Raw genomic sequence first — 114,541 nt, forward strand, 5'->3', positions numbered from 1 at the left:
CGGAACCGGCCCTTTCGTCCGACGACCGATCGGATAGGCTGACAACTCGAAGGGGGCAACCGTGGAAGACAATCGCCGACCCGAAGAGGGCGACATCCGCCGTGCAGGCGCCGAAGGCGGCGAATTCGACCGTGGCACCGACACGACGCAGACGTTCGGGCACGATTCGGATCTGTCCTTCGTGCCGTTCGGCAGCGAGCTCGCCGAGGCCGAGCTCGAGGCCATCGAGGCGCTGCCCACCGGAGCGGCGCTGCTGCTGGTGCGCTCCGGCCCGACCGCGGGCGCCCGCTACCTGCTCGACACCGACGTGACCACGGTCGGACGACACCCCGAGGCCGACATCTTCTTCGACGACGTGACCGTGTCGCGTCGTCACGCCGAGATCACCCGCTCCGGCTCCTCGTTCGAACTCGTCGACCAGCGCTCGCTGAACGGCACCTACGTCAACGGCGAACGCGTCGACCGCGCCGTTCTCACCAACGGCGCCGAGGTGCGCGTCGGAAAGTTCCGGCTGAACTTCTTCGTCTCGCCCGCAGACCTCGCTCAGGCCGCGGAAGGGTGATGCCGGCCGCCTCCGCCCGTGAACGATCGTCGTCCGCGGGCCTACTGAGCATCGGACAGGTGCTCGCCCGGCTCTCCCCGGAGTTCCCGGCGCTCACCTCCAGCAAGCTGCGGTTCCTCGAAGTCCAGGGCATCGTCACGCCGGTGCGCACCGAGTCCGGGTACCGCAAGTTCTCGCAGGGCGACCTCGAGCGGCTGCGCCTGGCGCTCACGCTCCAGCGCGACCACTACCTGCCGCTCGTCGTCATCCGCGAATACCTCGAGGACGTCGATGCCGGCCGTCAGCCGGCGACGCCGACCGCAGTCCCGCCGCCCTCGATCGTGCCGGCGCCCCGCCGCTACCGGCGGGACGAGCTGCTGGCCGCCGCGGGCGCCGCGCCGCAGCTGCTCAACGACGCCATCAGCACGGGCGTGCTGACCGGATCCGACGCCTACACCGAGCAGTCGGTGGCCCTCCTGCGGGCGCTCGTGGCACTCGATCGCCACGGCATCGAGCCGCGGCACGTCCGCGCGCTGCGCCAGAACGCCGAACGCGATGTCGCGCTGGTCGAGCAGGCACTCGCACCGCTGCTCCGGCGCACCGATTCCTCCTCACGCGGCCGAGCCAGCGAGGTCGCGCCCGAGCTCGCGAAGCGCCTCGACGAGGTGCGGGCCATCTTCGTGCGGTCCGCCCTGGAGCGGCTGCTTTCCTGAGGCCCGAAAGCCCGTCGGCGCGACACGCCGGGGCGCAACAGCGGATGTCGTTGCCCGAGCGGGGTGGCTCATCTAGCGTGGAAGTATCCGACAGCGGAGGGGGACGAGCATGACTGCTCGAGACGCGGCCGACAACGAGCCGTTCGTCAGCGAACTCCTCTTCACCGACGGCATGCCGGCGATGGACGACGAGGTCGGCTACCGCGGCGCAGTCGCCGCCCGAGCGGCCGGGATCACGTACCGCCAGCTCGACTACTGGGCCCGCACCGAGCTGGTCCAGCCCACGGTCCGCGGGGCCAGCGGCTCCGGATCGCAGCGGCTCTACGGATTCCGCGACATCCTCGTGCTCAAGCTCGTCAAGCGCCTGCTCGACACCGGCATCTCACTGCAGCAGATCCGCACCGCCGTAGACCAGCTGCGCGCCGCCGGCATCCGCGATCTCGCCGGAACGACCCTCATGAGCGACGGCGCCTCGGTCTACCTCTGCACGTCCAACGACGAGGTCATCGACCTCGTCAGCCGCGGCCAGGGCGTCTTCGGCATCGCCGTGGGCAAGGTCCTCCGCGAGGTCGAGACCGAGCTCGTGGCTTTCGAGGCGCAGGCGCCCGAGACCATGGACGAGCTCTCGGCTCGTCGCGCCGCCCGCACCGCCTGACGGCACGGGCGCCGCGACACGGCCTCAGGCGAAAGAGGCTTCCCGATCCACGCGGGCCTCTGACGCGGCGAACGCGCGCTCGAGGTCGGCGATCAGGTCGTCCGGGCTCTCCAGGCCGATCGACAGGCGCACCAGCGCGTCTGACGGCTTGGCCTCGGACTGCACGGGCCGGTGGGTCAGGGCGGCAGGGTGCTGGATGAGCGAGTCCACGCTGCCCAGCGAGACCGCGTGAGTGAAGAGCTCGACTGCCGCAGTCAGTGAAGAGGCCGCCTCGAATCCGCCGGACAGCTCGATCGCGATCATCGCGCCGGGCCCGGACTGCTGCGTGCCGATGAGACCGTGCGGATCGGAGCCTGCGAAGCCGGGGAAGTGCACGCGCGCGACCTCGGGTCGCGTCGTGAGCCACTGCGCCACCACGCAGGCACCCTCCTGCTGCGCGCGAACACGCACGGGCAGGGTGGCGAGGCCGCGGTGCAGCAGGTACGCGGCGAGGGGATGCATGATGGCGCCGGTGATCGCACGGGTGCGGCGCAGCGCCGCGGCGATGCGCGCGTCGCAGGCGACGACGCCACCGACCACGTCGCCGTGGCCGCCGAGGTACTTGGTCGCACTGTGGAGCGACATCGCGGCGCCCAGATCGAGCGGATGCTGCAGCACGGGCGTCGCGAAGGTGTTGTCGACGAGCACCGGCACATCGCCGGCCGCCCGCACGACGGCGCGGATGTCGACGAGCTCGAGCGTGGGGTTGGCGGGGGACTCCAGGATGACGAGCGCGGTGTCGGACCGGAGTGCTTCGCCGACGCCGTCGGGCGTGCAGTAGGTCGCCTCGACCCCGAGCAGCCCGGAGGCCAGCAGGTGGTCGGTTCCGCCGTACAGCGGGCGCACGGCGACGACGTGGTGCTTCCCCTGCTCGTGCGAGAGGGCGAGCAGCACAGCGGTCACCGCCGCCATGCCCGAGGAGAAGGCTACGGATTCCTCCGCGTGCTCCAAGCGCGCGAGCGCCTCCTCGAAGCGCGCGACGGTCGGGTTCCACAGGCGCGCGTACACGTGCGAACCGCCTTCGAACGGATGCCCGCCGGTGGCGAGCACCTCGTAGGAGAGCCCGCCGACGTCGATACCCGGGAGCGGGTTCGTCGACGAGAGGTCGAGGGGGAGGGCGTGGACGCCCAGGCTCGCGAGATCGTCGCGGCCGGCGTGCACGGCAAGGCTGTCAGGGTGCAGCGACTTCGGTGTCATGCAGTGATCGTCGGTGATTTCGCAGTGATTGGCAAGTCTGCTTGCGCAGGATTCTTCGCTGGAGGAGTATCGTTTGCAGATTCCACAAGCGAAGGGCCGATCCATGGCATTGCCGTCGAAGATTCCGCAGTCGCCGTCGCTCGACCCCACGGACCGGGCGATCCTCGAGCTCCTGGTCGAGGACGGGCGGATGACGAACGCGGCCCTCGCCGCGCGGGTCGGTCTCCCCGAGTCCACGTGCGCCTACCGGGTGCGGGCGCTGCGCGAGAGCGGAGTCATCGCGGGGATCCACGCGCGCATCGACCTCGCCGCGATCGGCCGGCCGATCCAGGCGGTCATCAAGGTGCACCTGTCCAGCCACAATCGGGTGCACATCGACGAGCTCTTCGATCTGCTCGTCGCGATCCCCGGCGCGCTGTCGGTGGTGCACGTGGCGGGCGACAACGACTTCCACCTCCACGTGGCGGTGGCCAGTCCGGAGCGCCTGCGCGACGTCATCCTGGAGCACATCACCAGCCATCCGGCGGTCACGAAGACCGAGACGCAGCTCGTGTTCGAAGTGCGCGAGGGTGCCGGCGTCCTGGCGCCGCTCTAGACCTGCGCCTCGCCGGGCACGGGCACGCGCCCGGTGCGCATGATGCGGTCCAGCAGCGAGTCGAAGTCGGCCGCGAGCTCCTGAGCGGAGTCGCCCGGCCAGATGTGCAGCGGCTTGGCCGCACCCTGAGCCTGCTGCAGCGACGTGCGCTCGGGCAGCTGCGGTGAGAGCACGAGCGGCCCGAACATGTCGCGCAGCTCCTTGATGCGGAACTGGTGCTCGATCGACTGCGGGCGCACGCGGTTGACCACGATGCCCAGCGGCTGAAGACGAGGGGAGAGACCGCGGCGGATCTCTTCGATCGCGCGCAGCGCACGGTCGGCGGCTGCGACCGAGAAGAGTCCGGGCTCGGTGATGACGATCACCCGGTCGCTCGCGGCCCATGCGGTACGGGTCAGGGCGTTGAGGGAAGGGGCGCAGTCGATGAGCACGAGGTCATAATCGGACTCAATCGTCGCGAGTGCCTCTTCCATCTTCCAGACGTCCCGGACGCTCGGGTGCGGGCCGTCGAAGTTGATCGCCGAAGGGCTGCCGATCATGACGTCGATGGTGCCCGGATGCACCTTGGCCCAGCCGCTGGAGGTGATGGCCTGACGGACCGTCTTCTCCTTCGGATTGGCCAGGACATCGGCGACATTCAGGCGACCGGCGACCTGAATGTCCATGCCCGTCGACACGTCGGACTGCGGGTCGAGGTCGACGACGAGCGTGCGGACACCGCGGGCGAAAGCCGCCGACGCGAGTCCGAGAGTCACGGTTGTCTTGCCGACTCCACCCTTGAGCGAGCTGACGGATAGGACGTGCACAAGGCACCACGTTACCGTCCCCTAGGCTGTGAGCACACTCAGGCCCGCCCGCGCCGCCGCCTCCGGAGGTCGAATGTTCCGCAAGATCCTCGTCGCAAACCGTGGAGAGATCGCCATTCGCGCGTTCCGCGCTGCGTATGAACTCGGTGCCCGCACCGTCGCCGTCTACCCCTACGAGGACCGCAACTCGCTGCACCGCCTGAAGGCGGACGAGGCATATCTCATCGGCGAGAAGGGGCACCCCGTCCGGGCGTACCTCGATGTCGACGAGATCATCCGCGTCGCGAAGGAAGCGGGAGCCGACGCCGTATACCCCGGCTACGGATTCCTCTCGGAGAACCCCGAGCTGGCCGAGAAGGCCGCGGCCAACGGGATCGCGTTCATCGGCCCGCCCGCGCGCGTGCTCGAGATGGCGGGCAACAAGGTCACCGCCAAGCATCACGCGGTCGCGGCCGGGGTTCCCGTGCTGCGCTCGACCGAGGCATCCGACGACGTCGACGCCCTGATCGCGCAGGCCGAGGGGATCGGGTTCCCCATCTTCGTGAAGGCCGTCGCCGGCGGCGGCGGACGCGGCATGCGTCGCGTCGAGACGGCCCCCGAGCTCGCACCGGCGCTGGCCGAGGCGATGCGCGAAGCCGGAAGCGCGTTCGGCGACGCCCGCGTGTTCCTCGAGCAGGCCGTCCAGCGCCCGCGTCACGTCGAGGTGCAGATCCTCGCCGACCAGACGGGCGAGACCGTCCACCTGTTCGAGCGCGACTGCTCGGTGCAGCGTCGCCATCAGAAGGTCATCGAGATCGCGCCGGCGCCGAACCTCGATCCGGCCGTGCGCGACGCGCTGCACGCCTACGCCGTCGCCTTCGCCCGCTCGATCGACTACCAGAACGCCGGCACCGTGGAGTTCCTCCTCGAGACCGCCGGACCCCGCACGGGCGAGGTCGTCTTCATCGAGATGAACCCCCGCATCCAGGTCGAGCACACCGTGACCGAGGAGGTCACCGACGTCGACCTCGTCCAGTCGCAGATGCGCATCGCGGCGGGCCAGACCCTGGACGAGCTCGGCCTCACCCAGGATCGCATCCACCTGCGCGGTGCGGCGCTGCAGTGCCGCATCACCACGGAGGACCCGACGCAGGGCTTCCGTCCCGACACCGGCAAGATCACGACCTACCGCTCGCCCGGCGGCGCCGGCATCCGCCTCGACGGCGGCACCACTGCCGCGGGCTCGCAGGTGAGCCCGCACTTCGACTCGATGCTGACGAAGCTCACGTGCCGCGGCCGCGACTTCGGCGCCGCCGTCCTGCGCGCCCGCCGCGCCCTGGCGGAGTTCCGCATCCGCGGGGTCTCCACGAACATCCCGTTCCTCCAGGCGGTGCTCGACGACCCGTCGTTCGTCGCCGGCGACGTGAGCACGTCATTCATCGACGAGCGCCCCGCGCTGCTGCGGGGACGCGAGTCCAAGGATCGCGGCACGAAGATCCTCAACTGGCTCACCGACACGACGGTCAACAAGCCGAACGGCGAGAACCCCGTCACGATCGATCCGCGCCTGAAGCTCCCGGCCCTCGACCTGCTCAGCGACCCGGCTCCCGGGTCGCGGCAGCGCCTGATCGAGCTCGGCCCGGCCGGCTTCGCCAAGGCGCTGCGCGAGCAGACCGCCCTCGCCGTCACCGAGACGACGTTCCGCGATGCCCACCAGTCGCTGCTGGCGACCCGCGTGCGCACCAAGGACCTCGTCACCGTCGCTCCCTACGTCGCGCGGCTCACCCCGCAGCTGCTGTCCGTCGAGGCGTGGGGCGGTGCGACCTACGACGTCGCGCTGCGCTTCCTCGGCGAGGACCCGTGGGAGCGCCTGGACCGCCTGCGCACCGCGCTGCCGAACGTCGCGATCCAGATGCTGCTGCGCGGACGCAACACGGTGGGCTACACGCCGTACCCGACGGAGGTCACGGACGCCTTCGTACGTGAGGCCGCGTCGAGCGGGATCGACATCTTCCGCATCTTCGACGCCCTCAACGACGTCTCGCAGATGCGGCCCGCCATCGACGCCGTGCTCGCCACCGGCACCTCCGTGGCCGAGGTCGCCGTCTGCTACACGGGCGACCTGCTGAACCCGGCTGAAGACCTGTACACGCTCGACTACTACCTGCGCCTGGCGGAGCAGATCGTGGACGCCGGCGCCCACGTCCTCGCGATCAAGGACATGGCGGGCCTGCTGCGGCCGGCCGCGGCATCCCGTCTCGTCTCCGCCCTGCGTGAGAACTTCGACCTGCCCGTGCACGTGCATACGCACGACACCGCGGGCGGCCAGCTCGCGACGCTGCTGGCCGCGAGTGAGGCGGGAGCGGATGCCGTTGACGCCGCCGCCGCGCCCATGTCGGGCACCACGAGCCAGCCGTCGCTGTCGGCGCTGGTCGCGGCCCTCTCGCACACCGAGCGCGACACCGGCATCGACCTCGACGCCGTGAGCGACCTCGAGCCGTACTGGGAGGCCATGCGCCACCTGTACTCGCCGTTCGAGTCCGGCCTGCCGGGCCCCACCGGTCGCGTGTACCACCACGAGATCCCGGGCGGGCAGCTGTCGAACCTGCGTCAGCAGGCGATCGCGCTGGGACTGGCCGAGGACTTCGAGCTGATCGAGGACATGTACGCCGCCGCCGACCGGATCCTCGGCCGCGTGCCGAAGGTGACGCCGTCCTCGAAGGTCGTCGGCGACCTGGCCCTGCACCTCGCGGCGGTCAAGGCCGACCCCGACGACTTCGCCGAGAACCCGCAGAACTACGACATCCCCGACTCGGTGGTCGGCTTCATGGCCGGCGAGCTCGGCGACCTGCCCGGCGGCTGGCCGGAGCCCTTCCGCACCAAGGTGCTGCAGGGCCGGACGGTCGACATCGCGGTCACGCCGCTGACGGCCGCCGAGACGATGGCTCTGGAAGGGGATGCCGCGGCCCGCCGCGAGACGCTGAACAAGCTGCTGTTCCCCGGGCCCACGCAGGCGTACCGCGAGGTGCGCGACCTGTACGGCGACGTCAGCCTGCTCGACACGTCGGACTACCTGTACGGGCTCACTCCGGGCACCGAGCACGTGGTGGAGATCGAGCGCGGCGTGCAGCTGTTCGTCGGCCTGGAGGCCATCGGCGAGGCCGACGACAAGGGCATGCGCACGGTGATGACCACCCTCAACGGTCAGCTGCGTCCCGTGTTCGTGCGCGACCGCGGCATCGACGTCGAGGCCCGTCAGGCCGAGAAAGCCGACACCACCAAGGCGGGTCAGGTCGCCGCGCCGTTTTCGGGTGTCGTGACGCTGAAGACCGTCGTCGGCGACGCCGTCCTGGCCGGTCAGCCGGTCGCATCCATCGAGGCGATGAAGATGGAGGCGGCCATCACCGCACCCGTCGACGGGGTCGTCGAGCGGGTCGCGATCGGCGAAACCCAGCAGGTGGAGGCAGGCGACCTTTTGGTCGTCATCCGTCCTGCCCAGTAACCTGGTGGGCGGCACCCGCCCGAAGCACGCCCTCCTCTGCCTTGGAGAACTCCGCAGTGACGCCTGATCGACCCGACCACACGCCCGAAGAATCCGAGAACGGCGTGCTGTCCGACACCGGCAGCATCGAGACCGCCGGCTTCGGCATCCTCGGCGGCACCACCGCCCAGGTCAACGTCGAGCTGCCCACCGAGTCCGACGACGACCTCGTCGACGACGACGTGATCGGCCACGAAGTCCCGTTCGTCGTGGAGATCCCCGCCGATACCGCCGAGGCGGAGATCGTGGACAACGCCGCGGCCTACGAGGACTGGACGTTCGAGGACGACGGCGTCGCCGTCGATGAGACGGCCGACATCGTCACCGCCGTCGAGGTGGAGGAAGAGCCCGCAGTCTTCGCTGAGGACCCCGAGCCCGCGGCGACTCCCGCCGCCGCGGCTCCGGCCGCAGCGCCCGCGCCCGCCGCGGCGCGCGCGGAGCAGGCAGCGCCGGCCGAGCCGGCGCAGGCGGTCGCCCGAACGAACGCCTTCCCCGAGGTCTCGCTGACCTCGAAGCGCCTGGGCGAATTCGAGCCCGGCCGGGAGACGGCCGATCTGCTGACCGCCGACCGGCTGCTCGACCCGCACCAGGTCGTGCGATCGGAGCCGGAAGGCTACTGGCAGCACCTGGTCTATTCGGTCTCGGGCCGCCGCATCAACCTCGGCGACAGCAAGCGCGCTCGCGCCCGCAAGGCGCTCGACCGCCGGATCGCCGCTCCGCTCAACGGCGGGGCCCGCTTCGTGCCGGTGCTTTCGCGCAAGGGCGGCGTCGGCAAGACCACCGTCACGACCCTGCTCGGCATGGCGCTGGCCGATGCGCGCGACGACCGCGTCATCGCTGTGGACGCCAACCCCGACCGAGGCACGCTCGCCGAGCGCATCTCCCGCAGCAGCGGCAAGACGGTGCGCGACCTCATCCGCATGCGCCGCGAGGTGGTGGGCTTCAATGATCTGTCGGGAATCGTCGCCCGCGACGAGACGCGACTGGACGTCGTGGCGTCCGACTCCGACCCGCACGTCTCCGAGGCCTTCAGCGACGCGGACTACCGCGACGTCGCGACCCTCGCCGCGCACTACTACTCGATCGTCCTCACCGACACCGGGACCGGCATCGTGCACTCGGTGATGGGAGCGACGCTCGAGCTCGCCGACCAGCTGGTCGTCGTCTCAGGTCTGAGCGTCGATGAGGCCCGCCTGGCGTCGGAGACGCTGACCTGGCTCGAGAGCAACGGCTACGCCGACAAGGTGCGCAACGCCGTCGTGGTGCTCAACACCGCGCGTCCCGGCACGCCGCTCATCCGCCCGGAAGAGCTCGAATCGCACTTCCGCACGCGCGTCCGCGCGGTCGTCCGCATGCCCTACGACCCGCACATCGCCGCCGGCAGCGCCATCGTCTTCCGCGACCTCCAGCCCGAGACGCGGCAGGCCGCGCGCGACCTCGCCGCGACCGTCGTCGAGGGACTGCGCTCGCTCTCTGCTGCGGCCTGACCCGATCATGGCTGTCCGACCCATCCGTGTCTTCGGCGACCCCGTCCTGAAGTCCGTCAGCACACCCATCGACAAGGTCGACGAGGGCGTACGCGGGCTCGTGCGCGATCTCCTCGACACCGTCGAGCTGCCCGGCAGAGCCGGCGTCGCGGCGCCGCAGATCGGCGTCGGCCTGCGCGCGTTCAGCTACAACATCGACGGCGACATCGGCTACGTGCTCAACCCCGTGCTCGTCGAGGTGTCGGGGGAGCCGGCCGCCATCGGTGAAGGATGCCTGTCGGTCCCGGGGCTGTGGCATGACGCCGTGCGCTACCCGTGGGCGAAGGTGGTCGGCACCGACCTGGACGGAAACGAGGTCGTGCTCGAGGGGGAGGGGCTGCTGGCCCAGGCGCTCCAGCACGAGACCGACCACCTCGACGGAACCCTGTACCTCGAGCGGCTGACGCCCGACGAGCGTCGCGTCGCGATGCGCGAGATCCGCGAGTCGGACTGGTTCTGAGCCGCGCCTCTCAGCCACGTGGACGACCGAAGCCCCGGACCTCCGAAGAGGGCCGGGGCTTCGGCATCCGATCGTCCTACGAGAGCGCGACGTTCGAGGTGTTGACGGGAACGCTGTAGAGCTCGTCGACCTCGGTGGCGAAGTCGTCCATGATGACGTTGCGCTTGATGCTCATCTTGGGCGTCAGGTGACCGCTGGCCTCGGTCCACTCCGTGGAGAGGAGCGTGAACTTGCGGATCGACTCGGCCCGCGACACGTGCTTGTTCGCCTCGTCGATCGCGCGCTGCACCTCGGCGCGGACGGCCGGGTTGGCGGCGGCGTCCTTGAGACTCATGCCCTTGTCGAGGCCGTTGTTCGCCAGCCACGTGGGCAGCATCTCCGAGTCGAGCGTGATCAGCGCCGAGATGAACGGCTTCTGGTCGCCCACGACGACGACCTGGCCGACGATCGGGTTGGCACGGATCGGGTCCTCCAGCACGGCGGGCGCGACGTTCTTGCCGGCGGCCGTGACGATGATCTCCTTCTTGCGCCCGGTGATCTTGAGGAAGCCCTCGTCGTCGAACGAGCCGATGTCGCCGGTCCTGAACCAGTCGCCGTCGAAGGCCGCGGCCGTCGCCTCGGGGTTGCGCCAGTACTCCTTGAACACGTTGATTCCGCGGACCTGGATCTCGTCGTCCTCTGCGAGGCGGACGCCGACGCCCGGCAGCACCGGGCCGACCGTGCCGATCTTCGACTTCGTCGCCAGGTTGACCGTGGCGGGAGCGGTGGTCTCGGTGAGGCCGTAGCCCTCGAGGATCGTCACGCCCAGGCTGTGGAAGAAGTGGCCGAGACGCGGGCCGAGCGGCGCCGAGCCCGAGACCGCGTAGACCACATTGCCGCCCATGGCCGTGCGCAGCTTGCTGTAGACGAGCCGGTCGAAGAGCTTGAACTTGATCTTCGTCAGCAGCGGCACCTTCTTGCCGTCCTGCAGCAGCGTCGAGTGCTCGACGGCGGTGTGCGCGGCGGCGCGGAAGATCTTGCCCTTGCCGCCGGCCTCTGCCTTCTGCTCGGCCGAGTTGTAGACCTTCTCGAACACGCGCGGAACGGCCAGGAGGAACGTCGGCTTGAACGAGCCGAGCGCCGGAAGGAGCTGCTTGGTGTCGGGCTGGTGGCCGGTCTTCACGCCGGCGTGGATGTCGAGGATCGAGATGAAGCGGGCGAAGATGTGCGCCGTCGTGATGAACAGCAGGGTCGATGCCCCCGGGGTCTCGACGACCTCGGCGAGCGCCTTGGACGAGTTGCGGACGAGCTCGACGAAGTTGCTGTGCGTGAGCACGCAGCCCTTCGGGCGTCCGGTCGACCCGGAGGTGTAGATCAGCGTCGCGATGTCGGCGCCGTTGGCCAGATTGCGGCGGCGTTCGATCTCTTCATCGGTGACGTCCTTGCCCTCGGCGATGAGCTTGTCGAGGTCGCCGTTCTGCATGGCCCACGTGGAGCGGAGAAGCGGCACGTCGGCGCGCACCTCGTCGAGGCGGGCCGCGTGGTCGGCGGACTCGGTGATGCACGCCACTGCGCCCGAGTCGGTGAGGATCCAGCCGATCTGCGTGGGGGAGCTGGTCTCGTACACCGGCACCATCACGGCGCCGGCGAAGAACAGCGCGAAGTCGACCAGTGTCCAGTCGTAGGTGGTGCGGGCGATGAAGCCCACCTTGTCGCCGGGCTCGACGCCCGCGGCGACGAAGCCCTTGGCCAGGGCGATCACCTGCGTGTGGAACTCGGTGGCGGTGATGTCGCGCCAGCCATCACCGTCGGGCACGGCGAACAGCGCGAGCTGAGGGGTCGCCTTCACGCGCGCGACCAGAAGGTCGGTCACGTTCGCCTTCGGGTCGGCGGGGACGATCGCGGGGACTTCGAATTGGACCACGGCAGCTCCTTCGGTACCGGACGGGTAAATCGCGGGTCTATCTCATGTGAGTCTAATCCGCACCGGGCGCTCGGCATCAGCCACCGGCCCGCGGCGATCAGCCGATGCGCACCCACCGGCGCCGATAGACTGCACACCGCCGTCGCGAGCGCGCCGGCCGGAGGGGAGTGCGGTGCTCAGGGTCGGAATCGACATCGGCGGAACGAAGATCGCCGGAGGCGTCGTCGACGCCGGCGGCCGGATCGTCGAGAAGCTGCGCGTGGACACCCCGACCGACACCGGTGCGCTGGCCGCGGCCGTGACCGACATGGTCCAGCACTTCCGCGCGGGCTACGAGATCGGCGCGGTGGGCGTCGCCGCGGCGGGCTTCATCGACCGCGATCGCGCCGTCGTCATCCACGCGCCGAACATCGCGTGGCGCAACGAGCCGCTCAAGGCCGACCTCGAATCGCGCATGGACCTGCCGGTCACCATCGAGAACGACGCGAACGCCGCCGGCTGGGCCGAGTTCCGCTTCGGCGCCGGCAAGGACGTCGAGAACATGGTGATGCTCACGATGGGCACCGGCGTCGGCGGAGCGGTCGTGCTCGACGGCTCGCTGTTCCGCGGCGGTCACGGCATCGGCGCGGAGCTGGGCCACATCCGCTTCATGCGCGACGGCCTGCCGTGCGGCTGCGGGCAGAACGGATGCCTCGAGCAGTATGCGTCCGGTCGTGCGCTGCAGCGCGAGGCGAACGCCATCGCCGACGGCGGCGGGATCGGATCGGCCCTCGCCGCGCTGCGCGCCGAGTCGGGCACGATCAGCGGCCCTGCGGTCTCTCGGCTCGTCCTCGCCGGCGATCCGGGTGCGACCGAGGCGCTCCGGCGCGTCGCGACCGCGCTGGGGGAGTCGTGCGGCGGCTTCCAGGCGGTGCTGGACCCCGAGCTCTTCGTGATCGGCGGCGGCGTCGCTCAGCTCGGCGAGGATCTGCTCACTCCGGTGCGACTGGCGTACGAGACCTCACTGCCCGGCTACGGTGATCGCCCCATCGCGCAGTTCGCCATCGCCCAGCTCGGCAACGACGCGGGACTCATCGGCGTCGCCGACCTCGCCGCAGCGGAGGCGTAGCCCGATGTTCTACTGGCTGATGAAGTACGTGGTGGTCGGACCGCTCGTCAAGGCGATCTTCCGCCCGTGGATCGTCGGCCGTCGCAACATCCCCGCCGAGGGCGGAGCCATCCTCGCCAGCAACCACCTGTCGTTCGTGGATTCCGTCATCCTGCCGCTGATGATCGACCGTCGCATGGCGTTCCTGGCCAAGAGCGACTACTTCACCGGCAAGGGCCTGAAGGGCACGGCGACCCGGATCTTCATGAAGGGCACCGGGCAGCTGCCCATCGACCGATCAGGCGGCAAGGCGTCCGAGGCATCCCTCAACACCGGCCTTCAGGTGCTGGGCGGCGGCGAGCTGCTGGGCATCTATCCCGAGGGGACCCGCAGCCCCGACGGCAAGCTGTACCGCGGCCGCACCGGTATCGCCCGCATGGCGCTCGAGGCGCACGTGCCGGTCGTGCCAGTGGTCATGGTCGACACCGACACCATGATGCCGATCGGCCGGCGCCTGCCCAACGTCGTGCGGGTCGGCGTCGTGATCGGCGAGCCGCTGGACTTCTCGCGCTTCCAGGGCATGGAGGGCGACCGCTACATCCTCCGTTCCATCACCGACGAGATCATGGTCGCGCTGCAGCGACTGGGCGAGCAGGAGTACGACGACGTGTACGCCTCCACGGTGAAGGACCGCCTCAAGACCACCCGCTGAGCGGGGCGTCATGCGCGCCGGTGCCCCGGTGGCCCGCCGCTAGACTCGGGGGATGCTTCAGCAGCTCGACACCCTCGACCACTGGCGGAATCTGCCGATCAAGCAGCAGCCCGCCTGGCCGGATGCCGACGCGGTCGCCGCGGTCTCCGCCGAGATCGCCACCCTGCCCCCGCTCGTCTTCGCCGGCGAGGTCGACAACCTGCGCGAGCGCCTCGCGCGCGCGGCCTCCGGAAACGCGTTCCTGCTGCAGGGCGGCGACTGCGCCGAGACTTTCGCAGGCGCGACGGCCGAGCAGATCCGCAACCGCATCAAGACGGTGCTGCAGATGGCAGTGGTGCTGACCTACGGCGCATCGATGCCCATCGTGAAGATGGGGCGCATGGCGGGCCAGTTCGCCAAGCCGCGCTCGAGCGACAACGAGACCCGAGGCGACGTGACGCTGCCGGCATACCGCGGCGACATCGTCAACGGCTACGACTTCACCGAGGCCTCGCGTCAGGCCGACCCTCAGCGGCTGCTCAAGGGCTACCACACGGCGGCATCGACCATCAATCTGATCCGCGCGTTCACGCAGGGCGGCTTCGCAGACCTCCGCGAGGTGCACTCGTGGAACAAGGGCTTCGCGCAGAACCCGGCGAACCAGAAGTACGAGCGCCTCGCGAATGAGATCGATCGGGCCATCCGGTTCATGGGGGCCGCGGGTGCGGACTTCGACGAGCTCAAGCGCGTCGAGTTCTACACCGGCCACGAGGGCCTGCTGATGGATTACGAGCGCCCGATGACCCGCATCGACTCCCGCACGAACACGCCGTACAACACGTCGGCCCACTTCCTGTGGATCGGCGAGCGCACGCGCGAGCTCGACGGCGCCCACGTCGACTACTTCTCGAAGATCCGCAACCCCATCGGCGTGAAGCTCGGCCCGTCGACCTCGCCCGAGACCGCGCTCGAGCTCATCGACAAACTCGACCCGAACCGCGAGCCGGGCCGCCTGACCTTCATCACGCGCATGGGCGCGGGCAAGATCCGCGATGCGCTGCCGCCGCTGCTCGAAGCGGTGAAGGACTCCGGCGCGACGCCGCTGTGGGTCACCGACCCGATGCACGGCAACGGCATGACGACGCCCACGGGCTACAAGACGCGCCGCTTCGACGACGTCGTGGACGAGGTGCGCGGCTTCTTCGAGGCCCACCGTGCCGTCGGCACGTTCCCCGGCGGAATCCACATCGAGCTCACCGGCGACGACGTCACCGAGTGCCTCGGCGGCTCGGAGGAGATCGACGAGGCGGCTCTGGCCACGCGCTACGAGTCGCTGTGCGACCCGCGCCTCAACCACATGCAGAGCCTCGAGCTGGCCTTCCTCGTGGCCGAGGAGCTCGAGAAGCGCTGACCCGGATGATGACGGATGCCGCGGCCGCGGCATCCGCTATGGTTCTTTGCCGACGATCGGGACGTTGAAGCGATCGGGCGAGGGCGCGCGGGGCTAGAGAGTCGCGCCGATGCGGATCGAGATCTCGGTGCCCTTGCGCTTCATGGCGCCCGGGTCGGGATCCTGCGACTCGACCTGGGTGAACGGGTCGGGGAAGGCGTCCCAGCGCTCGTCGTAGGCGATGGTGAATCCGACGGCGGCCGCGGCGTCGCGTGCCTCCGCGAGCGTCATCCCGAAGAGGTCGGGGACGGCGAACAGCGGGGGACCGGAGGAGACGATGAGGGTGACGGTGTCGCCGGGAACCCAGGCGGCTCCGCCCTCCTTGTCGGCGATGCGGATGACGAGCCCGTCCTCGACGGTGTCGCTGGGCTCTTCGGGGCGGTCGCCCGAGACGACGAGCTCCACTCCCTCGAGGGCTGCCGTGGCGTCGCCGACCGACTGCCCGGCGACATCGGGCACCGCGCCGGCCGAGACGAGCAGGGTCGCGCTGTCGCCCTGGTGAACGGTGCAGCCGCCTGTGCAGTCCACGGGTTCGGCCGCACCCCGGGGAGTGACGGATGCCGCGATCACCGCGTCCTTCGGCACGTCGGCGGAGAACTGGCGGGCGCTGTCGCCGACCGCGACGACGTTCGCGTCCAGCAGCTCGCGCGCCTGCGCTTCGGTCATGCCCGCGAGCGGGGCGATCGTCACCTCGGCGGGGCCGAGGGAGATGTAGACGTCGATCGACGAGTCCTGCTCGACCCGCGTTCCCGACCCGGGCTCGGTGCGGATGACCTGCCCGAGCGGGATGTCGAGGCTGTTCTCGCCCTGCTCGACGGCGACGAGCGAATCCTGCGCGAGACGTTCCTGCGCTTGCACGAAGGTGAGACCGGAGACGTCGGCGACGGGCACGAGCGAACCGGGACCTGATCCGAACCACCATCCCGCGCCGGCCGCGAGAGCGGCCAACAGCACCACGATCGTGACGATCCAGCCGCCCTTCGCGCGGCGGCGCCGGGCTGCGCCCCGGAGTCGTGCGGCATTGTCGACGACGTCGGTGGGCCCAGGGGTCGCCTCTCCGGGCAGCGGCATGACAGCGGTCAGGTCGCCCGAGGCGGCTCCGTCGTCGTGCAGCGCGCGCTGCGGAGCCGTGCGCGTGACGGTCGGGGTGATGGCGAGCTCGCGCTCGATCTCGCGGAGGCGCTCGAGCATCTCGCGGGCGTCCGAGGGGCGGTCATCCGGGGTCTTCTCGGTCGCCCACAGCACCAGCTCATCGAGAGGTTCGGGCACGCCGGGGTTCTTGACGCTCGGCCGCGGCACCGAGTCGGTGGCGTGCTGGAACGCGATCTGCATGGGCTGCTCGCCCTTGTACGGCTGCTCGCCCGTGAGCATCTCGTAGAGCATGATCCCGAGGGCGTAAATGTCGCTGCGGGCATCGGCGGTGCCGCGCGTGACGAGCTCGGGGGCGAGGTAGGCGATGGTTCCGAGCAGCTGCGCGCCGGTCGCGGTGTTCGCGGTCGTCGCCCGGGCGAGGCCGAAGTCACCGATCTTGATGCGGCCGTCCTCGGCCAGCAGCACGTTCTCGGGCTTCACGTCGCGGTGCACGATGCCGGCCCGGTGCGCAGCGGCCAGGCCCGAGAGGATCGCGTCGAGGATCGACACCGCCTGCGGCACGGTGAGGCGGCGCTGCTCGCGCAGCAGATCGCGCAGCGTGATGCCGGGCAGGTACTCCATGACGAGATAGGCCATGTCGCCGTCCTGGCCCTGATCGAACACGTTCACCACGTGCGGGTCGGCCAGTCGCGCGGCCGCCCGGGCCTCCTGGATGAACCGGCTCTGGAACACGGTGTCGTCGCTCAGATGGCCGTGCATCACCTTGAGGGCGACCCGGCGTTCGAGCCGCAGATCGGTCGCGACGTAGACGGTCGCCATTCCGCCTCGTGCGATGCGGGCACGCACGCGGTACCGGCCGTCGACCAGACGGCCGATCAGCGGGTCCGTCTGCTGGCTCGTGCTCACGTACAGAGTCTACGGACGCAGACCTGCGAGCCAGCGGAACGGCGCACCACTGCGCGCTGTGGATCCGGGCTCAGCCGAGGGCCGCGAGCCACGCGTACGCGGGCTGCTCCCACGCCGTGTAGCGGTCGGGATACGCGGAGATCTGCACGGCCTGCGCCGCATCGGCGAAGGACAGGTCCTGCCAGCCGGCGACATCGAGCAGCCCGCGCGTCCGATCGCCGTTGGGATCCGAGGCGCCGCCGTAGAACACCTTGATGGAGCGGACCCGGTCGCGGATCTCCTCGGGCGTGCCCCAGCCGGCGCTCGGGCGCTGCTGGAAGAGTCCGAGCGAGTCGCGGTCGCCCCAGTCGAGATTGCGGATCCACGATTCCTGCATCGCCGTGCCGAGTGCGATGGCGATGCCGCGGTCGGGCACGCCGAGCTCTCGACCGACCTGGATGATGAGTCGCGCGTTCTCGATCTGCTCGGCGTCGAGTCCGGGGACGCTGACGCCCGCCGGAGCAGCCGAGGCGGCGGGGATCGACAGCGTCTGCCCGGGGTAGATGATCGACGCCGCCACCAGGCCGTTGGCGGCGAGGACGGCCTGGGTGCTCACGCCGTGGCGCGATGCGATGCCGCTGATGGTGTCGCCTGCCTGCACGACATATCCGGCTGCGGGGGCGGGTGCCGGCGCGGGAGCCGGTGCAGGAGGGGCGGGGGATGCCGCGGCCGCCGCACCGGGGATCACCAGGGTCTGCCCGGGGTAGATGATCGACGACATCGCCAGGCCGTTGGCGGCGAGGACCGCGTGAGTCGTGACGCCATGGCGCGACGCGATGCCGCTGATGGTGTCGCCCGCGACCACGGTGTAGCCACCCGCGGGCGCTGCCGGAGCGGGTGCGGGCGCCGCCGCGGCGGAGAGAAGCAGCACCTGGCCGGGATAGATCACCGAGGACCACGAGAGCCCGTTGAGGGCCAGGACATCCACGGTGCGCAGACCGTGCCGGGAGGCGATGGCGCTGATCGTGTCGCCGCTCACGACGGTGTAGCTCGTGGGCGCGCTGGTCATGGCGACCTCGAAGGCGCGGATGCCGGCGGGCTGTGCCGGAGCTTTCGACAGCGTCGCCGGAGACTGGTTCGCCCGTTCGGGCGGCGCGGCGTGTGCCGGGGCGGCCGTCAGTGCCAGCGCGATGGTGCCGAAGACGGCTACAGGCGCGGTCAGGACAGCGTTGGTCGCGCGACGCGCGCGCGGTGTGCGGTGATCGGTTCGCAAGAGCTTCCCCCCTCATCGGACTGCCAGAACCGTGGCACGGAAGTGAACTCGTGTCAACGGGTGTGGTAGGAGAGACCCCTGTTACTGGTGTGACTGAGGTGCATCCTGACGGAGAGGTGCGGGGCGCCGCGCAGGGGTGGGATAGTTGCTGGGTGACACCTGACGACGCCCCGCGCATCGAGACCGAATGGCTCAGCCTGCCCGAACTCGTGGAGGTGCTCGGTGAGCCGCTCGGCCGCGTGAGGCGCTTCCTGGACGAGTCCTATCTCGTCGGATCCCGGCGCGACGGACCGCTCAAGGTCCCGGCGCTGTTCATCCTCGACGGCCATCCGATCGCGTCGCTCCGCGGGACCGTCATCGTGCTGCACGACGTCGGACTCTCCGACGACGAGACCATCGACTGGCTGCTCACGCACGAGGAGTCCATCGGCATGCCGCCGATCGAGGCGCTCCGCGCCGGCCGCAAGGCCGAGGTCCGACGGGTGGCGCAGACCGTCGCCTAGGTGATGCGGACGGTCGCTGCCCGTGCGAGCTCTCGCAGCTCGCCCACGGCCGCGTTGCCCAGCCGAGCGCCCGAGAGTGAACGCTCGGCCTCGCGCGCATAGTCGGCGATGAGGCGCTCGACGCGCTCCAGCGCGCCTGTGTCGACGATGGTCTGCTGCAGTGAGGCGATCTGGTCCGCCTCCAGCTCCGGGTCGCCCAGCAGCTCGTCGACGGTCCGCCGCGCCGGGGGCGGAAGAGCCTCGCGCGCATAGGCGATGAGCACTGTGCGCTTGCCCTCCCGAAGGTCGTCGCCGGCGGGCTTGCCCGTCTCCTTCTCGTCGCCGAACACGCCCAGGACGTCGTCGCGCAGCTGGAAGGCCATGCCGACCGGGTGCCCGAACGCAGCGAGCGCGGCCGCCTGCGCGGCATCCGCCCCTGCCAGCGCCGCACCGATGCCGAGCGGCTGCTGGATGCTGTAGCGCGCGGACTTCAGCGATGCCACGCGCAGTGCCCGCTCGGCGTGCCGGGCGTCCGGCTCCGTTGCGAACGCGGACTCCTCAGCGATGTCGAGGAACTGCCCGATGGTGACTTCGCGCCGCATCGTTGAGTACTCGCTGCGCGCCGTCGCTGCGACTGCGGGCGTCGCCGTGGCGAGCCCTTCTTCGAACAGGTCGGCGCTCCACGCGACGAGCAGGTCGCCGAGGAGGATCGCTCCCGACCTGCCGAAGGCCGCGGCATCCCCTGCCCATCGTGCATCTCGGTGCGATCCCTCGAGCGCCCGATGGGCGGCGGGGCGGCCGCGGCGGGTGTCGGAGTTGTCGATCACGTCGTCGTGCACGAGCGCGGCGGCGTGGAAGACCTCCAGCGCGGCGGCTGAGGTGACGACGGATTGCGGGGGAGCGGATGCCGAGCGGGAGGCCTCCTCCACAGCCCTCCACCCCGCGATGCAGAAGCGTCCTCGCAAGCGCTTGCCGCCCGAGACGGCCGAGGCGGCCGCTTCGACGAGGAGGGCCGCTTCGGGTCCGAGGGGGACCGCATGAGCGCGCTGAGCCGAGACGAAAGTGTCCAGACGCTGGGAAATGCCTTCGACAGGGTCCGGAGAGGCTGACACGGGCCTAGCCTAGTGATCTACGGCACGCGTAGAATCGAAGGACTCGAGCTACAGAGGGGGATGCATGCCACTCTCCGAACAGGAGCAGCGCCTGCTCGATGAGATGGAACGCCATCTCATGCGCAACGACGCGGATGTCGTCAGCGCGCCCCGCGGCGGGCGCAGCCTCAGCTACCGCAACATCGTCTACGGCACGATCCTCGTGCTGCTGGGCCTCGGCGGCCTGATCGTGGGTGTCTCGCTGCAGATGATCGCCGTCGGCGTGATCGGCTTCGTCGTCATGCTGGGCGGTGTGATCCTCGCGGTCACCCCGTCCCGATCGACCGGTCCCGTCCGCGTCGAGACGGCAGCGCCTACCGCCGCCCGCCAGGGCGCCTCCTTCATGGATCGCATGAACGACCGATGGGACAAGCGCCAAGAAGGGCGCTGAGCCCACCGGCCGAGCCGGCACGACAAGCACCGACCTTCGGGTCGGTGCTTTTTTTGTGCCCGATCCCGGCTCTCGCGCGGCCCAGTGGGGCGCGGGGGAGCAATTCGTCGCGCTTTGAGTGACAAAGTGGAGAGAAGTGGAGTAAAGTGGCGTGCAACCCGGGGGGCCGGCTGAAGGGGGTGGGGTGGACCGATGCTTTTGGGCACGCACACTCCCAAGCTGGACGACAAAGGCCGCGTCATCCTCCCGGCGAAGTTCCGGGATGATCTGGGCGGGGGCGTCGTGGTAACACGCGGACAGGACCGCTGCCTCTATGTCTTCAGCACGCAGGAGTTCGAGCGGGTGCACGAGCGGATCCGTGAGGCGCCGCTCGCCAACAAGCAGGCCCGGGACTTCCTGCGCATGTTCCTCTCCGGCGCGAGTGCCGAGAAGCCCGACAGCCAGAACCGCATCACCATCCCGCCGCCGCTGCGCGCGTACGCCGGGCTCGAACGCGACCTCGTCGTCACCGGCGTCGGCGCGCACGCCGAGATCTGGAACGCCGACTCCTGGAACGCCTACGCCGATGCCAACGAAGAGACCTACGCCGAGCTCGAGCAGGAGGTGATCCCGGGCCTGTTCTGAGCCCTCCGGTCCCGACTCCCAGCTGCTCGTGCCCTGACACCACTTCCCCGGTGCCAGGTCGGAGCGGATGGGGATCAGGGCCTGAGGTCCCGAATACCGATCATCATGAACCTGCGCGACATCCACACCCCGGTCCTCCTCGACCGCTGCGCCGAGCTGCTGGCACCCGCCCTGCAGCGCGACGGCGCCGTCTTCGTCGACGCGACGCTCGGCATGGGCGGTCACTCCGAGGCCTTCCTCGAGCGCTTCCCCGGCATCCGCCTCGTCGGCCTGGACCGCGACACCGACGCGCTGCGCATCGCAGGCCAGCGCCTGGCCCGTTTCGGTGACCGCGTCACGTTCGTGCACACCGTATACGACGGCATCGCCGACGCCGTGGCGTCGGCCGGGTTCGGCGCCGCAGACGCGATCCTCTTCGACCTCGGGGTCTCGTCGCTCCAGCTCGACGAGGCGGACCGCGGATTCGCGTACTCCAAGGACGCCCCGCTCGACATGAGGATGGATCAGTCCGCCGGCACCACCGCCGCGGACATCCTCGCCACCTACGGCGAAGGCGACCTGCGCCGGATCTTCGAGCGCTACGGAGAAGAGAAGCTGTCCGGGCGCTATGCCCGCGCGATCATCGCGGCACGGGCCGAAGCGCCGATCGAGCGGTCGGGAAGGCTCGTCGAGATCCTCGTCGCGGCCACGCCGTACGCCGCGCAGCGCACCGGCCACCCGGCCAAGCGCGTCTTCCAGGCGCTGCGGATCGAGGTCAACCGCGAGCTGTCGGTGCTCGAGCGCGCCATCCCCGCGGCACTCGATGTGATGCCCGTCGGCGGGCGCATGGTGGTGCTCGCGTACCAGTCGCTCGAGGATCGCCTCGTGAAGCGCGCCTTCGCGCAGGCCACGGCCTCGACGGCCCCTGCGGGACTGCCCGTCGAGCTCCCCGAGCACGCCCCGAAGTTCCGGCTCCTGGTCAAGGGCGCCGAGCTGGCCTCCGAAGAGGAGCGGGCCGTCAATCCTCGCGCGACGCCGGTCCGGCTTCGTGCCGTCGAGCGGATCAGGGAGGACTCGTGAGCACGCTCTCCACGGCCGCCCTCGGCGCCCCCTCCGTCGCCCCCGATCGCGGCGATCGCCCCGCACGCCGCCTCCGCGTCGTCGACGCACCGGCGCGCCGCCGCCGGCCCCGGCTCCTCTACGGCATCGTGGCGGTCGTCGGCGCATTCGTCATCGCCTCGGCGCAGATGGTCTTGTCGATCATGACGACTCAGGCCTCGTACGAGCTGTCGGCCTTGACGCAGGAGGCCCGCGACCTGACGTTCCAGAAGCAGATCCTCTACGACGAGGTCGCAGGCCTCAGCTCGCCCCAGTACCTCGCCGCGAACGCCGCAGCCCTCGGAATGGTCATCGACCAGTCGCCGAACTACCTGCGACTCAGCGACGGAGCCCTGCTCGGAACCGGCGGAGTCTCGTTCGGCTCGTCGTCGGTGGACGCGATCGGCCGTGGCACGGTGCCCAATGCCCTCATCTCCGACACGGCGCTGGTCACCGTCCCGGAAGCCACCATCGAAGGCGTGCCGGTCGCGCCCGTCGAGGTCGTGCCGGAGGACGGGGGAGTATCCAACACTCCGCCGCCGCTGACCGACGGACTGCCCACACCGAGCACACACTGATCGCATGACGACCCGCAGCACCCGAAGCCCCCGCCGACGCACCGTCGTCGCGTTGGCCGTCGTGCTCGCCGTCCTGGCGGGTTTCACCGTCCGCCTCGTCGACATCCAGGTCGTGAACGCGGACGAGCACGTGTCGGACTCGCTCGAGCGCGCCTTCCAGGGATCGCAGGTGCTGCACGGCACGCGCGGCCAGATCATCGACTCGACGGGCCAGACCCTCGCGAGCAGCGTGCTGCTGTACGACTGCCAGATCTCGCCGCAGCTCGTGAGCCAGATCGACGGCGACATCGAAGCAGGCACCTCCAGCTCCCGCCCGTGGTCCGAGGTCTCCGAGGACGTCGCAGAGATCATCGGGCGGACTCCCGACGAGGTGCGTGCGATCGTCGCCGACGAATTGGCGGTCAACCCCGAGTCCGAGTTCGCCTATCTCGCGAAGGGCATCAGCACGCAGCAGTACCGCGATCTGGCGGAGCTCGGGGCGAACTACATCGCCTGCCTGCAGCACCCGGCCCGCGCGTATCCGGACGGAGCCGTCGCCGGCAACATCGTCGGCTTCGTGGGCACCGACGGCCAGCCTCTCGAAGGACTCGAGAAGACGTACGACGACTGCCTCTCGGCCACGAGCGGTGCGCTCGCGTACCAGCAGGGCAAGGACGGCGTGGTCATCCCCGGCACGGTGCGCGAGCAGCCCGCCGTCGACGGCGGCACGCTGGAGCTGACCATCAACCGCGACCTGCAGTGGTACCTGCAGCAGCTCATCGGCGAGCAGGTCCAGAACATGGCCGCACAGAGCGGATCGATCCTTGTGGTCGAGGTCGCCACGGGCAAGATCAGGGCCGCCGCCGAATACCCCACGGTCGACCCCAACGCCGTCGACAGCTCGGCCGAGGGCGACCGCGGCAGCCGCATCTTCCGGGGAACCTTCGAGCCGGGCTCCACGTTCAAGTCGCTCACCGCGGCCACCGTGATCGACGCCGGCGGGCAGACGCCGCTGTCGACCGTGACGGCCTCCGGCCGGGAGACGTTCGCCAACGGCGCCCGCGTCAACGACGCGTTCGGCCACCCCGCGTACGAGTACACGCTCACCGGCGTGCTGGTGGACAGCTCGAACGCGGGCATCTCGAAGTTCAGCGAGAAAGTCAGCGCCCAGACGCGCTACGACTACTTCAAGAAGTTCGGCATCGGCGAAGGCACCGACACCGGCTACCCCGGCGAGGAGAAGGGTCTCATCCACCCGGTCGAGGACTGGGGTGCCCAGACCACCTACAACACGTCGTTCGGACAGGCTCTCACCACGACGATGCCCGAGCTCGCCGGCGCCTATGCCGCCATCGCGAACGACGGCGTGCGCATGCCGCTCTCGCTCGTCGAGTCCTGCACGGCGGCCGACGGCACCGTGGTGCGTCCCGAGCTCGCCGACCCGGTGCAGGTCCTGAGCGCCGGAACTGCCCAGCAGGTGCGCAGCATGCTCGAGAACGTCTTCGTGCAGGCCGGCTACTCGAAGTCCGTGGCGACGTCGGGCTACCGGCTCGCCGGCAAGACGGGAACGGGCGAGAAGTCGGACGGGAACGGCGGCTACAAGGCGGGCGTGTACTACACGACGATGGTCGGCTTCGCGCCGGCCGACGACCCCGAGTACGTCGTCGTCGTGACCATGGACGAGCCGACGAAGGTAACATCGTCAGCGGCCAACGCGACCGCGTTCCAGAGGGCGATGACACAGGTGCTCAAGACCTATCGCGTCCTTCCCGCGACGTCGGCGCCGGAGCTGCTGCCCAAATTCGGGTGACACTCCCTTCTGCCGGAGAACTCATGATCGCCCTCACCATCACCCGACTCGCCCATGCCCTCGCGGGAGAGGTCCACCTCGCGCCGGGCGACACGCCCGACACTCTGATCTCGGGCGTGGTCGACACCGACTCGCGCCTCATCGAGCCGGGCGGCGTCTTCGTCGCCAAGCCCGGTGAGGAGACCGACGGTCACCGGTTCGTCGATGCCGCCGTGGCTCGCGGCGCCGCCGTGGCCGTCGTCGAGCACGTCGTGCAGACCGAGACGCCCGTGACGCAGCTCGTCGTCTCCGACGCCGTCGGCGCGCTGGCCGAGCTGGCCCGTCATGTCGTGGCGTCGGTTCGGGATGCCGGAGCCCTGCGGGTCGTGGGCATCACGGGGTCCAACGGCAAGACCACCACCAAGAACCTGCTCGCGCGGATCCTGGAGGGCGAGGGCGAGACGGTGTCACCCAAGGCCTCGTTCAACAACGAGGTCGGCGCTCCGCTGACCATGCTGCGCGTCACCGAGCGCACCGAGTTCCTGGTGAGCGAGTTCGGCGCGAGCGCGCCGGGCGAGATCGCGCGACTGGCCGGCCTGGTCGACCCCGACATCGGGGTGGTGCTCATGGTCGGCATGGCGCACGCCGGAGGCTTCGGGGGCATCGAGGCCACCTTCGCCGCGAAGTCGGAGCTCGTCCGCGCCATCCGTCCCGGCGGTGTCGCCATCCTCAACGCCGACGACGCCCGCGTGGCCGCCATGGCGCCGATCGCGGCGGAGCGCGATGTCGCGGTGCGCTGGTTCGGCCGCGGTGCGGACGCCGATGTGCGTGCCGACGACGTCGTCGTGACGGCATCCGGAACCACCTGCGTGGTGACCGCCGACGGCGTCTCCGCGCCGCTGCGGCTTCGCGTGCTCGGCGAGCACCACGTCATGAACGCCCTGGCGGCGATCGCCGCGGCGACCTCGCTCGGGGTCTCGCTGGCCGACTGCATCGCTCGCCTCGAGACGGTCGAGATCGCGGAGCGCTGGCGCATGCAGCCGCTCGGCTCGGACCGCGTGCGGATCATCAACGACGCCTACAACGCCAGCCCGGACTCGATGGCGGCCGCGCTGCGCACCCTCGCGCAGATCACGGGGCCGGATGAGCGCACGGTCGCCGTCCTCGGCGCGATGAGCGAACTCGGCGAGCACGCCGAGGAGGAGCACGATCGTGTCGGCCTCCTCGCCGTCCGCCTGGGTATCAAGCGGATCGTCGTGGTCGGCCAGGACGCACGGCGCATGTACCTCGAAGCCGTCGCACAGGGATCGTGGGACGCCGAGGCGATCTTCTTCGCGACCGCAGACGAGGCCTTCGACTACCTCCAGGGCGAGCTGCGCGACGGCGATCGTGTGCTCGTGAAGTCATCCAACTCGGCGGGACTGCGGTTCCTCGGCGATCGTCTGGGAGAATCGTTCTCGTGAGATCACTCCTGACGGCCGCAGCGATCTCGCTGGCATTCACGCTCTTCCTGACCCCGGTCTTCCTGCGGCTGTTCCGCAAGTGGGGCTGGGGGCAGGTGATCCGCACCCCCGAAGACATCCGCAACCCGAACCACCACGCCAAGCGCGGCACGCCCACGATGGGCGGAACGATCTTCATCGTCGGCACGATCGTCGGCTACGTCATCGGCGGCTACGTCGGAGGCAACCCCCCGACGATCTCGGGCCTGCTCGTCGTCTGGATGATGGTCGGCTTCGGCGTCGTCGGCTTCATCGACGACTACATGAAGGTGCGCAGTCAGCGCAGCCTGGGTCTGAGCGGCTGGCGCAAGATCGTGGGGCAGATCCTCGTGGTCGTGCCGTTCGGCATCGTGGCGCTGAATTTCCCCAACGTGTGGGGCGAGACCCCCGCGTCGCCGTACATCTCGATCTTCCGCGACATCCCCGTGCTGTCGTTCATGGCGCTAGGTCCCATCCTCGGCTGGCTGCTCTATCTCGCGTGGGTCGGCTTCATCGGCGTGGCGACGTCGAACTCGGTCAATCTCGCCGACGGCCTCGACGGGCTCGCGGCCGGCGCCGGGATCTTCGTCACGGGCGCGTACAGCCTCATCGCCTTCTGGCAGTTCAACCAGGCGTGCTGGGGCGGCGAGGGCCTCTCTCCGGGAGCGCTGTCGGCGTGCTATCCGACGCCCAACCCGTTCGACCTCGCGATCGTGTCGGCGTCGTTCGTCGGCGCCCTCGTCGGCTTCCTGTGGTGGAACGCGCCGAAGGCGCAGGTCTTCATGGGCGACGTCGGGTCGATGGCGATCGGCGGCGTCCTCGCCGCCATGGCGATCCTCACCCGCACCGAGATCCTGCTCGTGCTCGTCGCCGGCGTCTACGTCATCCCGACCGGCTCGGTGATCCTGCAGCGGCTGTACTTCAAGGCCACGCGGGGAAAGCGGCTGTTCCTCATGAGTCCGCTGCACCACCACCTGGAGATGCGCGGCTGGTCCGAGATCTCGATCGTCGTGCGCATGTGGATCGTCGCGGGCCTTCTCGCCGTGTCGGGCGTCGGGTTCTTCTACGTCGAATGGCTCTCCCAGACATGACCGCAGAACGCCTGCAGGCCCTCACGAGCTGGTACGCGGACTGGAAGGGCCTGCGCGTCGCCGTGCTCGGGCTCTCGGTGACCGGATTCTCGGTGGCCGACACGCTCGCGGAACTCGGCGCCGACGTGCTCGTGGTGAGCGAGCGCGCCGACGAGGAGTACGCCCGCCTCATCCCGGTGATCGGCGCGCGCCTGTGGACGGGGCCGCTCGAGACGGTGCCGCAGGAACTGGTCGACTTCGCGCCCGACGTCGTCGTCGCCTCACCGGGCTTCGCGCCGGGGCATCCGCTCATCGCCTGGGTGCGGGAATCGGATGCCGCGCTCTGGGGCGACATCGAACTGGCGTGGCGCGTGCGCGACAAGGTGACGCGGGCCGACGGTCGTCCGGCGGACTGGATCCTGATCACCGGCACCAACGGCAAGACGACCACCACACGCCTCACCGCAGCCATGCTCGTCGCCGGGGGAGTGCGCGCGGCCCCGGTCGGCAACATCGGCACCCCGATCCTCGACGCCGTGCGCGACCCGGGCGGCTTCGACGCCCTCGTCGTCGAGCTCTCCAGCCACCAGCTCTGGTACCTGGGTCTGCAGGACGGGGCGGAGCCCGTCTCGCCGCACGCGGCGGTGTGCCTGAACCTCGCCGACGACCACCTCGAGTGGCACGGTTCCTTCGAGGCCTATCGCGAGGCGAAGGCGCACGTCTACGACAACACCCGCGTCGCGTGCGTCTACAACAAGGCGGATGACGCGACCCGGGAGATGGTCGAAGAGGCCGAGGTCGTCGACGGCGCGCGCGCCATCGGATTCGACCTCGGTGTACCGGGGCCCAGCGACCTCGGCGTGGTGGACGGGATCCTCGTCGACCGCGCCTTCCTCGAGGACCGCCGCACGAGCGCCCTCGAGCTGACGACCGTCGACGAGCTCGCCGAGCTCGGCCTGTCGGCACCGCACATGGCGGCGAACGTGCTGGCCGCTGCCGCGCTCGCCCGCTCGCTCGACGTGGCTCCGGCCGACGTGCGGCAGGCGCTGCGCGGGTTCCGGCTGGATCCTCACCGCATCGAGGTCGTCGCCCGGCAGCACGGCGTCACGTGGGTCGACGACTCGAAGGCGACGAACCCCCACGCCGCGGCATCCTCCCTCACCGCCTACCCGGGCGCGGTGTGGATCGTGGGCGGACTGCTCAAGGGCGTGGACATCTCCGACCTGGTGGCCGGCCGCGGCGCGCGATCCAAGGCGGCCATCGTCATCGGCGTCGACCGGGCGGCCGTCGTCGAGGCGTTCTCGCGACACGCGCCGGGGGTGCCCGTGTTCGAGGTCGACGCCGGTGACACTGAAGAGGTCATGACGCGTGTCGTCGAGCTGGCAGCGGGGATCGCGCGTGACGGGGACGTGGTGCTTCTCGCCCCCGCCGCGGCATCGTTCGACCAGTTCGCCTCATACGCGGACCGAGGGCGGCGATTCGCGGCAGCGGTGAGGGAACGATTGGGAACGGGGGCCGGCGATGAGCACGACCGCACGGACCCCTCCGACCCCGCCTGATCCCGCCGCCCGGCGCGGCCTGGCCGCCCGGGTCTCGCTGGGACGCATGTTCGCGCCGGTTCCGAGCGAGTTCCTCCTGATCTCCTCGACGGCGCTGCTGCTGACGTTCTTCGGGCTGGCGATGATCCTCTCCGCGACGTCCGCCGTCGCCACGGCCGCCGGAGAGCCCCCGTACGACGCGGTGCTCAAGCAGGCCCTGTTCGCCATGATCGGCATCCCGCTCATGTTCGTGGCCAGCAGATTCCCGCTGTCGTTCTGGAAGCGCATCGCGTGGCCCGCCCTGATCTTCGCGATCGCCTTCCAGCTGCTGGTGTTCACGCCGCTGGGGCACGGCGCGGACGGCAACCGCAACTGGATCATCATCGGAGGCTTTCAGGCTCAGCCGTCCGAATTCCTGAAGCTGGCTCTCGCCCTGTGGGTCGCCTACGTCCTGTTCCGCAAGCAGACGCTGCTGAGCAAGTGGCAGCACGTGTTCATTCCGCTGGTTCCGGTCGCGGCACTGGCCATCGTCACGGTGCTCGCAGGCAGGGACCTGGGCACGGCGATGATCCTCGTGCTGGTCGTGCTCGGCGCGCTCTTCTTCTCGGGGGTCAAGTTCCGGATCTTCGTGATCCCCGCGATCCTCGCCGCCATCGCCGTGGCCGTCCTCGCCGTCACGAGTCCCGACCGCATGCGCAGGTTCCTGAGCTTCCTGAACCCCAACTGCCTCGACGACTACTTCAACGACTGCTACCAGCCGCTGCACGGGATCTGGGGGCTCGCCAACGGCGGGATCTTCGGACTCGGACTGGGCAATTCGCGCGAGAAGTACGACTGGCTGCCGGCCGCCGCAAACGACTACATCTTCGCCATCGTCGGCGAGGAGGTCGGACTGATCGGCTGCATCGTCGTGCTCGGCCTGTTCGCGCTGTTCGCGGTCGGCGCGTTCCACGTCATCCGCAAGACCGATGACCCGTTCGTCCGAATCGCCGCCGGCGGCATCACCGTCTGGGTCGTGGGCCAGGCCCTGATCAACATCGGCGTCGTGCTGCGGGTGTTCCCCGTCCTCGGCGTCCCCCTCCCGTTCATGTCCCAGGGCGGTACCTCGCTGCTCTCGGTGCTCATCGCCTGCGGCGTGCTGCTCTCGTTCGCCCGCACGCTGCCTGCCGCCGTCGCGCGACGTGAAGCGGCGATCCAGCAGGCCCGCGCGGCCCGCGCCAAGCGAGACGCCCGCGCGGCACGTCAGACCGTCTCCGTGCGCTGACTCCGGTCAACTCGCGAGAATCAGCGCAGCGTCCGAGAATCAGTGCGCCGCACCGCTTCTCGGGCGCTGGAGCGATTCTCACGGGAGGGGAGGGGCAGCAGGTCGCTTCCCGTGCTCGGGCTAGGCTCTCGGGGTGACGACGTATCTTCTCGCCGGCGGCGGCACGGCCGGCCACGTCAACCCGCTGCTGGCCGTGGCCGACGCGCTCAAGGCGCGTGAGCCCGACGCCGAGGTGCTCGTCCTCGGCACCCGCGAGGGCCTCGAAGCCCGCCTGGTGCCCGAGCGCGGCTACGAGCTGCTGTTCGTCGACAAGGTGCCGTTCCCGCGGCGTCCGAACCGCGCCGCGGCAGCGTTCCCGGTGCAGTTCCCTCGTGCCATCGCCCAGGTCCGCGCGCATATCGCCGAGCGGGGCGTCGACGTCGTCGTCGGCTTCGGCGGCTACGCCTCGGCGCCCGCTTACGTGGCCGCGCGCCGTGCGCGGGTGCCGTTCGTGGTGCACGAGGCCAATGCGCGGCCCGGGCTCGCCAACGTCCTGGGCGCCCGCTCGGCGGCGCGCGTCGGCGTCGCCTTCGAAGGGACGCCGCTCAAGCGCTCGCGCGTGGTCGGGATGCCCCTGCGCCGCGAGATCGTCGAGCTCGACCGTGAGGCACTCCGCGCCGAGGCCGCGGCCCACTTCGGATTGGATGCCGATCGCCCGGTGCTTCTCGTCTTCGGCGGCTCGCTCGGCGCGCTGCGCCTGAACACAGCCTTCGGCGAGGGGCACAATGCAGGGTGGCGCGACGTGCTGCGCGTCGGGTGGCAGCTGCTCCACGTCACCGGTGAACGCTCGAGCCTCGCCGATCCCGGCGAGCCCGGCTACGCGCTGCGCCGCTACGTCGACCGGATGGACCTCGCATTCGCTCTCGCCGACGTCATCGTCTCCCGCGCCGGTGCGGCCACGGTGAGCGAGATCAGCGCCCTCGGGATTCCTGCCGTGTACGTGCCCTACGCAGTCGGCAACGGCGAGCAGGCGCTCAACGCGGCGGCAGCAGTGAGGGCCGGTGCGGCGATCATCATTCCGGATGCCGAGTTCACCATCGACCGCGTGGTGTCCGAGGTCGTGCCGCTCCTGACCGACGAGGCGCGGCGCACGGCGATGACCGAGGCCGCGGCATCCGTCGGCACGCGCACCGGCACCGAGAACGTCGTCGAGCTCATCGACGAGGCGCTCGGGCGGCGCTGAGGGGTCAGGCGGAGGCGACGTCTCCGCCGCCGCGCAGGGCGGCCGCGACGAGTGCGAGGGCTTCGTCGGCGTCCATGCGCAGCGCCCGGATCTGCTCGGCGAACGCGGCCGCCGCCTGCTGTGCCTGCTGACGCGTGGGGTCGCCGGTGAACGCGACGAACGTGCCGTTGCGTCCGCGCGTCTCGATGAGCGTGGATGCCTCGAGCTCGCGGTACGCGCGTGCGACGGTGCCCGGCGCGATGCCGAGGTCCTCGGCAAGGCGCCGCACGGTCGGCAGGCGATCGCCCGGGGTGAGCTCGCCGGACGTCATGGCATCGACCAGCCCGGCGCGCAGCTGCTCGAACGGCGGAACGTGCGACGCGGGGTCGATGACGATCATCGCCCTATCGTGTCGCCACGCTGACAATGTGTCAATACAAAACGCCGCTGGCCCGGACGGCCTGCCGACAGCGCGCCGGGGCCGCGGGGACGGTCACCCAACTTAGGATTGACGGGTCATGATCAGACCCGACCTCAGCCTGCCCATCCCCGAGAACATCGAGGCCGCCCACTTCATCGGAATCGGCGGCTCCGGCATGTCGGGCCTGGCTCGCATGTACCTCGAGCGGGGCATCCGGGTGTCCGGATCCGACCGCACTGACAGCCCCGCGCTGCGGGACCTCGCGGCGCTCGGCGCCACGGTGCACGTCGGCCACGATGCCGCGAACCTCGGTGACGACGTCGACACGGTCGTGCACACCGGAGCCATCTGGCCCGAGAATCCCGAGTTCGTGCTGGCCAAGGAGCGCGGGCTTCACGTCATCCACCGGTCGCAGGCGCTGCACTGGCTGATCGGCGGACGCCGGCTGGTCTCTGTCGCCGGCGCGCACGGCAAGACGACGTCGACCGGCATGATCGTCACCGCCCTGCGCGCACTCGACGCGGACCCCACGTTCGTCAACGGCGGGGTCATCGCCCAGCTCGGCGTCTCGAGCGGAAGCGGCTCGGACGACCTGGTCGTGATCGAGGCCGACGAGTCCGACGGCACGTTCCTGCTGTACGACACGGCCGTCGCGCTCATCACCAACGTCGACCCGGACCACCTTGACCACTGGGGCTCGCGCGAGGCGTTCTACGAGGCCTTCGCCCGGTTCGGAAACCGGGCGCGCGAAGCCGTCGTGATCTCGTCCGACGACGCCGGAGCGCGCGTCGTCGCCGAGCAGCTCACGCACCCGCGCGTCGTGACCTTCGGCGAGGCCGCGGACGCGACGGTGCGCGTCACCGACATCCGCACCGACGGCCCGGTCGCGTTCTCGATCACGCACGAGGGCGCGACGGTCGCAGGTCGACTTCCGGTTCCCGGCGCCCACAACGCCGTCAACGCCGCCGGCGCCGTCGCGGTGCTGCTCACCCTCGGGTTCGAGCTGGAGCCCGTGGTCCGAGCGGTCGAGGAGTTCGCCGGTACCGTGCGCCGCTTCGAGCTGCACGGCACCGAGCGCGGCGTCAGCGTGTACGACGACTACGCGCACCACCCGACCGAGGTCGCGGCGGCCCTGTCCGCGGCGCGCACCGTCGTCGGCGGCGGCCGTATCATCGCGATCCAGCAGCCGCACACCTACTCGCGCACGCAGGAGATGTACCGCGAGTTCGCGGAGGTGCTCGAGCAGTACGCCGACCACACGGTGATGCTCGACGTCTACGGCGCGCGGGAGGATCCGGTTCCGGGCGTCACGGGCGAGCTCGTCAGCGGCGCCTTCGCCGACCCCGCCCACGTGCACTATGTCCCGGACTGGCAGGCCGCCGCCGACTACACGGCGACCATCGCGCGCGACGGCGACTACGTCGTCACACTCGGCTGCGGGAACGTCAACCTGATCATCCCGCAGGTGCTCGACGCGCTGGGCCGCACCGCCGAGTCGGGCGCCGCACGCGCCGACGCGGGGGAGTAGCCGGCATGAAGCGGCCGACTCCGCTGCCGCAGCCGCCCGCGCGCACGGCGAAGGCCGTTCCGCCGGCGGTCGGCGGATCGCCGGAGTCCCGCACATCGGAAAGCCTCTCGGATGCCGCGGCCACCGCGCCGGTCATTCCCCTGGCGACGGGCTCGCCGGCCGAGGAGTCGGCAGGCGAGCGCGTCGGTCTGCGCGATGTGTGGAACGCGTCCCGCGCGCGACGCAAGGCGCTCCGCGCGGAGGTGCGGCGCTTCACCGTGCGCCAGCGGCGTCGCCGCTCCCTGTGGATCGGCGTCGCGGCCTCGCTGCTGATCCTCACCGCGGCTACGGTCGGAGCGGCCTACAGTCCGCTGTTCGCCGTGCAGACCCTCACCATCGCGGGCGTTCAGCAGCTCGACGAGGCGCAGGTGCGCGAGGCACTGTCCGACCAGCTCGGCACGCCCATGCCGCTCGTGGACGAGAGCGCCGTCAAGGCCGCGCTCGTCGGCTTCCCGCTGGTGGAGTCGTACACGCTCGAGGCGCGGCCGCCGCACGAGCTGGTGGTGCGCATCGTCGAGCGCACCCCGGTCGGCGTCATCGAGACCCGGGCCGGCTACACGCTGGTCGATGCCGCGGGCGTGGCGCTGTCGACCTCGACGACTCCCGCTGCCGGCACGCCCGTGCTCGACATCCGCGGTGGTGTCGACTCCGATGCGTTCCTGGCGGCCGGGCAGGTGCTGCACTCGCTGCCCGAAAGCGTCCGCGCACAGGTGACCGGGGTGACGGCATCCACTCCCGACGATGTCACGCTCACGCTCGGCGACGCGAACGCCCAGGTGGTGTGGGGCAGTGCCGAGGATTCCGCGCAGAAGGCGCTGAATCTCGAGAAGATCATGGCCTCCCGGCCGCCCTCGACGGTCAGCGTCTACGACGTGTCCTCGCCGGGCGCCGTCGTCGTCCGCTGAGCACCTTCTACCGCAGGTCGAGACTTCCGAGGACTTCCGCGGCGGGTTGGCGCGACACGCCGTTTCAGTCCCGGTGCGGCGGCGGGCTCCGCTTACTTTCAAGTCAAGGAATTGCATACCCGGCAATTCTTTATACCTCTACTAGAGGTTGAAGGTTTACATCACAGGTCCAGGGCTACGGAGGCCGGCATGAGCCAGAACCAGAACTACCTCGCCGTCATCAAGGTGGTCGGGGTCGGCGGGGGTGGCGTCAACGCCGTCAACCGCATGATCGAGCTCGGCCTGCGTGGCGTCGAGTTCATCGCGATCAACACCGACGCCCAGGCGCTGCTGATGAGCGACGCCGACGTCAAGCTCGACGTGGGCCGCGAGCTCACCCGCGGACTCGGCGCCGGAGCCGACCCCGAGGTGGGCCGACGCGCCGCCGAGGATCACGCCGAAGAGATCGAAGAGGCCCTCCGAGGCGCCGACATGGTCTTCGTGACCGCAGGTGAGGGCGGTGGCACCGGCACCGGTGGCGCACCCGTCGTCGCCAAGATCGCGAAGTCGATCGGCGCGCTCACCATCGGTGTCGTCACCAAGCCGTTCTCGTTCGAGGGACGCCGCCGTCAGCAGCAGGCCGAGACCGGCGTGAGCAAGCTGAAGGAAGAGGTCGACACCCTCATCGTGGTGCCGAACGACCGCCTTCTCGAGATCAGCGATCGCGGCATCTCGATGATCGAGGCGTTCGCGACCGCCGACCAGGTGCTTCTCGCCGGCGTGCAGGGCATCACCGACCTCATCACCACCCCGGGTCTGATCAACCTCGACTTCGCCGACGTGAAGTCGGTCATGCAGGGGGCGGGCTCGGCGCTCATGGGCATCGGCTCCGCACGCGGAGCCGATCGCGCCATCAAGGCCGCAGAGCTCGCGGTCGAGTCGCCGCTGCTGGAAGCGTCGATCGAGGGTGCGCACGGCGTGCTGCTGTCGATCCAGGGCGGATCCAACCTCGGCATCTTCGAGATCAACGACGCCGCGCAGCTGGTGAAGGAGGCCGCCCACCCGGAGGCCAACATCATCTTCGGAACGGTGATCGACGACACCCTCGGCGACGAGGTGCGCGTGACCGTGATCGCCGCCGGGTTCGACGGCGGTGAGCCGCTCACCCGCATCGAGCCCATCACCGCCGCACGTGTGGCACCCGCACCGGCATTGCCTGTGCTGCCCGCCGACGAGGCCGCCAAGGACCGCGACGCCGAGCCGGTGTCGGTGGGCGCCACGCTGCCCGAGACGTCGTACGACTCGGCGTTCGGCGACGACGACCTCGACATCCCCGATTTCCTGAAGTAACGGTCGCCGGGCTCAGGGGACCACGTCGTGACATCGTTCGCTGAGCCCGTCGACGCCCTTTCCGGGCGTCTGGCCGAAGTCGATGGCCGGATCGCGGATGCCGCGCGCGCCGCCGGCCGTGATCCGTCGGCGATCACGCGCATCGTCGTCACCAAGTTCCACCCGGTGTCGCTCGTCGAGCAGCTGTACGACCTCGGTGTGCGCGACGTGGGTGAGAACCGCCAGCAGGAGTTCAGCGCCAAGGCCGACGAGGCCGCGTCGCTGTCCGGCCTGCGCTGGCACTTCATCGGCCAGGCCCAGACGAACAAGGCCCGCGCGATCCGGGCCGCGGCTGCCGCCGTGCACTCCGTGGACCGCGCGCGCCTGGCAGACGCCCTGCACGCAGCCGCAGAGCCGGACGCGGCACGACTCGACGTGCTGCTGCAGGTGAACCTCACCGACGACCACGGTCGCGGTGGAGTGGATGCCGCGGGCCTGGAGTCACTGGCCGCGCACGCTGCTGCGCTCCCGAGCCTGCGCGTGCGGGGGATCATGGCGGTCGCGCCGCTCGACGTCCCCCCGGCACAGGCGTTCGAGCGGCTGCCGTCGCTCTCTCAGACCGTCCGCAGCGTGGTCCCCGATGCCGAGTGGATCTCGGCAGGGATGACGGCGGACTTCGCCGAAGCGATCGCAGCGGGCGCGACACACCTGCGGATCGGGTCGGCAATCACGGGCCCGCGGCCACAACGCGGTTAACCTCGGAACAGATGAGCACTACGGAGGATGCGATGTCGAACCCGCTCAAGAAGACCATGGTGTACCTGGGCCTCGCCGACGAGGAAGAGGTCTACGAGGAGCCTGCGCCGCAGCCCCGTGGCCGCAAGCCCGAGGCGACGCTCGAGAAGGCCGCTCCGGTGACCCCGCTGCACCGTCCCGCCGTCGTGCGCCAGCCGACGCCGGCCGCGATCAGCGAGATCCTCACCGTGCACCCGAAGCAGTACCGCGATGCGCAGATCATCGCCGAGAACTTCCGGGACGGCATCCCCGTCATCATCAACCTCTCGCAGATGAGCGACGCCGACGCGCGCCGCCTCATCGACTTCGCGAGCGGACTGTCGCTCGGCCTGTACGGACGCATCGAGCGGGTCACCAGCAAGGTGTTCCTGCTCTCGCCCGAGAACGTCGCCGTATCGGGCGACGGAGCGGTCGCGCACGCCGACGCGGACGCCGTGCCCTTCTCACAGCCGTAGTCTGGATCCGTGGCCGTCGTCCAGCTCATCGCCTCGATCCTCAACTTCGCACTCCTGCTCTATGTCTTCGTGTTGCTCGCGCGGCTGATCCTCGAATGGATCCCGTTCTTCAACCGCGAGTGGCGCCCGAAGGGCGCTGGGCTGGTCGCAGCTGAGGTCGTCTACTCCGTCACCGACCCTCCGATCAAGCTGTTCCGGCGCTTCATCCCGCCGCTGCGGGTCGGCGCGATCGCGATCGACTTCGGCTTCGCGCTCACGATGCTGCTCTGCTTCATCCTGCTGAGCCTCACCGGCGCCATCGCGAACTGATCATCCCCTCCGAGCTCGTCGATCCCCTTCGACACCGCGCGGAACCCCCGACTATGCTTGGCTGATACGACCCGCCCCAGACGGTCGGCCCCCGACATCGGCCAGCGACCTGAGCGCTCGAAAGAGGAATCACCATGGCATTGACCCCCGATGACGTCGTCACGAAGCAGTTTCAGCACGTCCGCTTCAAGGAGGGTTTCGACCCCGACGAGGTCGATGACTTCCTCGACGAGATCGTCGTCGAGTGGCGCAAGGTCATCGCCGAGAACGACGAGCTGAAGGCGAAGCTCGCGGCCTACGAGTCCGGCGACGCGCCGGCCCGTGCCGAGGCCCCGATCGCCGCTGCCCCCGTCGCTGCCGCTCCCGCCCCCGTCGCCGAGGCTCCCACCGGTGCACCTGGTGCTGCCAGCGCCGGCATCATCGAGCTCGCTCAGCGCCTGCACGACGAGCACGTGGCCGAAGGCCGGGCTCAGCGCGACCAGCTCATCTCGGACGCCAAGTCGCAGGCCGCGGCCATCCTCTCCGAGGCTGAGACCCGCGGTCGCGAAGAGGTCGCCAAGCTCGACCGCGAGCGTTCGCAGCTCGAGAGCCGCATCAGCGAGCTCCGCAACTTCGAGCGCGACTACCGCGCCCAGCTGCGCAGCTACATCGAGGGCAAGCTCCGCGACCTCGAGACCACGGCCACGACGTCCGGCGCGACGCCGGTGTCGGCCATCGGCCTCTAAGTCCATCCTTTGACGGGTCGACCCCCCCTTCGCAAGGCGGCGGCCGGCACCATCATCGCGGTTCTCGCGGTGCTGGTGCTGGCCGCCGACCAGTTCACCAAGTACCTCGCGCTGCGCGACCTGCCTTATGAGCAGGCCGTCCACGTGATCGGGGACTTCCTCATCTTCTACCTGACCCGCAACCCCGGCGCGGCGTTCTCGCTCGGGGCCGAGGTCACCTGGATCTTCACCATCGCCCTTGCGGCGGTCGCCGTGGTGATCGCCTGGCTCGCCGCGACGCGGATCACCTCGCGCCTGTGGGCCGTGTGCCTGGGACTGCTGCTCGGCGGCGTGCTCGGCAACCTCACCGACCGCATCTTCCGTGAGCCGGGCTTCGCCGTCGGCCACGTCATCGACTTCATCAACACCCCCTGGATGATGCCGGCGATCTACAACGTCGCCGACATGTTCATCGTCACGATGATGATCGGCGTCGCCCTGCTGGTGCTCGTCGGGCTCCAATTCGACGGCACGCGCGAAACGCGCAAGCCGGTCGAGACGGAGGATGCCGAAAACCCGGATGCCGCGACCCAGGACGACGACGAGGCGGATGCCGCGGCATCCGAGTCGCCGAAGGCCTGACGTGGAATCCCGCAGTCTTCCCGTCCCCGACGGCCTCGACGGGAGCCGCGTCGACGCGGCCCTCGCCAAGATGCTGGGCTTCTCGCGGACGTTCGCGGCCGACGTCGCCGACGCCGGGGGAGTCGTGCAGGACGGGCGGGTGCTGGCCAAGGCCGACAAGCTCCGCGGCGGCGCCTGGCTCGACGTCTCCTGGACGCCGAAAGAAGCGCCCCGGGTGATCCCCGTCGACGTCCCCGATCTGGGCATCGTCTACGACGACGACGACATCGTCGTGGTGGACAAGCCGGTCGGCGTCGCTGCGCACCCCTCCGTCGGCTGGGAGGGCCCGACCGTCCTGGGCGCCCTGGCGGGAGCCGGGTACCGCATCGCCACGACCGGAGCCGCCGAGCGACAGGGCGTCGTGCATCGCCTGGACGTCGGCACCAGCGGGCTGATGGTGGTCGCGAAGACCGAGCGCGCGTACACGCTGCTGAAGCGCGCGTTCAAGGAGCGCGAAGTCGAGAAGATCTACCACGCGGTGGTGCAGGGCCATCCTGACCCGCTCGTGGGCACGATCGACGCGCCGATCGGGCGCCACCCCTCGCACTCGTGGAAGTTCGCCGTCACTCCCGACGGCAAGGACTCGATCACCCACTACGAGACGCTCGAGGCGTTCCCGCGCGCGGCACTGCTGGAGATTCACCTCGAGACGGGGCGGACGCACCAGATCCGCGTCCACATGGCCGCGCACCGTCACCCGTGCGTCGGCGATCCGCTGTACGGCAGCGATCCGACACTCTCGGCGCGGCTCGGGCTCACGCGGCAGTGGCTGCACGCGCGCGAGCTGTCCTTCGCGCATCCCGTCACCGGCGAGCAGGTGACGTTCACGTCGGAGTATCCGGCCGACCTGGCGCATGCCCTCGAGGTGCTGCGCGGCGACTGATGCGCGTGTCGGATGCCGGTGCCAGGCTCGAGCCATGGCGATCGAGGTGCGACCGGCGACGGAGTTCGCCGACATGAGGACGATGGTCGGGCCGAAGCGCGAGGACGCCAACGTGTGCTGGTGCCTCAGCTACCGGCTGCCCGCCAAGGAGAACATCGCACTGCGCGGCACGCAGCGCGGCGACAAAGTGCGCGCGCTCATGAAGGAGGGTCCGCCCGGGGTTCTGGCGTATGAAGAGGGCGAGGTCGTCGGATGGGCGGCGGTTCACCCGCGGTCGGGCACCTCGTTCGCGACCAGCCGGAAGATCCCGCACGTCGACGATGCCGACGTGTGGAGCGTGTGGTGCATCCGCGTTCGTCCCGGACACCGCGGTGCGGGCATCTCGCACGCCCTGCTCGCCGGCGCCGTGGACTTCGCCCGGCAGAACGGGGCACCGGCGATCGAGGGGTACCCGGTCGACAACAAGGGCGCGAAGGTCGAGCAGACCATGGCCTACGTCGGCACGCGACGTCTGTTCGAGAAGGCAGGCTTCCGCAAGGCTTCCGACACGGAGTCCGTCGTCAACGGGTTCCCGCGGGTCCTAATGCGGCTCGACCTGCGCTGAGCCGGCCTCAGCGGGTCGGTCGCCCGCCCTGGAACGCGGCCGGGTCGTCCTCGGCGACAGCCAGGGCGATGCGGCGCACGTGGTCCGCGTCGAGGTCGCCGAGTGCCTCGAGGCCGCGGAAGCCGACCTCGGTGAGCTCGCCGTCGGCGGGGAACGGGTCGCCCGAGACCCACGCGCAGCGGAAGACGAGGTCGAGGTAGTCGACCTGGTCGCCGTTGACGTACGTCGTGCGGGGGAGGGTGTGGACGAGCGCGAGGCGCTGGGCCCGCACCACGACTCCGGCCTCCTCGAGGCATTCGCGCACGGCGGCGTCCGCGGGCTCCTCGCCGGGCTCCACGATCCCTGCGATGAGCTGCAGGCGACCGTTGTCGGCGCGGCGTCCGACGAGGACCTTCTCGTCGCGGAACACCACGGCGGTGACTCCGACGAGCGGCAGTGGATCGGTGCCGATGCGACGGCGGAGGTCGAGGACGAAGTCGGGGGTGGCCACGTCGCAAGCCTATGTCGCGGGGCCCCAACCCTCACCCTCCGGATGAGGGTGAAGCGACCTCGTGGCGCATTCCCGCGGCCCGCACGCGAGCCCGGCAGCGGTGTCCGATCCTCTCCGTAGACTCATCGCGTGGCATCCGACTCCTTCGTTCACCTGCACGTGCACAGCGAGTACTCGATGCTCGACGGAGCAGCCCGTATCGGGCCCATGGTGCAAGAGGCGGCGCGGCTGCAGATGCCCGCGATCGCCGTCACCGACCACGGCAACACGTTCGCCGCGTACGAGTTCTACAAGACCGCGAAAGATGCCGGGATCAAGCCGATCATCGGCATCGAGGCGTACGTCACGCCCGGCACCCACCGCTCCGATAAGGCGCGCGTGCGCTGGGGCACGCCTGAGCAGAACGACGACGACGTGTCGGGTTCGGGCGCCTACACGCACATGACGCTGCTGTCGCAGTCGACCGAGGGCATGCACAACCTCTTCCGGCTGTCGTCCCTGGCGAGTCTTGAGGGCTACTACTTCAAGCCCCGCATGGACCGTGAGCTGCTGCAGAAGTACGGCAAGGGGCTCATCGCCACGACGGGGTGCCCCTCCGGCGAAGTGCAGACCCGGCTTCGGCTCGGTCAGTACGACGCCGCGCGCGCTGCGGCCGCCGAGTTCCAGGATCTGTTCGGCAAGGAGAACTACTTCGCCGAGATCATGGATCACGGGCTCTCGATCGAGCGCCGGGTGATGACCGACCTGCTGAGGATCGCGAAGGACCTCGACATCCCGCTCGTCGCCACCAACGACCTCCACTACACGCACCAGCACGATGCCGGCAGCCATGCGGCGCTCCTCTGCGTGCAGTCGGGATCGACGCTCGACGACCCCAAGCGCTTCAAGTTCGACGGCGACGGCTACTACGTCAAGTCACCCGCCGAGATGCGCCAGGTCTTCCGCGATCACCCCGAGGCGTGCGACAACACGCTGCTCATCGCCGAGCGCTGCGACGTCGAGTTCAACACGAGCGCGAACTACATGCCGCGGTTCCCGGTGCCCCAGGGCGAGACCGAAGAGTCCTGGTTCGTCAAAGAGGTCGAGAACGGGCTCCAGGTCCGCTACCCGGCCGGCATCCCCGACGATGTCCGCCGCCAGGCGGAGTACGAGACCGGCGTCATCGTGCAGATGGGCTTCCCGGGCTACTTCCTCGTCGTCGCGGACTTCATCAACTGGGCCAAGCGCAACGGCATCCGCGTCGGCCCCGGCCGTGGCTCCGGCGCCGGTTCGATGGCCGCCTACGCGATGGGCATCACCGATCTCGATCCGCTGCAGCACGGCCTGATCTTCGAGCGCTTCCTCAACCCCGACCGCGTCTCGATGCCCGACTTCGACGTCGACTTCGACGACCGCCGTCGTGGCGAGGTGATCCAGTACGTCACCGAGAAGTACGGCGACGAGCGCGTCGCCCAGATCGTCACGTACGGCACGATCAAGGCCAAGCAGGCGCTCAAGGACGCCGGACGCGTCCTGGGCTTCCCGTTCAGCATGGGGGAGAAGCTCACCAAGGCCATGCCCCCGGCGGTGATGGGCAAGGACATGCCGCTGGAGGGCATGTTCGACAAGGACCATCCGCGCTTCAAAGAGGCCTCCGAGTTCCGTGCGCTGATCGAGACGGATGCCGAGGCCAAGACGGTCTTCGACACCGCCGTCGGCCTCGAGAACCTCAAGCGCCAGTGGGGCGTGCACGCCGCCGGCGTCATCATGTCGTCCGAGCCCCTGATCGACATCATCCCGATCATGAAGCGGGAGCAGGACGGCCAGATCGTCACGCAGTTCGACTACCCCGCCTGCGAGTCGCTCGGTCTCATCAAGATGGACTTCCTGGGGCTTCGCAACCTCACGATCATCAACGACGCCCTCGACAACATCGCCGCGAACCGCGGCCACCCCCTCGTGCTCGAAGACCTCGAGCTCGACGACGCCGGCGCCTACGAGCTGCTGTCGCGCGGCGACACGCTCGGCGTGTTCCAGCTCGACGGCGGGCCCATGCGCTCGCTGCTGCGCCTGCTCAAGCCTGACAACTTCGAGGACATCTCGGCCGTGATCGCGCTGTACCGACCCGGGCCGATGGGCGCGAACTCGCACATCAACTACGCCCTGCGCAAGAACGGCCAGCAGGAGATCACGCCGATCCACGAGGAGTTCAAGGACTCCCTCCGCGAGATCCTCGACACCAGCTACGGCCTGATCATCTACCAGGAGCAGGTGATGGCGATCGCGCAGAAGGTCGCCGGGTTCAGCCTCGGTCAGGCCGACATCCTCCGTCGCGCGATGGGCAAGAAGAAGAAGTCCGAGCTCGACAAGCAGTTCGAGGGCTTCCAGGCGGGCATGCACGCCAACGGCTACTCCGACGAGGCCGTGCAGAAGCTCTGGGAGATCCTGCTGCCCTTCTCCGACTACGCCTTCAACAAGGCCCACTCGGCCGCGTACGGACTGGTCTCGTACTGGACCGCGTACCTCAAGGCCCACTATCCCGCCGAGTACATGGCCGCGCTCCTCACGAGCGTCGGCGACTCGAAGGACAAGATGGCGGTGTACCTCAACGAGTGCCGCCGCATGGGCATCAAGGTGCTTCCGCCGGACGTCGGGCAGTCGATCCGCTACTTCGCCGCCGTCGGCGAAGACATCCGCTTCGGCCTCGGCGCCGTCCGCAACGTCGGCAGCAACGTCGTCGACGGCATCGTGGCGTCGCGCGCGGACGACAGCTTCGTGAGCTTCCACGACTTCCTCACCAAGGTCCCGGTCCACGTCGCCAACAAGCGCACGGTCGAGTCGCTCATCAAGGCGGGCGCCTTCGACTCGCTCGGATCGACGAGACGAGCCCTCATGGAGATCCACGAGGACGCCTGCGAGGCGGCCGTGGACGCCAAGCGCAAGGCTGCCACCGGAGCGATCGGCTTCGACTTCGACAGCCTCTACGACGAGGCCGAGGAGGTCGTTCCGGCCAAGGTGCCCGACCGGCCGGAGTGGACCAAGAAGGACAAGCTCGCGTTCGAGCGCGAGATGCTCGGCCTGTACGTGTCGGATCACCCGCTGGCGGGGCTCGAGATCGCGCTCGCGAAGCACGCGTCGACCAGCATCCACGACCTCCTCTCCTCCGAGGACGTCGATGACGGCGATCAGGTCACGGTCGCCGGCCTCGTGACGAGCGTGCAGCACCGCGTCGCCAAGGCCAGCGGCAACCCGTACGGCATGATCACGGTCGAGGACTTCAACGGCGAGGTCACCGTCATGTTCATGGGCAAGACCTACACCGAGTTCGCCTCGATGCTGGTCGCCGACTCGATCCTCGTGGTGCGCGGCCGGGTGTCCCGGCGGGACGACGGGCTGAACCTCCACGCGCAGTCGGCGTTCGCGCCGGATCTCGGGACGATGGATGCCTCGGGCCCGCTGGTGCTGATGATGCCCGAGCGGCGCGCGAACGAGACCATCATCAACGAGCTGCGCCAGGTGCTCGACCGCCACAAGGGCGACACCGAGGTCACGGTGAAGCTGCACGCCGGGTCGGTCGCCAAGGTCTTCGAGATCCCGCTCCAGGTGCGGCTGACGGCCGACCTCTACGGCGAGCTGAAGGGTCTGCTCGGACCGCAGTGTCTCGGGTGACACGCCCTTCGTCTCATTTCCGTCTCATGGGCCGTGGGTAGCATGGGAACGACGTACGCCGCCCCCGCGCGGCCGGAAGGGAACATCGTGACGGACGATCAGCTGAACGAGGAATACGACGTCGAGGCTCCGGTGCACACCGAAGAACCGCCCCAGTACGGGGTCGGGCCGTTCACCATCCGGGAAGTCGCCCTTGTCGGCGTCTGGCTCGTCGCCTTCGTGGTCTCGTTCTTCTCCGTGTTCCAGCGTGACTTCGCGTCCGTGTGGACGTGGAACCTCCAGTGGGTGCTCACGATCGGCGTGCCCAGCGTCGCCGTCTTCCTGATCGTCCTGCGTCGCCTTTCGCCGCAGGGCATTCGTCGTGTCGGCTCACTCGGCATCGACCAGTTCGCCTCGGTGGCGTTCTCCGTCGCCGCGGTCGTATGGCTGAACATGGTGTGGGGGAGCATCGCCCTGACCATCGACGGTCCCGGTTCGCCCTACTCGTGGGTCATGTGGGTCGAGTTCGTCCTCATGGTCGCCGGCGTCGTGCTGACCGTGTTCGCGCCGATCATCCCGGTGCTCGAGCAGGACTTCCGCGGTCGCCCTGAGATTCCCGCGCACCGCAGCGCCCGCCCGGTCCGTGCCGTGTCGCCGCGTCCGGCTCCCGCCCCGCGTCCCGCCGCCGAGCCCGAGCCTGAGGCGTACGCCACGCCCGCCGAGCAGCCCGCGTACTACGACACCGGCGCGCAGCCCGTGACCGGGGCGAACCTCGGCACGACGGAGGCCACGCGCACCGCCGCCTTCGAGGCGGGCGGTTCCCGCGACGGCTTCGAGCGCTTCGAGCAGTCGCTGTCGTCGGCCGAGCCCGTGCAGGAGGCGCCGGCGCGCCAGCAGGCGTTCTGGGCGCTCGTGCCGGAGGAGCGCGATGTCGTCGATGAGATCGGCATCCCACAGTTCCGCATCGGCCCCACCGCGTGGGCGCTCGTCGTCGAGGACCGCGGCGACTCGTTCGTCGTGCGTCACGAGGACGGCCGCACCGGCTACCTGCGCGACGTCTCGGGCGTCACCCGCGGCTGAACTTCCGAGTGCGTCGCCGGCATCGGCCGGCGGCGCACTCGTCTGCCCGCGGGCGCCGACTTCTGAGAGGTCGCCCGAGCCGCACGCGATAGCGTAGAAGGATGCTCCGGACGATCGATCTGCGCGGGCGTGCGCTCTCGCCCGCAGAACTCCTCAGCACTGTGCCGCGGGCGACCGCTGCCCGGGAGGAGGCGCTGGCCACCGCCGCGCGCATCGTCGCCGACATCGCCTCCCACGGCGAGACCGCGCTGCGCGATCAGGCCGAGCGCTTCGACGGCGTCACCGGGCACGACATCCGTGTTCCCGCCGCCCACCTCGACGAAGCCCTGGAGTCGCTGGATCCGGCCGTCCGCGCCGCCCTCGAAGAGGCGATCGTGCGCGTGCGCGAGGCGTCCGCCGCGCAGGTGCCCCCGACGATCACGACCGAGCTCGGCCCCGGCGCGCGGGTGACGCAGCGCTGGCAGCCGGTGCGCCGTGTCGGGCTCTACGTTCCGGGCGGCAAGGCCGTCTACCCCTCGAGCGTCGTCATGAACGTCGTACCGGCACAGGTGGCGGGTGTGTCCGAGATCGCCCTGGCCTCGCCGCCGCAGCGCGAGCACGGCGGCCGTGTCCACCCGGTCATCCTCGGCGCCGCCAAGCTGCTCGGCGTCGACGAGGTCTACGCGATGGGCGGTGCGGGAGCCATCGGCGCCCTCGCGCACGGCGTCGCGGCGCTCGACCTCGATCCGGTCGATGTCGTGACGGGCCCGGGCAACAACTTCGTCGCGGCGGCCAAGCGTGCCGTCGCCGGCCTCGTCGGGACGGATGCCGAAGCCGGCGCCACCGAGATCCTGATCGTCGCCGACGACAGCGCCGACGCCGCGCTGGTCGCGGTCGACCTCATCAGCCAGGCCGAGCACGACGAGCAGGCGTCCGCCGTGCTCGTGACGACCTCGCCGGCGCTGGCCGAGGCCGTCGTGGCCGAGATCGCTCCCCGTGCCCGGATGACCCGGCACGCGGTTCGCGTCGAGGCCGCACTGTCGGGCCCGCAGTCGGCCATCGTGCTCGTCGACGACCTCGGCGTGGCCACCGCGTTCAGCAACGCCTACGCTCCCGAGCACCTCGAGCTGCACCTGGCCGATCCGCGCCCGGAGGAGTTCGTGCACGCCGGCGCGGTCTTCGTCGGCCCGGACTCGCCGGTGAGCCTGGGGGACTACCTCGCCGGAAGCAATCACGTCCTGCCCACGGGCGGGCAGGCGCGGTACAGCGCCGGCCTCTCGGCGGCGACCTTTCTGCGCCCCCAGCAGGTCATCGAGTACGACCGCGCTGCCCTGGCCGAGGTGCGCGACGCGATCGTCACGCTCGCCGAGGCCGAGGCTCTCCCGGCGCACGGCGAGGCCGTGACGGCACGGTTCGCGTCCTGACACCGGTCGCGGCGTAGGCTGTCTCTGCCATGCACTGTCCGTTCTGCCGCCACCCCGACTCCCGGGTCATCGACTCGCGCACGAGCGACGACGGCCTCAGCATCCGCCGCCGTCGCCAGTGCCCGCAGTGCGGAGGCCGCTTCACGACGATGGAGACCGCGAGCCTCAACGTCATCAAGCGGTCCGGCGTGATCGAGTCGTTCAGTCGCGAGAAGGTCATGTCCGGCGTACGCAAGGCCTGCCAGGGCCGGCCGGTCACCGAAGCCGATCTCGCCGTGCTCGCCCAGACCGTCGAAGAGACTGTCCGTCAGACCGGTGCGTCGCAGCTCGACACCAACGAGATCGGCCTGGCGATCCTGGGTCCGCTCCGCGAGCTGGACGAGGTCGCGTACCTGCGGTTCGCGAGCGTCTACCAGGCGTTCGACTCGCTCGAGGACTTCGAGTCCGCGATCGACCAGCTGCGCGCCGACCACCAGCACCGCGCCTGATCGGCGCCTCGCTTCGCGAGCAGAGCCGCCGCCCCGATAGCCTGGACCGGATGTATCCCCTCCTCTTTCGCACCGTGCTCTCGCGCATGGATCCCGAGTCCGCGCACCACGCTGCGATGGCCGTCATCCGTGTGCTGGGCGTCCCACCCTTCTCCTGGGCGGCGCGCGCGCTGACGCGGCCCGCGCCGGCGCTCCGCACCCGGGCGCTCGGCCTCGACTTCGGCTCGCCGTTCGGGGTCGCCGCCGGATTCGACAAGGACGTCAAGGGCGCGCCGGGGCTGCTGGCCCTCGGCTTCGGACACGTCGAGGTCGGCACGCTGACCGCGATCCCGCAGGACGGCAATCCGCGCCCGCGGCTGTTCCGGCTGATCCCCGACCGCGCCGTGGTCAACCGCATGGGGTTCAACAACCAGGGGGCCGAGGCCGCCGCCGCGCGGCTGGCCGTCTTTCGCCGCCGTCGGCGCCGCGGCGTCATCGGCGTCAACATCGGCAAGAGCCGCGTGGTCGACGTCGCCGATGCCACGGCGGACTACGTCCGCAGCACGACGCTGCTCGCGCCGCTCGCCGACTACCTCGTGGTCAACGTGTCGTCACCGAACACGCCGGGGCTGCGCGGTCTCCAGGCCGTCGAGACGCTGCGCCCGCTGCTCGAGGCGGTGCGCGACGCCGCCGGCGCGACGCCGCTCCTCGTGAAGATCGCGCCCGACCTCCCCGACGACGAAGTGACCGCTGTCTCGCGGCTGGCGGTCGACCTCGGGCTGTCCGGACTCATCGCCACAAACACGACGATCTCGCGCGACGGTCTGACGACCGATCCTGCGGTGATCGCCGCCGCCGGCGACGGGGGGCTGTCGGGGGCTCCGCTGAAGAGCCGCGCCCTTGCGGTGCTCCGCCTGGTGCGCGACGCCGTGCCCGCGGAGTTCTGCGTCATCTCCGTCGGCGGCGTCGAGACGGCCGCGGACGTGCAGGAGAGGATGGATGCCGGAGCCACGCTCGTGCAGGGGTACACGGCGTTCCTCTACCGCGGGCCGCTGTGGGCGCGTCAGATCAACCGCGGCCTCGCGCGGGGGCGCTGAGTCGCGGAACCGCGGTCGGGTTCAGACCGGGCGCTGGCCGCGCTTGACCTGCGGCTTCGGCAGACGGAGGAAGCGCATCTGGACGGTGCGCATGGCCGCGTACCAGCCGAGGCCCTTCTCCTGCTTGTCGGCGCCGAACTTCGCCTTGACGGCGCGCTTGGCGAAGATCGACGTCAGGACCATGTCGCCGACCACGAAGAGGATGAAGATCCACAGCGCCACGAACGAGTAGTACTGGACCTCGGGCACCGGGATGAAGGTCGCGAGGATCACGACGAGCATCGCGGGCATGACGGCCTCGCCGAGGTGCCAGCCGGAGTCGACGAAGTCGCGCACGAACTTGCGCTGTGCGCCCTGGTCGCGGGCGGGCAGGTAGCGCGGGTCGCCCGCCGCCATGCCGACACGGGCCTTCTCGCGCTTGGCGTTGAGGTCGGCGCGCGCGCGGGCCTTCGCTTCCTTGGAGTCCGGAACGAGCGGCCGCTTGCGGGCCGCCTCGCGCTCGGCGCGGGTGGGCGTCGCCCGTCCCTTGCCACTCACGGGCACTCCATTGAGCACCGTTCCGTCGGAGGGGGCGTCGCTGGACGCGGGTGCTTCAGGGTTCTTGGCCACGATGATCCTCGGGAAATCGGCTAGGGGTGCACTTAAGATTACCCGCATGACAGTTGAGCTCTCCCGACAGGATGCTGTGCGCGACGCCGCGGCCTCCGGCATCCCCGCCGCCGTCGCCGACCTCGGTGCGCTGGTGCGCATCCCGTCGGTGGCCTTTCCCGGTTTCGACCCCGCGCCCGTCCGGCGCAGCGCGGAGGCCGTCGCCGACCTGGTGCGCGAACTGGGGCTGTTCGAGACGGTCGAGATCCGCACCGCCGTCATCCCGGAGACCGGCGAGGAAGGGCAGCCGGCTGTGCTCGCGTCCCGCGCCGCCCGCAACGGCCGGCCCACGATCCTGCTGTACGCCCACCACGACGTCCAGCCGGTCGGCGATGAGGCGCTGTGGGAGTCCGCGCCGTTCGAGCCCACCGTGCGCGGCGGGCGGCTGTACGGCCGCGGCGCCGCCGACGACAAGGCCGGCATCATGGCGCACATCGCGGCGCTGCGCGCGCTGAAGGAAGCCATCGGCGACGACTTCGATCTCGGCGTCGCGCTGTTCCTGGAGGGGGAGGAGGAGGCCGGTTCGCGGTCCTTCGCCCAGTTCCTCTCCGACAACGCCGACGCGCTGCGGGCCGACGTGATCGTCGTGGCGGACTCCGGCAACTGGGACGACAAGACCCCCGCGCTCACCGTGTCGCTGCGCGGCAACACCCGATTCACGCTGCGCGTGAAGACCCTCCACCACGCGTCGCACTCCGGAATGTTCGGGGGAGCGGTGCCGGACGCCATGATGGCCACGGTCACGCTGCTGTCGACCCTGTGGGACGAGAGTGGGGCGGTGGCGGTGGAGGGACTCACCGAACGGGATGCCGAGACCCCGCCGTACAGCGAGGAGACGCTGCGTGACGAGGCAGGCCTTCCGGCCGGCGTCTCACCGGTCGGCGGCGGCACGATCCTCAGCCGCATCTGGAACAAGCCGTCGATCACGATCACCGGCATCGACGCCCCCTCGGTGGCGAACGCCTCCAACACCCTCAGCCCGGAGGTCTCCGTCGTCATCAGCGCGCGCATCGCGCCGGGCCAGCCTGCCCGCGAGGCGTACGCGGCCATCGAGGCGCACCTGCGTGCACACGCCCCCTGGGGCGCGGAGCTGACCTTCAGCGACCAGGACTACGGCGACGCGTTCCTCGTCGACACGTCCGGCTGGGCGGTGGCGGCCGCCCGCGAAGCGCTCCACGAGGGCTACGGCGTCGAGTCGGTCGACATCGGCGTGGGCGGCTCCATCCCGTTCATCGCGGACCTCGTGCGCGAGTTCCCCGCGGCGCAGATCCTCGTCACCGGGGTGGAGGACCCGCACGCGCGGGCCCACAGCCCGAACGAGTCGCTCCATCTCGAGACCTTCCGCAATGCGGTCCTGTCCGAGGCGCTGCTGCTCGAGAAGCTCGACGCCCGGGACGGTCGAGCCTGACACGGCCGGGCTCGGAGCCGGCTCACGGCGGACGGGCGTAGAATCGAGGCATCCCGCCGCGATCGCGGCCCGTCCGGAGGAGTGCCATGACCGACACTGCACTGTCGACCGACCAGTCCACTCGTGAGCACGGCGTGCTGCTGACCGATGCCGCTTCGCTCAAGGTGAAGAGCCTCCTCTCGCAGGAGGGGCGCGATGACCTGCGCCTGCGCGTGGCGGTCCAGCCCGGTGGCTGCAGCGGCCTGATCTACCAGCTCTACTTCGACGAGCGCTTCCTCGACGGCGACAAGGCCGTCGACTTCGACGGCGTCGAGGTGATCGTCGACGACATGAGCGTGCCCTACCTCGACGGCGCGACGATCGACTTCAAGGACACCATCTCGGAGCAGGGCTTCACCATCGACAACCCGAACGCCGGCGGCAGCTGCGCGTGCGGTGACAGCTTCCACTGATCCGAGCAGATTTTGCCAGGCCCGGTGCGCTCCTCGGAGTGCCCGGGCCTGCGGTTTTTCCGCTCCGGCACTCGAATGAGCCTGGGCGGATGGCCTGAATCCCCTGAACGCTTGCCCTAGACTGGCGAGAGTCATTTGTCAGACCCAGAAAGGTGCATCGTGCCCTCGAAACGCCGTCTCCGCTGGGCCCTTCTCCCCGTCGGGATCGCCACGGCAGCAGTGCTTGCCGGTTGCACGCCGACCGAGCTGAACGGCTTCCTCCCCGGCTTCGTCGAGAGCGGCGGCGAATTCGCCACGGACCGCACGCAGATGGTGTCGGCCCTCTGGGTCAACTCCTGGATCGTGCTGCTCGCCGTCGGCGTCATCACGTGGGGACTGATGGGCTGGGCCGCGATCGCCTACCGCCGTCGCAAGGGCCAGGTCGGCCTGCCGGTGCAGCTGCGCTACAACATGCCGATCGAGATCTTCTACACGATCGTGCCGCTGATCCTCGTGATCGGCTTCTTCGCGTTCACCGCGAAGGACCAGAACGTCCTCGAGACCCAGTACGAAGACCCCGATGTGTCGATCGTCGCGATCGGCAAGCAGTGGGCCTGGGACTTCCAGTACGACGGCGAAGACGAGGAAGACACCGTCTGGACCATGGGCGTCCAGGCGCAGACCGACCCCGAGGGCACCGTCGTCAGCGAACTGCCCACGCTGGTCCTCCCCGTCGACAAGACGGTCAAGATCAAGCTGCAGTCGCGTGACGTCATCCACTCCTTCTGGATCATCGACTTCCTCTACAAGAAGGACATGTACATCGGCAAGGACAACTTCTGGTCCTTCACGCCGACCCGCGAGGGCACGTACGCCGGCAAGTGCGCCGAGCTGTGTGGCCAGTACCACTCGATGATGCTCTTCAACGTCGAGGTGGTCAGCGAGGCCGAGTACGAGGAGTACCTCGAGACGCTTCGCGATGCCGGCCAGACCGGTGACATCAACGACGAGTACGACCGACTTCAGAACCTGCCGGGCACCGATGGCTCGGGCGAGGCTTCCGAAGAAGAGGGAGAGCACTGATCATGGCGACGACGCTTCCGCTCCAGGAGACGACGCAGGGTCGCCCGACCACTCTGCCGCCACGCCAGGCCGCGCTGCTCAGCGCGTCGCGCGTGGAGCAGAAGGGCAACATCGTCGTCAAGTGGATCACCTCCACCGACCACAAGACGATCGGCTACCTGTACCTGATCTCGTCCGTCATCTTCTTCCTCCTCGGTGGAGTGATGGCGCTGATCATCCGTGCTGAGCTCTTCGAGCCCGGGATGCAGATCATCCCGACGAAGGACCAGTACAACCAGCTGTTCACGATGCACGGCACGATCATGCTGCTGATGTTCGCGACGCCGCTGTTCGCCGGTTTCGCCAACGCGATCCTGCCGCTTCAGATCGGTGCACCCGACGTGGCGTTCCCGCGTCTGAACGCCTTCGCGTTCTGGCTGTTCCTGTTCGGCTCGACCATCGCCGTCGCCGGCTTCCTCACCCCTCAGGGTGCGGCCGCGTTCGGCTGGTTCGCCTATCAGCCGCTCGCCAACGCCAGCTTCTCGCCAGGCGTCGGAGGCAACCTCTGGATGCTCGGCCTCGGCATGAGCGGTTTCGGAACGATCCTCGGTGCGGTGAACTTCATCACCACGATCATCACGATGCGTGCACCGGGCATGACCATGTGGCGCATGCCGATCTTCTCCTGGAACACGCTGATCACCAGCATCCTGGTCCTGATGGCCTTCCCGGTGCTCGCCGCCGCGATCCTGGCCGCCGCCGCGGACCGCGTCCTCGGCGCCCACATCTACGACCCGGCCAACGGCGGTGTGCTGCTGTGGCAGCACCTGTTCTGGTTCTTCGGCCACCCCGAGGTCTACATCATCGCGCTGCCGTTCTTCGGCATCGTGTCGGAGATCTTCCCGGTGTTCAGCCGCAAGCCGATCTTCGGCTACAAGACCCTCGTCTACGCGACGATCGCCATCGCGGCGCTCTCGGTGGCGGTCTGGGCGCACCACATGTACGTCACCGGTGCGGTGCTGCTGCCGTTCTTCGCCCTGATGACGATGCTGATCGCGGTGCCCACGGGCGTGAAGATCTTCAACTGGATCGGAACGCTCTGGCGCGGCTCGGTGACGTTCGAGACCCCGATGGTGTTCGCGCTCGGCTTCCTCGTCTCCTTCGTGTTCGGCGGTCTCACCGGTGTGATCCTCGCGTCGCCGCCGCTGGACTTCCACCTCTCGGACTCGTACTTCGTCGTGGCGCACTTCCACTACGTCGTCTTCGGCACCGTCGTGTTCGCGATGTTCGCCGGCTTCTACTTCTGGTGGCCGAAGTGGACGGGGAAGATGCTCAACGAGCGCCTCGGTTACGTCCACTTCTGGATGCTGTTCATCGGCTTCCACATGACCTTCCTCATCCAGCACTGGCTGGGCGTCGACGGCATGGTGCGTCGCTACGCCGACTACTCCGAGGCCGACGGCTGGACGTTCCAGAACCAGGTCTCCACGGTCGGCGCCATCATCCTCGGCGCATCGATGATCCCGTTCCTCTTCAACGTCTGGGTGACCGCCCGCAAGGCGCCGAAGGTGACCGTCAACGACCCGTGGGGCTACGGCGCCTCGCTCGAGTGGGCGACGTCGTGCCCGCCGCCGCGGCACAACTTCACGTCGATCCCGCGGATCCGCAGCGAGCGGCCCGCGTTCGACCTGAACCACCCCGAGGCGGGAATCCCCGTCGGCGTCGGACCCGCGAAGGACGCCCCCGAAGCCCCGGTTGTGGACCTCGCCGAGGGAGAGGTGAAGTAAGTGCGTACCAACGCCGGACTCTGGTGGCTCCTCACCGTCTTCTTCCTGATCGTCGCGATCGTCTACACGACCTGGAACATCCTCGCGAACCCGCAGGAGTTCTGGCCGAACCGCATCGAGTGGGTAGGCAGCGTCGGCCTGCTGTTCACGGCCCTCATGGGCGCGCTCATCGCGTTCTACATCGGCCGTGTCCACGCCTCCCAGGGCGGCGAGCTGCCCGAAGACGTCCTCACCGCCGACATCGACGACGGTGACCCCGAGCTGGGCGAATTCAGCCCCTGGTCGTGGTGGCCGATCGTGCTCGCCTTCTCGGCAGCCCTGGCGATGATGGGCCTCGCCGTCGGGGCCTGGCTCTTCCCGATCGGTCTCGCGGTGTTCGCCGTCGCGATCATCGGCTGGGTGTACGAGTACTACCGCGGGTACTTCGCGCGCTGATCGTGACGCTCACCCCTCGGGTGAGGCTGCGCTCGAGCGCCGTCTCAGACACCGGTGCCCACCGGTCCGTCAATCAGGACGCCGCCTTCACCGCAACGTGGGGTGGTGCGGTCGCGGACGGCGTCGGCGGCGGGCCGGCCGGCGACCTCGCGTCATCGGCGCTCGTGCATCGCCTGGCAGCGGGCAATGTCGGGCCCGTCGACGCGGAGAACCTCGGCGTCAGCGTGCGCACGGCGAACTGGGACCTTCGGGCCCACGCTGAGAGAGACCCTGCGCTGCACGGGATGGCGACGACGTTCACCGGCCTGTTCGTGTCGCGCGACGGCGACCTGCTGCTCGCGCACACCGGCGACTCGCGGGCGTACCGTCTCCGCGAGGGCGTCCTGACGCAGCAGACGCGCGACGACTCGTACGTTCAGGCGCTCGTCGATCGCGGACTCGTGGCGGCGGAGGATGCCGCCACCCACCCCCGCCGCAACCTCATCACCGCGTCGCTGAGCGGTGGTGAACGCGACACGATCATGGTCGCCCAGGTCGACGCGCAGCCCGGAGATCGGTGGCTGCTGTGCAGCGACGGCCTGAGCGACTACGTGCCCCACGCCGTGCTCTCCGAGGTCGTGACGCAGCATGCGACGCCCGAGGAGGCCGCCGCGGCGGCCGTCGCGATCGGGCTCGACGCCGGGTCCCGCGACAACGTCACGGCCGTGGTCTGCGACGTGGACTTCACGGGCGACTTTCCCGCGTCGCCGGCGCCGGCCGCGTTCTACGGTTCGGCCGCTCTGCGGTTCACCGAGGGCCTCGAGACCGCGTGAAGCCGGCGGCTGGCTCCTGCGGCTAGGCGCCCACCGGCGCGCGGACGACCATCACCTGCGGGTCGAAGACGCGGGGGAGTGAGCCCTCGTCGTTCTCGGTCGGCTGGCCCTCGCGGACCCAGTACTCATACCCGCCGATCATTTCCCTGACGCGGAAGCCCAGCTTCCCGAACTCCACAGCGGCCTTGGCGCCGGCGTTGCAGCCGGGGCTCCAGCAATACACGACGACGGGGACGGCAGGATCGAGCTCCTGCAGCGCGCGCTCCGCGATCTGCGGCCGTGGCAGGTGGACGGCTCCGGCGATGCGCCCCTGCGCCCACGCCTCGTCGCCACGCACGTCGACGAGGACGAAGGTCTCGCCGCTCTTCTGTGCGGCGTACACGTCCGAGGCGTCTGTTTCGAGGGCGAGCTTGGCGGAGAAGTACTCGAGTGCGCTGATCATGCTTCCAGGCTAGCTGCGGCGCGCACGCGGAGTTGCGCCGCGGGCGGTCACGCTGCGCCGGAATCCTGCCGTTCCGGCAGGGGAGGAGGTGCAACGCAGGATGCCCCGGCACGAGCACCCGCGAGGGGGCCGTGCCGGGGCATCCGGAAGAACTGCGGTCTGCTACTGACCGGTCTCCTTCTCGCGGTTGCGCGGCTTCTTCTCGCCGTCCTCCGGGACGATGATGTTCGACGGGCGAACAGCGGTCTCGGAGTTGTGGCCGTCGTCGATCGGCTTGAGCGGAGCGTCGGGGACTCCGGCGCGCTCGTGCGCACCCTGGAGCTCGGCGTTCTCTTCGGTCTCGATGTGGTCGAGCGCGTGGTGCTGGTGGGCCAGCGCCGCGTCGAGCTCGGACTGCGTGACGGGGGAGAGGCGGTCCTCGAAGAACCACCGCGACAGCGACGCGCGGACGTTCTCGTGCCACGGGATGCGTCCCTTGGCGTTCGGGCGCACCACGAGCGGCTCGTACGTCTCGAAGTCGACCAGCTTGTAGCGCTCGTACTCGTCGACCGGCTGGTGGACCTCGATGTACTCGCCGCCCGGGAGGCGGACGATGCGACCGGACTCGTACCCGTGCAGCGCGATCTCACGGTCCTTCTTCTGAAGGGCGATGCAGATGCGCTTGGTGACGAAGTACGCGATGACCGGGCCGAGGAACAGCAGGGCCTGCAGCGTGTGGATGACGCCTTCCATCGTGAGCCAGAAGTGGGTCGCGATGATGTCGGACGCCGCCGAGGCCCACAGGACCGCGTAGAACGTGACGCCGGCGGCGCCGATGGCCGTGCGGGTGGCCGCGTTGCGCGGACGCTGGGCGATGTGGTGCTCGCGCTTGTCGCCGGTGACCCACGCCTCGATGAAGGGGTAGATCATGACGAGGACGATGAACACGCCCAGGCCGATGAGCGGCACGAGGATGTTGAACGACCAGGTGTGGTCGAACAGCACGAACTCCCAGCCCGGCGGGATCAGTCGCAGGGCGCCGTCGGCGAAGCCGATGTACCAGTCGGGCTGCGTTCCCGCCGACACCGGTGACGGGTCGTAGGGGCCGTAGTTCCAGATCGGGTTGATCGTGAACAACGCCGCGATGAGGGCGATCACGCCGAACGTGATGAACAGGAAGCCGCCCATCTTCGACATGTACACCGGCATCATCGGGTAGCCGACCACGTTGCTGTTGGAGCGACCGGCGCCGGCGAACTGCGTGTGCTTGTTGATCACCATGAGCATCAGGTGAAGCACGAGCAGGCCGACGAGGATCGCGGGCAGCAGCAGGATGTGCAGGGAGTACAGACGTCCGACGATCGCGGTGCCCGGGAACTCGCCGCCGAAGAGCAGGAACGAGGTCCAGGTGCCGATGAGCGGGATGCCCTTGACCATGCCGTCGATGATGCGCAGGCCGTTGCCGGAGAGCACGTCGTCGGGGAGCGAGTAGCCGGTGAAGCCCTCACCCATCGCGAGGATGAACAGGATGAAGCCGATCACCCAGTTGAGCTCGCGCGGCTTGCGGAACGCTCCGGTGAAGAACACGCGCAGCATGTGCACGCCGATGCCGGCGACGAACGTCAGAGCCGCCCAGTGGTGCATCTGACGGACGAGGAGTCCGCCACGGAGGTCGAAGGAGATCTCGAGCGTGGAGGCCATCGCGGCCGACATCTCGATCCCCCGCATCGGCAGGTAGGCGCCGTGGTAGTGGGTTTCGACCATGGAGGCGTCGAAGAAGAACGTCAGGAACGTGCCGGTGAGCAGCACGACGACGAAGCTCCACAGCGCGATCTCGCCGAGCATGAAGGACCAGTGGTCCGGGAAGATCTTGCGGCCGAGCTCCTTGACGAAGCCCGACAGGCTGGTGCGCTCGTCGATGTAGTTCGACGCGGCACCGACGAACCGGCCACCGAGCGGCTTGTCGCGCGGAGGGGTCGCGGCGGGAGGAGCCTCGGTGAGGTTCTCGTTAGGGGCGGTTGCGGTACTCAATGACGCTCCCAGAAGCTCGGGCCGACGGGTTCGGTGAAGCCGCTGCGCGCGACGAGGTAGCCCTCGTCGTCGACGGTGATCGGCAGCTGCGGCAGCGGACGTGCGGCGGGGCCGAAGATCACCTTGGCGGCGTCGGTCACATCGAACTGCGACTGGTGGCAGGGGCACAGCAGGTGGTGCGTCTGCTGCTCGTAGAGGGCGACGGGGCAGCCGACGTGCGTGCACACCTTGGAGTACGCGACGATGCCGTCGTAGGACCAGTCGGCCTTCTCGGGGGCCTCGGTGATCTGCTCGGGGAGCAGACGCATGAGGAGGACGATCGCCTTCGCCTTCTCTTCGAGGTAGCCGTCGCTGTGGGACAGTGCCGCGAGCTCTTCGGGGATGACGTGCACGGCCGAGCCGAGGGTCACATCGGCCGCGCGGATGGGCTCACCGCTGGGGTCGTGCGCGAGGCGGGACCCCTCTTTCCACATCGTCTCGTTGAGGAGGGCCACCGGGTCGCCGCCGTGCGGGTGCTCGGGGGTGTCCTGGGGCGCGAGTCCGCGGAAGAGCACGATGCCGGGAGCGACCGAGGCCACCAGGGCGGCGATGAGCGAGTTGCGGATCATCGCGCGACGGCCGAAGCCGGACTCTTCGTTGGCTTCGGCGAATGCCTGGATGGCAGCCTCGCGCGTCGTGTCCCGGCCGCGCGTCGCGTGACGGGGCTCGGTGAACTCCTTGTCGGACATGATCGCCTTGGACCAGTGGATCGCTCCGAGGCCGATGGCGAGCAGTGCCAGGGCGATGCCGAGGCCGATGAAGAGGTTGTTGTTGCGGATGTCGATCATCCGGCCGCTCTCGATCGGGAAGAGCATGTAGGCCGCGATGGCCCAGATGCTTCCGGCGATCGAGATGTAGAAGAGCGTGTACACCGTGCGGACGGCGTTCTTCAGCGCGACCGGATCCTTGTCGGTCATCCGCTCGCGATGCGGAGGGAGCTCCGGGTTGCGCACCGGGTCGGTGACCGCGACGGCGAGCCCGGGGGAGGGCTTCCAGGAAGCCCTCTCGTGCTCGAGCGGGTCGTCCTCGTGTGCCATGCTGCTCCTCGTCAGTTCTTGCGTGTCAGTGGGGTCAGTTGGACTTCGCCGTGATCCACACGGTCAGTGCGATCAGCGAGCCGATCCCGAAGATCCAGATGAACAGGCCCTCGGAGACGGGTCCGAGCGAGCCGAGCGTGAAGCCGCCGGGCGACTCCGACTCCTGCAGGAAGAGCAGGTACGAGATGATGTCGCGCTTCTCTTCGGTCGTCAGGGTCATGTCGTTGAAGACGGGCATGTTCTGCGGACCCGTGACCATCGCCGCGTACATGTTGAGCGGGGACGTCTCGTAGAGAGCCGGGGCGTACTTGCCCTCGGTGAGCGCACCGCCGGCGCCGGCGACGTTGTGGCACATCGCGCAGTTGATGCGGAACAGCTCGCCGCCCTCGGAGGCGTCGCCCTGACCGTCAAGGACCTCTTCATCGGGGAAGGTGGGTCCGGGGGCGATGCTCTGGATGTAGGCGCCGACGGCCGCGATCTGCTCGTCCGTGAACTGGACCGGCTTCTGCGGCGCCTGCGGTCCCTGCATCTGCAGGGGCATGCGGCCGGTGCTCATCTGGAAGTGCACGGACAGCTCGCCGACGCCGTACAGCGACGGGCCGTCGGGCGTGCCCTGGACGTCGAGTCCGTGACAGGTGGCGCAGTTCGCCTGGAAGAGCTTCTCGCCGTCCTCGGCCGTCAGCGCTGTGGCGGCGGCCTCGGTCGGGGCGGTGGCGGCTACGGCGGCGGATGCGCCGGCGTAGATGCCGCCGGTGATCAGCAGGCCGATGCCGATGAGTGCGGCGGCAGCCCAGGGACTGCGACGGCCTTTCGAGCGGCGCGGGGTCTCGCGTGCCATATCGGGGATCAGCTCCGCTCTTATTTCAGGAAGTAGATGACGAGGAACAGGGCGATCCAGACGACGTCGACGAAGTGCCAGTAGTACGACACGACGATCGAGGAGGTCATCTCCTTGCGCCCGAAGTTCTTGACGGCGTACGCACGCCCGATCACGAGGAGGAAGGCGATGAGCCCGCCCGTGACGTGCAGGGCGTGGAAGCCGGTGGTGAGGTAGAAGGCCGAGGCGTACGAGTTCGCGTCGATCGGCATGCCCTCGGCGACGAGCTGGGCGTACTCCCACACCTGGCCGGAGACGAAGATCGCGCCGAGCGCGAAGGTGAGCCAGAACCACTCGACCATTCCCCAGCGCTGCCAGAACCGGTTGGACTTCACGGTGTAGGGCTGGAAGCGCTCAGCGGCGAAGACGCCCATCTGGCACGTGACCGACGAGAGCACGAGGATGATCGTGTTCACGGTCGCGTAGGGGATGTTCAGCAGCTGCGTCTCCTCGGCCCACAGGCCGGGGGAGGCGTTGCGGAGCGTGAAGTAGATCGCGAAGAGGCCCGCGAAGAACATCACCTCGCTGCCGAGCCACACGATGGTGCCGACGGCGACCGGATCCGGCCGCTTGACGGACCGCATGGCCTGAGAGTAGGTCGCTTGGGAGGTCGTCACGCTCCCCATTATGGCCGATCTTGGGACTCCCTATTCCCATCACGGGGCATGTATTTGCCCGGATCGGAACTTAGGTCGACCTAAGAGAGTGCCGCGAGTCCGCCGTGAACACGACATGAACCCGCCCGGATGCCGCATCCGCACCGTTCTGTCACGAAACGGTTCCGATCTCGCGCCCCGGATAGGCTCGGGGTCATGGCGGAGCTGTACACCTGGCCGGGCATCCTCACGACGCTGCTCGAGCGGCGCGACCTCAGCGTCTCGGAGTCGACGTGGGCGATGCGCCAGATCATGTCGGGCGCCGCGACGCCCTCCCAGCTGAGCGGTTTCCTGATCGCTCTGCGGGCGAAGGGCGAGACCGTCGACGAGATCGTCGGGTTCCGCGACGCGATCCTGGAGGCCGCGCTCCCGCTGCCCGTGGATCCCGCGGTCCTGGACATCGTCGGCACCGGCGGCGACCGCTTCGGCACCGTCAACGTCTCGACCATGGCGGCACTGGTGGCCGCGGCATCCGGTGTCCCCGTGGTCAAGCACGGCAACAAGGCCGCGAGCTCCGCGTCGGGATCCTCCGACGTCCTCGGCGCACTGGGGCTGGACCTCACCCTCTCGCCGGAGGCGGTGGCCGAGACGCTCGAGCGCGCGGGCATCACGTTCGCGTTCGCCGCGGCGTTCCACCCCGGTTTCCGTCACGCCGGGCCGACCAGGAGCGAGCTCGGCGTTCCCACGGTCTTCAACTTCCTCGGGCCGCTGTGCAACCCGGCACGTGCCGAGGCCAACGCGGTGGGCGTCGCCCACCTCGACCGGGTGCCGCTCATCACCGGCGTCTTCCGCACCCGCGGCGCGACCGCCCTCGTGTTCCGCGGCGATGACGGGCTGGACGAGCTGACGACGACCGGCCACAGCAGGCTGTGGGAGGTCAGCCGCGGCGACATCCACGAGCACGACCTCGATCCGCGCGACCTCGGGATCCCCCTCGCCGACATCGACGACCTGCTCGGCGGGGACCCTGCCCACAACGCGGCCGTGGTCCGACGTGTTCTGGGCGGCGACGAGGGGCCGGTGCGCGACATCGTGCTGCTCAACGCCGCGGCAGGACTCGTCGCCTACCGGCTGTTCCAGGACGCGACCCAGGTGCAGCGTCCGATCCTCGAGCGCCTCGCGGAGGCGCGAGACGACGCGGCCGCGTCGATCGACAGCGGAGCCGCCCTCGCAACGCTCGACCGCTGGGTGGACGTCACACGGCAGCTCGCCTCCTGACGCCCGCCGCGTTCACCGTTCGGAGACCCTGGGCGCGTGGTCTACCGCCGGAATCCGCACGCCGCTAGGTTGGCCGCAACCCCACCCAGGAGGATGCGATGACCCAGGAACTGCCCCCCACGACCTCGGACACGATCGAGCCGCCGGCTAAGCGAGTCGGATTCGTGAAGGCGGTGGGCATCCTCGGCATCATCGCCGGGATCGTGCTCATCGTCGTCGGCGTCATCGCCTGGATCGGGGTGACGACCCAGCTGACGGCCGAGAACATCACGATCCCCGACGACGCCATGGCGTTCCAGGGCCAGCAGGTCACCGGACCGCTGACGGCGTACGTGCAGGCGGACATCATCAACCAGCACGCTCTCGCGGCCTCCGACGGCAAGACCTATGCCGAACTCGATCAGGACGACCCCGTGCGCACCACGGTGATGCAGGCCTCGTTCCTGCGCACGTCGCTGTACACCTCGGTCGTCGCCTATGGCGTCTCGCTGTTCGCCGCCGGCATGGGAGTCCTCTCGATCCTCTTCGGATGGGCGATCCACCGGCTCGCGAGCGTCCCTGTCGTCGTCCGGCGCACGCCGCTGGCGGCCGCATGACGCCGGCACGGCGGCACGGCCGATGAACCCGTACGAGGCGCTCACCGAGATCGCGACGCTCCTCGAGCGGGAGCGCTCCTCGCGGTACAAGTCGAAGGCGTTCCGCTCCGCGGCGGACGCGATCGTGGGCCTCACGGACGAGCAGCTGCGGGATTCGGCATCCCTTCGTCGTCGCAAGGGGATCGGGGACTCGACCTTCGGAGTCATCCAGGAGGCCCTGGCCGGCGGCGTGCCGGCCTACCTCGCGGACCTGCGCGAGCGGGCGGGCGTGCAGGTGGCCTCGCAGCTGCGACCGCTGCTGCGCGGCGACCTGCACTCGCACAGCGACTGGTCGGACGGCCTGACCTCGATCGATCTCATGGTCGCCGCGGCACGCGCACTCGGCCACGAGTACCTCGCACTCACCGACCACTCCCCGCGCCTGCGTGTGGCGAACGGGCTGTCACCCGAGCGCCTGCGCGAGCAGTTCGAGGTCGTCGCGGGCATGAGCGGCGACGGCTTCACGCTGCTGCCGGGCATCGAGGTCGACATCCTCGACGACGGCTCGCTCGACCAGGAGCCCGAGATGCTCGACCGGCTCGAGATCGTCGTGGCGTCGGCGCATTCCAAGCTGCGCATGGAGCGCGGCCCCATGACGAGGCGGCTGGTCGCAGCCGTGTCGAACCCGCATGTGGATGTGCTCGGGCACGTGACCGGCAGGCTCGTGGAGGGCTCGCGCGGAACGAGGCCGCAGTCGACGTTCGACGCCGAGCGGGTGTTCGAGGCCTGCGCGGCGCACGGCGTCGCGGTCGAGATCAACTCCCGGCCCGAGCGTCAGGATCCGCCCGACGAGCTCATCGCGCTGGCGCTGGAGAGCGGATGCCTCTTCTCGATCGACTCGGATGCGCATGCGCCCGGACAGCTCTCGCTCATCGACCACGGTGCCGAGCGCGCCGAACGGGCAGGAGTGCCCGCCGAGCGCATCGTGACGACGTGGGACCTGGCACGGCTGCGAGATTGGACCTCCCGCAGCCGGTGACGGCGTCGGAGCCCGGCGGTACGGTGTGACCGTGGAACTGAGCAGAGCAGCACTCATCTCGGGCAACGACGCGGAGTTCTCCGCTCTCCTCGAGCTGATCGGCGGGCTCCCGCCGGAGCGCCTCGACGAGGACTTCGCCGGAACGGCGCGAGACCGCAATGTTCGCGATGTCATCGCCCACCTGCACGCGTGGCACATCCTGCTCGAGAAGTGGTGCGCCGACGGCGAGGTCGGCGGCATGCCGGCGATCCCCGCTGAGGGGTACACGTGGCAGCGCCTCGCCGAGCTCAACGAGGAGCTTCGCCTGCAGTGGCAGGACACCTCGCTCCCCGAGCTCCTGGCGCTGCTGCGGGCGTCGCACGAGTCGCTCCAGGCGATGGTCGCGCTGCACACGGATGCCGAACTGGAGGGTCCGACGTCGTACGCGTGGACGCAGGGATCGCCGCTGGGAGAGTTCGCCTGGGAGTGCGGCGGCAACCACTACGCGTGGGCGCGGACGACCATCACGGCCGGTCTGGCGCTCGGGGGCCGCGCCTAGACTCGTCGGGTGACCTCTGACCCCGCCTCCGGAGCGAGGCGGGCACTGCCCTGGCTGGTTGTAGCCGGTGTGCTCGTGGCGGCGCTCAGCCTGCGCGGCCCGATCATGTCGCCGACGCCGGTCATGACGCAGATCGAGGACGACTTCGGCATCGGGTCCGGCACCGCCGGGCTGCTGACCACCGCCCCCGTGCTCATGTTCGCCCTGCTCACACCGGTCGCCGCGCTCGTGATCCGCCGTGCCGGCGCCGAGGCGGCGCTGCTGATCGCGCTCAGCGGAGTGCTGATCGGCACCTTCGTCCGCGCGCTCCCCGGGTTCGGGTGGATGCTGACGGGAATGGTCGTCATCGGGGCCTCGATCACCATCGGCAACGTGGTCATCCCCGTGATCATCCGGCGGGATGTGCCGCCCGAGCGGGTCGCCCTCGTGACCGCTGCGTATGCCGCCACGCTGAATGTCGGGTCGCTCCTGACCTCACTGCTCACGGCGCCGCTGGCCGAGGTGATCGGCTGGTCGTGGGCCCTCGTGGCCTGGTCGTTCCTGACCTTCGGCGGGATCGGGCTATGGTCGATCCACATGCGTCGCGCCCGTTCGCAGGGGAGCGAGAGCGGAGAGCAGCACTCCGGGTCGTCGCCCGCGTCCGGCGTTCCCCGCGCCGGCGTCGATCCGGACACGCTCACGGGGCCTCTTCCCGTCGTCGCGCACGGGCGCGAGAGCCGTGTCGTCTTCGGGCGTCCGGTGGCATGGCTGCTCGTCGGTGCGTTCGGCCTGCAATGCACCATGTACTACGCCCTGTCGACCTGGCTGCCGACGTTCGCGGCCGACGAGCTCGGGCTCGATGCCGCGGCGGCGGGCGCGGTCGCGTCCATCTATCAGGGCGTCGGAATCCTCGGCGCGTTCGTCGTGCCGCTGCTGCTGCGGTTCACGCCCCGCATCGTCGCCCCGCTGGTCATCTGCGCGTCCTGGCTGATCGTGACGACCGGCCTGCTGCTGGCTCCCGAGCTGCTGTGGGTCTGGCTGTCCTTCGGCGCCATCGGGCACGCCGGCGGATTCGTCGTGGTCTTCTCGGCCCTTGTCGCCGTGTCGAAGACGGACACCGAAGCGGCCGGGATGTCGGCCTTCGTCCAGGGCGGCGGTTACGCCCTCGGGGCCCTCGGCGCCCCGGTCATGGGCGCGCTGTACGAGGCGACGGGCGAATGGACGACCGCGCTCGCTGTCATGGTGGTGCTCGCCGTGGTCTACTGCGGGGCGCTGCTCGCCGCCGTCGCGTCCTCGCGCCGCGCGGCGCGCTGAGATCCGGCCGCGCGATCAGCTGGCGTCGACCCGATCGAGTGCGTCGATGATGCGGGTCATCGCGGTGCCGAGCGCCCATTCGTCGGCGAGCACGGTCGCGGCGACCTTCGCCTCGTCGTCCAGCGGTCGCAGCCGCGCATCGATCGCGGGCAGATCCAGGTCGCGAACGACGGCGACGACCTTGGGCGCCACGGCGAGGTAGGGCGCGCCGGCGGCCAGCTTCGCCCGGACTCCGGCCGACATGCCGTCGCCCGCCTCGGCTGCAGCGAGGATGCCGGGGAGATCGCCGTGCGCGGCGAGCAGGCCCGCGGCGGTCTTCTCCCCGATGCCCGCGACGCCCGGCAGTCCGTCCGAGGAGTCGCCCCGCAGCGTGGCGAAGTCGGCGTACTGGCTGGGCAGCACCCCGTACTTGGCCACGACGGTCGCGTCGGTCAGGATCTCGAGGTTGCTCATGCCGCGCGCGGTGTAGATGACGCGCACGTCGCGGGCGTCGTCGACGAGCTGGAACAGGTCGCGGTCTCCGGTGACGACGTCGACCGGCAGGGTGGCGCGCGTGGCGAGGGTGCCGATCACGTCGTCGGCCTCGTGCTCGGCCGCGCCGACGATGGTGATGCCGAGTGCGCCGAGCGCGGCACGGATCACCGGCACCTGCACTTCAAGAGGATCGGGGACGATCTCGACGTCGGGCCCCACCGCGACCACCTCGGCGACGCGATGTGTCTTGTATGTCGGGATCAGGTCGACCCGCCACTGCGGGCGCCAGTCGTCGTCCCAGCACGCCACGAGGTGCGTCGGGCGGTAGGTCGTGACGAGCTTCGTGATGATGTCGAGGAAGCCCCGCACCGCGTTCACTGGCGTGCCGTCGGGCGCCCGCACCGTGTCGGGGACGCCGTAGAACGCGCGGAAGTACAGGGAGGCGCTGTCCAGGAGCATGAGGCGATCGGTCACGGGCTTCATCCTGGCACGCGGGACCGACCTCGACGAGACGGCGGTCGCGGCATCCGGTCAGTGCAGTTCGTACGTCATGTGCGTGACGTGCGGCGTCGCCCGGACGTGGGCGGGCTTCAGACGACGGGCGGGGACGCCGTCGAACACGCGCACGACCTCACGGTGCTCGCTGATGCCCAGCGTCATCGGGGCCACGTGCAGCCGGAGCACGTCCACGAGTCCGAGGGCGAGGAACTGGTTGAGGGTGTCGGCGCCGCCCGCGATGGCGATGTCGCCGTCTCCGGCCGCCTCGCGAGCGCGCACCATCGCAGCCTCGGGGCCGTCGGTGACGAAGTGGAAGGTCGTGCCGCCGAGCATCTCGACCGATTCCCGGGGGTGGTGCGTGAGCACGAACACCGGGTGATGGTACGGCGGCTCGGGGCCCCACCAGCCCTGCCAGTCGCCGGTCCACTCGCCCCGGACGGGCCCGAACATGTTGCGGCCCATGATGTACGCCCGGGCCTCGAGGATCGCGGCGATCTCGTCCTCGTGATCGGCGGCGTGGGCGAACATCCACTCGTGCAGGCGCTCTCCCTGCTCGCCCAACGGGTCGTCCTTGCTCTGATTCGGACCGCTGGAGTAGCCGTCGGCGGAAACGGTGATGTCTGCGGTCACACGTGCCATGCCGACAGACTGCCCGAGTCCCACGTCCTGCGGAAGGCTCCCCGCCGGCCGGCGCCACCCACCGTTCACCTTCCCGTCGCCGGGCGGTAGCCTGTCGGGCGCCGCCCTGTTCACGTGTCCCGCCCACCGTGGGGGCATGGCTCGCAATGACGTTCTCGCGTGGGTCGAGTCCCCGCTGCAGCTCGTCGGCGCCGCGGAATGGGCCGACGCGCACGGCACCACCGTCCCCGTCGCGGGCCGGCTGACCCCGCAGATGTCGGCGACGGCCGACGAGTTGCTCGCTCGCGGGGCCCGGTTCGGCGACCTCGAGCCGTATCTCGGCATCCCCTTCTCGCTCCTCGCCCGGCACGGCCACTGGCTCGTGGGCGACGGGTTCTCCGGGCAGTTCCGGGCCGCGGCCTCCCTGCTGCGTCCGCACCGGGTCACGTTCCTCGACGACGGAGCGCAGACGATCGCGTACGCCGACGCGCTGCTGGAACGGCGCCCGTACGCCCGGCCGGGCGTGATGGAGCGTGGCCTCACGACCCGGATCGCTCCGCTCGTGCGGGCCACGGTCCTGCATCGCGCGGCCCAGGGTCGTGCCGACCTGTTCACCGCCTTCGACCTCGGCGCCGAGCGCGCCGATGCGCTCGCCGACCGCGGCTTCGGCATCCGTCGTCATTCCTTCGAGTGGACGAGGCGCACTGCTCCCGCCGTCGCCGACCCGGGCGGACGCGTCATTCTGGGTAGCGCCCAGCCGGTCGACGGCCGGCTGAGTCTCGCCGCCTACCTCGACTGGGTTCGGGATGCCGCGGCCGCCGCCCCGGCGACCTACCTGCCCCATCGCCGCGAGCCCGCCGCGCAGCTCGCGGCGGTCGCGGCGATCCGCGGGATCACGGTCCGCCGCACCGACCTGCCGGTCGAGCTCGTCCTGGCGGGAGCGACCGGACCGCTGGAGATCCGCACCCTGGCGTCCAGCACGACGACCACGCTGCCGCTGGTGCTGCGGGGGAGCGGCGTCGACATCCGTGCCGGCCGTCGCTCCACCGGCGTGAGGGAGCCGGCATGAGCGAGGTCGTCGCGATCATCCCCGCCCGGGGCGGCTCGAAGGGCGTGCCCGGCAAGAACCTGCGCCGGGTCGGCGGCATCCCGCTCATCGCCCGCGCCGTGCGGGCCGCGAGCCGGTGCGCCGCGATCGACCGCGTCGTCGTCACCACCGACGACGCCGACATCGCCGCCGTCGCCGCCGAGTGGGGTGCCGAGATCGTCGAGCGCCCCGGCGATCTCGCCGGCGACACGGCGAGCTCGGAGAGTGCGCTCCTGCACGCGCTCGCGGTGCTCGAGGAGCGCCGGGTCGACGTCGGCGTTCTCGCCTTCGTCCAGGCGACCTCGCCCTTCATCGATGTCGCCGCGCTCGAGCGAGCGGTGCAGCTGGTGTGCTCGCGCCGCCGCGACAGCGTGTTCGCGGCCGTGGAGACGTACGGGTTCCTGTGGGCGAAGACCGCCGGGTCGGCGGCCGAAGCCGTCAACCACGACGCCGATCACCGGCTCCGCCGCCAGGACCGCGAGCCGCACCACCTCGAGACGGGCGCGTTCTACGTCGTGCGCGCGGCGGGATTCCGGGCGTCGGGGCACCGGTTCTTCGGCAGCGTCGGCTTCGTCGATGTCGCCGCACGCACGGCCGTCGAGATCGACACGGCCGAGGAGCTCGAGATCGCGCGGGCCATCTCACCGCTCGTAGACAGCTCCGAGCCCATCGTCGTGGACGCGGTCGTGACCGACTTCGACGGTGTCCACACCGACGACTCGGTGTCGCTCGACCAGCACGGCGTCGAATCAGTCACCGTGAGCCGCAGCGACGGCATGGGCGTCGCGCTGCTGCGCGAGGCCGGCGTGCCGGTGCTGATCCTCTCGACCGAGGCCAACCCTGTCGTCGGCGCCCGCGCGCGCAAGCTCCGCGTGGATGCGCTCCAGGACGTCTCCGACAAGGCCGTCGCACTCCGCGAATGGGCCGCGGGTCGCGGCATCCCGCTCTCGCGCATCGCCTACGTCGGCAACGACGTCAACGACCTCGGCTGCCTCGACCTCGTCGGCTGGCCCGTCGCGGTTCCCGGGGCCCATCCGCTCGTCCTCGCCGCCGCTCGGGTCGTGCTCGACCGCCCCGGCGGTGCCGGCGCCGTGCGCGATCTGGCCGATCGCGTTCTGGCGGGCCGGGCCGCGGCATCCGCTCATCTTCCATCCCCTGCACAGGAGGCACCATGACCGTCACCATCGGATCCCGCGTCGTCGGAGGCGGTCGTCCCGCCTACGTGATCGCCGAGATCGGCCTGAACCACAACGGCGATGTCGAGCTCGCGAAGAAGCTCATCGACGTCGCCGCCGACGCCGGTGCCGACGCCGTGAAGTTCCAGAAGCGCACGCCCGAGATCGCCACCCCCGAGCACATGCGCGATGTGACGCGCGAGACGCCGTGGGGCACCATGACCTACCTCGAGTACCGCCGCCGGGTCGAGTTCGACCGCGACCAGTACATCGAGATCTCCGACCACGCCCTGCTGCGCGGCCTGGAGTGGTTCGCGTCGCCGTGGGACGAGCCCAGCGTCGCCTTCCTCGAGGACCTCGGGGCGACCGCGCACAAGGTGGCGTCCGCATCGCTCACCGACCACGCACTGCTGCGCGCGCTGCGCGACACCGGGAAGACGGTGATCCTGTCGACGGGAATGTCGACCATCGAGCAGATCGACGCCGCCATCGATGTGCTGGGCACCGAGCGCCTGCTGCTCATGCACGCGACCTCGACGTATCCGATGGACCCGTCCGAAGCGAACCTGCGCATGATCCCGGCGCTGCGCGACCGGTATCCCGGCGTTCCGGTCGGGTACTCCGGGCACGAGCGCGGACTGCAGATCTCGCTCGCCGCGGTCGCCCTCGGGGCCGTCGCCGTCGAGCGCCACATCACGCTGGACCGCACGATGTGGGGCTCCGACCACGCGGCGTCGCTCGAACCCACCGGCCTGCAGCACCTGGTCCGCGACATCCGTGTGATCGAGGCGGCACTCGGCGACGGCGTCAAGCGCGTCTACCCCGGCGAGCTCGCACCGATGGCGAAGCTGCGGCGCGTCCCCGCGTGAGGCGCATCGTCGCCCTGGCCGACACCGACTCCTACGTCAAGTGGGCGGCGGCGCTGCTCGGGGGACTGGATGAGGAGTGGGATGCCGCGCTCCTGGTCGTGCAGACACCGCTGGTCGTCAGCCCGGCGCAGCTGCGGACCGCACTGAGCGGAAGCGGCCTCGAGCCTGGGGCGGTGTCGTCCGTCGAGTACACCGAGTTGCGCGAGCGCCTCGCGGCGCTGCGACCGGATGTCGTGGTCGTCGCCGCGCGCGGGCCGCTCGTGCGAGTGCTGGCACGGGATGCCGCGGCCCTGTCGCCACGGCCGGTGATCGTCGCCGGGCTCCCGGGCATCTCGATTCCCGCGACCCGGAAGGCGCTCCACTACCGCGCCCAGTGCGACCTGTTCATCGTCCACTCGAAGCGCGAGAGGCGAGAGTTCGCAGCGCTCGCCGCGCACTACGGGCTCGAGCAGCGCTTCGCGCTCGCGACCCTGCCGTTCGCGCGGGCTGCCGGCACGAGGCCCGGCGGTGGCGCCGGCACAGACCTGGTGTTCGCCGCGCAGGCCAGGGTGCCGCTGGAGCGCGAGGACCGGCTGCGGGTGGCGCGCCTGCTCGTTCGCGCGGCCCGCGCCGACCCGTCGCGCCGAGTGGTGGTGAAGCTGCGCGCGGCGGCGGGGGAGCAGCAGACGCACGTCGAGCACGACGGCTACCCTGATCTGCTCGCCGAACTCGGCACGCTGCCGGCGAACCTCGTGACTTCGACCGAGCCGATGTCGCGAGCGCTCGACCGCGCCCAGGGGCTGGTGACGGTGAGCTCGACGGCGGCGATCGAAGCAGTGGCGCGGGGCATCCCGGTCATCGCGCTCGACACGTTCGGCGTCGCGCCGGAGCTGATCAACGAGGTCCTTGCGGACGCCGGGCTGCTGGCCGGTGAAGATGACGTCGTCGAACGCCGGTTCCGGCAGCCTGTGGCCGGCTGGCGCGATGACAACTACTTCCATGATCAGGATGCCGACGACTGGGTCGTGCGGATGAACGAGCTGGTCGCGGCGGGGCGAGCGGGACAGCTCGAGGCGAGGCCGGCGCTGAGCCGTCGCGGCGGCGCGCTTCGCGACGCGTGGGAGCGCAAGGTGGCGCTCGGCGGCTCGGACCGCACCGCCTCGGGCTCGATCGCGTGGGCGATCGGGATGCCGGTGCGCGGCGCCGTGCGGATGGTGCGCCGCGTCACGGCCCAGCGGCCCCTCGCGCCCTGAGCGAAGCGAGGACTGCGGGTTGCGCGCGGGCCGTCAGCAGCCCGGGCCGGACGGATCCTCGGCACAGGTGCGGTCGACGAGCGCCGTGCGCACCTCCACGACGCGGACGTCGTAGCCCGCGGTGGTCACGCTGACCCGGCCGGGGACAGGACGCCAGGTGCCGCTGCCGAAGTCGACCGACGCCGCGTACTGCACGGTCACCGCGACCGGGTAGGTGCCGCGCTCTCGGTAGACGTGGCTGGTGGCGGTCGGGCTGAACTGCGCCTGGCCGAGCCGCTCCCAGCTCGCGCCGCCGGTGGTCGCCGTTGCGGTGGTGCCGTCGCCGTGGTCGAAGACGAATGCCGCAGGAACGAAGCGCACCGTGACGTCCCAGCCGAGCAGCGTTCCGGTGAGGCGCTGCTCGGATGCCTCGGCCACCAGATTCGTGGGCATCCCCACGACCCCGAATCCGGTCGGCTCGCCGGTGAGGGTCGGGGCAGCGGGACGGAACGACGCGATGTCGGCGAGGGTGACGTCCGGGACGCCGACGACGATGAACCCGCATCGCGGGTCGCCCTCGTCGCATCCGGGCTCGGGCGGAGCAGGATCGGGCTCACTCGGCCGCGCGGCGCCCGGGCCGTTGTCGGGTCTGGGCGTTCCTGGGCGGTCGAGGCCGGCGGTGATGTCGACTTGGGACCCTGAGTTGGCGACATCGCAACTCGTCTGCCAACCAGTGATGTCGCAGTCGTCACCAGAAGCGTGGGCTGCCGGCCCCAGAAGCACACCTACGAGCACTACCGAGGCTGCCGTCACGACGCGGTGGGCTATTCGCACTGGGGATCGCCTTCTCTGCCCTCGATGTCGCGGATCGTCCAACCGGTCGGGGTCGCGTCAGACGCTTCGAGCGAAATCAGCATCGTCTGGACAGCGGGCCGATCAGAAGCGACAACCGACTGACCGTCCGCGTCGACCAGATTCACCCCCGCGACGTTGAGGCACACAGCCAATTCCACGTCGGTCACCTCGGCTCCGCCTGCCGAGCGAGGCTCAATTAGAGTCGGCGAGCTCTCCCCTGACACCGTCCAGCTGTCGGCATGCATCTGACTAAACGTGGTCCTTGCCGCGGAATTCGCTTCCCCGGTGGTCCATGCGTAGACCTCCTCGAACGTCTCCGGGTCGCTCAGGTCGACCTGGTTGAGGGCGTCGACATAGGCGCGGTAGGTCTCCTCCGCCGCCGCGAAGGCCTCGGCCTCGCTGGAGAATACCGGCGTCGGGTCGGTCTCCTCGGGCTCCGGCGTGCAGCCGGTGAGGACTGCGGCGAGCACAGCCATCGCGACGGCCACCGGAGCGAGACGGGAGATCACGCCCACCACGGTAGCCGCCCCGCTGTCGCCGGCCTCGGACTTATCCACACGTGGCAGCGGGCTTCCGGCATCCTGCTCCCGTCAGCAGACCGGGGGAGGAGCCGGCGATCCCGTGGGGGGCCGAGACCGCCGACTCTGGAGCGGCTCGAAGAGGCCGCCCCCGGTGTGCCCTGGGGGAGGGCACAAGGGGGCGTCCCACGCGGGGACGCCGCTGTCGCGGTTCGCCTCGCCGCTCGGGTGCACGGCGGATCGCGGACACCTCAAGAATCCCACCGCGACCTGTGAACCGGCTGTTCAGGGGCGGATTCCCGGACCCGGCTCGTGCCCGATCCGAACGGACGCAACACGCCGCGTCTGTGACGGGCGAGGCGGCATGTCGCGTCCGTTCACCCCGTAAACCACGAGCCGAAGCGAGGCCCCGTGCCGGCCTCGAAACGCCGTGCAATCCGAAGCGGCCGGGCCTCGGCATCCGCTCCGCACCGTACGCTCGAGGGCGATGACGACCCGACCCGACGACGCCGATCGCGACGCGCTCCTCGACGCGACGCGCGCTGACGCGGTGGCGCGCCTGAAGGCCATGGACGACGCGATCGACAGGCTGCGGTCGGATCGCGGCAGCGACGTCGCCGATGACGAGCACGATCCCGAGGGCGTCACCCTCTCTTCTGAGTGGGCGCGCCTGGTCGGTCTGCGCCAGGCGGCGGAACGCGACCTCGCCGAGCTCGACGATGCGATCGACCGGCGCCGTGCCGGCGTCGACGGGATCTGCGAGGACTGCGGCCGCGTCATCCCGCCCGCCCGCCTCGAGGCGCGTCCGGGCGCGACGCGCTGCGTCGACTGCGCCACCCGGGCGGGGGTCTGATGTCGTTCGGTCAGGCAGCGCAGCGCATCGCCGCGGGCGAGGCGCCGTGCCCGTGCGGATCCGGCGAGCGCTTAGACGGATGCTGCGGCCCGATCCTCGACGGGACCCCGGCGCCCACAGCCGAGCGCGTGATGCGCTCCCGCTACACCGCCTTCTCGCTGGGCGATGTGCGACACCTCCGGTTGACGTGGCATCCGCGGACGCGGCCGGACGATCTCGACCTCGACCCCGGCCTGCGGTGGACCGGTCTCGAAGTCCTCGCGACCCGAGCCGGCGGTCCCGACGACGACACGGGCGAAGTGGAGTTCCGCGCGCATTGGCGGCAGGACCGGGAGCGCGGCGTTCTCCACGAGCGCAGCGCCTTCGTCCGCCGCGGAGGACGCTGGGTGTACGTCGAAGCGATCGACTGACCGTTACGGCGACGGCCCCGACGGCGCACGCCGCCGTTAGCGTGGAGGGATGAGCTCTCAGGTCGAAAAAGCACAGTCCCTCGCCCAGCTGCACGCCGCCCCCGAGATCCTCCGGGTCGTCAACGTGTGGGATGCCGTGTCCGCCAAGACGATCGCCGCGCTGGACGAGACCCGCGCGATCGCGACGGCCGGTCACTCGATCGCCGCGACGTTCGGGTACGCCGACGGCGAGAAGATCCCTCTCGAGCTGATGCTCGATATGGTCGGTCGCATCGTCGAGGCCGCCGGCGACCTTCCGGTGACCGCCGACCTCGATGCCGGCTACGGCGATGCGGGCGAGACGGTCCGGCGCGCGATCGGCAAGGGCATCGTCGGAGCGAACGTCGAAGACCGGCTCCGCCCGCTCGACGAGTCCGTCGCGGCCGTCGAGGCGATCATCGCGGCAGGGCAGGCGGAGGGCGTGCCGTTCGTGCTCAACGCCCGCACCGACGCCATCGTGCGCGCGGGCGACCGGCCGATCGAGGAATCGATCGCCGACGCCATCGAGCGCGGCCGCGCGTACCTGGCCGCCGGCGCGGATCTCGTCTTCGTCCCCGGCATCCTCGATGCCGACGTCACCCGCCGGCTCGTGGACGGCATCGGCGAGCGCAAGCTGAGCGTGATCGGGCTGCCCGGCGCGCTGAGCGCGGCGGAGTACGAGGCGATCGGCGTCGCACGCATCTCGTACGGCCCGACGACCCAGCGCGTCGCGCTGACCGCGCTGCAGGACGTCGCCGCCGACCTCTACCGCAACGGCGTCATCCCCGCCTCGACGCGCAACCTCAACTGACCCCGACCGGCCCGGCATCGTCGAGTTGCCGGTCCTGGCGGGCGTGAGCGCTCGAAAGCCGCACGGACCGGCAACTCGACACTCGAAACGAGCTAGTCCTCGCTGGAGTGCAGGCCGCGCCGCGCCGAGAGCAGCGTGATCTCGGGGCGGTCGGCCATCACCCGCTCCGCCCGGTCGAGCACGTCCCGCACGTGCGATGCACCGGAGCCGACCACGGCGACGCCGATCACGGCGCGGCGATGAAGGTCGTGCTCGCCCACCTCGGACGCCGCGGCCTCGGTGCGGCGGGAGAGCTCGGCGATGATCGGGCGCAGGATGCCGCGCTTCTCCTTCAGCGAGTGCACGTCGCCCAGCAGCAGGTCGAACTCGATCCAGCCGATCCACATGGATCCATGGTGCCAGGCGCCTGCCGCGCACGCTCGAATCGGGCCGCGGCGCTCCGGAGGGTACGGTGGCAGGCGGGTTCGCACGGACCCGTCACGCCGCCAGGGAGGTCGTCGAATGAGCGTCGCGCGCGAGCTGTTCCGCAGGAAGCCGATCACGCCGCCCGTCGCCGCCCCCGGCGGTCTCACCCGCCGTATCGGCACCTTCCAGCTCGCGATGCTCGGCGTCGGGGCCACGATCGGCACGGGCGTGTTCTTCGTGATGCACGAGGCCGTTCCGCTGGCGGGTCCGGCCGTGCTGCTGGCGTTCCTGATGGCGGCGATCGCGGCCGGGCTCTCGGCCGTCTGCTACGCCGAGATGGCGTCCGCGGTGCCGGTGTCTGGCTCGACCTACTCCTACGCCTACGCCACCCTCGGCGAGATCGTGGCGATGGGCGTGGCCGCGTGCCTCATGCTCGAGTACGGCGTCTCGACCGCGGCGGTGGCCTCCGGCTGGAGCGGCTACCTCAGTCGGCTGACGAGCGACCTCTTCGGATGGGGGATTCCCGAGGCGCTGACGGTGGGCCCGCTCGAAGGCGGGATCATCAACCTTCCGGCCGTCATCCTCGTCGGGCTCTGCGCCGTCCTGCTCATCCGCGGAACCCGCGAATCGGCCGTCGTGAACACCGTCATGGTGATCATCAAGATCGGCGTGCTCGTGATGTTCGCCGCGATCGCGCTCACGGCGTTCTCGGTCGACAACTTCGCCGAGTTCGCGCCGCACGGGGCCGCGGGCATCACCGCGGCCGCCGGCACCATCTTCTTCACCTTCATCGGACTGGATGCCGTCTCCACCGCCGGCGACGAGGTCAAGGACCCGCAGCGCGCGCTGCCCCGCGCCATCCTCATCGCGCTCGTCGTCGTGGTCGCGGTATACCTGCTGGTCGCGGTCGCCGCGATCGGCGCGCAGCCCTGGCAGGGCTTCGAGGATCCCGCACAGCAGAGCGCGGGCCTCGCCGTCATCCTCGGCGACGTGCTCGGCGCGTCGTGGCCGGCGACCTTGCTCGCGGCGGGCGCGGTGATCTCGATCTTCTCCGTGACGCTCGTGACCCTGTTCGGCCAGTCCCGCATCCTCTACTCGATCGGCCGCGACGGGCTGATCCCCAAGATCTTCTCCCGCGTGAACCCCCGCACGCACACGCCGGTCTTCTCGACCGTCGCCGCCGCGGTCGTGGTGGCGCTGCTGGCCGGTCTCATTCCGCTGTCGAACCTGTGGGATCTCGTGTCGATGGGCACCCTCGTCGCCTTCATCGTGGTCTCCGTGGGCGTGATGGTGCTGCGCCGCACGCGCCCCGACCTGCCGCGCGCCTTCAAGGTGCCGCTGTACCCGGTGATCCCGATCCTGTCGATCCTCGCGTGCGTGTACCTCATCACCGGCCTTGGGCTGTCGACGTACGTGTGGTTCGCGGTCTGGGTGGCCGTGGTGCTCGGGTTCTATCTGCTCTGGGGTCGTCGGCACAGTCTGCTCGCGCAGGTCGAGAAGGGATCGGATGCCGCGGCCGCGGCATCCGTCACCCCACCCGAGTGAAGCGCGGCCCGCGGTAGCCGTCGCGGTCGACCTCTTCCGTCCACATCGACACGGGTCGGATCCACAGCCCGCGCTCGCCGTAGAGGGCGCGGTAGACCACGTGCTCCTCTTCGGTCTCGCTGTGACGCGCGACGCCGATGACGTCGTACTCGGCGCCCTTGAAGTGGCGGTAGGTGCCCGGTTCGATGGCCATGCGCCCAGCGTAGGCACTCCGGCAGGCCCGTTAGTGATCGGCGGCCCGCCCGCGCGCCTGCGACGCGTCGACGCGACATCGGGGTAGGAAAGCAGGGTTGTGCGCTCCCGAGGGATCGCCTGTGGTCGGAAGGGACCCCTCAATCGTGAAGCTCGTCAAGCGCCTCGTCGTGGGCCTGGTCATCGCATTCGCCCTGTTCTACCTGGTCACGCGTCCGCAGGATGCCGCCACCGCCGTGCAGGGTGCGGTCGGCGCGGTCTGGGGTGCCGGTGTGTCGGTCACGAACTTCTTCGTGACGCTCGCGGGCGGATGACCCTGTTCGATCCGCGGATCGAGAAGCACCTCATCGCCGACCAGGGCGAAGTGGTGATCGATGAAGTGCGCAAGCACTGGGCCGCGGTGGTCTCCGCAGCGCTCGAGCTGTTCGGCGGAACGGTCGTGCTGCTGCTGGTGTTCTTCGTTCCGGAGCAGGCGTGGTGGGTGCCGTTCGTGCTGGGCGGTGCCGTCGTGCTGCATGCGCTGTGGCGAATGCTCGAGCGGCACACCGACCGCTTCGTCATCACCAACATGCGGGTGTTCCGGGTGCACGGCATCCTGTCCCAGCGCATCGCCATCATGCCGCTGTCGCGCATCCTCGACATCTCGGTGCACAAGCCGATGATCGGGCGGATCCTCGGCTACGGGCACTTCGTCTTCGAGTCCGCCGCACAGGAGCAGGGACTTCGTGAGATCCGGTTCGTCGGCGACCCGGACGCGCGTGGCATCACGATCCAGCGCGTGATCGCGCAGGCGGGGCTGCGCGGTTCGGCGGTGCGGCAGGGCGGACTGCACGCGACCGTGGCGGCCTTCGTGCCGCGGGAGGCCCGGGTCGCGGACCCGCGGCCGCCGCTGCCGCCGCTCCCACCTCTTCCGCCGCTGTCGGCGTCATCCGCGTCATCGGCGAACCCCACCGTCGAGTGGAGACCGAGCTCCGACCCCGACGCGCACCGCGGGTGGGGCTGGCTCGCCGATGCGCAGCGGCGCGAGGACGAGCGCCTCGCGCACCTGCGCGGCGATCCGCCAGCGGTTCGGGATCGGCCGTTCGATCCGGATCGCACGACGACCGCGCCGCTCGACCTGCCTCGGTAGGGCCTGGTCGAGCGGTCAACGCCGGCTTCAGGGGAACATCCCGGTGGCCCCCCGCGTTCTGCTACCCTGGAGTGTCACTCGTGTGGCTATATCGCCACGCCTCGGCTCCGGTTCATTCCGGCAGCAGAGTGCCATCGCACCACAACAATCCGCTTCGCTTCGGCTCGAGGCATCCGTTCGCCATCGTGCGGCCGGAAGCAGCGCATCGAGCCGGGCCCGATACCCCCAACCCAACAAGGACAACCCACTACATGACTACCGCAACGGCCGTCCCGGCCACCAAGCAGGTCGCGATCAACGACATCGGATCTGCTGAAGACATCCTCGCTGCGATCGAACTGACGCTCAAGTCGTTCAACGACGGAGACCTCATCGAAGGCATCGTCGTGAAGATCGACCGCGACGAGGTGCTCCTCGACGTCGGCTACAAGACCGAGGGTGTCATTCCCTCGCGCGAGCTTTCGATCAAGCACGACGTCGACCCCAACGAGGTCGTCAAGGTCGGCGACGAGGTCGAAGCCCTCGTTCTCCAGAAGGAGGACAAGGAAGGCCGTCTGATCCTGTCCAAGAAGCGCGCGCAGTACGAGCGTGCGTGGGGCGACGTGGAGAAGATCAAGGAGAACGACGGTGTCGTCACCGGTTCCGTGATCGAGGTCGTCAAGGGTGGCCTCATCGTCGACATCGGCCTCCGCGGCTTCCTGCCGGCTTCGCTCATCGAGCTGCGTCGTGTCCGCGACCTCACGCCGTACCTCGGCCAGGAGATCGAGGCGAAGATCCTCGAGCTCGACAAGAACCGCAACAACGTCGTGCTCTCGCGCCGTGCGCTGCTCGAGCAGACGCAGTCCGAGTCGCGCACCACGTTCCTGAACAACCTGCACAAGGGTCAGGTCCGCAAGGGTGTCGTCTCGTCGATCGTCAACTTCGGCGCGTTCGTCGACCTGGGCGGCGTGGACGGCCTCGTGCACGTCTCCGAGCTCTCGTGGAAGCACATCGAGCACGCCTCCGAGGTCGTCGAGGTCGGTCAGGAAGTCACCGTCGAGATCCTCGAGGTCGACCTGGATCGCGAGCGCGTGTCGCTCTCGCTCAAGGCGACGCAGGAGGACCCGTGGCAGGTCTTCGCCCGCACCCACGCCATCGGCCAGGTTGCGCCCGGTAAGGTCACCAAGCTCGTTCCGTTCGGTGCGTTCGTTCGCGTCGCGGACGGCATCGAGGGCCTCGTGCACATCTCCGAGCTGTCGGGCAAGCACGTCGAGCTCGCCGAGCAGGTCGTGTCGGTCGCCGAAGAGGTCTTCGTCAAGATCATCGACATCGACCTCGAGCGTCGCCGCATCTCGCTCTCGCTCAAGCAGGCGAACGAGTCGGTCGACCCCAACGGCACCGAGTTCGACCCGGCCCTCTACGGCATGGTCACCGAGTACGACGAGAACGGGGAGTACAAGTACCCCGAGGGCTTCGACTCCGAGACCGGCGCCTGGCTCGAGGGCTTCGACGCTCAGCGCGAGAAGTGGGAGCAGGAGTACGCCGCTGCCCAGGGTCGCTGGGAGGCTCACAAGGCTGCCGTCGCCAAGGCCCTCGAGGCCGAGGCGAACGCTCCGGCCGACACGGGCTCGTCGAGCTCGAGCTTCTCCTCCGACAGCAGCACCGGCGGAACGCTCGCCGACGACGAGGCACTCGCCGCTCTGCGCGAGAAGCTGTCGGGCCGCTGAGCTGATCAGCAGCTGAACCGCTCTGGATCGTAAGGGCCGGGACCTTCGGGTCCCGGCCCTTTCGCATGCCCGCTGTGGTGTGTCCGAGCCCGGCCGTACACTCACGGGGTGTCCCGCAGCTGCCTTGTCTCGAGCGGATGCCGCGGCCCTGTGCCCGACGATGCACCGGTCGCGCTCTGCGAGTGGCACCTGGCCGCGGCATCCGAGTGGGAGAGCCGTCATCACGGCGTGACCGACGCGCTGCCGTCGCCATGCCGGCTGTGCGGGTCGCGGCTGGGAGTGCGCTACCCCTCGGGGTGGCTGTGCGCGGTGTGCGAGTGGCGGTACGGCGAGGTGGTCGACACGGACCTGGCGCCGCCCCGCGTCGACGTCGTCTACTACCTCGGGTACGACGACCGCATCAAGATCGGCACGTCGGCCAACCCGCGTCAGCGCCTGGCCGCGCTCTGGCACGACGAGCTGCTCGCCTTCGAGCGCGGCGACCGCACCATCGAGCGCCGTCGCCACGAGCAGTTCGCGACGGATCGCTTCGCGCGAACGGAGTGGTTCCGGCGCTCGTCGGCGCTGGAGGCTCACGTCGCGGACCTGGCGGCGGGAGTCGACGACCCGTGGCTCCAGCACGCCCGCTGGGTCAGCGAGGCCGTCGCCCGCAGCCTCTGATCACGGCGGTCCCGGCGAACCGGAGCGCGCCCCCCACGCGCGGGCCGCGGCATCCGTTAGCGTCGCGGTTATGGACGACGAGGGCTTGCACGGCGCGAAGGGACGCGAGGTCGCTCCGCACAGTGCACGCGTGCGTTCGGCATGGCTGCGCGGCGACTTCGCCGACAGCACCCGCGAGCGCACGGCGACGCTGAACCAGCTGCTCCTCGCGTCGGTCGCCTTCGTGCTGGGCGTGCTCGTGACGACGGGCCGGTTCACCGGTGACGAGGCGCTGTTCTTCACCGGCGTGGTGATCATCGTGCTGCTCACCGGCGCGACGTTCGTGATCCCGTGGAACCACCTCGCTTACGGCTGGGTGGCCGTCGTTCCGGCGATCGACATCGTCGCGATCACCCTGATGCAGGTGGCCGCTCCGCGCACCGCGATGGGGCTGCTCTGGATCTTCCCCACGACCTGGCTCGCGGGTGGCTTCGGCCTGCTGGGGCTGTTCGCGGTGATCGTCGCGATCGCCGGCATCACCAGCGTCCTCACCGTCCTCAGCGCCGAGCAGGTCACCTACACGACCCTCCTGCTGCCGCTGGTGCTCGTCGCGGTGGCCGCGACCAGCCACCTCAACGCGCGGCGCTCGGATGCCCAGCGGACCCTCTTGGCCAAGCAGGCTCAGCTGCTGCGGAGGGTCCTCGAGCGTACGCGCCGGCAGGAGCAGGTCGTCACCGAGGTCCTCGACGCCGTCGACTTCGGCATCACCCGCATCGACGCCGACGGGCGCGTGGCGGTCACGAACGAAGCCCACGCTCGCCTGCAGCAGGCCACCGGGAGTGAGGGCGGCGACGAGGTGTCGGCCTTCCGCGATGACGGGGTGACGCCGCTGCCGGCTGACGAGCTGCCGCTCGAGCGCGCGCTCCGCGGCGAGGCGTTCGACGGCCAGGTCGTCTGGTTCGGCGCCGATCCCGGCGCGCGTCAGGCGCTGAGCGTCAGCGCGCGCAGGCTGCTGGATCCCGACGGGGGAGACGGCGGCGCGGTCGTGATCTCGCGCGACATCACCACGGAGCTCAACGCACTCAAGGCGCGCGACGAGCTCGTCGCGTCGGTCTCGCACGAGCTGCGCACACCCCTGACCTCGATTCTGGGCTATCTCGACCTCGCGATCGAGGATCCGGGCATCCCCGACCACGTGCGCGCGAACCTCGACATCGCAGAGCGCAACGCCGAGCGGCTGCTGCGCATCGTCGCCGACATCCTCGCGGCGTCGAGCTCGTCGTCGTCATCGATCGAGGCGAGCATGACGCCGCAGGACGTCGATGTCACCGAGGTGGTCCGCGCCGCCGGCGACGCGCTGCTCCCGCGTGCGTCCACGCGCGCCATCACGATCGACACCTCCGGTCTCGAGGCCGCCTCCGCGTGGGCCGATCCGATGCGCCTGCGTCAGGTGGTCGACAATCTGATCTCCAACGCCATCAGCTACAACCGGGACGGCGGCACGATCTTCCTCGGCACCACGACCGACGGGATCTCCACCTGGATCCTGGTGCGCGACACCGGCATCGGCATCAGCGAGGCCGATCGGGCGCGTCTCTTCCAGCGCTTCTACAAGGCGGGCGCCGACCGGCGGACCGGTACCGGACTGGGCCTGGCAATCACGCGCGACATCGTGCGCGCGCACGGCGGTGAGATCGGCCTGCACAGCTCACCGGGCGTCGGCTCGACGTTCATCGTCAAACTGCCGGCCACGGCGGCGAGAGAGGAAGCACCGTGAATCTGCAACTGACGAGTGTGCTCATCATGACGGCGCTGGTGGTCAACGTCAGCGGCGTGCTGTTCATCGTCGAGACGCTGCTCCGTCGCGACGAAGGCGCCGGGCGCATCTGGGCCATGGGCTTCCTGGCGGGCATGCTCACCACGCTGGCCTACATGGTGTGGTCGCAGTCTCCCGGCGCGTGGTGGGCGGTGGCCGTCGGCAACGCCACGTTCGCCGCGACCACCGGGTGCATGTGGCTGGGATGCCGGCGGTTCAACGGCCGAAGCGTGAAATGGGCGTCGGCGGTCGTCGCCGCCGGCGTGCTGGCCGCCGGCGCCGCTGTCGTCGCGGCCGGCCCGACGGGCGGCGACTGGGCCGGCGCGCTCTGGATGTTCGTGGCGCTGATGGTCTTCGCCGCAGCAGGCGCGGTCGAGTGCGTGCGCGGAGCGCTGCGAGAGTCGCGGACCGCCTGGGTGCTGGCTGCCGTACTGGGCTTCCAGTCGCTGTACTACGTCTCCCGCACCTCCGCGTTCCTCTCCTCCGGTCCGGACAGCGCCCTGTTCGAGAGCACCTTCGGGACCATCCCGACAAGCTTCCTCACCGTGGTCCTCACGATCGTGGCGGTCGTCGTGACGTCAGTGCTGAGGGCGTCGCGCGCCCCGATGCGGGGCAGACTGCCGGGGTCCGATCTCCTGGCCGAGGACGGCATCCTCTCGCACGACGCGTTCCAGCGGTCCCTGGGCGATCTGGTCAAGCGTGCGTCCTGGCGCTCGGAGATCGTCGGCGTGATCGCGGTGCGGATCGACGATCTCGACCAGATCTCCACGGCGTTCGGCAGCGAGGTCGCCCGCGCGATCACCGACGCCTGGCGTATGGGCGTGCGCCGCCACGCGCCGTCCAACGCCCTGGTCGCCGAGGACGACACGGCCGGACTCCTCATCGGTCTGGCGATGGACTCGCCCGCGGACGCCCGCCGCCAGGCCGGCACCGTCTACCGCGGGCTGTTCGACGAGCTCGGCAAGGTGGGCGGGGGAGTGATCCCCGTGGTCGGCGTCGGGGTCGCGCTCAGCGACACGACCGGCTATGACCCTGCGGAGCTGCAGCGCGTGGCTCGCGAAGCCGCCGCGCGGGCCGCCGCCAGCGTCGAGAGCTCGGTTCTCGTCGGAGACCCCGAGTAGCGGCATCCGCCCCGGCGCAGCCGCTGTCAGGCCGCGGTCAGGCGGTATCCGACTCCGCGGACCGTCTCTATCCACCGCGGGCTGGCCGGTGACTCGCCGAGCTTGCGGCGCAGATTCGCCACGTGCACCTCGATCGCGCGCGCGTCGCTGTCGCTGACGAACTCGACGCCGGTGAACTGCTCGCCCCGCAACATGAGCGCGAGGTCGGACTTGCCGCGCACGCGGCGGCCCGCGGCGAGCAGGTCGGCGAGGATGTCGAACTCGCTGCGCGTCAGGTCGAGGTCTTCGCCGTCGACGGTGACGATGCGCATCTCGGGGTTCAGGCGAAGACCCTGGTGCTCGAGCCACGCCTCGGACGGCTCGGATGCCTCGGCAGCCGGCGCCACGGCAGTGACGTGGTGCCGGGGGCGGCGGAGCATCGCATCGATGCGGGCGCGCAGCTCGCGCGGCCGGAAGGGCTTCGCGACGTAGTCGTCCGCGCCGGCCTCGAGGCCCTGCAGCGCATCGATCTCCTCGGTGCGCGCACTGAGCATGACGATGTACGTGGTGCTGACGGAGCGGATGCGCTTCGCCGTCTCGAAGCCGTCCATTCCCGGCATGTTGACGTCGAGCGTCGTGACCAGGGGCTGGTGCTCCCGGACGAGTTCGATGCCGTCCTGGCCGTTGGACGCGCCGTGCACGTCGAACCCGGCTTGCGACAGGACCGCCGAGAGCAGGGAGCGGATGTCTTCTTCGTCCTCGATAACGACTGCTACGCGCGCTTCATCCACCGATGCACCTTCCGGAGAGGGCATGGGGACAGCCGACTCCTGAACGTCGGTCATGATATCCCAGAAGGCCGCCTGGAAGAGTCGGCCACGCTCGGACATCAGCAGGTCCGCACTCTTGCGCGACGGCAGAACCGGATCTCGCGCAGGTGACCGGCGAGGCGGCGGCCGGAGCCACGAGGACTCCGGCCGCACACCCTGCCGGAACAAGAGACTGCGCATCCGCCGGCTGGCCCCCCGAGCCGGCGAACGCGTGCCTCCGGTGTACGGCATGGAGTGGCGGTCGCCCCCACGACCGCCACTCCGCCGTACCGACAGCGGAATCCGCCCCGCCTTGCGACGAGGGGGGACGAGCGGGAAGGCGAGTCGAGCACCGACGATACGACGTCACGTCGGTCCACGGTCGATCCTTCCCCCAGAAGTCCCTCGAGCAGGTTCCACCTTCTTTTCGGGTTGCCCACGACGCTACCCGCGCGTCCTCAGGTCACCCTCAGGCAGACCTCAGGAGCGCCCAAGCATCGTCGGCACGCGCAGTCATGGCATCCTCGAGGCATGCCAATCGTCGCGCTCACCGGCGGAATCGCCTCCGGGAAGTCCACGATCGCCGGGCGCCTCGCCGAGCACGGAGCGGTCATCGTCGACGCGGATCAGCTGGTCCGCGAGGTCCAGCAGCCGGGCTCGCCGGTACTGGCCGCGATCGCGGGGGAGTTCGGCGAGCGGATGCTGCACCCCGACGGTTCGCTGGACCGGGCCGCCCTCGGGCAGCGGGTCTTCGGCGACCCCGAGGCCGTACGCAGGCTCAACGCGATCGTCCATCCGGCCGTGCGCGCCGAGTCCGCGCGTCGTTTCGCGCAGGCCTTCGCCGTCGACCCCGGTGCCGTCGTCGTCTATGACGTGCCCCTGCTGGTCGAGGCGCGCGTCGACGACCCGTGGGACCTCGTCATCGTCGCGCACGCTCCTGCCGAGCTGCGCCGCCGACGGCTGGTGGAACTGCGTGGGATGACCGACGCCGACGCCGCGGCCCGCATCGCGTCGCAGGTATCCGACGAGGCGCGGATGGGCGTCGCCGACGTCGTGATCGACACGACGGGCACGCTGGACGAGACGTACCGCCAGGTCGATGCCCTCTGGAGCTCTCTTCCCGCGCTCGCCGGGCCGGAGGGGTAGTAGAGCGAGCCGTCGCGCGGGTACCCTGGCCGCCTAGGCGGAGGTCGCACATGGGCATGTGGTCGAGGTTCAGGCGGAAGCGTAAGTTCGAGGCGCTCACCGAAGAGGAGCGCATCTCGCGCTACGTCTATCTGCTCAACACGCTGCCGGCGTCGGTCATCGAGCACGCCCATGCGAGCGCGTTCAAGGACGTGCCGGTGCAGCGCCGCCGGGAGATGTTCGAGCAGCTGCGGCCGTTCATGTCCGACGCGGAGCGGAACGCGGCATCCGATGATCCGACCGTCCTCGCCAAGCTCGTCCGGCGCGCGGAGGAGCGGCGTGCCGAACGCGCCTCATCGCAGGCTGCGGCCACGCAGACCGCGACGGCGACCCAGGAGGGCCTCGATCCGAGAGACGGCGTGGACTCCCGGGCACTGCTGCTGAGCAGCGGCGTCTCCGTGGTCGTCGCGCAGAACTTCCTGCTGGCGGCGGCCGTGACGACGTACTTCTCGGCCGGCGGCGGATCCCTCGCGCTCGGCGCCGAACCCCTGTGGGTGGGCGAGTCGTACGGCCAGGCGTCCACGGGCGCGTTCGACGCCGGCGGCTACGGCGGAGGAGGGGACTACGGCGGAGGCGGTTTCGGCGGCGGCTTCGACGGAGGCGGCTTCGGCGGCGACGGCGGCGGAGGCGGCTTCGGCTGAGCCCGGTTCGCGGTCCGGGGCTCGTCGCGGCACGGCGGCGAGGTCCGCCGGCGGCGAACCCCACCCCTGGTGTCGGTGGCCGCGCCTACGCTGGATGGGTGCAGCCCACGCGATCCGTCCGGCCCTTCGAGGTCATCAGCGAGTACGAGCCGTCCGGGGATCAGCCCACCGCGATCGCCGACCTCGCGGCCCGCATCAACGCCGGCGAGACCGATGTGGTCCTCCTCGGCGCCACCGGCACGGGCAAGTCGGCGACGACCGCCTGGCTCGTCGAGGCCGTTCAGCGGCCGACTCTCGTGCTCGCCCACAACAAGACGCTCGCCGCGCAGCTCGCCAACGAGTTCCGCGAGCTCATGCCCAACAACGCCGTCGAGTACTTCGTCAGCTACTACGACTACTACCAGCCCGAGGCGTACGTCCCCCAGACCGACACCTTCATCGAGAAGGACTCCTCGGTCAACGCCGAGGTCGAGCGTCTGCGCCACTCCACGACGAACTCCCTGCTCAGTCGCCGCGACGTGATCGTGGTGAGCACGGTCTCGTGCATCTACGGACTCGGTGCTCCCGAGGAGTACCTGCAGGCGATGGTCGCCCTCCAGGTGGGCGAGCGCTACGACCGCGACGCGCTCATCCGCAAGTTCATCGCCATGCAGTACAACCGCAACGACGTCGACTTCTCGCGCGGCAACTTCCGCGTGCGCGGCGACACCATCGAGATCATCCCGGTGTACGAGGAGTACGCCATCCGCATCGAGCTGTTCGGCGACGAGATCGAAGCGCTGTACATGCTGCACCCGCTGACCGGCGACGTCATCCAGCGCATGGACGCCGTCCCGATCTTCCCCGCATCGCACTACGTCGCAGGCACCGAGACCGTCCAGCGCGCGATCGGCACGATCGAGCACGAGCTCGAGCACCGGCTGAAAGAGCTCGAGTCGCAGAACAAGCTCCTCGAGGCGCAGCGCCTGCGCATGCGCACGACGTTCGACCTCGAGATGCTGCAGCAGCTCGGCTTCTGCAGCGGCATCGAGAACTACTCGCGCCACCTCGACGGCCGGATGCCGGGGGAGCCGCCGCACACGCTTCTGGACTTCTTCCCCGACGACTTCCTCATGGTGATCGACGAGTCGCACGTGACGGTCCCGCAGATCGGGGCGATGTACGAGGGGGATGCCTCGCGCAAGCGCACTCTCGTCGAGCACGGGTTCCGGCTGCCGAGCGCCATGGACAACCGTCCGCTCCGCTTCGACGAGTTCAAGAACCGCGTCGGGCAGACGGTGTACCTCTCGGCGACGCCCGGCCGATACGAGATGGGCATCGCCGACGGCGTCGTCGAGCAGATCATCCGCCCGACGGGTCTCATCGACCCGCAGATCATCGTCAAGCCTTCGAAGGGGCAGATCGACGATCTGCTCGAAGAGATCCGGCTGCGTGCCGCGCGCGACGAGCGCGTTCTGGTGACGACTCTGACCAAGAAGATGGCGGAGGAGCTCACCGACTTCCTCGGCGAGCACGGCGTGCGTGTGCGCTACCTGCACTCCGATGTCGACACCTTGCGCCGGGTCGAGCTGCTCAGCGAACTGCGCTCCGGTGTGTACGACGTCCTGGTCGGCATCAACCTGCTGCGTGAGGGCCTCGACCTTCCGGAGGTGTCACTGGTGTCGATCCTCGACGCCGACAAGGAGGGCTTTCTCCGCAGCGGCACCTCGCTGATCCAGACGATCGGACGAGCCGCCCGCAACGTGTCGGGTGAGGTGCACATGTACGCCGACAAGATCACCGACTCGATGCGCAACGCGATCGACGAGACCGATCGCCGCCGCGAGAAGCAGGTGGCGTACAACACCCTCCACGGCATCGACCCGCAGCCGCTGCGGAAGAAGATCGCCGACATCACCGACGCGCTCGCGCGGGAGGCATCCGACACGAAGGCGATGCTGGCGCGCAAGGGTTCCGACCGGCTGAAGTCCGGCAAGGGCAAATCGCCCACGCCGCAGCTGCGTCGCGAGGGCATCGCAGCCGAAGGCGCGGAGCAGCTCGAGGCGACGATCGGCGACCTCAGCAACCAGATGCTGGCCGCCGCGTCCGAGCTGAAGTTCGAGCTGGCAGCGAGACTGCGCGACGAGGTTCAGGACCTCAAGAAGGAGCTCCGCGCCATGGAGCGGGCCGGGCACGCCTGACCCGACGGTCCTGTGACCTCAGGGGCAGTGCATGAGCGGCTTGGGACCGCTGCGATCGAAGGTGTGGGCCGTCATCGGATGTCCGCACAGCGGGCACGCCCGTTCCGCGCGCTCGGTGCTGGACGGCGGAGGGGTGCTCTCGTAGGGTCCGACCGCCGCCGGACCGGCGACGCGGATCAGGCTCGAGTTGAGCCAGGCGTACCAGCCCCCGGCCTCGCGGACGCGCTCGCGCAGGGGAGGGCGAGGGTCGGATGCCGGACCTGTTCGTGCCATGATGTTTAGTGTACTAAACAATCGAGGAGTGTGGCATGGCCACGGATGATCTGCTCAAGCTGGAGAACCAGCTCTGCTTCGCCGTCGTGACGGCTGCGCGCAACGTGGTCTCGGTCTATCGGCCGATCCTCGAGCCTCTCTCGCTCACGCACCCGCAGTATCTGGTGATGCTCGCTCTCTGGGAGTCCGCGCCGAGATCACTCGGCGAACTGGCCGCCGAGCTCGCGATGGAGCCGGCCACCCTCTCGCCGATGATCAAGCGACTGGAGGCGCAGGGAAGGGTCACCCGTGCGCGGCGGGCCGCGGACGAGCGCGTCCTCGACATCGATCTCACTCCGGAGGGACGAGCGCTGCGCGAAGCCGCCCTCGAGGTGCCCCGCCGTGTCATGGCCGCCACCGGCATGGATGTGGACGAGGTGGCTCGGCTGCGCGACGCATTGGCGCGGTTCGCGGGTGCTCCACCGGCCTGATTTGTGGACTCCCACCAGGGAAACGGTCTCGATCACGTTGCCGTTCGATGAACTCCCTCTCATGACCGTTGGCATACTCCCGGCAAACTCCTAGGCTCGCTCTCGTGCGCGCGGACGAACCCTCCACGCGCGCTGCATCGCCTTACCCGGTCCGATCCAGAGGAACCCCCATGCGATCTCGGTCACAGTCCGACCACATGTCCACCCGCCGGCGCCTCACCGCCGTCGCGGTCGCCACCGCCGCCGCCCTCGGCGCGAGCGCACTCGCCGTCGTGCCGGCGGCTCACGCCGCCCCGACGCAGGTGCAGATCCTCGCAACGAACGACTTCCACGGCCGGCTCGTCGACAACCCGACCGGCGCTGAAGCCGGCGCGGCTGTGCTCGCGGGCGCCGTGAAGCAGCTCCGTGCCGCGAACCCGAACACAGTCTTCGCGGCCGCGGGCGACCTCATCGGCGCCTCGACGTTCGATTCGTTCATCCAGCACGACAAGCCGACCATCGACGCCCTCAACGAGGCCGGACTCGAAGTGTCGGCCGTGGGCAACCACGAGCTCGACCAGGGCTACGACGACCTCGTGAATCGCGTGATGGCGCCCTACCACCCGACCGACAACCCGTACGGTGGCGCGGAGTGGGAGTACATCGCAGCCAACCTCAAGGTCCGGCTCACGGGTGACGACGCCGTCCCCGCCACGTGGATCAAGGAGATGAGCGGCGTCCAGGTCGGATTCGTCGGCGCGGTGACCGAGGAGCTGCCGGCGCTGGTGAGCCCGGGCGGTATCGCCGAGATCCAGGTGACCGGCATCGTCGAGTCGGTCAACACCGAGGCCGCCGCGCTGGTCGCCGGCGGCGCCGACCTCGTCGTGATGCTCGTGCACGAAGGTGCGCCCTCCACCAACTGCGACACGATGGACGACAGCGGCGCGTGGGCGTCGATCATCAACAACGTCTCGCCCGACGTCGATGCCATCGTCTCGGGCCACACGCACCTGGCCTACAACTGCTCCTTCCCGGTCGCCCAGTGGGCCACAGAGGGCCGTGCGGTCCAGGACCGTCCCGTGGTCTCCGCCGGCCAGTACGGCACGAACCTCAACCAGCTCGTCTACACCGTCGACGGTGACACCGGCGTGGTCTCGGCTAAGGCGCAGACTCTGCTCGCGCTCGAGGCGGCCGGCAACGTGGCGAAGTACCCCGCCGACCCCGCCACCGCGCAGATCGTGGCCGACGCTGTCGCCGTCGCGAAGGTCGAGGGCGCCAAGCCTCTCGGGCTCGTGGCGGGAGCCTTCAACCGGGCGCAGCTGAGCACGACCAACGCGCAGGGCGTTCCGAACGAGAACCGCGGCGGGGAATCGACGCTCGGCAACCTCGTCGCCGAGGTCCAGCAGTGGGCGACCGAGGCGCCGGAGTCCGGCGCCGCCGAGATCGCGTTCATGAACCCGGGCGGACTCCGTGCGGACATGCGCGGCACCGACCCCGGTGACGGCAGCTACCCCCGCACCCTGACCTACCGGCAGGCCGCCGACGTGCAGTCGTTCGCGAACACCCTGGTGAACATGCAGCTCACCGGTGCTCAGATCAAGACGGTGCTCGAGCAGCAGTGGCAGCGCAATGCGTTCAACCAGCTGCCCACCCGTCCGTTCCTGCGCCTCGGCGTCTCGGAGGGCTTCGAGTACACCTACACGCAGGAGACCGTGACCGAGACCCCGATCGACAACCCGGCGACCACGGACGTCGACGAGTCGCTGGCGGTCTACACCGCGCCGCAGGGCACGGTCACCGGCATGTGGCTGAACGGCGAGCCGATCGATCCCGCGCGGATCTACTCGGTCACGGCGAACTCGTTCCTCTCCACCGGCGGCGACAACTTCTTCGAGTTCGCCAACGGTGCGAACCGCCGCGACACCGGCAAGGTCGATCTCACGGCGATGGTGGACTACATGGCCGCCTTTGCCGCGACCACGCCGCTCCCGGTCGACTACGAGCAGCGCGCCGTCGAGGTCGCGTTCCCGGCGGATGCTCCGGCGACGTACGAGCTCGGGACGACCGTGGCGTTCGACGTGCGGTCGTGGGCCATGTCGACGGCGGCCGACCTGAAGGATGCGGAGATCACCGTGTCGCTCGCCGGAGAGGTGCTCGGCACCTTCCCGGTGGACAACACGATCGGCGCTGTCGTCTACGACGACTACGGCACCGCGTCCGTGTCTGTGGTGCTCCCCGCCGACGGCCCCGTGGGCGCCACGGCGCTCGAGCTGACGGGAGCGACGACCGGCACGTCGATCACCGTGCCGCTGACGACGTTCGACCGCGCCGACAGCGTCGTGCTCGGCATCCCGAACAAGCTGATCGCCAAGAAGAACTCGGCGATCAAGTACACGGTGCTCGTGCTGGCCGAAGGCGGCATCACCCCGACCGGCGAGGTCACGATCTACGACGGCGACGAGGTCCTCACCACGGTGACGCTCGGCGAGAAGGATCGCGGCATCGTCAAGGTGAAGCTGCCCGAGCTGTCCAAGGGCGTGCACAAGCTCTCGGCCTCCTACGCCGGAAGCGACACGGTCCGGGCGTCGGAGAGCGCGACCGTGCCCGTGCTCGTCTGGTAAGAACCAGGGAAGGCGGGGCCCCCGGCGCCGATGTCGGAGGCCCCGCCTAAACTTGTCTGGTGCCCATAGTCCCTGTCGCCATGCCCGGAAACACCAGCGGAAAGCTCAGCGTCCGCGGTGCCCGCGTGCACAATCTGAAGAACGTCGATCTCGACATCCCGCGCGACTCGCTCGTGGTGTTCACGGGACTCTCGGGCTCGGGCAAGTCCAGCCTCGCGTTCGACACGATCTTCGCCGAAGGCCAGCGGCGCTACGTCGAGTCGCTGAGCGCATATGCGCGTCAGTTCCTCGGGCAGGTCGACCGCCCCGACGTCGATTTCATCGAGGGCCTGAGCCCCGCGGTCTCCATCGACCAGAAGTCGACCAATCGCAACCCGCGCTCGACCGTGGGCACGATCACCGAGATCCACGACTACATGCGCCTGCTGTGGGCGCGCATCGGCGTGCCCCACTGCCCGGAGTGCGGCGAGATCATTCAGCGCCAGACCGTTCAGCAGATCGCCGACCAGCTCGTCGAGCTGCCCGATCGCACCCGCTACCAGATCGTCGCTCCCGTCGTCACGCAGAAGAAGGGCGAGTTCGTCGACCTCTTCAAGGAGCTCTCCGCGAAGGGCTATGCGCGAGCGGTCGTCGACGGTGAGCTCGTCCAGCTCTCCGAGCCGCCGACGCTGAAGAAGAGCTACAAGCACGACATCGCGGTCGTGGTCGACCGCCTCGTCGCGGCGCCCGACATCCTCGGCCGCGTCACCGACTCGGTCGAGACGGCGATGGGCCTGGCCGGCGGTGTCATCCAGGTCAACTTCATCGACCGCGAGGGCGACGACGCCTGGCAGTCCTTCTCCGAGAAGCTCGCCTGCCCCAACGGCCACCCGCTGCAGCTGACCGAGATCGAGCCTCGGACCTTCTCGTTCAACGCGCCGTTCGGCGCCTGCCCGGCGTGCTCGGGCCTGGGCACGCGCATGTCGGTCGACGTGGAGCTCATGATCGGCGACGAGGAGCTCTCCATCCGCGAGGGCGTGCTGATCCCGTGGACCACGCAGGGCAAGGGGCTCTTCCAGTACTACGAGCGCCTTCTCGAAGGGCTCGCGCGTGACCTCGACTTCTCGCTCGACACCCCTTGGCGGATGCTGCGCGCCGAGGTCCGCGAAGCGGTGCTGCGCGGCGAAGACTACAAGGTCACCGTCAAGTGGAAGAACCGGTACGGCCGCGAGATGCGGTACTCGTCGGGCTTCGAGGGCGTGGTGCCCTACATCGAGCGCCAGTACCTCCAGGCCGAGAGCGACACGCAGCGCCAGCGCTGGTCGGAGTACCTGCGCGAGGTGCCGTGCCCGGTCTGCGACGGTGCCCGCCTCAAGCCGGAGGTCCTGGCTGTGAAAGTGCACGGCCATTCGATCGCGGATGCCTCGCGCCTGAGCCTCGCGGACGCTCAGCGGTACTTCGCCGACCTCCAGCTCACCGACCGGGAGGCCAAGATCGGCGCGCAGGTGCTGCGCGAGATCCGGCTGCGGCTCGACTTCCTCATCCAGGTCGGCCTGACGTACCTGAACCTCAGTCGCTCGGCCGGCTCGCTCTCGGGCGGCGAGGCGCAGCGCATCCGCCTGGCCACGCAGATCGGCTCCGGCCTGACCGGCGTGCTCTACGTGCTCGACGAGCCCTCGATCGGGTTGCACCAGCGCGACAACCGCCGGCTCATCGACACGCTGCTCAAGCTCCGCGACCTGGGCAACACGCTCATCGTTGTCGAGCACGACGAGGAGACGATCCACGCCGCCGACTGGATCGTCGACATCGGCCCGCGGGCCGGCGTCGACGGAGGAGCGGTCGTGCACTCCGGACCCCTCGAGCAGCTGCTCAAGGAGTCCGACTCGATCACCGGCGACTACCTCGCCGGCCGGCGCGAGGTGCCGACGCCGAAGAAGCGCCGCAAAATCGACAAGAGCCGCAAGGTCACCGTCGTCGGTGCGCGCGAGAACAACCTCCAGAACGTCACCGTCGACTTCCCGCTGGGCGTGCTCACCGCCGTCACCGGCGTGAGTGGATCCGGAAAGTCGTCGCTCGTGAACGACATCCTCTACGAGGTGCTCGCCACGCGGCTCAACGGCGCCCGCCGCGTCGCGGGCAAGCACACGCGCGTCCTCGGCACGGAAGAGCTCGACAAGGTCGTGCACGTCGATCAGGGTCCGATCGGCCGCACGCCTCGATCGAATCCCGCCACCTACACGGGGGTCTTCGACCGCATCCGCACCCTGTTCTCCGAGACGCTCGAGGCCAAGGCGCGCGGGTACCAGCCCGGCCGCTTCAGCTTCAACGTCAAGGGCGGCCGCTGCGAGGCGTGCTCTGGTGACGGAACCATCAAGATCGAGATGAACTTCCTGCCTGACGTGTACGTCGACTGCGAGGTGTGCCATGGCAAGCGGTACAACCGCGACACCCTCTCGGTCCATTACAAGGGCAAGAACATCGCCGAGGTCCTCGAGATGCCGATCTCCGAGGCGGCCGAGTTCTTCGAGCCGATCCAGGCCATCCACCGGTATCTGCGCACGCTCGTGGATGTCGGACTCGGCTACGTGCGCCTGGGGCAGTCGGCCACGACGCTCTCCGGCGGCGAGGCGCAGCGCGTGAAGCTCGCCACCGAGCTGCAGCGCCGGTCCAACGGACGCTCGATCTACGTGCTCGACGAGCCGACGACGGGCCTGCACTTCGAAGACGTCCGCCGCCTCCTTGAGGTGCTGGGCGGCCTCGTCGACAAGGGCAACACGGTCATCGTCATCGAGCACAACCTCGACGTCATCAAGAGCGCCGACTGGGTCATCGACCTCGGCCCCGAGGGCGGCTCGGGCGGCGGGCAGATCATTGCGACCGGCACTCCGGAGCAGGTCGCCCGTGTCGAGGGCAGCCACACGGGCGCGTTCCTCGCCGAGGTGCTGGGCGGGGCGCAGGCGGTCCGCAAGGCCGGCTGAGCGAGATGGCCCGCAGCGCTCCGACCGTCGCCTACAAGCCCAAGCCGGGGGAGATCCCCACCAATCCCGGTGTGTACCGCTTCCGGGATGCCGACGGTCGCGTCCTCTACGTCGGCAAGGCCAAGAACCTGCGCGCACGCCTGTCGAACTACTTCGCGCCGCTGCACACGCTCCATGAGCGCACGCGGCGCATGGTCACGACGGCCGCATCGGTGGAGTGGACCGTCGTCGACAGCGACGTCGACTCGCTCCAGCTGGAGTACATGTGGATCAAGGAGTTCGATCCGCCGTTCAACGTGCGCTACCGGGACGACAAGTCGTATCCGTTCATGGCCATCACGCTCGCCGACGAGGCCCCGCGGGTGATCGTGACCCGCAACCGCCGGATCCCCGGCGCCAAGTACTTCGGCCCGTATCCGAAGGTGTGGGCGGTCCACGACACCATCGATCTGATGATCAAGGTGTTCCCGATCCGCACCTGCAGCGACTCCTCGTACAAGAAGGCGATGGCGTCCGGGCGGCCCTGCTTCCCGGGTCAGATCGGGCGATGCGGCGGGCCCTGCTCGATGAAGGTGTCCATCGAGGAGCACCGCGCGATCGTCGAGGACTTCATCTCGTTCATGGCAGGAAGCGACCAGCGGTTCGCGAAGGAGCTCAACGCGCGCATGCGCGAGGCATCCGCGGCGATGGACTACGAGGCGGCGGCGACGTACCGCGACCGCCTGCAGGCGATCGACGCCGTGCTGAGCAAGAGCGCCCTCGTCCTCGCGCCCGACACCGACGCCGACCTGTTCGGAATCGCCGAGGACGAGCTCGCCGCGGCCGTCCAGCACTTCGTCATCCGCGGCGGGCGCGTGCGCGGTGTCCGCGCGACCACGATCGAGAAGGAGCTCGACATCTCGGGCGGCGATCTCGTCGATCAGGTGCTGCAGCGCACATACGGCAACGCCGTCGGCGCCGACATCCCGAAGCAGGTGCTGGTCCCCGCGATGCCCGACGATGCGGCGGACCTCGAGGAGTGGCTGCGCGAGCGACGCGGCAAGTCCGTGACGATCCAGATCGCCCAGCGCGGACGCAAGGCCGACCTGATGCGGACGGCGACCCTCAACGCGCAGCAGGCGCTCATGCTGCACAAGACCCGGCGCACGAGCGACTACCTCGCGCGCACGCAGGCGCTCACCGACCTGCAGGAGGCGCTGGATCTCGCCGAGGCGCCCCTGCGCATCGAGTGCTTCGACGTCTCGCACCTCGGTGGCACCAACGTCGTCGCCTCGATGGTCGTCTTCGAGGACGGGCTGCCGCGCAAGGACCAGTACCGGTCCTTCGGCGTGCCCGAGACCACGGACGATACCGACTCGATCTACCAGGTGCTGCGGCGTCGGCTGGCGTACCTCGACCGGCCGGAGGAGGCCGAGCCCGCTCCGGTCGAGCCCACTGCCGACGGAGAGGTCGTCACTGAGCGTCGCCGGGCGCGCTTCGCGTACCGTCCGCAGCTCCTGGTGGTGGACGGCGGCAAGCCGCAGGTGGAGGCGGCGGCACGCGCACTCCGCGACGCCGGCCACGAAGAAGTCGCGCTGTGCGGCATCGCCAAGCGCCTCGAGGAGGTGTGGCTGCCGGGGGAGGAGTACCCGGTCATCCTGCCGCGGACCTCCGAGGCGCTCTACCTCCTGCAGCGCCTGCGCGACGAGGCTCATCGTTTCGCGATCACGTACCAGCGCAAACGCCGTCGCCGCGACATCCAGAGCGTCCTCGCCGAAGTCCCCGGCCTCGGCGACGCACGCATCAAGGCCCTGCTCCGTCACTTCGGCTCGGTCGCCGCGCTCAAGCAGGCGACGCCCGCAGAGATGTCCGAGCTGCCGGGTGTCGGGCCCAAGCTGGCCGCGGCGATCCATTCGCACCTCTCCGGTGGGTAGGCTGGATCCGACGACGGGGGTGGTCATGACGGAAGCAGCACGCCGAGAGCCCGGCGAGGTGCTCATCGTCACCGGGATGTCGGGCGCCGGGCGCTCCACGGCGGCCAACGCCCTCGAGGATCTCGACTGGTACGTCGTCGACAACCTCCCGCCGCAGATGCTCAAGCCGCTGCTCGACCTCACCGAGCTCGCGGGCGGCGTCCTGCCCCGGGTGGCCGTCGTGGTCGACGTGCGCGGTCGCGACCTCTTCTCCGACCTCCCCGAGGCGATGAGGGCGCTGCGCGAGCGCCGCCAGATCCGGCTCATGTTCCTGGACGCCTCGGACGACGTGCTGGTGCGCCGGTTCGAGGCGGTCCGCCGTCCGCACCCGCTGCAGGGCGACGGGACGATCCTCGACGGCATCCGTCTCGAACGCGAGCGGCTGGCGGCGGTCCGCGAGAGCGCGGACGTGATCATCGACACCTCCACCTACAACATCCACCAGCTCGCCACGCAGGTGACGGAGCTGTTCACGGCCGAGAACGCCGCGCGCCACACGCTCACGCTGCTGAGCTTCGGGTTCAAGTACGGGCTGCCTCCCGACGCCGACATGGTCGCCGACATGCGATTCCTCCCGAATCCGTTCTGGACCGAGGAGCTTCGTCCCCTCACCGGGGAGAGCGGCGAGGTCCGGGATTTCGTCCTCGCTCAGCAGGGCGCCACCGAGTTCGTGGACGCGTATGCGGCCGCGCTGCGCCCGGTCCTGGAGGGCTACCAGCGCGAGAACAAGAGGCATTCGGTCGTCGCGGTCGGCTGCACCGGCGGCAAACACCGCTCGGTCGTCATGACGCGTGAGCTCGCCGAGCGTCTCGCGACCGTGCCGGGCGTCGCCGTCCGCATCAAGCACCGCGATCTCGGGCGCGAGTGACGCAGGCGGCGAAGCCGTGCCGCCCCGAGTAGGCTGGACCGTCGTTCCCGTACCTCGCTAAGGAGTCCCGTGTCGCTGACCGCTGACGTGAAGGCCGAGCTGATCACCGTGCGTGATCCCCGCCCGACGGCCCGGGTGGCCGAGCTCACCTCTCTCCTGCGGTTCTCCGGAGGCCTGCACTCGATCGCCAACCGGGTCGCGGTGGAGGCGGAGCTGGACTCCGACGTCCTGGCCCGGCGCACGGCCCGCGACCTCATGGAGCTCTACGGCGTCCGTCCCGAGCTCGTGCACGTGCAGGGCTCGGGCGCGCGCGGCGGCAGCCACTTCGCGGTGCGCGTCATCGAAGGCGGCGAGACCCTCGCCCGGCAGACCGGGCTGCTCGATCAGCGCCGGCGGCCGGTGCGGGGCCTGCCCAACAAGCTCACGACGGGTTCGCGCGCCGATCTCGCCGCGATCTGGCGCGGCGCGTTCCTGGCGGCCGGTTCGCTCAGCGAGCCCGGGCGCTCCGCCGCCCTCGAGATCACGTGCCCGTCCTCCGAGGCCGCGATGGCTCTCGTGGGTGCGGCCCACCGTCTCGGCATCCCCGGGAAGGCGCGCGAGGTCCGCGGCATCCCGCGTGTCGTCGTCCGCGAGGGCGAGGCGATCCGCGCCGCGCTGGCGGCGATGGGCGCCGAGAAGGCTGCGGCCGACTGGGACCAGCTGCGCCAGCGTCGCGAGGTGCGCGCGGGCGTCAATCGTCTCGTCAACTTCGACGACGCGAACCTGCGGCGCTCGGCCCAGGCTGCAGTCGCCGCGTGCGCCCGCGTCGAACGCGCACTCGAGATCCTCGGGGACGAGGTGCCCGAGCACCTGCGCGAAGCGGGTGCGCTGCGTCTCGCGCACCGCGATGCCAGCCTCGACGAACTGGGGCACCACGCAGACCCGCCGCTGACGAAGGATGCCGTCGCCGGACGCATCCGGAGGCTGCTGGCGATGGCCGACAAGAAGGCCGAGGTCGAGGGGCTTCCCGGCACCGAGTCGGCCGTTCCCGCCGGCATCGAGGACTGACGCGGGCCGCGACCCCGACCTCTCTGCGCGAACCTCTTAGATCGCGTCATCGAGGGAAGCAACCCCCTCCCTGTGGTGTTGCCCCTCAGTAGGATGAAAAACGTCCCCCTCGCTGCGCCGGGGAGCCTCGGCGCGCGCCGAACGGAAGAAGAGAACATGGCGAAATACACGTTGCCCGACCTCCCGTACGACTACGCCGCCCTCGAGCCGCACATCAGCGGCAAGATCATGGAGCTGCACCACAGCAAACACCACCAGGCGTATGTCACCGGAGCCAACACCGCCCTCGAACAGCTCGCCGAAGCGCGCGATTCCGGCAACCTCGCGAACGTGAACAAGCTGGAGAAGGACCTCGCGTTCAACCTCGGCGGTCACGTCAACCACTCGATCTTCTGGACCAACCTCTCGCCCCAGGGCGGCGGCCAGCCCGAGGGCGAGCTGAAGGCGGCGATCGACGAGTTCTTCGGCGGCTTCGACAAGTTCCAGGCGCACTTCACCGCTGCGGCCACCGGAATCCAGGGCTCGGGATGGGCAGTCCTGAGCTGGGACGTCATCGGCGAGCAGCTCATCATCCAGCAGCTCTTCGACCAGCAGAGCAACACCGCTCAGGGCACGATCCCCGTGTTCCAGCTCGACATGTGGGAGCACGCCTTCTACCTCGATTACCTCAACGTCAAGGCGGATTACGTCAAGGCAGTGTGGAACATCGCGGACTGGCAGAACGTCGCGCGTCGCCTCGATGCGGCCCGCGAGAAGACTTCGGGCCTGCTGGTACTGTCATAACCAGGTGCGGCGTCCTGGTGGTACGCCCGCCAGGACGCCGTTGTCCTTGCCTGATGCAATTACCGCGCACTCGCGCACGACATATCTAGGGGAAATTCCGTGGCTGTCAAGATCGGGATCAACGGCTTCGGCCGTATCGGACGTAACTACCTCCGCGCGGCTCTCGCGCAGGGTGCAGACCTCGACATCGTGGCGGTGAACGACCTCACCGACAACAAGTCGCTGGCGCACCTGCTGAAGTACGACTCCGTCGGCGGCGTGCTGACCGAGGACGTCTCGTACGACGCCGAGTCGATCACCGTCGGTGGCAAGAAGATCCGCGTCTTCGAGGAGCGCGACCCCGCGAACCTCCCCTGGGGCGAGCTCGGCGTCGACATCGTCATCGAGTCCACCGGCCGCTTCACGAACGCCGTGGACGCCAAGAAGCACGTCACGGGCGGGGCGAAGAAGGTCCTCATCTCGGCACCCGCGACCGGCGACGACGTCACCATCGTCATGGGCGTCAACGAGGGCGACTACAACCCCGAGACCGACGTCATCATCTCGAACGCGTCCTGCACGACGAACTGCCTGGCCCCGCTGGCCAAGGTCTTCAACGACGCCTTCGGCATCGAGCGCGGCTTCATGATGACCGCCCACGCGTACACCGCCGACCAGAACCTCCAGGACGGCCCGCACAGCGACCTCCGCCGCGCCCGCGGTGCCGCGATCAACATCGTTCCGGCCTCGACCGGTGCGGCCAAGGCGATCGGGCACGTGCTGCCCGAGCTCAACGGCAAGCTGAGCGGCTCCTCTTACCGCGTTCCGGTCCCCACCGGCTCCATCGTCGACCTGACGATCGTCACGCCGACCGAGGGCCTCACGGTCGAGCAAGTCAACGCCGCCTACAAGGCCGCCGCAGCCGACGGCCGCCTCGCCGGCTACCTCGAGTACACCGAGGACCCGATCGTCTCCAGCGACATCCAGGGCAACCCGCACTCGTCGATCTTCGACTCGGAGCTGACCAACGTCAGCGGCAATCTGGTCAAGGTCTCCGCCTGGTACGACAACGAGTGGGGCTACTCCAACCGTCTCGTCGACCTCACCGAGTACGTGGCCGAGAGCCTCTAAGCCACACCATGACTCTGCGCACCCTCGAATCGCTGGGTTCGCTCGCAGGCAAGCGCGTCATCGTCCGCTGTGACCTCAACGTTCCTCTCCAGGACGCGGTCATTGCGGACGATGGCCGTGTGCGGGCATCCCTTCCCACGCTGAACGCCCTCATCAACGAGGGTGCCCGCCTGGTCATCTGCTCTCACCTCGGTCGTCCCGACGGGGCACCCGACCCCAAGTACAGCCTCGCGCCCGTGGCGCAGCGGCTGTCGGAGCTCCTCGGCAAGCCGGTCGCGTTCGCGCGCGACACGGTGGGCGAATCGGCGCACGACGCCGTCGCAGCGCTCGAGGACGGCGAGGTCGCGGTCATCGAGAACCTGCGCTTCAACGCCGGCGAGACGTCGAAGGATGCGGGGGAGCGGCGCGCTTTCGCCGAGCAGCTCGCCGAGCTCGGCGATGCCCTCGTCTCGGACGGCTTCGGCGTCGTGCACCGCAAGCAGGCCTCGGTCTACGAACTGGCCGAGATCCTGCCGTCGGCTGCCGGACAGCTGATCGCGGCCGAGCTCGACGTGCTCGACCGCCTCACCGAGAACCCCGAGCGGCCCTACACGGTCGTCCTCGGCGGTTCGAAGGTCAGTGACAAGCTCGGGGTCATCTCGCACCTCCTGCCCCGCGTCGACCGCATCCTGGTCGGCGGGGGCATGCTGTTCACCTTCCTCGCCGCGCAGGGACACAAGGTCGGCTCCAGCCTGCTCGAAGCCGACCAGCTCGACACCGTGCGCGAGTACATGCGCATCGCCGAGGAGTCGGGCGTCGAGCTCGTCCTCCCGACCGATGTCGTCGTGGCCTCGAAGTTCGGGGCGGACGCGGAGCACGTCATCACGCCTGCTGACGCGATCGAGGAGACACCCTTCGGGGCTTCGGGCCTCGGCCTCGACATCGGTCCCGCGACGGGCGCACGGTTCGCGGAGCTCATCCGCGACTCGAAGACGGTGTTCTGGAACGGGCCCATGGGCGTGTTCGAGCTGGCACCGTTCGCTGCGGGCACGAAGGCCGTCGCGCAGGCACTCACCGACGTCGACGGCCTGTCCGTCGTGGGCGGCGGCGACTCCGCCGCAGCCGTTCGTCAGCTCGGATTCACCGACGACGAGTTCGGCCACATCTCGACGGGCGGAGGCGCAAGCCTCGAGTTCCTCGAGGGCAAGAAACTTCCCGGATTGGAGATCCTCGGTTGGCAGTGACAACTCGCACCCCTCTCATCGCAGGCAACTGGAAGATGAACCTCGATCACCTCCAGGCGGTCGCGTTCGTCCAGAAGCTGCACTGGACTCTGAAGGATGCCAAGCACGAGGACGGCTCGGTCGAGACCGCGCTCTTCCCGCCGTTCACCGACCTGCGCACGGTCCAGACCCTGCTCGACGCCGACAAGATCCCGTTCGCCCTGGGCGCGCAGGACGTCTCGGCGCACGACTCGGGCGCGTACACCGGCGAGGTGTCGGGCGCGTTCCTGAAGAAGCTCGACAACACCTACGTGATCATCGGGCACTCCGAGCGTCGTGAATACCACCACGAGGGCGACGACATCGTGGCCGCCAAGGTGCAGGCCGCGCTCAAGCACGGCCTCGTGCCTGTGATCTGCGTCGGCGAGACCGCGGAGGACCTCGAGAAGTTCGGCGCGAGCGCCGTTCCCGTCGGGCAGCTGCAGGCCGCGCTGGAGGGTGTCAAGGCGGATGCCGACATCGTCGTGGCGTACGAGCCGGTGTGGGCGATCGGCTCCGGCCAGGCGGCGACGCCCGACCAGGCGCAGGAGGTCTGTGCCAAGCTGCGCGACGTCATCGCCGACAAGCTCGGAGCGGATGCCGCGGCACGAACCCGCGTGCTGTACGGCGGATCGGTGAAGTCCTCGAACATCGCCAGCTTCATGCGCGAGCCCGATGTCGACGGCGCCCTGGTGGGCGGCGCGAGCCTGGTCGCGGACGAGTTCGCGGCAATCATCCGGTACCAGAAGCACGTCGGCGTCTGACCGGTATACTCGACCCTTGTGCGATCGGCGACTGATCGCGGCGAAAGGCTTCAACGACTGTGCAGATCCTCGAGTTCGTCCTGCAGGTGCTCCTCGGTATCACGAGCCTCCTGCTGACCCTCCTCATCCTGCTCCACAAGGGGCGCGGCGGCGGCCTGTCCGACATGTTCGGCGGCGGCATGACGTCCGCGCTGGGCTCGTCCGGACTCGCTGAGCGCAACCTCAACCGGTTCACGGTGATCCTCGCTCTGACGTGGTTCGTCGCGATCGTGGCGCTGGGCCTCATCACGAAGTTCCAGGCGCTCTGATGGCGACCGGCGGCAACGCGATCCGCGGCACCCGTGTCGGTGCCGGCCCGATGGGCGAGCAGGACCACGGCTTCCACGCCGATCGCGTGGCGGTGTCGTACTGGGATGCCCTCGGCAACGAGACCGTCCGCTACTTCGCGGCCGGGATCGCCGAAGAGGAGATCCCCGAGACGATCGACTCGCCTCACTCGGGCCTGCCCGCAGGTCGCGACAAGGAGAATCCGCCGGCTCTCGCCAAGACCGAGCCCTACAAGACCCACCTGGCCTACGTGAAGGAACGTCGCACCGAAGAAGAGGCCGACGCCCTTCTCGACGACGCCCTCCAGCAGCTGCGCGACCGTCGCGGCCAGGGCTGAGCGACTCAGACAAGAGAGAAGAGCGGATGCTGGGCCCACGCGTCCAGAGGCTCCGCGCAGCGCGTAGCGATGCGTGGAGAGGACGTGGGGAGCATCCGCTCTTCTGCGTTTCCTGGTCTTGCCCGGTCAGTACTCGCGATCGATGAGGTCCGGCGGCACCTGGGCGGCGGCGGCCTCGTCCACGAAGAACACCGTGCGCTTGCGGCCCTTGGCGCCCGCTGCGGGCACGCTCGCGTAGCTGGCTCCGGCAAGGGCCAAGCCGAGGGCCGCGGCCTTGTCGCCACCGGAGAGGACCATCCACACCCGCTTCGAGCTGTTGATGACGGGACGCGTCATCGTGACCCGCTCGGGCGGGGGCTTGGGGGAGTCGCGCACGGCGACGACCGCACGATCGGTGATCTGGATCTCAGGGCGATCGGGGAACAGCGAGGCGATGTGCCCATCGGGGCCGACGCCCAGGAAGCAGACGTCGAACGACGGCCAGGCGCCTTCCGAGCCGGGGAAGCGCGCGAGCTCGTCGGCGTAGGCCGCCGCCGCGGCGTCGAGATCGGCGCCCTCGCCGCTGGCGGCAGGGGCGTGGATGTTCGCCGCCGGGATCTCGAGCGCGTCCAGCAGCGCCGCGCGCGCCTGCTTCTCGTTGCGATCGGCGTCGGCGCGCGGGACGAATCGCTCGTCGCTCCACCAGAAGTGGACGAGCGACCAGTCGATCTCCGCGACCCGAGGGTTCCGGGCTGCCGCCGCGAGCACGCCGGACCCCATCGACCCGCCGGTCAGCGAGATGTGGGCGAGCTTGCCCTCTGCGACGCGCTTCGCGACGCGGCTGAGGAAGCGTGCGGCGACGGATTCGGCGAGCGAGGTGGGATCCTGGCTGATGACCACGCGCTTCTCGGCCCAAGCCTCAACCATGACGCTCACTCGTCCGCAGAACCGTCATGCGCTGTGCGTCTCCTTCGTCGCCGGAGGGTCGAGCAGTTCCCAGCCCTCGGTGATCACTCGACCATACAGGACGTCGGGATCGAGGCGACGGAGCTCTTCCGCCAGGCACTCGCGCAGCGTGCGTCGCGGGAACGCCAGCTCGTGGCTGGGCTGACCGGGCTGCGTCAGGATGGCTGCCGCGGAGCTCGGACGCTCGAGCAGAACCTCGCCGCTCGGGCGCACCAGAGTGACCGACTTGATGCCGTGCGGCCACTCTTCCGCGTCGAGGTAGGCCCAGTCGACCGGGACGTCCAGGGCCAGGCGCAGCCACGCTGCGAGCAGCGCGGTCGAGGGCGAGTCCGCCGCACCGCGCACCCGCACGGCCGTGACGGGCTCGTACGGCGGCTGATCCAGGATGGCGGCCAGCTGCTCGCGCCAGCGGGTGAGCCGGGTCCACGCCAGGTCGGTGTCGCCGGGTGCGTACTGCTCGCCGAGCGAGGCGACCCACGACGACGGGTCGGACTTCGTCGCCGCGTCGGTGATGCGCCGCTGGGCGATGCGTCCGATCGAGGTCTTCGAGATCGACTCGGGCGTCTTGTTCGGCCACCAGACGACCACGGGGGCATCGGGCAGGAGCAGGCCGGTGACGAAGCTCTCGAGGTTCGAGCGACCTGCCTCGCCGAAGATGCGCAGCGTGATGACCTCGCTGGCCCCGGCGTCGCCGCCCACACGGATCTGCGCGTCGAGGCGAGTCTCTGCCGAGTCGCCGTCGATCATGAGCACGATGACGCGCATGGGGTGCTCGCGCGAGGCGTCATTGGCCGCCTCGATGACCTCTTCGGCGGCACCCTCACGGGTGACGATGATGAGGGTGAGCACACGGCCGAGCGCGACGGCGCCGCCCTCCTCCCGGACGCTCACGAGCGCGCGGGAGATCTTGCTGACGGTGGTGTCGGGAAGATCGACGATCACGGGCGTCTCCAGCTTCGTCCGTCGCGGGCGAGCATCTCGTCCGCGGATGCCGGGCCCCATGACCCGGGTGAATACTGCTCGAGCGGGCCGCCCTGAGCCGACCAGAACTCCTCGATCGGGTCGAGGATCTTCCAGGAGAGCTCGACCTCTTCGTGGCGGGGGAACAGCGGCGGGTCGCCGAGGAGCACGTCGAGGATGAGGCGCTCGTAGGCTTCCGGGCTGTCCTCGGTGAAGGCGTGGCCGTAGCCGAAGTCCATCGTGACGTCGCGCACCTGCGCGCCGGCACCCGGCACCTTCGAACCGAACCGGATCGTGACGCCCTCGTCGGGCTGCACGCGGATGACCAGGGCGTTCTGCCCCTGACCGGAGGTCTGGTTGCGCGTGAAGAGCAGCTCGGGCGCGGCCTTGAACACGACGGCGATCTCTGTGACGCGACGGCCGAGACGCTTGCCCGCGCGCAGGTAGAACGGCACGCCGGCCCAGCGCCGGGTATTGATCTCGAGCGTGATCGCGGCGTAGGTCTCGGTCGTGGACTGCGGGTTCATGCCGTCCTCGTCGAGGAACCCGAGCACCTTCTCGCCGCCCTGCCACCCGCCGGCGTACTGTCCGCGGGAGGTCGAGCGGGAGAGGTCGTCGGGCAGCGTCACCGCGGCCAGCACCTTCTCCTTCTCGGCGCGCAGCTCCTTCGCGTCGAAGGAGATGGGCTCTTCCATCGCCGTCAGGGCCAGCAGCTGCAGGAGGTGGTTCTGGATGACATCGCGCGCTGCGCCGATGCCGTCGTAGTAGCCCGCGCGTCCGCCCACGCCGATGTCCTCGGCCATGGTGATCTGCACGTGATCGACGTAGTTGCGGTTCCACAGCGGCTCGTACAGCTCGTTCGCGAAGCGCAGCGCCAGGATGTTCTGGACCGTCTCCTTGCCGAGGTAATGGTCGATGCGGAAGATCGAGTCCGTCGGGAACGTCGAGCTCACGGCGTCGTTGAGTTCCCGCGCCGATGCGAGGTCGTGCCCGAACGGCTTCTCGATCACCACGCGTCGCCAGCGATCGGGCTGGTCGGCGGTGTCGTCCACCAGTCCCGACGCCCGCAGCTGCTGCGCCACGAGGGCGAAGTCGCGCGGCGGGATCGACAGGTAGTAGGCGTGGTTGCCCATCGTGCCGCGTTCGACGTCGAGCTTCTCGACGGTGTCACGGAGACGCGCGAACGCCTCGGCATCGCCGAACTCGCCCGAGACGAACCGGATGCCCTGCAGCAGCTGCTGCCAGGTCTCCTCGCGGAACTCGGTGCGGGCGTACTGGCGCACGGCGTCGTACACGACCTTCGCGAAGTCCTGGTCCTCCCAGTCCCGCCGGGCGAACCCAACCAGGGCGAACCCGGGAGGAAGGAGCCCGCGGTTCGCGAGGTCGTAGACGGCAGGCATCAGCTTCTTGCGGGAGAGGTCTCCCGTCACGCCGAAGATGACGAGCGCGCTCGGTCCCGCGATGCGGTTGAGGCGTCGATCTTCCGGGTCGCGCAGGGGGTTCTGCCCGCGCGAGATCTCGACAGTCATCGGGGGAGGGGTCTCCTACTGGGCCGCTTCGAAGAGCGAGAGCACTTCGATGCGGGGGTCGGTGAGAGTGAGGGTGACGACGGGCCGGCCGTGCTCGGCGAGAACGCTCGCGTCACCGGCGGCCTGAGCCTGGATGAGCTGGCCGAACGTGAACGGGCGCTCCGGGATCTCGAGGTCGACGTCGGTCTGCTCGAGGATCTGCAGGAACACGCCGTTGGCGGGACCGCCCTTGTGGAACTGCCCGGTCGAGTGCAGGAACCGGGGGCCCCAGCCGAACGTGGTCGGGCGACCGGAGTCGGCGGCCACGAGCTCTCGCAGTCCCTGGAGCTGGTCCAGTTCGAGTCGGTTGACGTACGCCTGGATCGCGACGTAGCCGTCCTCGGGCAGGCGCGCCCACAGTGCGTCGAGCACGCCGGCGACCGTTCCGCTGGCGGCCAGGGCGGGGTCTGAGACCCGCACCTCGACGCCTTCGACCGTGAAGGCCGGAGCGGCCTGCTCCGGTCGTGCGTCCAGAAGGCCACGGGTGGCGATCTTCGCGGACTCGACATCCGGCTGATCGAACGGGTTGATCCCGAGCATCTTGCCCGCGATCACCGTCGCGTACTCCCACACGACGAACTGCGCGCCGAGCGAGCCGCTGATCAGGATCTCGTCGGTGTGGTGCTCGAAGAGGTGGAACTGCTTGGCCTCGTCGACCAGTCGCACGATCTGCAGGTCGGCGGGCTTGTTCTCGACCTCGGGCGACACGGGGAGAAGGACGACGGGCAGGATGCCGGTGCCCTCCTTGCCAGTCGACTCGGCGACGAGCTGCTCGATCCAGTCGGGCAGGCCGATGATGTGCGTGCCGTCGGTCACGAGGCCGAGCTTGTCGCGGCGGGGCTCGCCACCGGCGATCGCCGCGGCGAGCACCAGCGCCGGGTTGTCGGGGCTGTCGATGGCCACCTCGAGGAGGGTCGCCTCGGCCTCGTCGAGAAGCTCGTCGATGTCCACGCCGGCCAGACCCGTCGGCACGAGGCCGAACGCGGTGAGCGCCGAGTAGCGGCCGCCGACGGTGGGGTCGGCGTTGAAGACGGTGTATCCGTCGGCGCGCGCGGCCTGGTCCATGGGCGAACCGGGGTCGGTCACGACGACGATGCGCTCGAGCGGGTCGATGCCGAGGTCGCGGAAGGCGGCCTCGAAGGCGCGCTTTGCGGAGTCGGTCTCAACCGTCGCGCCCGACTTCGACGAGACGACCAGCACGGTCTTCGAAAGGTCGCCCGCCTGGGCGTCGCCGTCGAGCGCGGCCAGCACCTGGCCGGGAGCGGTGGAGTCGAGGATCACCAGCGGCACGCCGGCCGTCTGGGCGATGACCTCGGGAGCGAGCGACGAGCCGCCCATGCCGGCGAGGACGACACGCGTGACGCCCTTCGCAGCGAGCTCCTGGCGGAGTGCCTCGATCTGCGGCACGAGCGGGCGCGAGACGGTGACCGCCTCCACCCAGCCGAGACGCTTGGACGCCTCTTCCTCGGCATCGGGACCCCAGAGGGATCCGTCGCCCGCGGTGATGCCCGAGGCGACGAGGCTCGACACCAGACCGGGCAGGGTCTCCTCGACGACCGACTTGACGTGGCCGCTCAGGTGGATGTCGAAGCTCATCGTGCGGCCTCGGGGGCGTTCTCGAGCGCGGTCTTGACCGTGCCCTGCAGGTCGTGCCACGAGGCGATGAACTTCTCGACGCCCTCGTCCTCGAGCGTCTGGGTGACGTCGGCGAAGTCGACGCCGACGGCGGCGAGCTTGGCGAAGACCTCGTGAGCTCCGGCGTAGGCGCCCGAGATCGAGTCGCCGGCGATCACGCCGTGGTCGAAGGTCGCCTCGAGGGTCTTCTCGGGCATCGTGTTGACGGTGCCGGGGGCGACGAGCTCGGTCACGTAGAGCGTGTCCGGGAGTGCCGGGTCCTTGACGCCGGTCGACGCCCACAGCGGGCGCTGCGCGTTGGCGCCGGCGTTCAGGAGGGCGGTCGCCCGCTCGGAGGCGAACTCCTGCTCGAACAGCTCGTAGGCGAGGCGCGCGTTGGCGACGCCGGCGAGCGACTTCAGTCCGGTGGCCTCGTCCGTGCCGATCGCGGTGAGGCGCTTGTCGACCTCGGTGTCCACCCGCGAGACGAAGAACGATGCGACCGAGTGGATCGTCGAGACGTCGTGCCCGGCATCCTTCGCCTGCTCGATGCCCGACAGGTACGCGTCGATGACCTCGGCGTAGCGCTCGAGGCTGAAGATGAGCGTCACGTTCACCGAGATGCCCTCGGCCAGCACGGCGGTGATGGCGGGGAGGCCGGCCTTGGTGGCGGGGATCTTGATGTGGACGTTCGGGCGGTCGACCGTGGCCCACAGCTCCTTGGCCTGTGCGATGGTCGCGTCGGTGTCGTGGGCGAGGTCGGGGGAGACCTCGATCGACACGCGGCCGTCCACGCCGGCGGTGGCGTCGTAGACCGGACGGAAGATGTCGGCCGCGTCACGGACGTCGTCGGTCGTCGCGGCGAAGATCGCCTCGTCGACGCCCGCGCCCTTTCCGGCGAGCTCGGCGATCTGTGCGGCGTAGGCGTGGCCGCCGCCGCCGATCGCGCCCTGGAAGATGGTCGGGTTCGTCGTCACACCGCTGACGGTGCGGGTGCGGATCAACTCCGCGAGGTTGCCGGACGTGATGCGGTCGCGCGACAGGTCGTCGAGCCAGATGCTCACGCCGGCGGCGGCGAGCTGTTCGGTGGGGGTGCTCATGCGTTGTCCTTAAGGGTCTCGCGTGCCGCCTCGACGACGGCGTCGGCGGTGATGCCGAACTTCTGGAACAGGGTCTTGTAGTCGGCCGAAGCGCCGAAGTGGTCGATCGCGACCGAGCGTCCCTTGTCTCCGACGATGCCGCGCCACGACAGCGCGGAGCCGGCCTCGACCGAGACGCGGGCGGTGACGGACGCCGGAAGCACCGACTCGCGGTACGCGGCATCCTGCTCGGCGAACCACTCGAGGGACGGGGCGGAGACGACGCGGGCGTTGACGCCCTCGGCGGCCAGGGTCTCGCGCGCCGAGACGGCGAGCTGGACCTCGGAGCCGGTCGCGATGAGGATCACGTCCGGGGTGCCGCCCGGAGCCTCGGCCAGGACGTAGGCGCCCTTGACCGCGTTCGCGGCGGAGGCGAACTCGTCACCGGATGCCTCACCCTCTCCACGTGCGAACACGGGGATGTTCTGACGGGTGAGCGCGATGCCCGCGGGGCCGCTGCGGCGGCGGAGGAGCTCGAGCCAGACGACGCTCGTCTCGTTCGCGTCGGCGGGTCGCACGACGGCGAAGTTCGGGATCGCACGCAGCGTGGCGATCTGCTCGACCGGCTGGTGGGTCGGGCCGTCCTCGCCGAGGGCCACCGAGTCGTGGGTCCAGACGAAGATCGACGGGATGTCCATCAGCGCGGCCAGACGCACCGACGGGCGCATGTAGTCGCTGAAGATCAGGAACGTGCCGCCGAAGGCCCGGGTCGGGCCGTGCAGGACGATGCCGTTGACGATCGCGCCCATGGCGTGCTCGCGGATGCCGAAGTGCAGCACGCGGCCGTAGGGGTCGCCCGACCACTCGTGGGTCGACCACTGCGCCGGGATGAACGACTTGGCGTTCTTGATGGTGGTGAGGTTGGACTCGGCGAGGTCGGCCGATCCGCCCCACAGCTCGGGGAGCTCGGCGGCGAGGGCGTTGATGACGGTGCCCGACGCGGCGCGCGTGGACACCTCTTTGCCGGCCTCGAAGACGGGCAGCGCCGCGTCGACGCCGTCCGGCAGCTCGCCGGCCTGCAGGCGGTCGAACAGCGCCTTGCGCTCGGGGTTGGCCGCGGCCCACGCGTCGAAGGCCTGCTGCCACTCGGCGCGATCTTCAGCGGCACGCTCCTTGAGCGAGCGCGTGTGCGCGATCACATCGTCGGCAACGACGAAGGACTGCTCGGGGTCGAAGCCCAGCACCTTCTTGGTCGCGGCGAGCTCGTCGGCGCCGAGCGCCGAGCCGTGGATCTTGCCGGTGTTCTGCTTGCCGGGCGACGGCCAGCCGATGATGGTGCGCAGCACGATGAGGGACGGCTTGTCCGTCTCGCCCTTGGCGGCTTCGATGGCGGCGTAGAGCTCGGCGACATCCTCGACGTACTCGCCGCTCTTCTTCCAGTCGACGGTCTGGACGTGCCAGCCGTAGGACTCGTAGCGAGCCGCGACGTCCTCGGTGAAAGCGACGTTGGTGTCGTCCTCGATCGAGATCTGGTTGGAGTCGTAGATCGCGATGAGGTTGCCCAGGCCCTGGTGACCGGCGAGGCTCGACGCCTCGGACGTCACGCCCTCCTGCAGGTCGCCGTCGCCGGCGATGACGTAGATGTGGTGATCGAACGGGGAGGTGCCCGCGGGCGCCTCCGGGTCGAACAGGCCGCGCTCGTAGCGGGCGGCGTACGCGAAGCCGACGGAGGACGCAAGGCCCTGTCCGAGCGGGCCGGTCGTGATCTCGACGCCGTCGGTGTGGCCGAACTCGGGGTGACCCGGCGTGAGCGAGCCCCACGTGCGCAGCGCCTTCAGGTCGTCGAGTTCGAGGCCGAAGCCGCCGAGGTACAGCTGCACGTACTGCGTGAGCGACGAGTGGCCCGCCGACAGGATGAAGCGGTCGCGCCCCACCCAGTGCGTGTCCGCGGGGTCGTGGCGCAGCACGCGCTGGTAGAGCAGGTAGGCCGCCGGAGCGAGGCTCATCGCGGTGCCGGGGTGGCCGTTGCCGACCTTCTCCACGGCGTCTGCTGCCAGCACGCGCGCGGTGTCCACCGCGCGCCCATCGATTTCATCCCAACGCAGATCCGACACCGGGCCGCCTTTCCTGGAGGTTGCGCCCGAACAAGCCAGTCCGCTGCCCTTGTCCGGATGGATGAGGGGGGATCGGCGCGGGGCGCGCGAGTGGTCTCAGCATAGCGAAGGGGTATGTTGCCCCGGCCATGTGAACCTTTGTGTGACGCAGTCTTGCGAAAGCGCTCTCCCTCTGCATGTCACGGCCGTGTCGCCGGAGTGACGTTCTTCTCACGCCGGGCGGGCGGGGTTTGTGAGGGCCGCCGCACGCCGGGGCGAGCTCGCCGGATGCCATAGACTTGAGTGATTCTGCGGGCAGCGATTGCGGGGGCGATGGACATCACGACGACAGCTCGGGCCGAGGCATCCGCCCGAGCACCGCGCGAGTCCCGCCAGAGCTTCGGACGCACCGTCCGCGCGTACATCGCGCTCATGAAGCCCCGCGTGCTCGAGCTGCTGCTGGTCACGACCGTTCCGGTGATGATCCTCGCCGAGGGCGGTCTGCCGAACCTCTGGCTGGTCCTCGCCACCGTCATCGGCGGCACTGCCAGTGCCGGCTCCGCCGCCGCGTTCAACATGTACCTCGACCGCGACATCGACGCGCACATGCAGCGCACGGTGAACCGTCCGCTCGTCACCGGCGAGGTCTCGCCGCGCGGGGCGCTCGTGTTCGCGTGGACGCTGGCCGTCGGCTCGACCGTGTGGCTGTGGCTCACGACGAACTGGCTCGCTGCCACGCTCTCGGCCGCGGCCATCTTCTTCTACGTCGTGATCTACACGATGATCCTCAAGCGCCGCACCGAGCAGAACATCGTGTGGGGCGGGATCGCCGGCTGCTTCCCCGTGCTGATCGGCTGGACGGCCGTCACCGGCTCGCTCGCGTGGCCGCCCGTGATCCTCTTCGTCCTCGTCTTCCTCTGGACGCCGCCGCACTACTGGCCGCTGTCGATGAAGTACAAGGAGGAGTACGAAGAGGTGCACGTGCCGATGCTCGGCGCCACGCGCAACGGCTCGCAGGTCGGCCTGCAGATCATCCTGTACGCGTGGGCCACTGTCGCCTGCTCGCTGCTGCTCATCCCGGTGGCAGACATGGGCGTCGTCTACGCGGTGTCGTCGCTGGTTTTCGGCGGCTGGTTCATCTACGAGTCGCACCGCCTCTACAACCGCGCCGTCCGCGGCACCGAGGCCCGCCCGATGCGCGTGTTCCACGCGTCGATCACGTACCTGACGCTGATCTTCGTCGCGATCGCGGTCGACCCGCTGCTGCCGTTCTGATCGGACGGCCGTAACGCACGAAACCCCTGGGAAGTCCCAGGGGTTTCATTCGTGGAGGGGCTGACGAGAATCGAACTCGCATCATCTGTTTGGAAGACAGAGGCTTTACCACTAAGCTACAGCCCCGAATTCGGCGGGGTTCCGCCGGAGTCCGGATGCCGCGGCGGGCCGCGGCATCCACAAGTCTAATGGAATGTTCGCGCAGTCCCGAACCGCCGCGGCGGGGCCCGGGGGAGCGCGCGCAGTCGGCAACCGGGCGCGTCGGCTAGACTTCTCGGGGCCACTGTGCTTTTCGGAGCACAAGATGGGCGCACGTGCGTCGTGCGAACCCGCCCGGGGCGTAGCTCAGCTTGGTAGAGCGCCCGCTTTGGGAGCGGGAGGCCGCAGGTTCAAATCCTGTCGCCCCGACATCACGGCACTCCCAGAATTCCGACCCAGACCTTCCGCCGCGCACGCGCGCGGTCCGATAGAGGAGAACGAACAGGCATGGTGAACAGCACCGTCGAGAAGCTCAGCCCGACCCGGGTGAAGCTGCACATCACGGTCACGCCCGAGGAGCTCAAGCCGAGCATCGCTCACGCGTACGAGCACATCGCGCAGGACGTGCAGATCCCCGGCTTCCGCAAGGGCAAGGTCCCGGCGCCGATCATCGACCAGCGCGTCGGCCGCCTCGCGGTCCTCGAGCACGCGGTCAGCGAAGGCCTGGACACGTACTACCGCCAGGCCGTCGAGGCCAATGAGCTGCGCGTGCTCGGCCGCCCCAACGCCGAGGTCACCGAGTGGCCGTCCGACAAGGACTTCTCGGGTGACCTGCAGGTCGAGATCGAGGTCGACGTCCGTCCCGAGTTCGACCTCCCCGCCTTCGAGGGCACGACCGTCGAGGTCGACGCCGTCGAGGTCGACGAGTCGGCCATCGATGAGGAGCTGGACCGCCTGCGCGGCCGCTTCGGCACGCTCGTCACCGTCGACCGTCCCGCCGCCACGGGTGACTTCGTCGAGCTCGACCTCGTCGCCACGATCGACGGCGCCGAGATCGACCGCGCCGACGGCGTCTCCTACGAGGTGGGCTCGGGCGAGCTGCTCGAGGGCATCGACGAGGCCATCGAGTCGCTCACCGCCGGTGAGGACACCACGTTCCGCTCGAAGCTCGTCGGCGGCGACCACGCGGGCGAAGAGGCCGAGGTGGCCGTGAGTGTCAAGGCCGTCAAGGAGCGCGAGCTGCCCGAGGCCGACGACGAGTTCGCGCAGATCGCGAGCGAGTTCGACACGATCGCCGAGCTGCGCGACAGCCTGAAGGACCGCGTCGGCCAGCAGTCGGTGTTCACGCAGGGCTCCGCCGCGCGCGACAAGCTGATCGAAGCGCTGCTCGAGCAGGTCGAGATCCCGGTTCCGCCGGCGCTCATCGAGTCCGAGGTGCACACGCACCTTGAGGGCGAGGGTCGCCTGGAAGACGACGAGCACCGCGCCGAGGTGACCGAGGCCAGCGAGAAGCAGTTCAAGACGCAGATGCTGCTCGACGCCATCGCCGAGAAGGTCAACGTCCAGGTCTCGCAGGACGAGCTCACGCAGTACCTCGTGCAGTCGGCCGCTCAGTACGGCATGGCTCCGCAGGAGTTCGTCAACGCGCTGCAGCAGGGCAACCAGCTTCCCGCCATGGTCGGCGAGGTCGCCCGCAACAAGGCTCTCGCCGTCGCGCTCGGCAAGGTCAAGGTCGTCGACACGAACGGCAACCCGGTCGACCTCACCGGCTTCGTCGCCGTCGAGGACGAGGCCGAGGCTGAGGCCGAGGTCGTCTCCGACGCTCAGGAGATCGCGGATGCCGCGGCCGACGCCGACGACGTGATCGAGGCCGAGGAGGCCGAGAAGAAGCCCGCCAAGAAGGCGCCCGCCAAGAAGAAGGCGGCCGCCGACAAGGAGTAGTAGCTGCCCGCAGCGACGGGGGACGGATGCCGCGGCATCCGTCCCCTTCTTCGTCTGCGGCGCGCCGATCTGCCCAGGGCGAACACGCGCGGGTCGATCATTGCGCGCCGGTAGATTCGATGCACGACCACGGAATCAGGAGTACACATGGCCGAACCACTTGTCGCCACGAGCGTCTTCGACAGGCTGTTGAAGGACCGCATCATCTGGCTCGGGTCGGAGGTGCGCGATGAGAACGCGAATGAGATCTGCGCGAAGATCCTCCTTCTCGCCGCCGAGGACACGCAGAAGGACATCTACCTCTACATCAACTCGCCGGGCGGATCGATCACGGCCGGCATGGCGATCTACGACACCATGCAGTTCGTCCCGAACGACATCGTGACCGTCGGCATCGGCATGGCCGCGTCGATGGGCCAGCTGCTGCTCACCGCAGGCACGAAGGGCAAGCGCTACATCACGCCGAACGCGCGCGTGCTGCTGCACCAGCCCCACGGCGGCTTCGGCGGCACGGCCAGCGACATCCAGACGCAGGCGCAGCTCATCCTCGACATGAAGAAGCGTCTCGCCGAGATCACGGCGGCCCAGACCGGCAAGTCGGTCGAGCAGATCAACGCCGACGGCGACCGTGACCGCTGGTTCGGCGCCGAGGAAGCCCTCGAGTACGGCTTCGTCGACCACATCCGCGAATCCGCGACCGACGTCATCGGCGGCGGCGGAACCGCCGGCTGATCGCACCGAAGGCGAAAGAGAGAGAAACCTGATGCAGACCCCCACCTTCGGAACCCAGGGTGCCCAGGCGCTCCACATGCCCGGCAGCCGCTACGTCCTCCCGCAGTTCGAGGAGCGCACGGCCTACGGCTACAAGCGCCAGGACCCGTACAACAAGCTGTTCGAGGACCGCGTCATCTTCCTGGGCGTCCAGGTCGACGATGCCTCGGCAGACGACGTCATGGCCCAACTGCTCGTGCTCGAGAGCCAGGACCCCGACCGCGACATCATCATGTACATCAACTCGCCCGGCGGCTCGTTCACGGCCATGACGGCGATCTATGACACGATGCAGTACGTCTCGCCGCAGATCCAGACGGTCGTGCTGGGCCAGGCCGCCTCGGCGGCCGCCGTGCTCCTCGCGGCCGGTGCGCCCGGCAAGCGCCTGGCGCTGCCGAACGCCCGCATCCTGATCCACCAGCCCGCCATGGGCGAGGCCGGTCACGGTCAGGCGTCCGACATCGAGATCCAGGCGCAGGAGATCATGCGCATGCGCAGCTGGCTCGAGCAGACGCTGTCGAAGCACTCGACCTTCCGGACGCCGGAAGAGGTCAACAAGGACATCGACCGCGACAAGATCCTCTCGGCCGAGGAAGCCGTCACGTACGGTCTCGTCGACCAGGTGCTGACCACGCGCAAGCGCACGCCCGCCGCGCTGACGAAGTAGCGGAGCCTCGAA

108 protein-coding genes and 2 tRNA genes are annotated in these 114,541 nt (G+C 69.6%); 81 read left to right on the top strand and 29 right to left on the bottom strand.

The genetic code is table 11. From position 1 onward, the window contains the following. Positions 1-61: 61 nt before the first annotated feature. The 3 genes from ASD56_RS08050 to ASD56_RS08060 all read left to right on the top strand — a co-directional run bounded on the left by ASD56_RS08050 (position 62) and on the right by ASD56_RS08060 (position 1,909). A complete protein-coding gene (locus tag ASD56_RS08050; RefSeq protein ID WP_055964002.1) occupies positions 62-562 on the top strand; it encodes an FHA domain-containing protein in 501 nt (166 codons plus the stop codon). Next, positions 562-1,254 (top strand): transcriptional regulator FtsR, encoded by a 693-nt coding sequence (gene ftsR, locus ASD56_RS08055; RefSeq protein ID WP_055964005.1) that lies wholly within the window; start codon positions 562-564, stop codon positions 1,252-1,254. The genes ASD56_RS08050 and ftsR overlap by 1 nt, the downstream gene beginning before the upstream one ends. A 109-nt stretch (positions 1,255-1,363) precedes the next feature. Next, entirely contained in the window at positions 1,364-1,909 is a 546-nt protein-coding gene (locus tag ASD56_RS08060; protein WP_055964008.1) for a MerR family transcriptional regulator, read from the top strand. A 24-nt stretch (positions 1,910-1,933) separates the two neighbouring features. Here the strand turns inward: ASD56_RS08060 and ASD56_RS08065 are convergent, their stop codons facing one another. Then, positions 1,934-3,145, bottom strand: coding sequence for a trans-sulfuration enzyme family protein (locus tag ASD56_RS08065; RefSeq protein ID WP_055964011.1), 1,212 nt, complete (start codon positions 3,143-3,145; stop codon positions 1,934-1,936). A 103-nt stretch (positions 3,146-3,248) separates the two neighbouring features. Between ASD56_RS08065 and ASD56_RS08070 the strand changes: the two genes are divergently transcribed. Next, positions 3,249-3,740, top strand: coding sequence for an Lrp/AsnC family transcriptional regulator (locus tag ASD56_RS08070; protein WP_055964014.1), 492 nt, complete (start codon positions 3,249-3,251; stop codon positions 3,738-3,740). On the opposite strand, the gene ASD56_RS08075 is transcribed toward ASD56_RS08070, so the two are convergent. Beyond that, a complete protein-coding gene (locus ASD56_RS08075; RefSeq protein ID WP_055964018.1) occupies positions 3,737-4,546 on the bottom strand; it encodes a ParA family protein in 810 nt (269 codons plus the stop codon). The genes ASD56_RS08070 and ASD56_RS08075 overlap by 4 nt on opposite strands. Before the next feature lie 73 nt (positions 4,547-4,619). Between ASD56_RS08075 and ASD56_RS08080 the strand changes: the two genes are divergently transcribed. The 3 genes from ASD56_RS08080 to def are packed head-to-tail and all read left to right on the top strand — an operon-like array spanning position 4,620 to position 10,052. Beyond that, positions 4,620-8,027, top strand: a complete 3,408-nt coding sequence (locus tag ASD56_RS08080; RefSeq protein WP_055964021.1) for a pyruvate carboxylase — start codon at positions 4,620-4,622, stop codon at positions 8,025-8,027. Positions 8,028-8,083: 56 nt separating this feature from the next. Then, positions 8,084-9,553 carry a MinD/ParA family ATP-binding protein gene (locus ASD56_RS08085; RefSeq protein WP_055964024.1) on the top strand — a complete coding sequence of 490 codons (1,470 nt, stop codon included), beginning with the start codon at positions 8,084-8,086 and terminating at the stop codon, positions 9,551-9,553. A gap of 7 nt (positions 9,554-9,560) precedes the next feature. Next, positions 9,561-10,052 (top strand): peptide deformylase, encoded by a 492-nt coding sequence (def, locus tag ASD56_RS08090; RefSeq protein ID WP_055964027.1) that lies wholly within the window; start codon positions 9,561-9,563, stop codon positions 10,050-10,052. A 76-nt stretch (positions 10,053-10,128) separates the two neighbouring features. Here def and ASD56_RS08095 read toward each other — a convergent pair whose 3' ends face one another. Beyond that, a complete protein-coding gene (locus tag ASD56_RS08095) occupies positions 10,129-11,955 on the bottom strand; it encodes an AMP-dependent synthetase/ligase (protein ID WP_055964030.1) in 1,827 nt (608 codons plus the stop codon). A 172-nt stretch (positions 11,956-12,127) separates the two neighbouring features. On the opposite strand from ASD56_RS08095, the gene ASD56_RS08100 reads away from it, so the two are divergent. The 3 genes from ASD56_RS08100 to ASD56_RS08110 are packed head-to-tail and all read left to right on the top strand — an operon-like array spanning position 12,128 to position 15,144. Then, positions 12,128-13,063 (top strand): ROK family glucokinase, encoded by a 936-nt coding sequence (locus ASD56_RS08100; protein WP_055964032.1) that lies wholly within the window; start codon positions 12,128-12,130, stop codon positions 13,061-13,063. A gap of 4 nt (positions 13,064-13,067) precedes the next feature. After that, a complete protein-coding gene (locus tag ASD56_RS08105) occupies positions 13,068-13,754 on the top strand; it encodes a lysophospholipid acyltransferase family protein (protein ID WP_055964035.1) in 687 nt (228 codons plus the stop codon). A 52-nt stretch (positions 13,755-13,806) separates the two neighbouring features. Then, positions 13,807-15,144: a class II 3-deoxy-7-phosphoheptulonate synthase gene (locus ASD56_RS08110; protein WP_055964038.1), complete on the top strand. Its 1,338-nt coding sequence runs from the start codon at positions 13,807-13,809 to the stop codon at positions 15,142-15,144. 93 nt (positions 15,145-15,237) lie between these two features. On the opposite strand, the gene pknB is transcribed toward ASD56_RS08110, so the two are convergent. Continuing rightward, entirely contained in the window at positions 15,238-17,181 is a 1,944-nt protein-coding gene (gene pknB / locus ASD56_RS08115) for a Stk1 family PASTA domain-containing Ser/Thr kinase (protein ID WP_055964041.1), read from the bottom strand. A 70-nt stretch (positions 17,182-17,251) separates the two neighbouring features. Beyond that, positions 17,252-18,229 (bottom strand): LysM peptidoglycan-binding domain-containing protein, encoded by a 978-nt coding sequence (locus ASD56_RS08120; RefSeq protein WP_157536018.1) that lies wholly within the window; start codon positions 18,227-18,229, stop codon positions 17,252-17,254. A 356-nt stretch (positions 18,230-18,585) separates the two neighbouring features. Between ASD56_RS08120 and ASD56_RS08125 the strand changes: the two genes are divergently transcribed. Continuing rightward, positions 18,586-18,936, top strand: a complete 351-nt coding sequence (locus tag ASD56_RS08125; RefSeq protein WP_235565613.1) for an Rv2175c family DNA-binding protein — start codon at positions 18,586-18,588, stop codon at positions 18,934-18,936. On the opposite strand, the gene ASD56_RS08130 is transcribed toward ASD56_RS08125, so the two are convergent. Continuing rightward, positions 18,933-20,027, bottom strand: a complete 1,095-nt coding sequence (locus tag ASD56_RS08130) for a polyprenyl synthetase family protein (protein ID WP_055964044.1) — start codon at positions 20,025-20,027, stop codon at positions 18,933-18,935. The two genes, ASD56_RS08125 and ASD56_RS08130, sit on opposite strands and share 4 nt — an antisense overlap. 64 nt (positions 20,028-20,091) lie before the next feature. On the opposite strand from ASD56_RS08130, the gene ASD56_RS08135 reads away from it, so the two are divergent. The 10 genes from ASD56_RS08135 (at position 20,092) to ASD56_RS08180 (ending at position 31,079) form a co-directional block, all read left to right on the top strand. Beyond that, positions 20,092-20,457: a DUF3040 domain-containing protein gene (locus ASD56_RS08135; RefSeq protein ID WP_055964046.1), complete on the top strand. Its 366-nt coding sequence runs from the start codon at positions 20,092-20,094 to the stop codon at positions 20,455-20,457. A 192-nt stretch (positions 20,458-20,649) separates the two neighbouring features. After that, entirely contained in the window at positions 20,650-21,081 is a 432-nt protein-coding gene (gene mraZ, locus ASD56_RS08140) for a division/cell wall cluster transcriptional repressor MraZ (RefSeq protein ID WP_055964049.1), read from the top strand. Positions 21,082-21,186: 105 nt separating this feature from the next. Next, positions 21,187-22,140, top strand: coding sequence for a 16S rRNA (cytosine(1402)-N(4))-methyltransferase RsmH (rsmH, locus tag ASD56_RS08145; RefSeq protein WP_055964051.1), 954 nt, complete (start codon positions 21,187-21,189; stop codon positions 22,138-22,140). Further along, complete coding sequence (locus ASD56_RS08150; RefSeq protein WP_055964054.1) at positions 22,137-22,736, top strand: hypothetical protein; 600 nt, start codon at positions 22,137-22,139, stop codon at positions 22,734-22,736. Before rsmH ends, ASD56_RS08150 begins: the two co-directional genes overlap by 4 nt. 4 nt (positions 22,737-22,740) lie before the next feature. Next, a complete protein-coding gene (locus tag ASD56_RS08155; protein ID WP_055964057.1) occupies positions 22,741-24,525 on the top strand; it encodes a peptidoglycan D,D-transpeptidase FtsI family protein in 1,785 nt (594 codons plus the stop codon). 23 nt (positions 24,526-24,548) lie between these two features. Beyond that, on the top strand, positions 24,549-25,967 hold the full coding sequence (locus tag ASD56_RS08160) for a UDP-N-acetylmuramoyl-tripeptide--D-alanyl-D-alanine ligase (RefSeq protein ID WP_055964058.1): 1,419 nt from the start codon (positions 24,549-24,551) through the stop codon (positions 25,965-25,967). Further along, positions 25,964-27,076 carry a phospho-N-acetylmuramoyl-pentapeptide-transferase gene (gene mraY / locus ASD56_RS08165; RefSeq protein ID WP_055964061.1) on the top strand — a complete coding sequence of 371 codons (1,113 nt, stop codon included), beginning with the start codon at positions 25,964-25,966 and terminating at the stop codon, positions 27,074-27,076. The genes ASD56_RS08160 and mraY overlap by 4 nt, the downstream gene beginning before the upstream one ends. Continuing rightward, on the top strand, positions 27,073-28,614 hold the full coding sequence (gene murD, locus ASD56_RS08170) for a UDP-N-acetylmuramoyl-L-alanine--D-glutamate ligase (RefSeq protein WP_055964064.1): 1,542 nt from the start codon (positions 27,073-27,075) through the stop codon (positions 28,612-28,614). Before mraY ends, murD begins: the two co-directional genes overlap by 4 nt. Continuing rightward, positions 28,577-29,857: a putative lipid II flippase FtsW gene (gene ftsW / locus ASD56_RS08175; protein WP_055964067.1), complete on the top strand. Its 1,281-nt coding sequence runs from the start codon at positions 28,577-28,579 to the stop codon at positions 29,855-29,857. The genes murD and ftsW overlap by 38 nt, the downstream gene beginning before the upstream one ends. A 133-nt stretch (positions 29,858-29,990) precedes the next feature. Beyond that, on the top strand, positions 29,991-31,079 hold the full coding sequence (locus ASD56_RS08180) for a UDP-N-acetylglucosamine--N-acetylmuramyl-(pentapeptide) pyrophosphoryl-undecaprenol N-acetylglucosamine transferase (RefSeq protein ID WP_055964071.1): 1,089 nt from the start codon (positions 29,991-29,993) through the stop codon (positions 31,077-31,079). Between the two features lie 4 nt (positions 31,080-31,083). On the opposite strand, the gene ASD56_RS08185 is transcribed toward ASD56_RS08180, so the two are convergent. Then, the gene (locus ASD56_RS08185) at positions 31,084-31,458 is read right to left on the bottom strand and encodes a GntR family transcriptional regulator (RefSeq protein WP_055964074.1); all 375 of its coding nucleotides are present in this window, start codon (positions 31,456-31,458) and stop codon (positions 31,084-31,086) included. A gap of 118 nt (positions 31,459-31,576) precedes the next feature. Here ASD56_RS08185 and murC point away from each other — a divergent pair, with 118 nt between their 5' ends. The 10 genes from murC (at position 31,577) to ASD56_RS08235 (ending at position 39,690) form a co-directional block, all read left to right on the top strand. Continuing rightward, complete coding sequence (gene murC / locus ASD56_RS08190; RefSeq protein WP_055964077.1) at positions 31,577-33,007, top strand: UDP-N-acetylmuramate--L-alanine ligase; 1,431 nt, start codon at positions 31,577-31,579, stop codon at positions 33,005-33,007. A gap of 5 nt (positions 33,008-33,012) precedes the next feature. Next, entirely contained in the window at positions 33,013-33,951 is a 939-nt protein-coding gene (locus ASD56_RS08195) for an FtsQ-type POTRA domain-containing protein (RefSeq protein WP_055964080.1), read from the top strand. Positions 33,952-34,140: 189 nt separating this feature from the next. Next, on the top strand, positions 34,141-35,280 hold the full coding sequence (gene ftsZ / locus ASD56_RS08200; protein ID WP_055964082.1) for a cell division protein FtsZ: 1,140 nt from the start codon (positions 34,141-34,143) through the stop codon (positions 35,278-35,280). Between the two features lie 27 nt (positions 35,281-35,307). Further along, positions 35,308-36,015 carry a YggS family pyridoxal phosphate-dependent enzyme gene (locus ASD56_RS08205; protein ID WP_055964085.1) on the top strand — a complete coding sequence of 236 codons (708 nt, stop codon included), beginning with the start codon at positions 35,308-35,310 and terminating at the stop codon, positions 36,013-36,015. Positions 36,016-36,047: 32 nt separating this feature from the next. Continuing rightward, complete coding sequence (locus ASD56_RS08210; RefSeq protein ID WP_055964089.1) at positions 36,048-36,509, top strand: cell division protein SepF; 462 nt, start codon at positions 36,048-36,050, stop codon at positions 36,507-36,509. A 9-nt stretch (positions 36,510-36,518) separates the two neighbouring features. Next, complete coding sequence (locus ASD56_RS08215) at positions 36,519-36,818, top strand: YggT family protein (RefSeq protein WP_055964093.1); 300 nt, start codon at positions 36,519-36,521, stop codon at positions 36,816-36,818. 134 nt (positions 36,819-36,952) lie between these two features. Continuing rightward, a complete protein-coding gene (locus tag ASD56_RS08220) occupies positions 36,953-37,543 on the top strand; it encodes a DivIVA domain-containing protein (protein WP_055964097.1) in 591 nt (196 codons plus the stop codon). A 9-nt stretch (positions 37,544-37,552) separates the two neighbouring features. After that, on the top strand, positions 37,553-38,164 hold the full coding sequence (gene lspA, locus ASD56_RS08225; protein ID WP_055964100.1) for a signal peptidase II: 612 nt from the start codon (positions 37,553-37,555) through the stop codon (positions 38,162-38,164). Position 38,165: 1 nt separating this feature from the next. Next, complete coding sequence (locus ASD56_RS08230) at positions 38,166-39,086, top strand: RluA family pseudouridine synthase (RefSeq protein ID WP_055964103.1); 921 nt, start codon at positions 38,166-38,168, stop codon at positions 39,084-39,086. 34 nt (positions 39,087-39,120) lie between these two features. Next, complete coding sequence (locus ASD56_RS08235) at positions 39,121-39,690, top strand: GNAT family N-acetyltransferase (RefSeq protein WP_055964106.1); 570 nt, start codon at positions 39,121-39,123, stop codon at positions 39,688-39,690. Between the two features lie 7 nt (positions 39,691-39,697). Here ASD56_RS08235 and ASD56_RS08240 read toward each other — a convergent pair whose 3' ends face one another. After that, positions 39,698-40,180 carry an NUDIX hydrolase gene (locus tag ASD56_RS08240; protein WP_055964109.1) on the bottom strand — a complete coding sequence of 161 codons (483 nt, stop codon included), beginning with the start codon at positions 40,178-40,180 and terminating at the stop codon, positions 39,698-39,700. A gap of 177 nt (positions 40,181-40,357) precedes the next feature. Here ASD56_RS08240 and dnaE point away from each other — a divergent pair, with 177 nt between their 5' ends. The 5 genes from dnaE (at position 40,358) to ASD56_RS08265 (ending at position 47,854) form a co-directional block, all read left to right on the top strand. Next, positions 40,358-43,828: a DNA polymerase III subunit alpha gene (gene dnaE / locus ASD56_RS08245; protein WP_055965802.1), complete on the top strand. Its 3,471-nt coding sequence runs from the start codon at positions 40,358-40,360 to the stop codon at positions 43,826-43,828. Between the two features lie 87 nt (positions 43,829-43,915). After that, positions 43,916-44,887 (top strand): hypothetical protein, encoded by a 972-nt coding sequence (locus ASD56_RS08250; protein ID WP_235565615.1) that lies wholly within the window; start codon positions 43,916-43,918, stop codon positions 44,885-44,887. 101 nt (positions 44,888-44,988) lie between these two features. After that, a complete protein-coding gene (gene hisD / locus ASD56_RS08255; protein WP_055964114.1) occupies positions 44,989-46,290 on the top strand; it encodes a histidinol dehydrogenase in 1,302 nt (433 codons plus the stop codon). Positions 46,291-46,319: 29 nt separating this feature from the next. Then, positions 46,320-46,778 carry a transcriptional regulator NrdR gene (gene nrdR, locus ASD56_RS08260; RefSeq protein WP_055964117.1) on the top strand — a complete coding sequence of 153 codons (459 nt, stop codon included), beginning with the start codon at positions 46,320-46,322 and terminating at the stop codon, positions 46,776-46,778. Between the two features lie 50 nt (positions 46,779-46,828). After that, positions 46,829-47,854 carry a quinone-dependent dihydroorotate dehydrogenase gene (locus ASD56_RS08265; protein ID WP_055964119.1) on the top strand — a complete coding sequence of 342 codons (1,026 nt, stop codon included), beginning with the start codon at positions 46,829-46,831 and terminating at the stop codon, positions 47,852-47,854. A gap of 21 nt (positions 47,855-47,875) precedes the next feature. Here the strand turns inward: ASD56_RS08265 and ASD56_RS08270 are convergent, their stop codons facing one another. Further along, positions 47,876-48,463 carry a DUF3043 domain-containing protein gene (locus ASD56_RS08270; RefSeq protein ID WP_055964121.1) on the bottom strand — a complete coding sequence of 196 codons (588 nt, stop codon included), beginning with the start codon at positions 48,461-48,463 and terminating at the stop codon, positions 47,876-47,878. A gap of 46 nt (positions 48,464-48,509) precedes the next feature. Here ASD56_RS08270 and ASD56_RS08275 point away from each other — a divergent pair, with 46 nt between their 5' ends. The 6 genes from ASD56_RS08275 to ASD56_RS08300 all read left to right on the top strand — a co-directional run bounded on the left by ASD56_RS08275 (position 48,510) and on the right by ASD56_RS08300 (position 54,437). After that, positions 48,510-49,910: a dipeptidase gene (locus tag ASD56_RS08275; RefSeq protein WP_055964124.1), complete on the top strand. Its 1,401-nt coding sequence runs from the start codon at positions 48,510-48,512 to the stop codon at positions 49,908-49,910. 86 nt (positions 49,911-49,996) lie between these two features. After that, the gene (locus ASD56_RS08280; RefSeq protein ID WP_055964127.1) at positions 49,997-50,362 is read left to right on the top strand and encodes a HesB/IscA family protein; all 366 of its coding nucleotides are present in this window, start codon (positions 49,997-49,999) and stop codon (positions 50,360-50,362) included. Positions 50,363-50,521: 159 nt separating this feature from the next. Then, positions 50,522-51,424 carry an aa3-type cytochrome oxidase subunit II gene (gene ctaC, locus ASD56_RS08285; protein ID WP_082541383.1) on the top strand — a complete coding sequence of 301 codons (903 nt, stop codon included), beginning with the start codon at positions 50,522-50,524 and terminating at the stop codon, positions 51,422-51,424. A 2-nt stretch (positions 51,425-51,426) separates the two neighbouring features. Continuing rightward, positions 51,427-53,190 (top strand): aa3-type cytochrome oxidase subunit I, encoded by a 1,764-nt coding sequence (gene ctaD, locus ASD56_RS08290; protein WP_055964132.1) that lies wholly within the window; start codon positions 51,427-51,429, stop codon positions 53,188-53,190. After that, on the top strand, positions 53,191-53,625 hold the full coding sequence (locus tag ASD56_RS08295) for a cytochrome c oxidase subunit 4 (RefSeq protein ID WP_055964135.1): 435 nt from the start codon (positions 53,191-53,193) through the stop codon (positions 53,623-53,625). A 2-nt stretch (positions 53,626-53,627) separates the two neighbouring features. Next, positions 53,628-54,437, top strand: a complete 810-nt coding sequence (locus ASD56_RS08300; protein WP_200947480.1) for a PP2C family protein-serine/threonine phosphatase — start codon at positions 53,628-53,630, stop codon at positions 54,435-54,437. A gap of 22 nt (positions 54,438-54,459) precedes the next feature. Here ASD56_RS08300 and ASD56_RS08305 read toward each other — a convergent pair whose 3' ends face one another. From ASD56_RS08305 to ctaE, 5 genes are all read right to left on the bottom strand, one after another. Next, positions 54,460-54,879 (bottom strand): rhodanese-like domain-containing protein, encoded by a 420-nt coding sequence (locus ASD56_RS08305; RefSeq protein ID WP_055964138.1) that lies wholly within the window; start codon positions 54,877-54,879, stop codon positions 54,460-54,462. A gap of 162 nt (positions 54,880-55,041) precedes the next feature. Further along, on the bottom strand, positions 55,042-56,889 hold the full coding sequence (gene qcrB, locus ASD56_RS08310; protein WP_055964141.1) for a cytochrome bc1 complex cytochrome b subunit: 1,848 nt from the start codon (positions 56,887-56,889) through the stop codon (positions 55,042-55,044). Beyond that, a complete protein-coding gene (gene qcrA, locus ASD56_RS08315; protein ID WP_055964144.1) occupies positions 56,886-57,965 on the bottom strand; it encodes a cytochrome bc1 complex Rieske iron-sulfur subunit in 1,080 nt (359 codons plus the stop codon). Before qcrA ends, qcrB begins: the two co-directional genes overlap by 4 nt. Positions 57,966-57,999: 34 nt before the next feature. Then, on the bottom strand, positions 58,000-58,803 hold the full coding sequence (gene qcrC / locus ASD56_RS08320) for a cytochrome bc1 complex diheme cytochrome c subunit (protein WP_055964147.1): 804 nt from the start codon (positions 58,801-58,803) through the stop codon (positions 58,000-58,002). A 20-nt stretch (positions 58,804-58,823) separates the two neighbouring features. Further along, positions 58,824-59,468 carry an aa3-type cytochrome oxidase subunit III gene (gene ctaE / locus ASD56_RS08325; RefSeq protein ID WP_055964150.1) on the bottom strand — a complete coding sequence of 215 codons (645 nt, stop codon included), beginning with the start codon at positions 59,466-59,468 and terminating at the stop codon, positions 58,824-58,826. A 186-nt stretch (positions 59,469-59,654) separates the two neighbouring features. Here ctaE and trpD point away from each other — a divergent pair, with 186 nt between their 5' ends. The 5 genes from trpD (at position 59,655) to ASD56_RS08350 (ending at position 64,161) form a co-directional block, all read left to right on the top strand. Then, positions 59,655-60,716 carry an anthranilate phosphoribosyltransferase gene (trpD, locus tag ASD56_RS08330; protein WP_055964153.1) on the top strand — a complete coding sequence of 354 codons (1,062 nt, stop codon included), beginning with the start codon at positions 59,655-59,657 and terminating at the stop codon, positions 60,714-60,716. 98 nt (positions 60,717-60,814) lie between these two features. Next, entirely contained in the window at positions 60,815-61,312 is a 498-nt protein-coding gene (locus ASD56_RS08335) for a hypothetical protein (protein ID WP_055964156.1), read from the top strand. Between the two features lie 22 nt (positions 61,313-61,334). Beyond that, on the top strand, positions 61,335-62,330 hold the full coding sequence (locus ASD56_RS08340; RefSeq protein ID WP_055964159.1) for a PHP domain-containing protein: 996 nt from the start codon (positions 61,335-61,337) through the stop codon (positions 62,328-62,330). A gap of 31 nt (positions 62,331-62,361) precedes the next feature. Beyond that, positions 62,362-62,868 carry a ClbS/DfsB family four-helix bundle protein gene (locus ASD56_RS08345; protein WP_162249513.1) on the top strand — a complete coding sequence of 169 codons (507 nt, stop codon included), beginning with the start codon at positions 62,362-62,364 and terminating at the stop codon, positions 62,866-62,868. A gap of 9 nt (positions 62,869-62,877) precedes the next feature. Further along, positions 62,878-64,161 carry an MFS transporter gene (locus tag ASD56_RS08350; RefSeq protein ID WP_157535889.1) on the top strand — a complete coding sequence of 428 codons (1,284 nt, stop codon included), beginning with the start codon at positions 62,878-62,880 and terminating at the stop codon, positions 64,159-64,161. A gap of 15 nt (positions 64,162-64,176) precedes the next feature. On the opposite strand, the gene ASD56_RS08355 is transcribed toward ASD56_RS08350, so the two are convergent. Both ASD56_RS08355 and ASD56_RS08360 read right to left on the bottom strand, forming a co-directional pair. Next, positions 64,177-65,109, bottom strand: a complete 933-nt coding sequence (locus ASD56_RS08355) for a 5'-3' exonuclease (RefSeq protein ID WP_055964169.1) — start codon at positions 65,107-65,109, stop codon at positions 64,177-64,179. A gap of 57 nt (positions 65,110-65,166) precedes the next feature. After that, the gene (locus tag ASD56_RS08360) at positions 65,167-65,772 is read right to left on the bottom strand and encodes a dihydrofolate reductase family protein (protein WP_055964171.1); all 606 of its coding nucleotides are present in this window, start codon (positions 65,770-65,772) and stop codon (positions 65,167-65,169) included. A 136-nt stretch (positions 65,773-65,908) separates the two neighbouring features. Between ASD56_RS08360 and ASD56_RS08365 the strand changes: the two genes are divergently transcribed. The 4 genes from ASD56_RS08365 to ASD56_RS08380 are packed head-to-tail and all read left to right on the top strand — an operon-like array spanning position 65,909 to position 70,114. Then, positions 65,909-66,820, top strand: a complete 912-nt coding sequence (locus tag ASD56_RS08365) for a hypothetical protein (RefSeq protein WP_055964174.1) — start codon at positions 65,909-65,911, stop codon at positions 66,818-66,820. Then, on the top strand, positions 66,817-68,013 hold the full coding sequence (locus tag ASD56_RS08370) for an acylneuraminate cytidylyltransferase (RefSeq protein WP_055964177.1): 1,197 nt from the start codon (positions 66,817-66,819) through the stop codon (positions 68,011-68,013). Before ASD56_RS08365 ends, ASD56_RS08370 begins: the two co-directional genes overlap by 4 nt. Continuing rightward, on the top strand, positions 68,010-68,882 hold the full coding sequence (locus ASD56_RS08375; RefSeq protein WP_055964180.1) for an N-acetylneuraminate synthase family protein: 873 nt from the start codon (positions 68,010-68,012) through the stop codon (positions 68,880-68,882). The genes ASD56_RS08370 and ASD56_RS08375 overlap by 4 nt, the downstream gene beginning before the upstream one ends. Further along, positions 68,879-70,114: a DUF6716 putative glycosyltransferase gene (locus ASD56_RS08380; protein ID WP_055964184.1), complete on the top strand. Its 1,236-nt coding sequence runs from the start codon at positions 68,879-68,881 to the stop codon at positions 70,112-70,114. The genes ASD56_RS08375 and ASD56_RS08380 overlap by 4 nt, the downstream gene beginning before the upstream one ends. A 33-nt stretch (positions 70,115-70,147) precedes the next feature. Here the strand turns inward: ASD56_RS08380 and ASD56_RS08385 are convergent, their stop codons facing one another. After that, complete coding sequence (locus ASD56_RS08385) at positions 70,148-70,906, bottom strand: hypothetical protein (protein WP_157535892.1); 759 nt, start codon at positions 70,904-70,906, stop codon at positions 70,148-70,150. 11 nt (positions 70,907-70,917) lie between these two features. Continuing rightward, on the bottom strand, positions 70,918-71,466 hold the full coding sequence (locus ASD56_RS08390; protein ID WP_235565616.1) for a hypothetical protein: 549 nt from the start codon (positions 71,464-71,466) through the stop codon (positions 70,918-70,920). 487 nt (positions 71,467-71,953) lie between these two features. On the opposite strand from ASD56_RS08390, the gene ASD56_RS08395 reads away from it, so the two are divergent. From ASD56_RS08395 to ASD56_RS08405, 3 genes are read left to right on the top strand one after another with little or no spacing between them, the layout of a single operon-like run. Continuing rightward, entirely contained in the window at positions 71,954-72,319 is a 366-nt protein-coding gene (locus ASD56_RS08395) for a TraR/DksA family transcriptional regulator (protein ID WP_082541385.1), read from the top strand. Next, positions 72,319-72,729 carry a YchJ family protein gene (locus tag ASD56_RS08400; protein WP_055964193.1) on the top strand — a complete coding sequence of 137 codons (411 nt, stop codon included), beginning with the start codon at positions 72,319-72,321 and terminating at the stop codon, positions 72,727-72,729. Before ASD56_RS08395 ends, ASD56_RS08400 begins: the two co-directional genes overlap by 1 nt. A gap of 49 nt (positions 72,730-72,778) precedes the next feature. Continuing rightward, entirely contained in the window at positions 72,779-73,558 is a 780-nt protein-coding gene (locus ASD56_RS08405; protein ID WP_055964196.1) for an isocitrate lyase/PEP mutase family protein, read from the top strand. Between the two features lie 92 nt (positions 73,559-73,650). On the opposite strand, the gene ASD56_RS08410 is transcribed toward ASD56_RS08405, so the two are convergent. After that, complete coding sequence (locus ASD56_RS08410) at positions 73,651-73,944, bottom strand: DUF503 domain-containing protein (RefSeq protein WP_055964199.1); 294 nt, start codon at positions 73,942-73,944, stop codon at positions 73,651-73,653. 115 nt (positions 73,945-74,059) lie between these two features. On the opposite strand from ASD56_RS08410, the gene ASD56_RS08415 reads away from it, so the two are divergent. Beyond that, the gene (locus tag ASD56_RS08415; RefSeq protein ID WP_055964202.1) at positions 74,060-75,508 is read left to right on the top strand and encodes an APC family permease; all 1,449 of its coding nucleotides are present in this window, start codon (positions 74,060-74,062) and stop codon (positions 75,506-75,508) included. On the opposite strand, the gene ASD56_RS08420 is transcribed toward ASD56_RS08415, so the two are convergent. Next, the gene (locus tag ASD56_RS08420; RefSeq protein WP_082541386.1) at positions 75,492-75,701 is read right to left on the bottom strand and encodes a DUF1653 domain-containing protein; all 210 of its coding nucleotides are present in this window, start codon (positions 75,699-75,701) and stop codon (positions 75,492-75,494) included. The two genes, ASD56_RS08415 and ASD56_RS08420, sit on opposite strands and share 17 nt — an antisense overlap. Before the next feature lie 145 nt (positions 75,702-75,846). Here ASD56_RS08420 and ASD56_RS16380 point away from each other — a divergent pair, with 145 nt between their 5' ends. From ASD56_RS16380 to ASD56_RS08445, 6 genes are all read left to right on the top strand, one after another. Beyond that, on the top strand, positions 75,847-76,014 hold the full coding sequence (locus ASD56_RS16380; protein ID WP_200947483.1) for a hypothetical protein: 168 nt from the start codon (positions 75,847-75,849) through the stop codon (positions 76,012-76,014). Then, entirely contained in the window at positions 76,011-76,829 is an 819-nt protein-coding gene (locus ASD56_RS16010) for a PH domain-containing protein (RefSeq protein WP_082541387.1), read from the top strand. Before ASD56_RS16380 ends, ASD56_RS16010 begins: the two co-directional genes overlap by 4 nt. A 251-nt stretch (positions 76,830-77,080) precedes the next feature. Next, positions 77,081-78,535, top strand: coding sequence for a 30S ribosomal protein S1 (gene rpsA / locus ASD56_RS08430; protein WP_055964204.1), 1,455 nt, complete (start codon positions 77,081-77,083; stop codon positions 78,533-78,535). A 150-nt stretch (positions 78,536-78,685) separates the two neighbouring features. Continuing rightward, complete coding sequence (locus ASD56_RS08435) at positions 78,686-79,195, top strand: GIY-YIG nuclease family protein (protein WP_235565618.1); 510 nt, start codon at positions 78,686-78,688, stop codon at positions 79,193-79,195. 70 nt (positions 79,196-79,265) lie between these two features. Next, the gene (locus ASD56_RS08440; RefSeq protein ID WP_082541388.1) at positions 79,266-80,951 is read left to right on the top strand and encodes a sensor histidine kinase; all 1,686 of its coding nucleotides are present in this window, start codon (positions 79,266-79,268) and stop codon (positions 80,949-80,951) included. Further along, positions 80,948-82,111, top strand: coding sequence for a hypothetical protein (locus ASD56_RS08445; RefSeq protein ID WP_055964209.1), 1,164 nt, complete (start codon positions 80,948-80,950; stop codon positions 82,109-82,111). Before ASD56_RS08440 ends, ASD56_RS08445 begins: the two co-directional genes overlap by 4 nt. A 26-nt stretch (positions 82,112-82,137) precedes the next feature. Here the strand turns inward: ASD56_RS08445 and ASD56_RS08450 are convergent, their stop codons facing one another. Next, the gene (locus tag ASD56_RS08450) at positions 82,138-82,881 is read right to left on the bottom strand and encodes a response regulator transcription factor (protein WP_055965811.1); all 744 of its coding nucleotides are present in this window, start codon (positions 82,879-82,881) and stop codon (positions 82,138-82,140) included. A 549-nt stretch (positions 82,882-83,430) separates the two neighbouring features. Between ASD56_RS08450 and coaE the strand changes: the two genes are divergently transcribed. The 3 genes from coaE (at position 83,431) to uvrB (ending at position 86,905) form a co-directional block, all read left to right on the top strand. Further along, positions 83,431-84,045 (top strand): dephospho-CoA kinase, encoded by a 615-nt coding sequence (gene coaE / locus ASD56_RS08455; protein ID WP_055964212.1) that lies wholly within the window; start codon positions 83,431-83,433, stop codon positions 84,043-84,045. A gap of 50 nt (positions 84,046-84,095) precedes the next feature. Then, a complete protein-coding gene (locus tag ASD56_RS08460) occupies positions 84,096-84,725 on the top strand; it encodes a hypothetical protein (RefSeq protein ID WP_055964216.1) in 630 nt (209 codons plus the stop codon). Between the two features lie 98 nt (positions 84,726-84,823). Further along, positions 84,824-86,905 carry an excinuclease ABC subunit UvrB gene (gene uvrB / locus ASD56_RS08465; protein WP_055964220.1) on the top strand — a complete coding sequence of 694 codons (2,082 nt, stop codon included), beginning with the start codon at positions 84,824-84,826 and terminating at the stop codon, positions 86,903-86,905. Between the two features lie 18 nt (positions 86,906-86,923). Here the strand turns inward: uvrB and ASD56_RS08470 are convergent, their stop codons facing one another. Further along, positions 86,924-87,178 (bottom strand): hypothetical protein, encoded by a 255-nt coding sequence (locus tag ASD56_RS08470; protein ID WP_055964223.1) that lies wholly within the window; start codon positions 87,176-87,178, stop codon positions 86,924-86,926. A gap of 35 nt (positions 87,179-87,213) precedes the next feature. Here ASD56_RS08470 and ASD56_RS08475 point away from each other — a divergent pair, with 35 nt between their 5' ends. The 12 genes from ASD56_RS08475 (at position 87,214) to ASD56_RS08530 (ending at position 101,637) form a co-directional block, all read left to right on the top strand. Then, on the top strand, positions 87,214-87,648 hold the full coding sequence (locus ASD56_RS08475; protein ID WP_055964227.1) for a MarR family winged helix-turn-helix transcriptional regulator: 435 nt from the start codon (positions 87,214-87,216) through the stop codon (positions 87,646-87,648). Positions 87,649-87,818: 170 nt separating this feature from the next. Beyond that, complete coding sequence (locus ASD56_RS08480) at positions 87,819-90,248, top strand: 5'-nucleotidase C-terminal domain-containing protein (RefSeq protein ID WP_055964230.1); 2,430 nt, start codon at positions 87,819-87,821, stop codon at positions 90,246-90,248. A 59-nt stretch (positions 90,249-90,307) separates the two neighbouring features. Then, positions 90,308-93,208, top strand: a complete 2,901-nt coding sequence (uvrA, locus tag ASD56_RS08485) for an excinuclease ABC subunit UvrA (RefSeq protein WP_055964233.1) — start codon at positions 90,308-90,310, stop codon at positions 93,206-93,208. Between the two features lie 5 nt (positions 93,209-93,213). Next, a complete protein-coding gene (gene uvrC / locus ASD56_RS08490; protein WP_055964236.1) occupies positions 93,214-95,121 on the top strand; it encodes an excinuclease ABC subunit UvrC in 1,908 nt (635 codons plus the stop codon). A 25-nt stretch (positions 95,122-95,146) separates the two neighbouring features. Continuing rightward, entirely contained in the window at positions 95,147-96,028 is an 882-nt protein-coding gene (gene rapZ, locus ASD56_RS08495) for an RNase adapter RapZ (RefSeq protein WP_055965813.1), read from the top strand. A 69-nt stretch (positions 96,029-96,097) separates the two neighbouring features. Next, complete coding sequence (whiA, locus tag ASD56_RS08500) at positions 96,098-97,075, top strand: DNA-binding protein WhiA (protein WP_055964240.1); 978 nt, start codon at positions 96,098-96,100, stop codon at positions 97,073-97,075. A 156-nt stretch (positions 97,076-97,231) separates the two neighbouring features. Beyond that, positions 97,232-97,858 carry a superoxide dismutase gene (locus ASD56_RS08505; protein ID WP_055964243.1) on the top strand — a complete coding sequence of 209 codons (627 nt, stop codon included), beginning with the start codon at positions 97,232-97,234 and terminating at the stop codon, positions 97,856-97,858. A 99-nt stretch (positions 97,859-97,957) separates the two neighbouring features. Continuing rightward, positions 97,958-98,968 carry a type I glyceraldehyde-3-phosphate dehydrogenase gene (gene gap / locus ASD56_RS08510; RefSeq protein WP_055964247.1) on the top strand — a complete coding sequence of 337 codons (1,011 nt, stop codon included), beginning with the start codon at positions 97,958-97,960 and terminating at the stop codon, positions 98,966-98,968. Positions 98,969-98,976: 8 nt separating this feature from the next. Next, complete coding sequence (locus ASD56_RS08515) at positions 98,977-100,191, top strand: phosphoglycerate kinase (protein WP_055964249.1); 1,215 nt, start codon at positions 98,977-98,979, stop codon at positions 100,189-100,191. Continuing rightward, positions 100,182-100,973, top strand: a complete 792-nt coding sequence (tpiA, locus tag ASD56_RS08520; protein WP_055964251.1) for a triose-phosphate isomerase — start codon at positions 100,182-100,184, stop codon at positions 100,971-100,973. Before ASD56_RS08515 ends, tpiA begins: the two co-directional genes overlap by 10 nt. A 59-nt stretch (positions 100,974-101,032) precedes the next feature. Further along, on the top strand, positions 101,033-101,281 hold the full coding sequence (secG, locus tag ASD56_RS08525) for a preprotein translocase subunit SecG (RefSeq protein WP_055964254.1): 249 nt from the start codon (positions 101,033-101,035) through the stop codon (positions 101,279-101,281). Beyond that, positions 101,281-101,637 carry an RNA polymerase-binding protein RbpA gene (locus ASD56_RS08530; RefSeq protein WP_055964257.1) on the top strand — a complete coding sequence of 119 codons (357 nt, stop codon included), beginning with the start codon at positions 101,281-101,283 and terminating at the stop codon, positions 101,635-101,637. The genes secG and ASD56_RS08530 overlap by 1 nt, the downstream gene beginning before the upstream one ends. 126 nt (positions 101,638-101,763) lie before the next feature. Here ASD56_RS08530 and pgl read toward each other — a convergent pair whose 3' ends face one another. From pgl to tkt, 6 genes are read right to left on the bottom strand one after another with little or no spacing between them, the layout of a single operon-like run. Then, positions 101,764-102,543, bottom strand: a complete 780-nt coding sequence (pgl, locus tag ASD56_RS08535; RefSeq protein WP_055964260.1) for a 6-phosphogluconolactonase — start codon at positions 102,541-102,543, stop codon at positions 101,764-101,766. A 24-nt stretch (positions 102,544-102,567) separates the two neighbouring features. Beyond that, a complete protein-coding gene (locus ASD56_RS08540; protein WP_055964263.1) occupies positions 102,568-103,524 on the bottom strand; it encodes a glucose-6-phosphate dehydrogenase assembly protein OpcA in 957 nt (318 codons plus the stop codon). After that, positions 103,521-105,071 (bottom strand): glucose-6-phosphate dehydrogenase, encoded by a 1,551-nt coding sequence (gene zwf, locus ASD56_RS08545; protein WP_055964266.1) that lies wholly within the window; start codon positions 105,069-105,071, stop codon positions 103,521-103,523. The genes ASD56_RS08540 and zwf overlap by 4 nt, the downstream gene beginning before the upstream one ends. Before the next feature lie 15 nt (positions 105,072-105,086). Further along, positions 105,087-106,706, bottom strand: a complete 1,620-nt coding sequence (locus tag ASD56_RS08550) for a glucose-6-phosphate isomerase (protein WP_055964269.1) — start codon at positions 106,704-106,706, stop codon at positions 105,087-105,089. Then, the gene (gene tal, locus ASD56_RS08555; RefSeq protein WP_055964272.1) at positions 106,703-107,824 is read right to left on the bottom strand and encodes a transaldolase; all 1,122 of its coding nucleotides are present in this window, start codon (positions 107,822-107,824) and stop codon (positions 106,703-106,705) included. Before tal ends, ASD56_RS08550 begins: the two co-directional genes overlap by 4 nt. Further along, positions 107,821-109,917 carry a transketolase gene (tkt, locus tag ASD56_RS08560; RefSeq protein ID WP_055964274.1) on the bottom strand — a complete coding sequence of 699 codons (2,097 nt, stop codon included), beginning with the start codon at positions 109,915-109,917 and terminating at the stop codon, positions 107,821-107,823. The genes tal and tkt overlap by 4 nt, the downstream gene beginning before the upstream one ends. 312 nt (positions 109,918-110,229) lie before the next feature. Here tkt and ASD56_RS08565 point away from each other — a divergent pair, with 312 nt between their 5' ends. Next, on the top strand, positions 110,230-111,171 hold the full coding sequence (locus ASD56_RS08565) for a heme o synthase (RefSeq protein WP_055964277.1): 942 nt from the start codon (positions 110,230-110,232) through the stop codon (positions 111,169-111,171). A gap of 52 nt (positions 111,172-111,223) precedes the next feature. Here ASD56_RS08565 and ASD56_RS08570 read toward each other — a convergent pair. Then, positions 111,224-111,297: transfer RNA gene (locus ASD56_RS08570), tRNA-Gly, on the bottom strand. A gap of 208 nt (positions 111,298-111,505) precedes the next feature. On the opposite strand from ASD56_RS08570, the gene ASD56_RS08575 reads away from it, so the two are divergent. The 4 genes from ASD56_RS08575 to ASD56_RS08590 all read left to right on the top strand — a co-directional run bounded on the left by ASD56_RS08575 (position 111,506) and on the right by ASD56_RS08590 (position 114,529). After that, a tRNA-Pro gene (locus ASD56_RS08575) sits at positions 111,506-111,579 on the top strand. A 78-nt stretch (positions 111,580-111,657) separates the two neighbouring features. After that, a complete protein-coding gene (gene tig / locus ASD56_RS08580; RefSeq protein WP_055964280.1) occupies positions 111,658-113,091 on the top strand; it encodes a trigger factor in 1,434 nt (477 codons plus the stop codon). Positions 113,092-113,238: 147 nt separating this feature from the next. Continuing rightward, positions 113,239-113,823: an ATP-dependent Clp protease proteolytic subunit gene (locus ASD56_RS08585; protein WP_055964283.1), complete on the top strand. Its 585-nt coding sequence runs from the start codon at positions 113,239-113,241 to the stop codon at positions 113,821-113,823. 31 nt (positions 113,824-113,854) lie between these two features. Further along, positions 113,855-114,529: an ATP-dependent Clp protease proteolytic subunit gene (locus ASD56_RS08590; protein WP_055964286.1), complete on the top strand. Its 675-nt coding sequence runs from the start codon at positions 113,855-113,857 to the stop codon at positions 114,527-114,529. Positions 114,530-114,541: the final 12 nt, after the last annotated feature.

Origin of the sequence: Microbacterium sp. Root166 (assembly GCF_001427145.1) — a bacterium.
Classification (GTDB): domain Bacteria; phylum Actinomycetota; class Actinomycetes; order Actinomycetales; family Microbacteriaceae; genus Microbacterium.

Bases quoted from the DNA above. Each gene is read 5' to 3' on its own strand.
- ftsR (WP_055964005.1), top strand. From the start codon at position 562: ATGCCGGCCGCCTCCGCCCGTGAACGATCGTCGTCCGCGGGCCTACTG.
- ASD56_RS08060 (WP_055964008.1), top strand. From the start codon at position 1,364: ATGACTGCTCGAGACGCGGCCGACAACGAGCCGTTCGTCAGCGAACTC.
- ASD56_RS08065 (WP_055964011.1), bottom strand. From the start codon at position 3,145: ATGACACCGAAGTCGCTGCACCCTGACAGCCTTGCCGTGCACGCCGGC.
- ASD56_RS08070 (WP_055964014.1), top strand. From the start codon at position 3,249: ATGGCATTGCCGTCGAAGATTCCGCAGTCGCCGTCGCTCGACCCCACG.
- ASD56_RS08080 (WP_055964021.1), top strand. From the start codon at position 4,620: ATGTTCCGCAAGATCCTCGTCGCAAACCGTGGAGAGATCGCCATTCGC.
- def (WP_055964027.1), top strand. From the start codon at position 9,561: ATGGCTGTCCGACCCATCCGTGTCTTCGGCGACCCCGTCCTGAAGTCC.
- ASD56_RS08105 (WP_055964035.1), top strand. From the start codon at position 13,068: ATGTTCTACTGGCTGATGAAGTACGTGGTGGTCGGACCGCTCGTCAAG.
- ASD56_RS08110 (WP_055964038.1), top strand. From the start codon at position 13,807: ATGCTTCAGCAGCTCGACACCCTCGACCACTGGCGGAATCTGCCGATC.
- ASD56_RS08120 (WP_157536018.1), bottom strand. From the start codon at position 18,229: ATGACCAGCGCGCCCACGAGCTACACCGTCGTGAGCGGCGACACGATC.
- ASD56_RS08135 (WP_055964046.1), top strand. From the start codon at position 20,092: ATGCCACTCTCCGAACAGGAGCAGCGCCTGCTCGATGAGATGGAACGC.
- mraZ (WP_055964049.1), top strand. From the start codon at position 20,650: ATGCTTTTGGGCACGCACACTCCCAAGCTGGACGACAAAGGCCGCGTC.
- rsmH (WP_055964051.1), top strand. From the start codon at position 21,187: ATGAACCTGCGCGACATCCACACCCCGGTCCTCCTCGACCGCTGCGCC.
- ASD56_RS08155 (WP_055964057.1), top strand. From the start codon at position 22,741: ATGACGACCCGCAGCACCCGAAGCCCCCGCCGACGCACCGTCGTCGCG.
- ASD56_RS08160 (WP_055964058.1), top strand. From the start codon at position 24,549: ATGATCGCCCTCACCATCACCCGACTCGCCCATGCCCTCGCGGGAGAG.
- murD (WP_055964064.1), top strand. From the start codon at position 27,073: ATGACCGCAGAACGCCTGCAGGCCCTCACGAGCTGGTACGCGGACTGG.
- ftsW (WP_055964067.1), top strand. From the start codon at position 28,577: ATGAGCACGACCGCACGGACCCCTCCGACCCCGCCTGATCCCGCCGCC.
- ASD56_RS08185 (WP_055964074.1), bottom strand. From the start codon at position 31,458: ATGATCGTCATCGACCCCGCGTCGCACGTTCCGCCGTTCGAGCAGCTG.
- murC (WP_055964077.1), top strand. From the start codon at position 31,577: ATGATCAGACCCGACCTCAGCCTGCCCATCCCCGAGAACATCGAGGCC.
- ASD56_RS08195 (WP_055964080.1), top strand. From the start codon at position 33,013: ATGAAGCGGCCGACTCCGCTGCCGCAGCCGCCCGCGCGCACGGCGAAG.
- ftsZ (WP_055964082.1), top strand. From the start codon at position 34,141: ATGAGCCAGAACCAGAACTACCTCGCCGTCATCAAGGTGGTCGGGGTC.
- ASD56_RS08210 (WP_055964089.1), top strand. From the start codon at position 36,048: ATGTCGAACCCGCTCAAGAAGACCATGGTGTACCTGGGCCTCGCCGAC.
- ASD56_RS08220 (WP_055964097.1), top strand. From the start codon at position 36,953: ATGGCATTGACCCCCGATGACGTCGTCACGAAGCAGTTTCAGCACGTC.
- ASD56_RS08235 (WP_055964106.1), top strand. From the start codon at position 39,121: ATGGCGATCGAGGTGCGACCGGCGACGGAGTTCGCCGACATGAGGACG.
- dnaE (WP_055965802.1), top strand. From the start codon at position 40,358: ATGCTCGACGGAGCAGCCCGTATCGGGCCCATGGTGCAAGAGGCGGCG.
- hisD (WP_055964114.1), top strand. From the start codon at position 44,989: ATGCTCCGGACGATCGATCTGCGCGGGCGTGCGCTCTCGCCCGCAGAA.
- nrdR (WP_055964117.1), top strand. From the start codon at position 46,320: ATGCACTGTCCGTTCTGCCGCCACCCCGACTCCCGGGTCATCGACTCG.
- ASD56_RS08265 (WP_055964119.1), top strand. From the start codon at position 46,829: ATGTATCCCCTCCTCTTTCGCACCGTGCTCTCGCGCATGGATCCCGAG.
- ASD56_RS08275 (WP_055964124.1), top strand. From the start codon at position 48,510: ATGACAGTTGAGCTCTCCCGACAGGATGCTGTGCGCGACGCCGCGGCC.
- ASD56_RS08280 (WP_055964127.1), top strand. From the start codon at position 49,997: ATGACCGACACTGCACTGTCGACCGACCAGTCCACTCGTGAGCACGGC.
- ctaD (WP_055964132.1), top strand. From the start codon at position 51,427: ATGGCGACGACGCTTCCGCTCCAGGAGACGACGCAGGGTCGCCCGACC.
- ASD56_RS08305 (WP_055964138.1), bottom strand. From the start codon at position 54,879: ATGATCAGCGCACTCGAGTACTTCTCCGCCAAGCTCGCCCTCGAAACA.
- qcrA (WP_055964144.1), bottom strand. From the start codon at position 57,965: ATGGCACACGAGGACGACCCGCTCGAGCACGAGAGGGCTTCCTGGAAG.
- qcrC (WP_055964147.1), bottom strand. From the start codon at position 58,803: ATGGCACGCGAGACCCCGCGCCGCTCGAAAGGCCGTCGCAGTCCCTGG.
- ctaE (WP_055964150.1), bottom strand. From the start codon at position 59,468: ATGGGGAGCGTGACGACCTCCCAAGCGACCTACTCTCAGGCCATGCGG.
- trpD (WP_055964153.1), top strand. From the start codon at position 59,655: ATGGCGGAGCTGTACACCTGGCCGGGCATCCTCACGACGCTGCTCGAG.
- ASD56_RS08335 (WP_055964156.1), top strand. From the start codon at position 60,815: ATGACCCAGGAACTGCCCCCCACGACCTCGGACACGATCGAGCCGCCG.
- ASD56_RS08340 (WP_055964159.1), top strand. From the start codon at position 61,335: ATGAACCCGTACGAGGCGCTCACCGAGATCGCGACGCTCCTCGAGCGG.
- ASD56_RS08360 (WP_055964171.1), bottom strand. From the start codon at position 65,772: ATGGCACGTGTGACCGCAGACATCACCGTTTCCGCCGACGGCTACTCC.
- ASD56_RS08365 (WP_055964174.1), top strand. From the start codon at position 65,909: ATGGCTCGCAATGACGTTCTCGCGTGGGTCGAGTCCCCGCTGCAGCTC.
- ASD56_RS08370 (WP_055964177.1), top strand. From the start codon at position 66,817: ATGAGCGAGGTCGTCGCGATCATCCCCGCCCGGGGCGGCTCGAAGGGC.
- ASD56_RS08375 (WP_055964180.1), top strand. From the start codon at position 68,010: ATGACCGTCACCATCGGATCCCGCGTCGTCGGAGGCGGTCGTCCCGCC.
- ASD56_RS08395 (WP_082541385.1), top strand. From the start codon at position 71,954: ATGACGACCCGACCCGACGACGCCGATCGCGACGCGCTCCTCGACGCG.
- ASD56_RS08400 (WP_055964193.1), top strand. From the start codon at position 72,319: ATGTCGTTCGGTCAGGCAGCGCAGCGCATCGCCGCGGGCGAGGCGCCG.
- ASD56_RS08405 (WP_055964196.1), top strand. From the start codon at position 72,779: ATGAGCTCTCAGGTCGAAAAAGCACAGTCCCTCGCCCAGCTGCACGCC.
- ASD56_RS08410 (WP_055964199.1), bottom strand. From the start codon at position 73,944: ATGTGGATCGGCTGGATCGAGTTCGACCTGCTGCTGGGCGACGTGCAC.
- ASD56_RS08415 (WP_055964202.1), top strand. From the start codon at position 74,060: ATGAGCGTCGCGCGCGAGCTGTTCCGCAGGAAGCCGATCACGCCGCCC.
- ASD56_RS08420 (WP_082541386.1), bottom strand. From the start codon at position 75,701: ATGGCCATCGAACCGGGCACCTACCGCCACTTCAAGGGCGCCGAGTAC.
- ASD56_RS16010 (WP_082541387.1), top strand. From the start codon at position 76,011: ATGACCCTGTTCGATCCGCGGATCGAGAAGCACCTCATCGCCGACCAG.
- rpsA (WP_055964204.1), top strand. From the start codon at position 77,081: ATGACTACCGCAACGGCCGTCCCGGCCACCAAGCAGGTCGCGATCAAC.
- ASD56_RS08440 (WP_082541388.1), top strand. From the start codon at position 79,266: ATGGACGACGAGGGCTTGCACGGCGCGAAGGGACGCGAGGTCGCTCCG.
- coaE (WP_055964212.1), top strand. From the start codon at position 83,431: ATGCCAATCGTCGCGCTCACCGGCGGAATCGCCTCCGGGAAGTCCACG.
- ASD56_RS08460 (WP_055964216.1), top strand. From the start codon at position 84,096: ATGGGCATGTGGTCGAGGTTCAGGCGGAAGCGTAAGTTCGAGGCGCTC.
- ASD56_RS08470 (WP_055964223.1), bottom strand. From the start codon at position 87,178: ATGGCACGAACAGGTCCGGCATCCGACCCTCGCCCTCCCCTGCGCGAG.
- ASD56_RS08475 (WP_055964227.1), top strand. From the start codon at position 87,214: ATGGCCACGGATGATCTGCTCAAGCTGGAGAACCAGCTCTGCTTCGCC.
- ASD56_RS08480 (WP_055964230.1), top strand. From the start codon at position 87,819: ATGCGATCTCGGTCACAGTCCGACCACATGTCCACCCGCCGGCGCCTC.
- uvrC (WP_055964236.1), top strand. From the start codon at position 93,214: ATGGCCCGCAGCGCTCCGACCGTCGCCTACAAGCCCAAGCCGGGGGAG.
- rapZ (WP_055965813.1), top strand. From the start codon at position 95,147: ATGACGGAAGCAGCACGCCGAGAGCCCGGCGAGGTGCTCATCGTCACC.
- ASD56_RS08505 (WP_055964243.1), top strand. From the start codon at position 97,232: ATGGCGAAATACACGTTGCCCGACCTCCCGTACGACTACGCCGCCCTC.
- ASD56_RS08515 (WP_055964249.1), top strand. From the start codon at position 98,977: ATGACTCTGCGCACCCTCGAATCGCTGGGTTCGCTCGCAGGCAAGCGC.
- ASD56_RS08530 (WP_055964257.1), top strand. From the start codon at position 101,281: ATGGCGACCGGCGGCAACGCGATCCGCGGCACCCGTGTCGGTGCCGGC.
- pgl (WP_055964260.1), bottom strand. From the start codon at position 102,543: ATGGTTGAGGCTTGGGCCGAGAAGCGCGTGGTCATCAGCCAGGATCCC.
- zwf (WP_055964266.1), bottom strand. From the start codon at position 105,071: ATGACTGTCGAGATCTCGCGCGGGCAGAACCCCCTGCGCGACCCGGAA.
- ASD56_RS08550 (WP_055964269.1), bottom strand. From the start codon at position 106,706: ATGAGCTTCGACATCCACCTGAGCGGCCACGTCAAGTCGGTCGTCGAG.
- tal (WP_055964272.1), bottom strand. From the start codon at position 107,824: ATGAGCACCCCCACCGAACAGCTCGCCGCCGCCGGCGTGAGCATCTGG.
- ASD56_RS08565 (WP_055964277.1), top strand. From the start codon at position 110,230: ATGGACATCACGACGACAGCTCGGGCCGAGGCATCCGCCCGAGCACCG.
- tig (WP_055964280.1), top strand. From the start codon at position 111,658: ATGGTGAACAGCACCGTCGAGAAGCTCAGCCCGACCCGGGTGAAGCTG.
- ASD56_RS08585 (WP_055964283.1), top strand. From the start codon at position 113,239: ATGGCCGAACCACTTGTCGCCACGAGCGTCTTCGACAGGCTGTTGAAG.
- ASD56_RS08590 (WP_055964286.1), top strand. From the start codon at position 113,855: ATGCAGACCCCCACCTTCGGAACCCAGGGTGCCCAGGCGCTCCACATG.